The organism is Nocardioides pollutisoli (assembly GCF_040045055.1).
Taxonomy (GTDB): Bacteria; Actinomycetota; Actinomycetes; order Propionibacteriales; family Nocardioidaceae; genus Nocardioides; species Nocardioides tweenelious.
In genome coordinates, this window is sequence record NZ_JBDZDU010000001.1 from 1,013,199 (window position 1) to 1,126,977 (window position 113,779).

The 113,779-nt window shown below is 70.1% G+C and carries 102 protein-coding genes and 4 tRNA genes (2 of these 106 only partly in view); 39 read left to right on the forward strand and 67 right to left on the reverse strand.

Features of this window, described 5'->3' with window-relative positions; genetic code table 11:
* The 4 genes from ABLE68_RS04945 to ABLE68_RS04960 all read right to left on the reverse strand — a co-directional run.
* Positions 1-298, reverse strand: partial view of a hypothetical protein gene (locus tag ABLE68_RS04945; protein WP_348870166.1) — the 5' end (the start) only. The gene continues 554 nt to the left of window position 1, outside the view; only the first 298 of its 852 coding nucleotides appear in the window; it begins with the start codon at positions 296-298; the stop codon falls past the left edge of the window.
* A complete protein-coding gene (locus tag ABLE68_RS04950; protein WP_348870167.1) occupies positions 298-1,506 on the reverse strand; it encodes a class I SAM-dependent methyltransferase in 1,209 nt (402 codons plus the stop codon). The genes ABLE68_RS04945 and ABLE68_RS04950 overlap by 1 nt, the downstream gene beginning before the upstream one ends.
* Positions 1,507-1,588: 82 nt before the next feature.
* Entirely contained in the window at positions 1,589-4,261 is a 2,673-nt protein-coding gene (locus ABLE68_RS04955; protein ID WP_348870168.1) for an FAD-binding and (Fe-S)-binding domain-containing protein, read from the reverse strand.
* A gap of 1 nt (position 4,262) precedes the next feature.
* On the reverse strand, positions 4,263-5,516 hold the full coding sequence (locus ABLE68_RS04960) for a hydroxyacid-oxoacid transhydrogenase (RefSeq protein ID WP_348870169.1): 1,254 nt from the start codon (positions 5,514-5,516) through the stop codon (positions 4,263-4,265).
* A gap of 60 nt (positions 5,517-5,576) precedes the next feature.
* Between ABLE68_RS04960 and ABLE68_RS04965 the strand changes: the two genes are divergently transcribed.
* From ABLE68_RS04965 to ABLE68_RS05000, 8 genes are all read left to right on the forward strand, one after another.
* Positions 5,577-6,746 (forward strand): glycoside hydrolase family 5 protein, encoded by a 1,170-nt coding sequence (locus ABLE68_RS04965; protein WP_348870170.1) that lies wholly within the window; start codon positions 5,577-5,579, stop codon positions 6,744-6,746.
* Between the two features lie 164 nt (positions 6,747-6,910).
* Positions 6,911-7,162, forward strand: a complete 252-nt coding sequence (locus tag ABLE68_RS04970; RefSeq protein ID WP_348870171.1) for a hypothetical protein — start codon at positions 6,911-6,913, stop codon at positions 7,160-7,162.
* Positions 7,159-9,282 (forward strand): glycosyltransferase, encoded by a 2,124-nt coding sequence (locus ABLE68_RS04975; protein ID WP_348870172.1) that lies wholly within the window; start codon positions 7,159-7,161, stop codon positions 9,280-9,282. The genes ABLE68_RS04970 and ABLE68_RS04975 overlap by 4 nt, the downstream gene beginning before the upstream one ends.
* The gene (locus tag ABLE68_RS04980) at positions 9,282-11,009 is read left to right on the forward strand and encodes a hypothetical protein (RefSeq protein WP_348870173.1); all 1,728 of its coding nucleotides are present in this window, start codon (positions 9,282-9,284) and stop codon (positions 11,007-11,009) included. Before ABLE68_RS04975 ends, ABLE68_RS04980 begins: the two co-directional genes overlap by 1 nt.
* Positions 11,009-12,166: a hypothetical protein gene (locus ABLE68_RS04985; protein WP_348870174.1), complete on the forward strand. Its 1,158-nt coding sequence runs from the start codon at positions 11,009-11,011 to the stop codon at positions 12,164-12,166. Before ABLE68_RS04980 ends, ABLE68_RS04985 begins: the two co-directional genes overlap by 1 nt.
* Positions 12,163-13,329: a hypothetical protein gene (locus ABLE68_RS04990; protein WP_348870175.1), complete on the forward strand. Its 1,167-nt coding sequence runs from the start codon at positions 12,163-12,165 to the stop codon at positions 13,327-13,329. The genes ABLE68_RS04985 and ABLE68_RS04990 overlap by 4 nt, the downstream gene beginning before the upstream one ends.
* Positions 13,330-13,340: 11 nt before the next feature.
* Positions 13,341-14,804, forward strand: coding sequence for a substrate-binding domain-containing protein (locus tag ABLE68_RS04995; protein WP_348870176.1), 1,464 nt, complete (start codon positions 13,341-13,343; stop codon positions 14,802-14,804).
* Positions 14,801-15,853: a hypothetical protein gene (locus ABLE68_RS05000; protein ID WP_348870177.1), complete on the forward strand. Its 1,053-nt coding sequence runs from the start codon at positions 14,801-14,803 to the stop codon at positions 15,851-15,853. Before ABLE68_RS04995 ends, ABLE68_RS05000 begins: the two co-directional genes overlap by 4 nt.
* Here ABLE68_RS05000 and ABLE68_RS05005 read toward each other — a convergent pair.
* The 23 genes from ABLE68_RS05005 to ABLE68_RS05115 form a co-directional block, all read right to left on the reverse strand.
* Positions 15,816-16,703 (reverse strand): NUDIX domain-containing protein, encoded by an 888-nt coding sequence (locus tag ABLE68_RS05005; RefSeq protein ID WP_348870178.1) that lies wholly within the window; start codon positions 16,701-16,703, stop codon positions 15,816-15,818. The genes ABLE68_RS05000 and ABLE68_RS05005 overlap by 38 nt on opposite strands.
* A gap of 13 nt (positions 16,704-16,716) precedes the next feature.
* On the reverse strand, positions 16,717-17,958 hold the full coding sequence (locus ABLE68_RS05010) for a geranylgeranyl reductase family protein (protein ID WP_348870179.1): 1,242 nt from the start codon (positions 17,956-17,958) through the stop codon (positions 16,717-16,719).
* Positions 17,959-17,970: 12 nt separating this feature from the next.
* Positions 17,971-18,462 carry a DUF4232 domain-containing protein gene (locus tag ABLE68_RS05015; RefSeq protein ID WP_348870180.1) on the reverse strand — a complete coding sequence of 164 codons (492 nt, stop codon included), beginning with the start codon at positions 18,460-18,462 and terminating at the stop codon, positions 17,971-17,973.
* 144 nt (positions 18,463-18,606) lie between these two features.
* On the reverse strand, positions 18,607-22,497 hold the full coding sequence (locus tag ABLE68_RS05020; protein WP_348870181.1) for a DNA-directed RNA polymerase subunit beta': 3,891 nt from the start codon (positions 22,495-22,497) through the stop codon (positions 18,607-18,609).
* Between the two features lie 92 nt (positions 22,498-22,589).
* The gene (gene rpoB, locus ABLE68_RS05025; protein ID WP_348870182.1) at positions 22,590-26,054 is read right to left on the reverse strand and encodes a DNA-directed RNA polymerase subunit beta; all 3,465 of its coding nucleotides are present in this window, start codon (positions 26,052-26,054) and stop codon (positions 22,590-22,592) included.
* 217 nt (positions 26,055-26,271) lie between these two features.
* Positions 26,272-27,018, reverse strand: a complete 747-nt coding sequence (locus tag ABLE68_RS05030; RefSeq protein WP_348870183.1) for a J domain-containing protein — start codon at positions 27,016-27,018, stop codon at positions 26,272-26,274.
* Positions 27,015-27,641, reverse strand: coding sequence for a hypothetical protein (locus tag ABLE68_RS05035; RefSeq protein ID WP_348870185.1), 627 nt, complete (start codon positions 27,639-27,641; stop codon positions 27,015-27,017). The genes ABLE68_RS05030 and ABLE68_RS05035 overlap by 4 nt, the downstream gene beginning before the upstream one ends.
* Positions 27,638-28,921, reverse strand: a complete 1,284-nt coding sequence (locus ABLE68_RS05040) for an MCE family protein (RefSeq protein ID WP_348870186.1) — start codon at positions 28,919-28,921, stop codon at positions 27,638-27,640. The genes ABLE68_RS05035 and ABLE68_RS05040 overlap by 4 nt, the downstream gene beginning before the upstream one ends.
* A complete protein-coding gene (locus ABLE68_RS05045) occupies positions 28,918-30,351 on the reverse strand; it encodes an MCE family protein (RefSeq protein ID WP_348870187.1) in 1,434 nt (477 codons plus the stop codon). Before ABLE68_RS05045 ends, ABLE68_RS05040 begins: the two co-directional genes overlap by 4 nt.
* The gene (locus tag ABLE68_RS05050; protein ID WP_348870188.1) at positions 30,348-31,487 is read right to left on the reverse strand and encodes an MCE family protein; all 1,140 of its coding nucleotides are present in this window, start codon (positions 31,485-31,487) and stop codon (positions 30,348-30,350) included. Before ABLE68_RS05050 ends, ABLE68_RS05045 begins: the two co-directional genes overlap by 4 nt.
* Position 31,488: 1 nt before the next feature.
* Complete coding sequence (locus ABLE68_RS05055) at positions 31,489-32,457, reverse strand: MCE family protein (protein ID WP_348870189.1); 969 nt, start codon at positions 32,455-32,457, stop codon at positions 31,489-31,491.
* The gene (locus ABLE68_RS05060; protein WP_348870190.1) at positions 32,454-33,500 is read right to left on the reverse strand and encodes an MCE family protein; all 1,047 of its coding nucleotides are present in this window, start codon (positions 33,498-33,500) and stop codon (positions 32,454-32,456) included. Before ABLE68_RS05060 ends, ABLE68_RS05055 begins: the two co-directional genes overlap by 4 nt.
* A complete protein-coding gene (locus ABLE68_RS05065; RefSeq protein WP_348870192.1) occupies positions 33,497-34,786 on the reverse strand; it encodes an MCE family protein in 1,290 nt (429 codons plus the stop codon). Before ABLE68_RS05065 ends, ABLE68_RS05060 begins: the two co-directional genes overlap by 4 nt.
* Positions 34,787-34,789: 3 nt before the next feature.
* The gene (locus ABLE68_RS05070; protein ID WP_348870193.1) at positions 34,790-35,617 is read right to left on the reverse strand and encodes an MlaE family ABC transporter permease; all 828 of its coding nucleotides are present in this window, start codon (positions 35,615-35,617) and stop codon (positions 34,790-34,792) included.
* Between the two features lie 7 nt (positions 35,618-35,624).
* A complete protein-coding gene (locus ABLE68_RS05075; RefSeq protein ID WP_348870194.1) occupies positions 35,625-36,410 on the reverse strand; it encodes an MlaE family ABC transporter permease in 786 nt (261 codons plus the stop codon).
* Positions 36,411-36,425: 15 nt separating this feature from the next.
* Complete coding sequence (locus ABLE68_RS05080; RefSeq protein WP_348870195.1) at positions 36,426-37,379, reverse strand: ABC transporter ATP-binding protein; 954 nt, start codon at positions 37,377-37,379, stop codon at positions 36,426-36,428.
* Between the two features lie 297 nt (positions 37,380-37,676).
* The gene (gene rplL, locus ABLE68_RS05085) at positions 37,677-38,069 is read right to left on the reverse strand and encodes a 50S ribosomal protein L7/L12 (protein ID WP_348870196.1); all 393 of its coding nucleotides are present in this window, start codon (positions 38,067-38,069) and stop codon (positions 37,677-37,679) included.
* 88 nt (positions 38,070-38,157) lie between these two features.
* Entirely contained in the window at positions 38,158-38,868 is a 711-nt protein-coding gene (rplJ, locus tag ABLE68_RS05090; RefSeq protein ID WP_348870197.1) for a 50S ribosomal protein L10, read from the reverse strand.
* A gap of 263 nt (positions 38,869-39,131) precedes the next feature.
* Complete coding sequence (rplA, locus tag ABLE68_RS05095) at positions 39,132-39,854, reverse strand: 50S ribosomal protein L1 (RefSeq protein ID WP_348870198.1); 723 nt, start codon at positions 39,852-39,854, stop codon at positions 39,132-39,134.
* Positions 39,855-39,926: 72 nt separating this feature from the next.
* A complete protein-coding gene (gene rplK / locus ABLE68_RS05100) occupies positions 39,927-40,355 on the reverse strand; it encodes a 50S ribosomal protein L11 (RefSeq protein ID WP_348870199.1) in 429 nt (142 codons plus the stop codon).
* Between the two features lie 255 nt (positions 40,356-40,610).
* Complete coding sequence (gene nusG / locus ABLE68_RS05105; RefSeq protein WP_425475609.1) at positions 40,611-41,495, reverse strand: transcription termination/antitermination protein NusG; 885 nt, start codon at positions 41,493-41,495, stop codon at positions 40,611-40,613.
* A 53-nt stretch (positions 41,496-41,548) separates the two neighbouring features.
* Positions 41,549-41,794 carry a preprotein translocase subunit SecE gene (gene secE / locus ABLE68_RS05110; protein WP_425475610.1) on the reverse strand — a complete coding sequence of 82 codons (246 nt, stop codon included), beginning with the start codon at positions 41,792-41,794 and terminating at the stop codon, positions 41,549-41,551.
* A 30-nt stretch (positions 41,795-41,824) separates the two neighbouring features.
* Positions 41,825-41,897: transfer RNA gene (locus tag ABLE68_RS05115), tRNA-Trp, on the reverse strand.
* Positions 41,898-42,032: 135 nt separating this feature from the next.
* On the opposite strand from ABLE68_RS05115, the gene ABLE68_RS05120 reads away from it, so the two are divergent.
* From ABLE68_RS05120 to ABLE68_RS05130, 3 genes are read left to right on the forward strand one after another with little or no spacing between them, the layout of a single operon-like run.
* A complete protein-coding gene (locus ABLE68_RS05120; protein WP_348870202.1) occupies positions 42,033-43,313 on the forward strand; it encodes an aspartate aminotransferase type Ic in 1,281 nt (426 codons plus the stop codon).
* A 3-nt stretch (positions 43,314-43,316) separates the two neighbouring features.
* Entirely contained in the window at positions 43,317-44,324 is a 1,008-nt protein-coding gene (locus ABLE68_RS05125; RefSeq protein ID WP_348870204.1) for an adenosine deaminase, read from the forward strand.
* Positions 44,325-44,331: 7 nt separating this feature from the next.
* Complete coding sequence (locus ABLE68_RS05130) at positions 44,332-44,856, forward strand: DUF4190 domain-containing protein (RefSeq protein WP_348870205.1); 525 nt, start codon at positions 44,332-44,334, stop codon at positions 44,854-44,856.
* Here ABLE68_RS05130 and ABLE68_RS05135 read toward each other — a convergent pair.
* The 9 genes from ABLE68_RS05135 to ABLE68_RS05175 all read right to left on the reverse strand — a co-directional run bounded on the left by ABLE68_RS05135 (position 44,853) and on the right by ABLE68_RS05175 (position 50,276).
* Positions 44,853-45,875 (reverse strand): UDP-N-acetylmuramate dehydrogenase, encoded by a 1,023-nt coding sequence (locus ABLE68_RS05135; RefSeq protein WP_348870206.1) that lies wholly within the window; start codon positions 45,873-45,875, stop codon positions 44,853-44,855. The genes ABLE68_RS05130 and ABLE68_RS05135 overlap by 4 nt on opposite strands.
* A complete protein-coding gene (locus ABLE68_RS05140; protein WP_348870207.1) occupies positions 45,868-46,245 on the reverse strand; it encodes a MaoC/PaaZ C-terminal domain-containing protein in 378 nt (125 codons plus the stop codon). Before ABLE68_RS05140 ends, ABLE68_RS05135 begins: the two co-directional genes overlap by 8 nt.
* Positions 46,242-46,640, reverse strand: a complete 399-nt coding sequence (locus tag ABLE68_RS05145) for an FAS1-like dehydratase domain-containing protein (RefSeq protein WP_348870208.1) — start codon at positions 46,638-46,640, stop codon at positions 46,242-46,244. Before ABLE68_RS05145 ends, ABLE68_RS05140 begins: the two co-directional genes overlap by 4 nt.
* 79 nt (positions 46,641-46,719) lie before the next feature.
* Positions 46,720-46,890: a 50S ribosomal protein L33 gene (rpmG, locus tag ABLE68_RS05150; RefSeq protein ID WP_192680422.1), complete on the reverse strand. Its 171-nt coding sequence runs from the start codon at positions 46,888-46,890 to the stop codon at positions 46,720-46,722.
* 43 nt (positions 46,891-46,933) lie between these two features.
* Positions 46,934-47,007 (reverse strand) — tRNA-Met (locus ABLE68_RS05155).
* Positions 47,008-47,060: 53 nt separating this feature from the next.
* Positions 47,061-47,133: transfer RNA gene (locus ABLE68_RS05160), tRNA-Thr, on the reverse strand.
* Positions 47,134-47,207: 74 nt separating this feature from the next.
* The gene (locus ABLE68_RS05165; RefSeq protein ID WP_348870209.1) at positions 47,208-48,608 is read right to left on the reverse strand and encodes an amidase; all 1,401 of its coding nucleotides are present in this window, start codon (positions 48,606-48,608) and stop codon (positions 47,208-47,210) included.
* Positions 48,609-48,636: 28 nt separating this feature from the next.
* Complete coding sequence (locus tag ABLE68_RS05170; protein ID WP_348870210.1) at positions 48,637-49,020, reverse strand: DoxX family protein; 384 nt, start codon at positions 49,018-49,020, stop codon at positions 48,637-48,639.
* 17 nt (positions 49,021-49,037) lie between these two features.
* Complete coding sequence (locus ABLE68_RS05175) at positions 49,038-50,276, reverse strand: ROK family protein (protein ID WP_348870211.1); 1,239 nt, start codon at positions 50,274-50,276, stop codon at positions 49,038-49,040.
* 85 nt (positions 50,277-50,361) lie between these two features.
* On the opposite strand from ABLE68_RS05175, the gene zwf reads away from it, so the two are divergent.
* From zwf to ABLE68_RS05195, 4 genes are read left to right on the forward strand one after another with little or no spacing between them, the layout of a single operon-like run.
* Positions 50,362-51,858, forward strand: a complete 1,497-nt coding sequence (gene zwf, locus ABLE68_RS05180) for a glucose-6-phosphate dehydrogenase (protein ID WP_348870212.1) — start codon at positions 50,362-50,364, stop codon at positions 51,856-51,858.
* Positions 51,855-53,723, forward strand: coding sequence for a phosphogluconate dehydratase (edd, locus tag ABLE68_RS05185; protein ID WP_348870213.1), 1,869 nt, complete (start codon positions 51,855-51,857; stop codon positions 53,721-53,723). The genes zwf and edd overlap by 4 nt, the downstream gene beginning before the upstream one ends.
* Entirely contained in the window at positions 53,707-54,333 is a 627-nt protein-coding gene (gene eda / locus ABLE68_RS05190) for a bifunctional 4-hydroxy-2-oxoglutarate aldolase/2-dehydro-3-deoxy-phosphogluconate aldolase (RefSeq protein ID WP_348870214.1), read from the forward strand. Before edd ends, eda begins: the two co-directional genes overlap by 17 nt.
* 34 nt (positions 54,334-54,367) lie before the next feature.
* Positions 54,368-55,042, forward strand: a complete 675-nt coding sequence (locus ABLE68_RS05195) for a class I SAM-dependent methyltransferase (protein WP_348870215.1) — start codon at positions 54,368-54,370, stop codon at positions 55,040-55,042.
* Here the strand turns inward: ABLE68_RS05195 and gad are convergent.
* The 4 genes from gad to ABLE68_RS05215 form a co-directional block, all read right to left on the reverse strand.
* Positions 55,020-56,399 carry a glutamate decarboxylase gene (gene gad / locus ABLE68_RS05200; protein ID WP_348870216.1) on the reverse strand — a complete coding sequence of 460 codons (1,380 nt, stop codon included), beginning with the start codon at positions 56,397-56,399 and terminating at the stop codon, positions 55,020-55,022. The genes ABLE68_RS05195 and gad overlap by 23 nt on opposite strands.
* A gap of 82 nt (positions 56,400-56,481) precedes the next feature.
* Positions 56,482-57,057 (reverse strand): DNA-3-methyladenine glycosylase I, encoded by a 576-nt coding sequence (locus tag ABLE68_RS05205; RefSeq protein ID WP_348870217.1) that lies wholly within the window; start codon positions 57,055-57,057, stop codon positions 56,482-56,484.
* Between the two features lie 70 nt (positions 57,058-57,127).
* Positions 57,128-58,099, reverse strand: coding sequence for a pirin family protein (locus ABLE68_RS05210; RefSeq protein ID WP_348870218.1), 972 nt, complete (start codon positions 58,097-58,099; stop codon positions 57,128-57,130).
* Positions 58,096-60,462, reverse strand: coding sequence for an FdhF/YdeP family oxidoreductase (locus ABLE68_RS05215; RefSeq protein WP_348870219.1), 2,367 nt, complete (start codon positions 60,460-60,462; stop codon positions 58,096-58,098). The genes ABLE68_RS05210 and ABLE68_RS05215 overlap by 4 nt, the downstream gene beginning before the upstream one ends.
* Before the next feature lie 135 nt (positions 60,463-60,597).
* On the opposite strand from ABLE68_RS05215, the gene ABLE68_RS05220 reads away from it, so the two are divergent.
* A complete protein-coding gene (locus tag ABLE68_RS05220) occupies positions 60,598-61,398 on the forward strand; it encodes a DUF2189 domain-containing protein (protein WP_348870220.1) in 801 nt (266 codons plus the stop codon).
* Here the strand turns inward: ABLE68_RS05220 and ABLE68_RS05225 are convergent.
* A complete protein-coding gene (locus ABLE68_RS05225) occupies positions 61,373-62,593 on the reverse strand; it encodes an MFS transporter (protein ID WP_348870221.1) in 1,221 nt (406 codons plus the stop codon). The two genes, ABLE68_RS05220 and ABLE68_RS05225, sit on opposite strands and share 26 nt — an antisense overlap.
* 134 nt (positions 62,594-62,727) lie before the next feature.
* Positions 62,728-63,939, reverse strand: a complete 1,212-nt coding sequence (locus tag ABLE68_RS05230; RefSeq protein WP_348870222.1) for a homogentisate 1,2-dioxygenase — start codon at positions 63,937-63,939, stop codon at positions 62,728-62,730.
* A 69-nt stretch (positions 63,940-64,008) separates the two neighbouring features.
* Here ABLE68_RS05230 and ABLE68_RS05235 point away from each other — a divergent pair, with 69 nt between their 5' ends.
* From ABLE68_RS05235 to ABLE68_RS05245, 3 genes are read left to right on the forward strand one after another with little or no spacing between them, the layout of a single operon-like run.
* Complete coding sequence (locus ABLE68_RS05235) at positions 64,009-64,854, forward strand: hypothetical protein (RefSeq protein WP_348870223.1); 846 nt, start codon at positions 64,009-64,011, stop codon at positions 64,852-64,854.
* Positions 64,851-66,026 carry a fumarylacetoacetase gene (fahA, locus tag ABLE68_RS05240; protein WP_348870224.1) on the forward strand — a complete coding sequence of 392 codons (1,176 nt, stop codon included), beginning with the start codon at positions 64,851-64,853 and terminating at the stop codon, positions 66,024-66,026. The genes ABLE68_RS05235 and fahA overlap by 4 nt, the downstream gene beginning before the upstream one ends.
* Positions 66,027-66,035: 9 nt before the next feature.
* Positions 66,036-67,505 carry an FAD-dependent monooxygenase gene (locus tag ABLE68_RS05245; RefSeq protein ID WP_348870226.1) on the forward strand — a complete coding sequence of 490 codons (1,470 nt, stop codon included), beginning with the start codon at positions 66,036-66,038 and terminating at the stop codon, positions 67,503-67,505.
* On the opposite strand, the gene ABLE68_RS05250 is transcribed toward ABLE68_RS05245, so the two are convergent.
* Positions 67,471-69,051, reverse strand: coding sequence for a chloride channel protein (locus tag ABLE68_RS05250; RefSeq protein WP_348870227.1), 1,581 nt, complete (start codon positions 69,049-69,051; stop codon positions 67,471-67,473). The two genes, ABLE68_RS05245 and ABLE68_RS05250, sit on opposite strands and share 35 nt — an antisense overlap.
* Before the next feature lie 25 nt (positions 69,052-69,076).
* Between ABLE68_RS05250 and ABLE68_RS05255 the strand changes: the two genes are divergently transcribed.
* From ABLE68_RS05255 to ABLE68_RS05270, 4 genes are read left to right on the forward strand one after another with little or no spacing between them, the layout of a single operon-like run.
* On the forward strand, positions 69,077-69,562 hold the full coding sequence (locus tag ABLE68_RS05255) for a MarR family winged helix-turn-helix transcriptional regulator (RefSeq protein WP_348870228.1): 486 nt from the start codon (positions 69,077-69,079) through the stop codon (positions 69,560-69,562).
* Positions 69,563-69,572: 10 nt separating this feature from the next.
* Positions 69,573-70,040, forward strand: coding sequence for a nitroreductase family deazaflavin-dependent oxidoreductase (locus ABLE68_RS05260; protein ID WP_348870229.1), 468 nt, complete (start codon positions 69,573-69,575; stop codon positions 70,038-70,040).
* Between the two features lie 9 nt (positions 70,041-70,049).
* Complete coding sequence (locus tag ABLE68_RS05265; protein WP_348870230.1) at positions 70,050-70,982, forward strand: metallophosphoesterase; 933 nt, start codon at positions 70,050-70,052, stop codon at positions 70,980-70,982.
* A gap of 5 nt (positions 70,983-70,987) precedes the next feature.
* Entirely contained in the window at positions 70,988-71,713 is a 726-nt protein-coding gene (locus ABLE68_RS05270; protein ID WP_348870231.1) for a ZIP family metal transporter, read from the forward strand.
* Between the two features lie 4 nt (positions 71,714-71,717).
* Here ABLE68_RS05270 and ABLE68_RS05275 read toward each other — a convergent pair whose 3' ends face one another.
* Positions 71,718-74,162: a TIM-barrel domain-containing protein gene (locus ABLE68_RS05275; protein WP_348870232.1), complete on the reverse strand. Its 2,445-nt coding sequence runs from the start codon at positions 74,160-74,162 to the stop codon at positions 71,718-71,720.
* Between the two features lie 283 nt (positions 74,163-74,445).
* Between ABLE68_RS05275 and ABLE68_RS05280 the strand changes: the two genes are divergently transcribed.
* The 5 genes from ABLE68_RS05280 (at position 74,446) to ABLE68_RS05300 (ending at position 80,113) form a co-directional block, all read left to right on the forward strand.
* Positions 74,446-75,084, forward strand: coding sequence for a CHAP domain-containing protein (locus ABLE68_RS05280; RefSeq protein ID WP_348870233.1), 639 nt, complete (start codon positions 74,446-74,448; stop codon positions 75,082-75,084).
* Between the two features lie 23 nt (positions 75,085-75,107).
* Positions 75,108-76,268, forward strand: coding sequence for an alpha-hydroxy-acid oxidizing protein (locus tag ABLE68_RS05285; RefSeq protein ID WP_348870234.1), 1,161 nt, complete (start codon positions 75,108-75,110; stop codon positions 76,266-76,268).
* A 27-nt stretch (positions 76,269-76,295) separates the two neighbouring features.
* Positions 76,296-77,645, forward strand: a complete 1,350-nt coding sequence (locus tag ABLE68_RS05290) for an MFS transporter (protein ID WP_348870235.1) — start codon at positions 76,296-76,298, stop codon at positions 77,643-77,645.
* On the forward strand, positions 77,642-78,250 hold the full coding sequence (locus ABLE68_RS05295; RefSeq protein ID WP_348870236.1) for a hypothetical protein: 609 nt from the start codon (positions 77,642-77,644) through the stop codon (positions 78,248-78,250). Before ABLE68_RS05290 ends, ABLE68_RS05295 begins: the two co-directional genes overlap by 4 nt.
* Positions 78,251-78,313: 63 nt before the next feature.
* Positions 78,314-80,113 carry an alpha/beta fold hydrolase gene (locus tag ABLE68_RS05300; protein WP_348870238.1) on the forward strand — a complete coding sequence of 600 codons (1,800 nt, stop codon included), beginning with the start codon at positions 78,314-78,316 and terminating at the stop codon, positions 80,111-80,113.
* A 69-nt stretch (positions 80,114-80,182) separates the two neighbouring features.
* Here ABLE68_RS05300 and ABLE68_RS05305 read toward each other — a convergent pair.
* A tRNA-Tyr gene (locus tag ABLE68_RS05305) sits at positions 80,183-80,264 on the reverse strand.
* A 119-nt stretch (positions 80,265-80,383) separates the two neighbouring features.
* Here ABLE68_RS05305 and ABLE68_RS05310 point away from each other — a divergent pair.
* The 3 genes from ABLE68_RS05310 to ABLE68_RS05320 are packed head-to-tail and all read left to right on the forward strand — an operon-like array spanning position 80,384 to position 83,274.
* Positions 80,384-80,875: a YajQ family cyclic di-GMP-binding protein gene (locus tag ABLE68_RS05310; RefSeq protein WP_348870239.1), complete on the forward strand. Its 492-nt coding sequence runs from the start codon at positions 80,384-80,386 to the stop codon at positions 80,873-80,875.
* Positions 80,872-81,921: a hypothetical protein gene (locus ABLE68_RS05315; RefSeq protein WP_348870241.1), complete on the forward strand. Its 1,050-nt coding sequence runs from the start codon at positions 80,872-80,874 to the stop codon at positions 81,919-81,921. The genes ABLE68_RS05310 and ABLE68_RS05315 overlap by 4 nt, the downstream gene beginning before the upstream one ends.
* Positions 81,922-81,939: 18 nt before the next feature.
* A complete protein-coding gene (locus tag ABLE68_RS05320) occupies positions 81,940-83,274 on the forward strand; it encodes a hypothetical protein (protein ID WP_348870242.1) in 1,335 nt (444 codons plus the stop codon).
* 19 nt (positions 83,275-83,293) lie between these two features.
* Here the strand turns inward: ABLE68_RS05320 and ABLE68_RS05325 are convergent, their stop codons facing one another.
* The 4 genes from ABLE68_RS05325 to ABLE68_RS05340 are packed head-to-tail and all read right to left on the reverse strand — an operon-like array spanning position 83,294 to position 86,970.
* Positions 83,294-84,274 carry a sulfate/molybdate ABC transporter ATP-binding protein gene (locus ABLE68_RS05325; RefSeq protein ID WP_348870243.1) on the reverse strand — a complete coding sequence of 327 codons (981 nt, stop codon included), beginning with the start codon at positions 84,272-84,274 and terminating at the stop codon, positions 83,294-83,296.
* A complete protein-coding gene (locus ABLE68_RS05330) occupies positions 84,271-85,107 on the reverse strand; it encodes a sulfate ABC transporter permease (protein WP_348870245.1) in 837 nt (278 codons plus the stop codon). Before ABLE68_RS05330 ends, ABLE68_RS05325 begins: the two co-directional genes overlap by 4 nt.
* Positions 85,100-85,951 carry a sulfate ABC transporter permease subunit CysT gene (gene cysT, locus ABLE68_RS05335; RefSeq protein WP_348870246.1) on the reverse strand — a complete coding sequence of 284 codons (852 nt, stop codon included), beginning with the start codon at positions 85,949-85,951 and terminating at the stop codon, positions 85,100-85,102. The genes ABLE68_RS05330 and cysT overlap by 8 nt, the downstream gene beginning before the upstream one ends.
* The gene (locus tag ABLE68_RS05340) at positions 85,951-86,970 is read right to left on the reverse strand and encodes a sulfate ABC transporter substrate-binding protein (protein ID WP_348870247.1); all 1,020 of its coding nucleotides are present in this window, start codon (positions 86,968-86,970) and stop codon (positions 85,951-85,953) included. The genes cysT and ABLE68_RS05340 overlap by 1 nt, the downstream gene beginning before the upstream one ends.
* Positions 86,971-87,292: 322 nt before the next feature.
* Here ABLE68_RS05340 and ABLE68_RS05345 point away from each other — a divergent pair, with 322 nt between their 5' ends.
* The 3 genes from ABLE68_RS05345 (at position 87,293) to rarD (ending at position 91,365) form a co-directional block, all read left to right on the forward strand.
* Positions 87,293-89,224 (forward strand): 2-oxoacid:acceptor oxidoreductase subunit alpha, encoded by a 1,932-nt coding sequence (locus ABLE68_RS05345; protein ID WP_348870248.1) that lies wholly within the window; start codon positions 87,293-87,295, stop codon positions 89,222-89,224.
* Entirely contained in the window at positions 89,221-90,306 is a 1,086-nt protein-coding gene (locus ABLE68_RS05350) for a 2-oxoacid:ferredoxin oxidoreductase subunit beta (protein ID WP_425475611.1), read from the forward strand. Before ABLE68_RS05345 ends, ABLE68_RS05350 begins: the two co-directional genes overlap by 4 nt.
* 147 nt (positions 90,307-90,453) lie before the next feature.
* Positions 90,454-91,365: an EamA family transporter RarD gene (gene rarD / locus ABLE68_RS05355; protein ID WP_348870249.1), complete on the forward strand. Its 912-nt coding sequence runs from the start codon at positions 90,454-90,456 to the stop codon at positions 91,363-91,365.
* Here rarD and ABLE68_RS05360 read toward each other — a convergent pair.
* The 16 genes from ABLE68_RS05360 to ABLE68_RS05435 all read right to left on the reverse strand — a co-directional run bounded on the left by ABLE68_RS05360 (position 91,362) and on the right by ABLE68_RS05435 (position 108,795).
* Positions 91,362-92,366: a polyprenyl synthetase family protein gene (locus tag ABLE68_RS05360; RefSeq protein WP_348870250.1), complete on the reverse strand. Its 1,005-nt coding sequence runs from the start codon at positions 92,364-92,366 to the stop codon at positions 91,362-91,364. The two genes, rarD and ABLE68_RS05360, sit on opposite strands and share 4 nt — an antisense overlap.
* Entirely contained in the window at positions 92,363-93,958 is a 1,596-nt protein-coding gene (gene nuoN / locus ABLE68_RS05365) for an NADH-quinone oxidoreductase subunit NuoN (protein ID WP_348870251.1), read from the reverse strand. Before nuoN ends, ABLE68_RS05360 begins: the two co-directional genes overlap by 4 nt.
* Positions 93,958-95,484, reverse strand: a complete 1,527-nt coding sequence (locus tag ABLE68_RS05370) for an NADH-quinone oxidoreductase subunit M (protein WP_425475612.1) — start codon at positions 95,482-95,484, stop codon at positions 93,958-93,960. The genes nuoN and ABLE68_RS05370 overlap by 1 nt, the downstream gene beginning before the upstream one ends.
* Positions 95,481-97,412, reverse strand: coding sequence for an NADH-quinone oxidoreductase subunit L (nuoL, locus tag ABLE68_RS05375; protein ID WP_348870253.1), 1,932 nt, complete (start codon positions 97,410-97,412; stop codon positions 95,481-95,483). The genes ABLE68_RS05370 and nuoL overlap by 4 nt, the downstream gene beginning before the upstream one ends.
* 12 nt (positions 97,413-97,424) lie before the next feature.
* On the reverse strand, positions 97,425-97,718 hold the full coding sequence (gene nuoK, locus ABLE68_RS05380; RefSeq protein ID WP_348873231.1) for an NADH-quinone oxidoreductase subunit NuoK: 294 nt from the start codon (positions 97,716-97,718) through the stop codon (positions 97,425-97,427).
* Positions 97,719-97,723: 5 nt separating this feature from the next.
* The gene (locus ABLE68_RS05385) at positions 97,724-98,500 is read right to left on the reverse strand and encodes an NADH-quinone oxidoreductase subunit J (RefSeq protein ID WP_348870254.1); all 777 of its coding nucleotides are present in this window, start codon (positions 98,498-98,500) and stop codon (positions 97,724-97,726) included.
* Positions 98,497-99,075 (reverse strand): NADH-quinone oxidoreductase subunit NuoI, encoded by a 579-nt coding sequence (gene nuoI / locus ABLE68_RS05390; protein ID WP_348870255.1) that lies wholly within the window; start codon positions 99,073-99,075, stop codon positions 98,497-98,499. The genes ABLE68_RS05385 and nuoI overlap by 4 nt, the downstream gene beginning before the upstream one ends.
* Entirely contained in the window at positions 99,075-100,403 is a 1,329-nt protein-coding gene (gene nuoH / locus ABLE68_RS05395) for an NADH-quinone oxidoreductase subunit NuoH (protein WP_348873232.1), read from the reverse strand. Before nuoH ends, nuoI begins: the two co-directional genes overlap by 1 nt.
* Positions 100,404-100,408: 5 nt before the next feature.
* Positions 100,409-102,814 carry an NADH-quinone oxidoreductase subunit G gene (locus ABLE68_RS05400; protein WP_348870257.1) on the reverse strand — a complete coding sequence of 802 codons (2,406 nt, stop codon included), beginning with the start codon at positions 102,812-102,814 and terminating at the stop codon, positions 100,409-100,411.
* Positions 102,811-104,121 (reverse strand): NADH-quinone oxidoreductase subunit NuoF, encoded by a 1,311-nt coding sequence (gene nuoF / locus ABLE68_RS05405; RefSeq protein WP_425475613.1) that lies wholly within the window; start codon positions 104,119-104,121, stop codon positions 102,811-102,813. Before nuoF ends, ABLE68_RS05400 begins: the two co-directional genes overlap by 4 nt.
* A 57-nt stretch (positions 104,122-104,178) precedes the next feature.
* Positions 104,179-104,925 (reverse strand): NADH-quinone oxidoreductase subunit NuoE, encoded by a 747-nt coding sequence (gene nuoE / locus ABLE68_RS05410; RefSeq protein WP_348870260.1) that lies wholly within the window; start codon positions 104,923-104,925, stop codon positions 104,179-104,181.
* Positions 104,922-106,262: an NADH-quinone oxidoreductase subunit D gene (locus ABLE68_RS05415; protein WP_348870262.1), complete on the reverse strand. Its 1,341-nt coding sequence runs from the start codon at positions 106,260-106,262 to the stop codon at positions 104,922-104,924. Before ABLE68_RS05415 ends, nuoE begins: the two co-directional genes overlap by 4 nt.
* Positions 106,262-106,975 carry an NADH-quinone oxidoreductase subunit C gene (locus ABLE68_RS05420; protein ID WP_348870263.1) on the reverse strand — a complete coding sequence of 238 codons (714 nt, stop codon included), beginning with the start codon at positions 106,973-106,975 and terminating at the stop codon, positions 106,262-106,264. The genes ABLE68_RS05415 and ABLE68_RS05420 overlap by 1 nt, the downstream gene beginning before the upstream one ends.
* A complete protein-coding gene (locus ABLE68_RS05425; RefSeq protein ID WP_348870264.1) occupies positions 106,972-107,526 on the reverse strand; it encodes a NuoB/complex I 20 kDa subunit family protein in 555 nt (184 codons plus the stop codon). Before ABLE68_RS05425 ends, ABLE68_RS05420 begins: the two co-directional genes overlap by 4 nt.
* A 14-nt stretch (positions 107,527-107,540) precedes the next feature.
* Positions 107,541-107,900: an NADH-quinone oxidoreductase subunit A gene (locus ABLE68_RS05430; protein ID WP_348870265.1), complete on the reverse strand. Its 360-nt coding sequence runs from the start codon at positions 107,898-107,900 to the stop codon at positions 107,541-107,543.
* 205 nt (positions 107,901-108,105) lie between these two features.
* Positions 108,106-108,795, reverse strand: coding sequence for a demethylmenaquinone methyltransferase (locus ABLE68_RS05435; protein ID WP_348870266.1), 690 nt, complete (start codon positions 108,793-108,795; stop codon positions 108,106-108,108).
* A 148-nt stretch (positions 108,796-108,943) separates the two neighbouring features.
* On the opposite strand from ABLE68_RS05435, the gene ABLE68_RS05440 reads away from it, so the two are divergent.
* Positions 108,944-109,843, forward strand: a complete 900-nt coding sequence (locus ABLE68_RS05440) for a L,D-transpeptidase family protein (RefSeq protein WP_348870267.1) — start codon at positions 108,944-108,946, stop codon at positions 109,841-109,843.
* Here the strand turns inward: ABLE68_RS05440 and ABLE68_RS05445 are convergent.
* The gene (locus ABLE68_RS05445; protein ID WP_348870268.1) at positions 109,831-110,472 is read right to left on the reverse strand and encodes a hypothetical protein; all 642 of its coding nucleotides are present in this window, start codon (positions 110,470-110,472) and stop codon (positions 109,831-109,833) included. The two genes, ABLE68_RS05440 and ABLE68_RS05445, sit on opposite strands and share 13 nt — an antisense overlap.
* Before the next feature lie 64 nt (positions 110,473-110,536).
* Between ABLE68_RS05445 and ABLE68_RS05450 the strand changes: the two genes are divergently transcribed.
* Positions 110,537-111,817 carry an isochorismate synthase gene (locus ABLE68_RS05450; RefSeq protein WP_348870270.1) on the forward strand — a complete coding sequence of 427 codons (1,281 nt, stop codon included), beginning with the start codon at positions 110,537-110,539 and terminating at the stop codon, positions 111,815-111,817.
* Between the two features lie 79 nt (positions 111,818-111,896).
* Here ABLE68_RS05450 and ABLE68_RS05455 read toward each other — a convergent pair whose 3' ends face one another.
* Positions 111,897-112,535: an MBL fold metallo-hydrolase gene (locus tag ABLE68_RS05455; protein ID WP_348870272.1), complete on the reverse strand. Its 639-nt coding sequence runs from the start codon at positions 112,533-112,535 to the stop codon at positions 111,897-111,899.
* Between ABLE68_RS05455 and ABLE68_RS05460 the strand changes: the two genes are divergently transcribed.
* The 3 genes in view from ABLE68_RS05460 to ABLE68_RS05470 are tightly spaced (each overlapping or abutting the next) and all read left to right on the forward strand, a layout consistent with a single transcriptional unit that may run on beyond the window.
* Complete coding sequence (locus tag ABLE68_RS05460) at positions 112,534-113,178, forward strand: LysE family transporter (RefSeq protein WP_348870273.1); 645 nt, start codon at positions 112,534-112,536, stop codon at positions 113,176-113,178. The two genes, ABLE68_RS05455 and ABLE68_RS05460, sit on opposite strands and share 2 nt — an antisense overlap.
* The gene (locus ABLE68_RS05465; RefSeq protein ID WP_348870274.1) at positions 113,175-113,657 is read left to right on the forward strand and encodes a GNAT family N-acetyltransferase; all 483 of its coding nucleotides are present in this window, start codon (positions 113,175-113,177) and stop codon (positions 113,655-113,657) included. Before ABLE68_RS05460 ends, ABLE68_RS05465 begins: the two co-directional genes overlap by 4 nt.
* Positions 113,654-113,779, forward strand: partial view of a cytochrome P450 gene (locus ABLE68_RS05470; RefSeq protein WP_348870276.1) — the 5' portion only. 1,059 nt of this gene lie beyond the right edge of the window; the window shows 126 of its 1,185 coding nt (coding positions 1-126); it begins with the start codon at positions 113,654-113,656; its stop codon lies off the right edge, out of view. Before ABLE68_RS05465 ends, ABLE68_RS05470 begins: the two co-directional genes overlap by 4 nt.

Genomic DNA, 113,779 nt, shown 5'->3' on the forward strand with positions numbered 1-113,779 from the left:
CCACCCAGACCGCGCCCGGCCCGGCCGGGGCCAGCGCCTCGATGTCGGTGGGGTCGGCGGCCCAGGACGTCACGCCGACCGTGTCGCCCGAGCCGTCGACGACGAAGACGCGACCCGAGTCGCCGGAGTCGTTGACGGTGACGAAGAGCCCACCGGGCAGGGCGACCAGCCCGCTCGACTCGACGATCGCCGGGTCGGTGAACGTGAAGTCGACCGTCGAGGGCGGCGCCGGCGAGCCGACCACCGCACCGATCACCAGGGACGCGACCGACGCGACGCCCAGCACGCGGTCGAGCATCAGACCCCGAGCAGCTCGGCCAGCTTGGGGTTGATCGCCCAGGTGTCCACGAGCTCGTCGTACTCCTTGCGCACCGAGCCGCCCTTGACCGGGCCGCCCGTCCGCACAGCCCGGAGCATCGTGTTGCGCGGGGTGTGCTGGCTCTCGACGAACTGCACCACGTCGACGCGGTAGCCCTGCTGCCGCATCAGCGACGCACGCAGCGCATCGGTCAGCGTGTCCGCGAGGCGCTCGCGCAGGATGCCGTGCCGGGTGACCATGGCGTACGGCGAGGGGGTCGGCGACTTGCGCAGCTGGGCCGCGATGTCGTGGTGGCAGCAGGGTGCGGCGAGCACCAGCTGCGCGCCCCACGACACGGCCTGGGCGAGCGCCTCGTCGGTGGCGGTGTCGCAGGCGTGCAGCGCGAGGACCACCTCGGGCGCCGGGTCGAGGACGACCCCGCCGATGGTCCCGACGACGAACTCCGCAGCGACCCCGAGCTCGGCGGCGACCGCCGAGTTGTGCTCGCGCGACTGCTCCTTCACGTCCACGCCGGTCAGCTGGACGGGCAGCTTGCGGACGCCGACGAGGTAGCGCTGGGCGGCGAAGGTCAGGTAGGCGTTGCCGCAGCCGAGGTCGACGATCCGGAGCGGCTCCTCGGCCGTCGGCTTGCGCAGCTTGCCGCTCGCCAGCGCGTCGGTGATCGACGAGTCGAGCAGGCGCAGGAACTCCTCGACCTGCCGGTACTTCGCCTGCCGGCTCGGCTTCAGCCTGCCGTCGGCGTCGGCGATGCCGAGGGCCACGAAGACCGGGTCGTCCTCGGGCAGCAGGCGCTGCTTCGGCTTGTCGTGTCCGCGCTCGACCTCCACGTCGGTCGCCCGATCGGTCGTGTGCACGATCGCCTCGAGCTTCTTGGTCACCCGCACCTGGTGGCTCTGCGTCGTGGTGTCGACGTGCCAGTTGCCGTAGGCCTCGTCGAGCAGCGCGTCGACCGCGTCCCGCGCGTCGTCGCCGAGCGAGTGGTTGGCGGTGAACGCCTGGGTGTCGTCGTAGGAGGTGACCTGGAGGTGGCGGCCGGCCTTGAGGTCGACGTACCGCAGCTCCACGCGTCGGTAGGCAGGCGGCTCCTCGCCCTTCTGCCGGCCCGACGCGACCGCCTTGACCAGCACGTCGGGGTCGAGGATCAACCCGCGCATCCGGTTCAGCGCACGGAGCAGGGGCTCGCTCATCGGTTCATCACCGATGCGATCACCACGATTAGGAGCAGCCCCACCAGGGCGACGGGGATGACGAGTCTGCGGTGGCGGGGATTCACGCCTTCACTTTAGAGGCGAGCAGTTCGGCGAGGTGCATCGTCGGGGTCTGCGTGAGGTCGTCGAGCTGCACCCGGCAGGACATGCCGTCGGCGAGCACGACCGCGCCGGGGTTGGCGCGTACGGCGGGGAGCAGGTGCGTCTCCGCCACGGCGACGGACACCTCGTAGTGGCCCTTCTCCATGCCGAAGTTGCCGGCGAGGCCGCAGCAGCCCGCCACCTGGGTGACGGTCGCACCGGCCTTCTCGAGCAGCCGCTTGTCGGCGGCCCAGCCGAGGATCGAGGCCTGGTGGCAGTGCGGCTGCGCGACGACCTCGACCCCGTCGAGCGAGGGCAGCGGGACGTCGAGCCGCTCCAGCAGCTCGGCGAAGGTCAGCACGTCGAGGTGCTCGCCGAGCATCTCGGGAAGGTCGCTGCGCAGCGTCGCGAGGCACGACGGCTCGAGCCCGACGACCGGCACCCCGGAGTCGACGTACGGCTTCAACGTCGTGACGGTGCGCGCCATGATCGCCCGCGCCTCGTCGAGCTGACCGGTCGTGACCCAGGTGAGTCCGCAGCAGGCGTCGTCGGCGATCACCCGCGCGGTCACGCCGACCGAGGCGAGGAAGTCGATCGCGGCGAGCGCGTTGACCGGGAAGAAGTGGTCGGTGAAGGAGTCGGCCCAGATCCACACGTCCGGCACGACCTCGGGCACGCCCGTCGTACGACGCAGCGTCCTGGGCGCGAACGCCGGGATCGAGCGCCGCTGGTCGATGCCGGCCGTGGCCTTGGCGAGCCGGGCGACGGGGCCGAGCTTCATCATCCGGTTGGCGACGGGTGCCACCGGCGCCGCGAGCCGTGCCCACTTCGGCAGCCGGCCGAGCAGCAGATGGCTGCGTGGTCGGCGCTTCGCGTCGGGTCCAGAGTAGGTCGCGTGCAGGGCCTCGGCCTTGTACGTCGCCATGTCCACGCCGGTCGGGCAGTCGGACGCGCAGCCCTTGCAGGCCAGGCAGAGGTCGAGCGCCTCGTGCACCGCGGGGTCGGCGAAGCCGTGCACCAGCTCGCCGTCCAGCGCCTCCTGCAGCACCCGCGACCGGCCGCGGGTCGAGTCCTTCTCGTCGCGGGTCGCGAGGTAGGACGGGCACATCACGTTGTTGGTCTTCGGGGCCACGCACTTGCCGACGCCCGTGCACCGGTGGATCGCGTCCGCCAGCGGGATCAGCGGCCGCGGTCGCGCGGGGCGCAGGTCGGCGTCGAGAGGTGCCGGGTCGACGATGTTGCCGGGGTTGAGCAGGTTGCCGGGGTCGCAGATCGCCTTGGCTGCGGCGAAGAGCCGCAGCGACTCCGCGTCGTACATCAGCGGCAGCAGCTCGGAGCGGGCTCGGCCGTCGCCGTGCTCGCCGGACAGCGACCCGCCGTGCTCGCGCAGCTTGAGGGCGCACTGGGTGAGGAAGTCGCGGAAGCGCTTGCCCCCGTCGCCGAACTCGAAGTCGATCCGCACGTGCACGCAGCCGTCGCCGAAGTGGCCGTAGGGCACCCCGTCGAGGTCGTGCTCCTGGAGCAGCTCGTCGAAGTCACGCAGCCAGGCGCCGAGGCGCTCGGGCGGCACGGCGGCGTCCTCCCAGCCGGAGTACGCCGGGCGCGACAGCGACCGGGCCGCGAGGCCCGCGCCGTCCTCCCGGATCCGCCACAGCGCTGCGGCCTCGGGGCCGTCCGGCACCACGCGGTGACCGAGGGCACCCGACGCGGCGATGACCGCGCCGGTCTCGGCGGCCGACACCTCGGCGAACAACCAGCCCGTGCCGCGCGGCAGGTCCGGTGCGCCCGGGACGAGGTCGACGATCCGCGAGTCCAGGCCCTCGCAGGCCGTCATGCTCGGCGCCGCCGCCAGCAGGGCGGGGACCGCGTCGGCCGCCTCCGCCATCGAGGGGTAGCCGAGCACGACCAGGTGCCGGTCAGGGTCGTCCTCGACCAACCGCACGGTCGCGCCGAGCACCACGCCGAGGGTGCCCTCGGACCCCACGAGGAAGCGGTCGACGTTGCGACCGTTCTCCGGCAGCAGGTGCTCCATCGAGTAGCCGCTGACCTGCCGGCCGAACTGGCCGAAGCTGGTGCGGATGTGCGCGAGGTGCTGGTCGGCGAGCGCCGCCAGCTCGGCGGCCACGTCCCCAGCACCGGGCCCGTAGGCGACGTCCAGGCCCATCACGTTGTCGACGGTCCGGCCGTAGCCGAGCGCCCGTGAGCCGCAGGCGTTGTTGCCGATCATCCCGCCGATCGTGCAGCGGGTGTGGGTCGACGGGTCGGGCCCGAAGCGCAGTCCGTACGGCGCCGCCGCGCGCTGCAGGTCGGCGTGCACGACGCCGGGCTGGACGACCGCGGTCCGGGCCTCGGGGTCGACCGAGACGACCCGGTTGAGGTGCTTGAGGGTGTCGACCACGATCCCGGTGCCGACCGCATTGCCCGCGATCGACGTCCCGGCCCCGCGCATCGTGACCGGTGCGCCGGTCGCGTGCGACGCCTCGAGGATCGCGTGCAGCTCGTCGGGGTGCCGCGGCCGGACCACGACCTGCGGCACCACGCGGTAGAGCGAGGCGTCGGAGGAGTAGAGCGCCCGGGTCAGCGTCGAGTCGTCGACGTCGGACACGCCCCGGCGGCGCAGCTCTGCGACCAGCGCGGGGTGGGTGTCGGTCACGTCACCAGTGTTCCATCGACCCGCGGAAGACCCGCGCCAGGTCCTCGTCCGTGGGACTCCTCGGCGCCGTCGCGAGCAGCCGCTGCTGCTTGAGCGAGCCGGCCACCAGGTCGTCGACGTCATCCTCGCCGTACCCCACCTCGGCGAGGCCGTTCGGGATCCCGACGTCGCGCATCAGCGCGGTGAGCACGTCCGGCAGGGCCTCCGGACCCGAGCCTGCGGCGGGATCGAGCAGCCGGGCTGCGTGCAGGTGCCGCTCGGGCGCGGCCTCGAAGGTGAAGCGGAAGGCCTCGGGCGCGGTGAGCGACACGGCCATGCCGTGCGGGACGAGCACGCCGGGATAGCCCTCGGGCGAGTAGTCGCGCACCCGGCCGGCGATCGGGTAGGCGTTGGCGTGCGGGATGTGCACGCCGGCGTTGCCGAAGCCGAGGCCGGCGAAGGTCGCGGCCATCGCCATCTGCTCCCGGGCGACGCCGTCGGAGCCGTCGCGTACGGCGGCCCGGAAGGCGCCCGCGAGCAGCGTCATCGCCTTCTCGGACCACATGTCGGCGATCGGGTTGGCCCCGCAGTAGGGCACCCGCTGCTCGGGCTGCTTGGCGTCGAAGTCGGCGTACCACCGCGCGGTGTAGCTCTCCAGCGCGTGGCAGAGGATGTCGAGGCCGGCCGACGCGGTCACCATCGCGGGCTGGCTCATCGTGAGGTCGGGGTCGACCACCGCCAGGGTCGGCCGGAGCGCGGGGTGGCTGATGCCCGTCTTCACCTGCAGCGAGAGGACGTCGAGGACGCAGATGGTGGTGCTCTCGGCGCCGGTGCCGGTGGTGGTCGGGATCGCGACGAGCGGGAGCAGACGGTGGGCCGGCGCCTGCGCCTTGCCGACCGGGGCGTTGATGTAGTCGAGCAGCTCGCCCGGGTTGGTGGTGAGCAGGTTGACCGCCTTGGCGGTGTCGATCGCGGACCCGCCACCGACCGCGAGGATCGCGTCGAAGGGACCCGCGTCGCGGGCGAAGTCGATCGCCGCCGCCATCGACTCGTCGGTCGGCTCGACGTGGACGCCGTCGTACGTCGTGACGTCGATGCCGCGGGCGGCCACCTGCTCCGCGATCCGGGCCGGGTGCCCGGTCGCCGCGACTCCGGGATCGGTCACGAGCAGCACCCGGCGAGCTCCGTAACCCGCCAGGTCGAAGCCGACCTCGGCCGAGGCGCCGGACCCGAACTTGAGCGCAGGAGCGGCGTACGTGAAGACGGTCTCGCTCATTCGGCCAACATAGCCAATGGGCCGGGCCGTACCATTCCTGCAGTGAGGAGGGGGGCTTCCATGCGTTATGTGCGTTGGATCGCGCTGGCCGCAGTGCTGGTGCTGGTGTCCAGCGGTGCGATCTATGCCCAGATGCGCGAGCCCACCCCGACCGGCGGCGTAGTCGACACGGGCGCACCGCGCCCGGTCGTCGACGGCAACCGGATCGTCGATGCCCGCGACGGCCTCCCGTGGGTTCCGCGTGGCGTCAACTGGAGCAGCTTCGAGTACGCCTGCGCCCAGGGCTGGGGCATGTCCGCGCTGGACACGACGGGCGACCAGGACCAGTACGACCGCGAGGCCGAGGTGATCGCCGACTGGGGCGTCAACACGGTCCGCCTGCCGCTCAACCAGGACTGCTGGCTCGGGACCCGTGGCGCCCCGGTCAGCGACCAGTTCGACGAGCGGACGCCCAGCGACTACCGCGCCGACGTCGCGGACTTCGTGTCCTCGCTCAACCGGGCCGGCATCGTGGTCGTCCTCGACCTGCACAGCCGCAAGCGGATGGGCCAGCCCGAGTTCGGCAACGTCGCGATGCCCGACTCGCAGTCCCTGACCTTCTGGCGCTCGGTCGCCCGCGACTACGCCCACAACCCGTCGGTGATGTTCGACGCGTTCAACGAGCCCTACTCCCGCTACAACCCAACCGGCAGCAAGCTGGTCTTCGACCTGACCTGGAAGTGCTGGCGCGACGGCGGCTGCCAGGCTCCGGTCGAGGACGACCAGACGGCGACCCAGGGCCGGGTGACCTACACCGTCCAGGGCATGGCCTCCGTGGTCGCCGAGATCCGCGACGCCGGCGCTGCGCAGCCGATCCTGCTCGGGGGCCTCGACTACTCCAACGACCTGTCGCACTGGCTCCAATTCGCGCCCGACGACGACCAGCTGGTGGCGTCGTTCCACAGCTACGACTTCAAGGACTGCGCGAGCCAGAAGTGCTGGGACGAGGTGATCGCCCCGATCGCGGACCGGGTGCCGGTGCTGACCGGCGAGCTCGGGGCCGACGACCCGACCGGCGGCTACGTCAGCGACTACCTCGCCTGGGCCGACGCCCACGACATCGGCTCGCTCTTCTGGGTGTGGGCGGACCACCCGAGCGACCCCATGGCGCTGGTGCGCAACGAGTCCGGGTCGCCGACGGCGTACGGCGCGCTCGCCCGGCGCTACCTCCGCGAGGCCGCGAACTCCTAGGCCGTGCCCACAACGGTCGTTTCCCGCCTGAAACGTCTTGTTACCCCTTTGTGGATCCAATGTGGCCACAGCGAAGAACGGGTCGGTTTAGCCTGACATGAATCTCGGGGGAGATTTGCCGGGCTGAGCGCCCGGACCGGGACACCGGGCAACAGGGGGAAGTAATGACGATCCAGGCCAACTCGCCGCGCCCACAGCGGACGTCGGCGGCCGCAGCCATGCTGCGGGTGATCGTCACGCTCGCGATGTTCCTCATCGTCTTCATCACCTTCCTGATCGCTCCCCTCGTCGCACTCGGCCTCGCCTTCCTCGTCTACCTGGTCGCTCGCTCGCGTGGTTCGCGTTCGAGGCCCGTCGACGGCGTGGCGACCACGCCCCAGGCTTCGGCCACCGGATTCGGAGCAGGCGCCGCATGACCACCACCGTCTCCACCGCACGCGTCCGGCTCACCGACGGGGTCAGCCCCGAGCTCGGTCGGCTGCTGCCCGAGGGCATCTGCCGCACCTTCCGGGTGATGCCGTACGCCGTCGCCGACGGCGTCGTCCTCGTGGCCGTCGCCGACGTCGACGACCCGATCACCCTGCAGGTGGTCGAGGAGCGCATCGACCGCCCGGTCCAGCTGGTCCGGCACACCACCAACGAGATCACCGCCGCGATCGACGCGGTCTACCCGCCGGCCGAGGGCCAGGTCGAGTCCGCCGACGAGCGCCGGGCCCGGGTGCAGATGGCCCGGATGCTCACCAACAGCGGGCTGGTCACCAACGAGCAGCTCCAGGTCGCGATGCTCGAGTACGCCCGCACCGGCGACCCGCTCGGCGACATCCTGGTCGCCCACGAGGCGATCTCCGAGGACGTCCTCGTCGCGGCGCTGTCCGAGATGTACCAGATGCAGCGCGTCGGCCTGTCCGACTTCGTGCCCGACCTCGAGGTCGCCCGCCGGCTGCCCGAGCCGCTGGCCCTGCGGCTCCAGGCCATCCCGGTCGCGGCCACCGACGAGCTCGTGCTGCTCGCCGTCGCCCGTCCCCTGGACGCCGACGACACCGCCGACGTGGAGGAGGCGCTCGGCTCGCCGTTCCGCCAGCTCCTGGCCAACCGCACCGAGCTCGACCAGCTGATCCAGCACGTCCACAGCGCTCACTACGCCGAGATCTCGACCGTCTCCCTCATGGAGACGCAGCCCGAGGCGTCCGCCCACATCGTGTTCACGGGCGGCCAGAAGGCGCTCGCCGTCTGCGCCGCGATCGTGGTCCTGCTCTGCGGCGTCGTCTGGCCGATGGAGACCCTGATCGGCGCGGTCGCGACCTGCTCGGTGATCTACCTGCTCGTCTCGGTCTACAAGTTCCAGCTGACGTTCCGGGCGCTCGGCACGCACCTCGAGACCGACGTCACCGACGAGATGATCGCGGCCATCGACGAGCGGACGCTCCCGACGTACACGATCCTGGTCCCGCTCTACAAGGAGGCCGGCATCGTCCGCCGCCTGGTCCGCGGCATCAACGACCTCGACTACCCCCGCACGCGGCTCGACGTGAAGCTGCTGTGCGAGGAGGACGACGTCGAGACGATCGAGGCGATCCGCGCGCTGCAGCTGCCGCCGCACTTCCACCTCGTGGTCGTCCCCGACTCCCTGCCCAAGACGAAGCCGAAGGCGTGCAACTACGGCCTCCAGCTCGCGACCGGCTCGTTCTGCGTCATCTTCGACGCCGAGGACCGCCCCGACCCGGACCAGCTCAAGAAGGCCTTCCTCGCCTTCCAGCTGGTCGCCGGCAACGTGGCGTGCGTCCAGGCCAAGCTCAACCACTTCAACCAGGACCAGAACCTCCTGACCGCGTGGTTCGCCAACGAGTACTCCATGCACTTCGAGCTGGTGCTGCCGGCGATGGGTGCGGCCGGGTCCCCGATCCCGCTGGGCGGCACCTCCAACCACTTCATCACCTCGGTGCTGCGCGAGCTCGGTGCCTGGGACCCCTTCAACGTGACGGAGGACGCCGACCTTGGCATCCGTCTGCACCGCCAGGGCTACCGCACGGCGATGATCGACTCGACCACGCTCGAGGAGGCCAACTCCAACGTCCCGAACTGGATCCGCCAGCGCAGCCGCTGGATCAAGGGCTACCTGCAGACCTGGCTCGTGCACATGCGGAACCCGGGCTCGCTGCTGGCCGAGACCGGCTTCCGCGGGTTCGTCAGCTTCAACCTGACCATGGCCAGCGCGTTCGTGCTGCTCCTCAACCCGATCTTCTGGGCCCTCACGACGCTCTACGTCTTCAGCCAGTGGGGCTTCATCCAGCAGCTGTTCCCGGGCTTCGTCTTCTACGCCGCGAGCGCCCTGCTCTTCGTCGGCAACTTCGTGTTCGTCTACCTCAACGTCGCGGGCAGCCTGCAGCGCGGTGAGTTCGGACTGACCCGGACCGCTCTGCTCTCGCCGCTCTACTGGGGCCTGATGAGCTGGGCCGCCTGGAAGGGCGCGATCCAGCTCTTCACCAACCCGTTCTACTGGGAGAAGACCGAGCACGGGCTGGACGGGGGTCACTGATGACCACGTTCTCGCAGCCGGCACCCGCGGCCCCGGGCGCGGAGCCGATCGACCCCGCCCTCGACCACATCATCTCGACGCGCGAGCGCCTCGCCGGCGTCGTCCAGGCCGTCCACCAGCGCCCGCACGACATCGCGAAGCGCCGCTGGGAGAGCCTGGCCGTGTTCGTCGCCTTCACCGGCGCCTACATCTGGTTCGGCTACTGGCTCGTCGTCAAGATGCACGTCGTCGGCTTCGAGACCCTCGACCGGCTCAACCGTGCGCTGATGATCTGGCACAACGACCCGGCCAAGCTCTCGGCACTCGGCTTCGACTACCCGCCGCTGGCCACCCTGCTGATCGCACCCCTGGCGATCTCGCAGACGGTCGCGTCCTCGCTGTGGGTCATCCCGGTGACGTCCGCGGTCTTCGCCGGACTCATGTTCGTCTCGCTCAACACCATGTGCCGGCGCGCCCAGATCGCCGCGCCCCTGCGCTACGGCATCCTGATCTCGCTGGCGGCCAACCCGCTCGTCGCGCTCTACGCCGCGGGCGGCGCCCGCCAGTTCATCTGGATCTCGTTCGTCGTCCTGGGCATGGGCTGCCTGGTCGCGTGGTTCGTCACGGCCGACGTGCGGTTCGTGATGCTCGGCGGCATCGCCTACAGCGTCGCCGCCCTGGCCGGCTACAGCAGCCTGCTCTGGTTCGTGCTCTCGGCGCTGATGATCGGCGCGATCCTGGCCCGGCTCGGTGCCGGCGGCCACGAGGTCGAGGGCACCACCGTGGGCTTCGCCGCGCCGACGGCGTACGTCGTCGCGCTGTGGACCGTCTTCAACCTGATCCTGCTGTCCCGGCCCTTCGAGTGGGTGAGCAGCGCGAGCGACGCCGGCGGCGGCGACCCGGGCAGCTTCTCCGGGGTCGAGCTGCTCCAGGACACCTGGTCGCTGGTGCTCTACGGCGCTCCGATCGCGATCATCGTCCTGCCGGCGCTCATCTTCGTCGGCATCTCGCGCAACAACCCGCTCGCACTCTGGCTCGGCATCATGGTCGGCGCCGCGATCGCCGCACCCGCCATGTCGGTCGTCCTCGACCTCACCGACTCGCCGATGCAGATGCGCAACGCGCTGCCGATCCTGATCTTCTCGGTCATCGGGGTGATCTGGCTGGCCCGGTCCGGCGACAACAGCAACACGCTGATCAGCGCGGTCCTCGTCGTGCTGCTGCTCCTGAGCATCCCGTGGACCTTCCACGCCATGAAGAGCTACCGCTACCAGAACCTCGAGGCGTCGTTCGCCGCCGCGGTCTCCACGCGCGAGTCGCAGGAGGGTGCGACCACCCTGAGCGGTGCGCGGCTCGGGATCGTGGACGAGCAGGCGATGGCCGACTACATCACCGACAACATCACCGACCGCAACTCGATCCTCACCGACAACTCGGCGACGTACGCCGTGATGCTGCTGACCGGCCGCCCCGACCTGTTCTTCGACCGTGTCGACAAGAGCGACGGCCCGTGGAAGACGGCTGCCCGCAACCCGGCGAAGTACGTCGACTACATGCTGATCTCGACCGACACCTCGTCCGACCTGCTCAGCCAGCTCTACCCGGACGCCGCCAGCGACTCCGACCCCCGCCTTCCCGTCGTCTACAGCACCGACCGCTACAAGCTCATCGGCGTGCCCGCCGGTTTCAACCCTGAGACCCCCACCGACGCGGCGTCGGTCCCGTCCACCGACGGGGGTCAGCAGTGATGGAACAGCGCAACCCGATCCAGCCGCCGCCGTCGGTCGACGACCTGCTCGGCCTGGGCTCCAGCAGTCGGCTCGGTCAGGTCGACTTCGCCAACCGCCTGGTCCCGGAGGCCGCACCGGCCGAGACGCCGGCCGCCGAGGAGCGCCCGCCCGCCCCGACCACGCTCGCCTCGCGTCGCCGCCCCGTGCCGGTCCCGGTGATCGAGGACGAGCCCGAGGACGAGGACGAGGCGACCGCCGAGCCCGAGCCCGAGCCGGCCCCCGCGCCGGTCGCGACCGCACCGCGCCCGCGGCCCAAGTCCCGTCGTCAGCCCGCCCCGGTGGTCGAGGACGACCTGGACGACGAGGACGACGTGGACGACGAGGAGGAGGTCGAGGAGCCGAAGCCTGCGCCTCGCGCCCGGCCCAAGTCCGTGTCCAAGGCGCCCCGCAAGCCTGCCAAGCCGAAGCGCAAGCCCGAGCCCGAGCCCGACCACGAGCCCGAGGCGGACCACGAGCCCGAGGCGGACCACGAGCCCGAGCCTGTCCGCGCGCCGGCTCGCTCCGCTCGCGCGGCCGCGCCGGCCGAGGCCTCCGCGGTGCCGGTGATCCTGCCCGTCGCCCGCCTGGACCCGTACGCCGACGTCCTGCCGTCGGAGGTCATGCCTCCCGAGGTGCTGGCTCCCGAGGTCCTGGCTCCGACGATGCGGATCCCGGTCGAGGCCCCGCCGACGCCCGCACCCGCCCCCGCCCCGCCGACAGCGGCCGCGCAGCTCGGCTCGCGGATCGAGGCCGCCCGCTCGGGCCGGTCGCCCGAGGACCTCGGCTACCTCAGCCTCACCGTCCAGGAGGTCGCCGACTCGGCGATCGAGCGGCTGCGCGACGCCGAGAACGCCACCCTCCAGCACCTCGCCGCGCTCGAGGCCGAGGCCGCGCGCCGCGCCGAGCTGCTGACCGCCCAGGCCGAGCTCGACGCCGAGCTGATCCGGATCACCGCGCGCCGCGAGGCGCACGCGATCATCTCCGCGGCCCGGGTCCAGGCCGGCGCCGCCACCACGAGCACCCGCGACGCCCGTCAGCTCAGCGAGATCAGTGACGCCGTGTCCCGCTTCGCGGAGTCGATCGAGGCCAGCATCGAGCCGATGCGGCCGACCCACCACCCTGTGGAGCAGTCATGAACACCCGTCGTACCCGTGCCGCCGCCGTCCTGGTCGCGCTGAGCGTCCTGGCGTTGGCCGGCTGCGGCGGTGACGACAACGACAAGAGCTCCAAGTCCGACCTCGAGGTCGTGGTCAACCCGAACGACGCGGCGACCGGTGTGCCGGTCCCGGAGCGTCGGTTCTTCGCCGAGGACTCGCCGTGGAACACCCGGATCGACGACGAGGGGGTCGACCCGAAGTCGTCGCAGATGATCAACCTGGCCCGGGAGCGGGTCGGCGTCGTCCAGCACGTCGGCGGCGGCCAGTTCTACCGTGACCGCCGCATCGTCGACAAGGGCGTCTACATCAACACCGAACGGTGGACGACCGCGGTCGTGGCCGGCGGCACGCCCACCAAGCTGGTGTGTCGCCAGCTGGTCTGCGGCGACGGCGCCAAGACGACCGTCCTGAGCATCCCGTCCGACGTCGACCCCGACCCGCGCTACGACGGCTGGTTCACGGTCTTCGACGTGAGCGAGCCCGTCGCCTACGACCTGTGGCGGGCGCGGCGCGAGGACGACGGCTCGATCTCCTACAACTACATGCGCAAGTGGGACCTCAACGGCCCGGGCTACCAGGCCCCGCAGATGAACAGCGCACGCGGCTCCGGGCTGCCGCTCTTCGCCGGCCTGATCCGGCCCAACGAGCTGCGGGCCGGGCTGATCAGCCACGCGCTGGCGATCAGTGTGCCGGGCCCGGCGCAAAGCGTCTTCGTGCAGCCCGCCTCGGCGACCGACGGCAACGGCCGGGTCAACTCGCTGCCGGAGGGCGCCCGGATCCGGCTCAAGGCCAACGTCACGGTGCCGACCCCGATCGACCCGATCACCCACAAGCGGATCAAGCTGACCGCCCAGCAGAAGCGGATGTCCGACGCGATCGTCGCCGCGCTGCGCACGTACGGCGCGATCGTGGTCGACCGGGCCGCGGTCCCGACGCTCTACGCCCAGCGCGACGTCACCAACGACATGATCTCCGGCAACGAGCTGCTCGGTCTCCACCTCGAGGACTTCGAGGTCATCAAGCTCGGCCAGCGCTACCGCTTCCCTCCCGAGGACGAAGCCTCGCTCGGCCTGCTGACGACGCCGTCCTCGTCCGCCAGCCCGACCAGCTCCCCCTCGTCCAGTGCAGGAGCGGGCCAGTGACGAACGTGTCGATGACGAGGCGCGCGCGCCGCAACGGCGCGGTGGCCCTGGCTCTCGCCGGGGTGCTGCTGCTGCCGGCCTGCTCCCACGACAACAACCGGGGCGCCACCGACCTGGTCGCCGACGCCCAGGCCCGGGAGTACGACGCCGAGCTCGCGACCCAGCGTCAGGTCCAGCAGGCGAACGAGGCCCTGCCGGACCGGCCCAGCGGCCAGCTCGACATCGACGGCTCCAGCACGATCTCGCTGACGCCGGCCGAGGTCGACGCCTACCAGGACACCGGCACCAACACGACGATCAACCTGAACGAGAACGGCGAGGACAAGGCCTTCCAGGAGCTCTGCGCCGGCAAGATCGACCTGGTCAGCTCGCTGCGCCCGATCTCGCGCAGCGAGTGGGACGCCTGCCAGTCCGTGGGCCTGGACGTCGTCCAGTTCCAGATCGCGTCGGACGCCATCGTGATCGCCATCAAGTCGGAGTCCGACGTCGGCGGCGACTGCCTCACCACCGACCAGGTCCAGGACATCTGGCGCGCGGGTTCGCCGATCACGAACTGGAGCCAGGTCGGCCTCGACGACGTCCCGCTGCGCGTCGGCGGCCCGCAGCTGAGCTCCACGGACTTCCAGGTGTTCGGCAAGTCGGTGCTCGGCTCGTTGGCGCCGGCCCTCACCGACGTCCGCTCCGACTACTTCACCTACGACAACTTCGACCAGGCCCGTCGGTTCATCAACGGCGGCCCGCGCTACATCCGGCGTGCGTTGAAGTACCCCGAGCTGGCCCGCGAGCGCGGTGTCTTCAAGTCCGAGCTGACCACGGCCCGGCAGGTCCTCGCCGACGCGCGCGACGAGCTCCACGCCGCTCTGGCCGAGCGGGCCAAGGGCTTCCGCGACAAGCGCAGCCCCGCCGACAAGGCCAAGGACGAGGCCCGTGTGCAGGCGGCGTACGTCGCCCGCACCAAGGCGCGCCAGAAGGTCCACGACGCCAAGCTGGTGCTGCGCCACGCCGAGGACCGGTTGGGGGTCTCGACCACCGCGAAGCGGTTCGTCGACCGGACCCTGGGCCACGTCATCTACGCGCGCTTCAGCGACTATGAGCTCTTCGAGGACCAGCTGCGGCCCTTCGAGATCAGCCTGCCGGACGGCCAGCGCAACTGCGTGTTCCCGAGCCAGGCCACCATCACCGGCGGCGACTACCCGTTCTCCTCGCAGATGCTGATCACGACCACGACCCGGTCGCTCGACCGGAGCGAGGTCAAGGACTTCATCCGCCACTACCTGAACGCCTCGCAGGCCGCGGCCGCTGACGCCAGCCTGGTGTCGCTGCCCGACCAGACCCTGCGCGCCGAGCTCGCCTGGCTCGACGGCACCCGCCAGCCGGTGCTGGTCGTCCCGGCGTCGAACGGTGCCACGACCACGACCGACGACCCGGAGGCGAGCGACACCGCCACGCCGGACACCGCACAGCCAGCACGATGACCTCTCGCACCACCCGGTTCCTCGCCCTGGTCGCCGCGCTGCCGCTCGTCCTGTCGACGGCGGGCGTCGTCACAGCGACGGGTGACGCGGCTCCCGGCAGCGCCCGCAAGGGCGTGACCCAGTCCAAGCGGATCGTCGTCAAGTGGAACGCCGCCAAGCACAAGAGGCACCCCGTCTACCAGAAGACCGCCGACGTCCCCGGCATCGGCCAGGTCGACCTGATCTGCCAGCCCGACACGACGATGATCAAGCTCCACGCCAACGACCGTCGCGCCGAGACCCAGATGTGGTTGGCGAAGTTCGAGACCAAGGACGGCACCGACCGGGTCGCGGTCAAGAACGTGCGGATCTACACCTACGCCACCGCGTCCGACGACGGCAAGGGCGGCACCGGTCCGCAGGCACACGAGGGCCTGAACCAGGGCGCCCACGGCATCGAGGACTTCCAGAAGGGCTCGGCGTACGGCGTGATCAGCCAGCGCCCCGGCCGCGACCGCGACGCCGGCGGCTCGCTCGCGGTGCCCGCCACCGCGTTCAAGCTCACCTGGTACTGGGAGCGGTTCGCCTACCCCGGCAGCCAGTACTGCAAGATGACGCTCGCGCTGAAGACCGACACCGACCAGCAGTTCGGGCTCAACTGGCACGGCACGCCCGAGGCCACGAGCCACACCACGAGCAGCACGACGATCCCCGGCTTCGGCAAGGCGGAGCTGACGTGCGAGCCGGACACCGGTGACACCGAGGGACGGCAGTCGGTCGCGCTCCGGCTCGACAGTCCCGATCCCGACGCCTACATGGACTACACCTACCTCCAGAGCGAGGGCAGCACCAACGACCCGAAGCACTACGAGGTCCACACCGACCTGCAGTACGACCCGGTCACGGGCCTGCTCGGGCCGGTCGACCTCCCCCGCAACGGGATGATGCGGATCAAGTGGCACGTCAACGGCGTCAGCAGGACCTGGGTGCTGTCGTCCTACATGGTGACGAACAACGACGAACGACCGTGGCTCAACGTGTGCGAGGTCGCGGCAGCACCGCTTCCCTGACGACATCGAGGACGGGCACGGCCCCGGACTCGATGTCGGCGAGCTTCACCCACCCGACGGCGTCGGTGGTGCCACCGTCCTCCGCGAGCCAGGGCTCGACGTCGTCGGCGACCGTCACCTCGAAGACCATGGCGACCGCGTGGAAGTCCTCGTAGCGTCCCGAAGGTGCGGTCCCGCTGAAGTGGTCGTCGTGCACCGCGACCAGCTCGCCGATCCGGCCCTCGATGCCGCATTCCTCGCGCAGCTCGCGGGCCACGGCGGAACGCGGCGGTTCGCCGTGGTCGACGCCGCCGCCGGGCAGCGTCCAGGAGCCGGTGTGGAAGCCGCTCGCCGAGATCCGGGTCAGCAGCACGCTGTCGCCGCGCCGCACGAGCGCGTAGGCGCCGAGACGCTGGTGCCGGTAGGGGCGGTGGTCGGCCAGCGCCTCGAGCACCAGCGGGACCACGGGCACGGTTCCGTCGAGGACGTCGGCGACGGGCTTCCAGGCGGCCTCCATCGTCGAGCCGTCAACCTCCATGACGGACGGAGCAGGCGCGTCGAGCGGCACCCAGCCGTCGTAGACGATGCGCAGCGCGTGGGCATCGACCCGCCTACCCTCGCGCCAGACAGCCGGCAGGTGGGCGGAGTAGACCCGGGCGGTCTCGCCGACCTCGGCGTCCAGTCCGGTCTCCTCGAAGACCTCCCGGACCACGGCATCACGCGGGTCCTCCCCGTGGTCGAGGCCACCGCCCGGCAGTGTCCACAGCTCCTCCGTCGTCACCTGGGCCGAGAGCCGGCTGAGCAGGATCCCGCCGTCACGCAGGATCACGGCGTACGCCGCGACCCGCTGCCGCTTCGGCAGTGCGTTCATCGCGGCCGGCCCATCAGGCGAACGGCGGACGGTGGTCGAGGGAGATCGAGCGTCGACCGGCCCAGCGCCACACCCGCGCGGCCCGGTCGCGGTCCTCGTCGTCGACGAGGTTGCCCATCCAGCGCAGGGCGAGGGTCATCAGCCAGTCGGAACGCATCCCGACCGGACCGAGCGACGCCACGACCTTGGGGCGGGTGGCGATCCCCGCGAGGCGGCGGGCGATCGAGAAGGCCTCGCCGTAGTGCTCGACGAGGGTGGAGCGCCAGGCCTCGCCGAGCTGTCCGCCGGAGGCGATCTGCTCGGCGACCAGGCGCCCGGTCTCGAGGCCGTAGTCGATGCCCTCGCCGTTGAGCGGGTTGACGCAGGCCGCGGCGTCGCCGATCAGCGCCCAGTTGGCGCCGGCGACGTGCGAGACCGCGCCGCCCATGGGCAGCAGCGCTGACGTGGGCTGCCGCAGCGGCCCGGACAGACCGAACTCCGCGCCGATCGTGTCGGCGTAGGTCTGCATGAGGGGCTTGATCGCGATGTCCGCGGGCCGCTTGTCGGTGGCCAGGGTCCCGGCCCCCAGGTTGATCGAGCCGTTGCCGAGCGGGAAGACCCACCCGTAGCCGCTGACCAGCTCGCCCTGCTCGTCGCGCAGCTCGAGGTGAGAGCTGATCCAGGGGTCGTCGGACCGGGTCGAGTCCACGTAGGAACGCCCGGCCACCGCGTAGACGGTGTCCCGGTGCCAGACGCGGCCGAGCACCTTGCCGAGGGGGCTCCGCACCCCGTCGGCGACGACGAGACGACGGCAGCCGATCTCGACGGGCCCGGACTCGGTCCGGAAGACCACGGCCGTGACCCGGTCGCCGTCGCGGCGTACGTCGACCGCCCGGAGCCCGTCGACGGCGACCGCACCCGCCTTGATCGCGGTGGTGCGCAGGTGGTCGTCGAGCTCGGTGCGGGCGACGGCGCTCCCCCAGTCAGGGAGCGATCCTCCCGGGACGCCCCACGGCAGGTGCAGGGTCTGCCCGAATCCGTGGGCCCGGAGCCCCTTGCTGACCGTGTGAGCGCGCAGCCAGTCCTCGAGGCCGAGGCGCTGGAGCTCGCCGATCGCGCGCGGGGTGAGCCCGTCACCACAGGTCTTGTCGCGGGGGAAGACCGCCGCATCGGCGAGCACCACGTCGACACCGGCGCGGGCCAGCCACGCCGCGGCGGCCGACCCCGCGGGGCCGGCGCCGACGACCAGGACGTCGGTCTGCGCGGGTGTGCTCACCCGCCCATCTTCTCAGGCCTGGTAGGCCCGGTGTGCAAGCAGGTGGACATGGCGGTTTCGGCAGCCCACGGTCGGGTGCTTCACGAACTGCGAGCGGGTCTCGTCAGGCAGGTAGACCCGGAACCCGTCCACGTGCGCGCGGTGGCAGCGACCGGCGTACGGGCCCCACGAGGTCTCGACCACGCGGCTGCGCACCCGCTCCCCCGGGTCGACCACGATCGACCGCACCGGACCCTTGGTCCGCCGGGCGGCGGAACCGATCTGCGTGCCGTCACCGCCACCGACGTAGGACAGTCCGCCGTAGCCCCGGATCGAGCACGCGTGGTCCGAGACGTTCTTCAGCACGATCCGGCCGTAGACGTGGCTCATCGCGGCTCCGCCACCGTGGTAGGACGCCACCAGCTCGGCGTTGGTGCACTCCTCCACGCCCTGCGCCTGCGTCGCCGGGGACACCAGACCGGTGAGCCCGAGCGACAGCAGCGCGATCATCAGCATTCTTCTCATGCCGGTGAGACTCCTCCTCGTGGACAAGAGTTGTCTCGGGACGCGACTGGATCTCGATACGCCGAACGCCCCACCGCGCTTGCGCGCGATGGGGCGTTCGTCTACTCGATCTGGCTCGTCTCACCAGACCTGACGGCGAAGCCGTCAGTTCTGATAAGACCCAAAGTCGAAGTCGTCGAGAGCGACGGCCTGACCGGTTCCGTTGCCGAACTCGTAGTCGTAGGAGTCGTAACCGGTGACGGAGTACGCCGCGGCGCGGGCCTCCTCGGTCGGCTCCACCCGGATGTTGCGGTAGCGCTCGAGGCCGGTACCAGCCGGGATCAGCTTGCCGATGATCACGTTCTCCTTCAGGCCACGCAGCGAGTCGCTGCGCCCGTGGATCGCCGCGTCGGTGAGCACGCGGGTGGTCTCCTGGAAGGAGGCCGCCGAGAGCCACGACTCGGTCGCCAGCGAGGCCTTCGTGATGCCCATGAGCACCGGACGACCCGAGGCGGGCTTGGAGCCCTCGGAGACCACGCGACGGTTCTCCTCCTCGAACCGGGCCCGGTCGACCAGGTCGGACGGGAGCAGGTTGGTGTCACCGGACTCGATCACCGTGACCCGGCGCAGCATCTGCCGCACGATGATCTCGATGTGCTTGTCGTGGATCGACACACCCTGCGACCGGTAGACGGCCTGGACCTCGTCGACGAGGTGCTCCTGCGCCCGACGGACACCCAGGATCCGCAGGACGTCCTGCGGGTCGGGGGTACCGACGGTCAGCATCTGACCGACCTCGATGTGCTCGCCGTCGGCGACCAGCAGACGCGACCGCTTCGAGACGGGGTACTCCTGGACCTCGGAGCCGTCGTCCGGCGTGATCAGGATCTTGCGAGCCTTGTCGGTCTCGTCGATCTCCACCCGGCCAGCGGCCTCGGCGATCGGCGAGCGACCCTTGGGCGAGCGGGCCTCGAAGAGCTCGACCACACGGGGCAGACCCTGCGTGATGTCGTCAGCGGAGGCCACACCACCGGTGTGGAAGGTACGCATCGTCAGCTGCGTGCCGGGCTCACCGATCGACTGGGCCGCGATGATGCCGACGGCCTCGCCGATGTCGACGAGCTTGCCGGTCGCCAGCGAGCGGCCGTAGCACTTCGCGCACGTGCCGGTCTTGGCGTCACAGGTCAGCACGGAGCGGACCTTGACCTCCTCGATGCCAGCAGCGATGAGCTCGCCGATCTTGACGTCGCCGAGGTCCTCGCCCGCACCGGCGAGCACGTCGCCGGTCTTCGGGTGGACGACCTCGGTGGCCGCCGAACGGGCGTAGGCCGCGGTCTCGGCGTTCTCCGCCTTGATGACCGTGCCGTCCTCGAGCCGCTCGCCGATCCGCTTGGGCAGACCGCGCTCGGTGCCACAGTCGTCCTCACGGATGATGACGTCCTGCGAGACGTCCACCAGACGACGGGTCAGGTAACCCGAGTCGGCGGTACGCAGCGCGGTGTCGGCGAGACCCTTGCGGGCACCGTGGGTGGCGATGAAGTACTCGAGAACCGTGAGGCCCTCACGGAAGTTGGACTTGATCGGGCGCGGGATGATCTCGCCCTTCGGGTTGGCCACGAGACCACGCATGGCCGCGACCTGCCGGATCTGGTTCATGTTTCCGGAGGCGCCCGACTCGACCATCATGTAGATCGGGTTCGCGCGGTCGAACGTCAGCTCCATCGCCTTGCCGACCTCGTTGGCCGCCTGCGTCCAGATCTCGATGAGCTCCTGACGACGCTCCTCGTCGGTGACCAGACCACGCTCGAACTGGGTCTGCACCTTCGCGGCCTGAGCCTCGAAGCCCGACAGGATCTGGGCCTTCTCCGGCGGCGTCGTGACGTCGTCGATGGAGACCGTGACACCCGAGAAGGTCGCCCAGCGGAAGCCGGTGTCCTTCAGGGCGTCGAGCGACGCCGCGACCTCGACCTTGGTGTAGCGCTCGGCCAGGTCGTTGACGATCGCGCCCAGGGCCTTCTTGCCCACCTCGTAGTTCACGAAGGGGTAGTCGGCCGGCAGGGTCTCGTTGAACAGCGCGCGACCGAGGGTGGTCTCCAGGGTGATCGCCTGGCCGGCCTCCCAGTCGGCACCGAGCTCGAGCGGCGGCACGATGTCGGTGAAGCGGATCTTGACCACGCTCTGCAGCGAGATCTCGCCCTGGTCGAACGCCATGATCGCCTCGCCGACGGACGTGAACGCCCGACCCTCGCCGGGCTGCTCGGCCCGGTCGGTGGTGAGGAAGAACAGGCCGATGATCATGTCCTGGGTGGGCATGGTCACGGGGCGACCGTCGGACGGCTTCAAGATGTTGTTGGTCGACAGCATCAGGATCCGCGCCTCGGCCTGGGCCTCGGCGGACAGCGGCAGGTGCACGGCCATCTGGTCACCGTCGAAGTCGGCGTTGAACGCCGAGCAGACGAGCGGGTGGATCTGGATGGCCTTGCCCTCGATCAGCTGGGGCTCGAAGGCCTGGATGCCGAGGCGGTGCAGCGTGGGCGCACGGTTGAGCAGCACGGGGTGCTCGGCGATGACCTCTTCGAGGACGTCCCACACCATGGCGTAGCGGTTCTGACCCGACGTGGCGCGCTCGACCATCCGCTTGGCGGACTTGATGTTCTGCGCGTGAGACAGGTCGACCAGGCGCTTCATCACGAACGGCTTGAAGAGCTCGAGCGCCATCTGCTTGGGCAGACCGCACTGGTGCAGCTTCAGCTGCGGACCCGACACGATGACCGAACGGCCCGAGTAGTCCACGCGCTTGCCGAGCAGGTTCTGACGGAAACGACCCTGCTTGCCCTTGAGCATGTCGGACAGCGACTTCAGCGGCCGGTTGCCCGGGCCGGTGACGGGACGACCACGGCGACCGTTGTCGAACAGCGAGTCGACGGCCTCCTGCAGCATCCGCTTCTCGTTGTTGACGATGATCTCGGGCGCGCCCAGGTCGAGCAGCCGCTTGAGGCGGTTGTTCCGGTTGATGACGCGGCGGTAGAGGTCGTTCAGGTCGGAGGTCGCGAAGCGACCACCGTCGAGCTGCACCATCGGGCGCAGGTCCGGCGGGATGACCGGGACGGCGTCCAGCACCATGCCCTGGGGCTTGTTGCCGGTCTTGCGGAACGCGTCGACGACCTTGAGCCGCTTGAGCGCGCGCACCTTCCGCTGGCCCTTGCCGTTGAGGATCGTGTCGCGCAGCGACTCGACCTCGGCCTCGACGTCGAACGACTCCAGGCGCTTCTGGATCGCCGTGGCGCCCATGTAGCCCTCGAAGTACTTGCCGAACCAGTTCTTCATCTCGCGGTAGAGCATCTCGTCGCCCATCAGGTCCTGGACCTTGAGGGACTTGAAGGTGTTCCACACCTCGTCGAGGCGGTCGATCTCGCGCTGGGCGCGGTCGCGGATCTGCTTCATCTCGCGCTCGGCGCCGTCCTTCACCTTGCGGCGCTGGTCGGCCTTGGCACCCTCGGCCTCGAGGGCCGCGAGGTCCTCCTCGAACTTCTTGGCACGGTCGTCGATGGCACCGTCACGGCGCTTCTCGAGACGCTCGCGCTCCAGGCCGACCTTGCCCTCGAGGGAGGACAGGTCGCGGTGGCGCGCGTCCTCGTCGACGGCGGTGATCATGTACGCCGCGAAGTAGATGACCTTCTCGAGGTCCTTCGGGGCGAGGTCGAGCAGGTAGCCGAGGCGGCTGGGGACACCCTTGAAGTACCAGATGTGGGTGACCGGCGCGGCCAGCTCGATGTGGCCCATGCGCTCACGGCGCACCTTGGACCGGGTCACCTCGACGCCGCAGCGCTCGCAGATGATGCCCTTGAAGCGGACTCGCTTGTACTTGCCGCAGTAGCACTCCCAGTCCCGGGTGGGACCGAAGATCTTCTCGCAGAAGAGGCCGTCACGCTCGGGCTTGAGCGTGCGGTAGTTGATGGTCTCCGGCTTCTTGACCTCACCGTGGCTCCACGTGCGGATGTCGTCCGCAGTGGCCAGGCCGATCTTGAGCTGGTCGAAGAAGTTCACATCAAGCACGGTGGCTGTTGTCCTTCGTTAGTACTTGTGGATCAAGGCTGTGGACTGAGGGCCGGCCGGCGCGCACCTGGGGCGCGCGCCGACCGGACGGCTCAGACTTCTTCGACGCTGCTGGGCTCGCGACGAGACAGGTCGATACCGAGCTCCTCGGCGGCACGGAAGACGTCCTCTTCCGCGTCGCGGAGCTCGATCTGCGAACCGTCCTGGCTGAGCACCTCGACGTTCAGGCAGAGCGACTGCATCTCCTTGACGAGAACCTTGAACGACTCCGGGATGCCCGAGTCGGGGATGTTCTCGCCCTTCACGATCGCCTCGTAGACCTTGACGCGACCAGGCACGTCGTCGGACTTGATCGTGAGCAGCTCCTGCAGGGCGTAGGCGGCGCCGTACGCCTCCATCGCCCAGACCTCCATCTCGCCGAACCGCTGGCCACCGAACTGGGCCTTACCGCCCAGGGGCTGCTGCGTGATCATCGAGTAGGGGCCAGTGCTGCGCGCGTGGATCTTGTCGTCCACGAGGTGGTGCAGCTTGAGGATGTACATGTAGCCGACGGAGACGGGCTCGGGGAACGGCTCGCCGGAGCGACCGTCGAAGAGGCTCGCCTTGCCGGTTGCGTCGATCATCCGCACGCCGTCCCGGTTGGGGTTCGTCGCACCGAGCAGGCCGGTGATCTCGTCCTCGCGGGCGCCGTCGAAGACGGGCGTCGCGACGCGCGTGTTCGGCTCGGCCTTGTCCGCGTGGATCTTGATCAGGCGCTGCTTCCAGTCGGCGTCGTCCTTGTCCTCGTGCAGCTTGAGGTCCCAGCCCTGGTTGGCGAGCCAACCGAGGTGGAGCTCGAGGATCTGGCCGATGTTCATCCGTCGCGGCACGCCGAGCGGGTTGAGCACGACGTCGACCGGGGTGCCGTCCTCCATGAACGGCATGTCCTCGATCGGCAGGATCTTCGCGATGACGCCCTTGTTGCCGTGGCGACCGGCGAGCTTGTCGCCGACGGAGATCTTGCGCTTCTGGGCGACGTAGACGCGGACCAGCTGGTTGACGCCCGGGGGCAGCTCGTCGCCGTCCTCGCGGTCGAAGACGCGGACGCCGATGACCGTGCCGGACTCACCGTGCGGCACCTTCATCGAGGTGTCGCGCACCTCGCGCGCCTTCTCACCGAAGATCGCGCGGAGCAGCCGCTCCTCCGGCGTCAGCTCGGTCTCACCCTTGGGCGTGACCTTGCCGACCAGCACGTCACCGGTCTGAACCTCGGCGCCGATCCGGATGATGCCGCGCTCGTCGAGGTCGGCGAGCATCTCCTCGGAGACGTTCGGGATGTCCCGCGTGATCTCCTCCGGGCCGAGCTTGGTGTCGCGGGCGTCGACCTCGTGCTCCTCGATGTGGATCGAGGTGAGGATGTCCTCCTGGACCAGGCGCTGGCTCAGGATGATGGCGTCCTCGTAGTTGTGGCCCTGCCACGGCATGAAGGCCACGAGGAGGTTGGTGCCCAGCGCCATCTCGGCGTCGTCGGTGCACGGACCGTCGGCGATCGGCGAACCGATCTCGACCCGGGCGCCCTCACTGACCAGCGGACGCTGGTTGATGCAGGTGCCCTGGTTGGACCGCTTGAACTTCGCCAGCTTGTACGTGGTGTACGTGCCGTCGTCGTTCATCGTCTCGATGAGGTCGGCGGACACGGACTTGACCACACCGGCGTCCGTCGCGACGACCACGTCGCCGGCGTCGACCGCGGCGCGGTACTCGATGCCGGTGCCGACCAGGGGCGAGTCGCTGCGGATGAGCGGCACGGCCTGGCGCTGCATGTTGGCACCCATGAGCGCGCGGTTGGCGTCGTCGTGCTCGAGGAACGGGATGAGGGCGGTCGCGACCGACACCATCTGGCGCGGCGAGACGTCCATGTAGTCGACCTCGTCGGCGAGGATCTCGGAGACCTCACCGTCGCGCTGGCGGACCAGGACGCGCTCCTCGGTGAACCGACCCTTGTCGTCGATGACCGCGTTGGCCTGCGCGATGACGAACTTGTCCTCGTCGTCGGCGGTCAGGTAGTCGATCTTGTCGGTGACCCGACCCTTCTCGACCTTGCGGTACGGCGTCTCGACGAACCCGAACGGGTTGATCCGACCGTAGGACGCGAGCGAGCCGATCAGACCGATGTTCGGGCCTTCCGGGGTCTCGATCGGGCACATGCGGCCGTAGTGCGACGGGTGGACGTCACGGACCTCCATGCCGGCGCGGTCACGGGACAGACCGCCCGGACCGAGCGCGGACAGACGACGCTTGTGCGTCAGGCCCGCGATCGGGTTGGTCTGGTCCATGAACTGCGACAGCTGCGAGGTGCCGAAGAACTCCTTCAGCGCCGCCACCACGGGGCGGATGTTGATCAGCGACTGCGGCGTGATCGCCTCGACGTCCTGGGTCGTCATCCGCTCGCGGACCACGCGCTCCATGCGGGCCAGGCCCGTGCGGAGCTGGTTCTGGATCAGCTCGCCGACCGTGCGCATCCGGCGGTTGCCGAAGTGGTCGATGTCGTCCGGGGTGATGTCGAGCGTGCCCTGGGGCGACTCGAGCTGCTCCTGGCCGTCGTGCAGCGCCACGATGTAGCGGATGGCGGCGACGACGTCGTCGGTGGTCAGCGTCTGCTGGTCGAACGCCTCGGTGAGACCCAGCTTCTTGTTGACCTTGTAGCGGCCGACCTTCGCGAGGTCGTAGCGCTTCGGGTTGAAGTAGTAGTTGTTCAGCAGCGTCTGCGCAGCCTCACGCGTGGGCGGCTCGCCCGGACGCAGCTTGCGGTAGATGTCGAGAAGAGCGTCGTCCTGGGTCTCGGTGTGGTCCTTCTCCAGGGTGAGCATCATCGACTCGTACTGGCCGAACTCCTCGCGGATCTGCTCGTTGGTCCACCCGAGGGCCTTGAGCAGCACGGTGACGTTCTGCTTGCGCTTGCGGTCGAGGCGGACGCCGACCATGTCGCGCTTGTCGATCTCGAACTCGAGCCACGCACCGCGCGACGGGATGAGCTTCGCGGTGTAGATGTCCTTGTCGGACGTCTTGTCGGCGCTGCGCTCGAAGTAGACGCCCGGCGAGCGGACGAGCTGCGAGACGACGACGCGCTCGGTGCCGTTGATGACGAAGGTGCCCTTGGGCGTCATGAGCGGGAAATCGCCCATGAAGACCGTCTGGCCCTTGATCTCACCGGTGTCGTTGTTGGTGAACTCCGCAGAGACGTAGAGCGGAGCGGAGTAGGTGAAGTCCTTCTCCTTGCACTCGTCCACGGTGTACTTCGGGTCGTAGAAGACCGGGTTCTCGAAGGAGAGCGACATCGTCTCCGAGAAGTCCTCGATCGGCGAGATCTCCTCGAAGATCTCGGTCAGACCGGACTTCCGAGAGACGTCCTCGCCTGCCTCGATGCGACGCTCCACGACGGCCTGCCAGGCGTCGTTGCCGACCAGCCAGTCGAAGCTGTCGGTCTGCAGGGAGAGGAGCTTCGGGATTTCGAGAGGTTCGGAGATCTTTGCGAAAGAGATGCGGCGGGGGTTACCAGAGGTGGTGCGCGCGGCCAAGAGGTGTCCTTCGACGAAACGCTGAGAGATCGGCGCTAGCCCACCACAAAATCAGCCACCGGGCAGGCTGAGAAGCATTTGAGGGCAGACGCAAAGGAACAGGCTACCCCACGAGGGCGCACGTCACAAACCCGCCTGACGAGCTCCGGGGCGGTGTTGGCGACGATCATGAACGCCGGACCCCGTCAGGTCAAGGACGCTCGCCGTACGAGGACGCTCAGGTCTCCATCCCGGAGACCAGCCAGTCGCCGTCGACCTTCTCCATCGTGACCGTCACCCAGTTCTTGTAGACCTCGGGGGTGGAGACCTTCTTGTTGGTCCGGGACTGGTTGACCAGCATGAACACCTGGACCCGGTCGTCCCCGGAACGCACGACGCTGGAGCGCACCAGGTCGGCCTTCACCACGGTCCCGGTCGCGGGAGCGTTCTGGGCGATGATCCCGTCGAAGAGCTTGTCGTACTCCTTGCGGTAGTCGCCGGTGAGGTAGGGCTCAGCCGCCGCCTTCGACTCGTCGAGGTGGGCGGCGTCGTAGGACAGGATCGGGACGACGGCCCGCTCGGCGGCCGCGCGAGCCGCGTCGGTGCCGTCCTCGACCGAGCGGTCGGAGGGCATCGTCGCGCCGACGGCGACCGCGGCCCCGGCGACGAGCAGGGCGAGCACACCCAGGCCGACCAGCAGCCAGCCGGGCACCAGCCGGCGGCCGGCGGGCGCTGCCGCGACGGTGGTGACGACCTGCGGCTCGGGGGTGGTCGCGACGGTGGTCGCAGGGGCGAGCTCGGCGTCGTACGCCGCCCGCGCGGCCGGGTCGAGCAGCACCTCGGCCGCCTGGTTCAGGACCGCGAAGCGGCGGTCGGTCGGGTCGAGGTCGGCGATGGCGGTGCGCCACGCGGTCCGGATCTCGGCGTCGGAGGCGGTGGGGGCAACGTCCAGGACGTCGTACCAGCTCGGCGTGGGCGCGCTCACTGGCCGTCCTCTCCGGTGACCGGGGTGTAGTCGTCGACCAACCACTTCCCGTCGACCTTGACCAGGGAGACCGACCAGCGGAGCACGGCGGGGTCCAGCGGGATCCGCTTGCTCGGGTCGTCCGGGTGCTTGGGATCGGGCGAGCTGCCGCTGAGGCCGGCGGCCACGATCGCCGTGGCGGAGTCGCCGTCGATCGAGTCGACGCCCACGCCGTAGATCTTGGCGGTCCGGCCGAGGCCGGCCTTGTCGACGGTCTGCTCCGCGATCGGGAGGCCGGACTTCTCGAAGTCGGTGGCGAACTTCGGCGTGATGACGGCGGTGACCTGCTTCTCGTACTCCGGCATGTGTCCCTGGTCGTCGAGCTGGTCGGGACCGTAGGTGTTGAGTCGGAGCACGAACTGCTCGACCTGCGACATCACGGCCTCGCGGTCGGACTGCACGCCGTCGGCCTCGCCGCGTCGGTCGGCGAGCAGCCAGACGAGCACGCCGCCCGAGACGAGCAGCGCGAGCACGAGCAGGACGAGCAGCACGACCCGGAACCGCCCGTTCGGCGCACCCGAGGACGGTCCTGCCGGCGTCGTGGGCGGCGGCGGGACGGACTCGGTCTCGGCGCTGTTGGTCACGGGTGGATCTTGGTCAACGGCTGGAGAAATAGCCACTTCCAGGAGTCCTCTCCGAAGGTCGTGGGGGCCAGGGTGCCGGGCTGCGCCTCGCTCGCGGGGACCCGGGGACCCCAGTGGAGGCGCCCGGTGCCGGGGTCGTAGGAGGCGACCGGCGCGCGGTAGGCCGCACCGGTGCGGGGCAGGTTCTGCGGGCCGCGCGGGTTGCTCATCGTGGGGGGCTCGGTGCAGCCGGCCTTGGTGTTCATCGGACGGTTGCTGCCGTCCTGCGGCGGGCGGGTGTCGGTGCTCTCGTAGCCGTGGTGGCAGACCGGCGTGGTGGTCAGGATCAGCCCGAAGTGGGCGTCGTACAGACCGGTGTCGGGTGACTTCGAGACGACCGAGAAGCCGCCCTCCACGACGTACGGGTAGATCACCAGGATCTGACGCACGCCGGGCAGGTGGTCGACGATCACCTGGCCGGTGGTCACCAGGTTGTTGATCAGCTCACCGAGGTCGACGCGGTTGTCCTCGAGGAAGGTGCGGAGCTGGGTGGCGGTCGCGGACCCGTCGTCGATCACCTGGCGCAGGGCGTCGTCGGAGCCGGCGAGCGAGTCGCTGAAGAGGCTGAGCTGGCTCGCGAAGGTGCGGATCGAGCTCTCCGAGGCGACCTGGGTCTTCAGGACCGTGTTGCTGTCGCGGATCAGCGCCGTCGTGGTGTCGAAGTTGGCGTCGGCCTCGTTGATAAACGAGTTGCCGGTGTCGATGATCCGCTGCAGGTCCTCGCCCGTGCCGGCGAACGCCGCGCCCAGCTCGCCGACGGTCGTGCTCAGGGCCTGCTTGTCGACGGAGTTGACCGTGGTGGAGATGTCGGAGAGGAACTTCTCCGTGGCGATCGGCGTGCGCGTGTCGGCCATCGCGATCTGGGAGTCCTCGCCGAGGTACGGCGCCTTGTCGGTCTGCGGCTCGAGCTCGACGTACTGCTCACCGACCGCGGAGCGGTTGCCGACCACGGCCAGCGAGTCGGAGGGGATGTCGTCGTGGGAGTTGTCGATGTCGAGGTAGACGTCGACCCCGTCGTCGGTGAGCACGAGCTTGCCGACCCGGCCGACCTCGACACCGCGGTAGTTGACCTCGCCACCGGCGAAGATGCCGCCGGACGTCGAGAAGTGCGCGACCACCGTGTAGTGGTCGTCGAAGAAGACCCGGTCGAGCCGGGCGTAGCGAGCTCCGACGTAGCTCACGCCGAGCAACGTGATCAGCACGAAGACGAGCAGCTGGAGCCGGGTGCGGCGGGTGATCATCGGGTCACCATCCCGGGGACGAGGAGCTTGACGAGGGCGGGGTCGAAGAGCCGGGTGAGCTGCCGCAAGGTCGGTCCCCTGGTCGTCGAGTAGGTCGCCCCCGCACCCGGCCGGTTGAGACCGGGCAGGCCGGGCAGGCCCGGGATCGAGGGCAGACCGCTGCTGTCGCCACCAGGCACGCCGGGCACGCCGGGGATCTGGGCCAGCGCCCGGCAGAGCGCGGTGTCGCGGTTCTTCGGCTTGAGGCAGGCCTCGCGGAGCTTGGCCAGGCCCTGGACGGTGCCGAGGAGCTTGCGGCACGGCTTGCTGGTCAGGTCACCGCTGCGCAGGCACCGGGTGAGCCGGTCGAGGATCACCGTGGGGTCGATGTCCGACGGGAGCACGGTCGGCAGGCCGGTCGGGCCGGTGATGCCGCCGGAGGCGTCGAGGTCGAGCTCGATGGAGAGGTTGGTGTAGTCACCCATGTGCAGGTTGCGAGCGACCTGCGGGTCGCGACCGACGACCTCGTCGACGAAGGGGTAGGTGAGGAAGACGTTGAACGACTTCACCAGCGCGTCGCCGGAGTTGGCCAGCTCGGTCAGCACCGGGTTGAGCTGACGCAGCGACTCGATGGTCGCGTCCTTCGACGCCTTGATCACGCGTACGCCGACCCCGCTGAGCCGGTCGAGCGACTGCAGCATCTTCACGAGGTCGCCGCGCTGCTTGTCGAGCGAGGTGAGCGCGCTCGGCAGCTCCTCGAGGGCGGAGTCGATCGAGCCCTGCTGGGCGCGGACCGACTTCGCCAGCCGGTTGACCGACTCGATGGCGTCGACGATGTCGGCCTTGTTGTCGTCGAGCTGGGTCATGAAGATCTTGATCTGCTCGAGCGCGGAGCGGGTCGCGTCCTCGCGTCCACCGAGGGCCTTGTTGACCTCGGTGGCGATGGTCTTGAGCTGGGCGACCCCACCGCCGTTGAGGAGCAGGCTCAGCGCACCGAGCACCTCCTCGACCTCGGGGTTGCGGCCCGTCTGGTCGAGCGTGATCACGGCACCGTCGGCGAGCTGACCCGTGGGGGCGACGTCCGACGGCGGCGAGAGCGCCACGAACTTCTCGCCGAGCAGGCTGGTCTGGCGGATCTCGGCGATCGCGTTGGCCGGCAGCTCCGTGTCGTGGGGCAGCTGCATCGTCACGACGGCGTGGTCGCCGTCGAGGCTGACGTCGGTCACCTGGCCGACGCTGACGTCGTTGACCTTGACCGACGACTTCGGCACCAGGTCCAGCACGTCGCGGAACTCCGCCTTGACGGTGATCGGGTCACTGCCCACGTCGGTGCCGCCGGGCAGGGGCAGCTTGTAGACGTCGAAGTCGCAGCCGGTCAGCAGGACCATGCCGACGACGACGGCCACCAGGGCCCGCAGGGCCGTGAGGCGGGTGGTGTCGAGGCGCTTCATCGGTCCCCCTCCACGAAGCCGGCGAGGGTCGGGTCGAAGGGGTCGGCCGAGGTGGTGCTGAGACCGCCCTTGCCGAGCGTCGCCGGACGTGGCAGCGCCTGCTTCACCAGGTCGCAGAGCTTCCCGGACGTGTCGGCCTGGCTGAGGAAGGTGCAGATCAGCAGAGACGGGTCGGACTGGATCTGGTCGATCACGTTGCCGAGGTTGGCGTTGGTGTCGAGCGTGCCGGCCTCGGGGTTGTAGGTGAGCGCGAGGTTGTTGAGAGCCAGCGGCGCGGTGTCGAGGATCTGGTCGAGCTCACCGCGGCGCTTGACGAGAACCTTGGACACCCGGTTGAGGCCGGAGATGTTGCGACCCAGGGCGTCGCGGTTCTCCTTCACGAACGACGACACCTGGCCGAGCGCGGTCGCGAGGTTGCGCAAGGAGGCCGACAGCTCCTGGCGCTCGCCGGACAGCATCGACGACACGTCACCGAGCGAGGTGTTGAAGCGACGTACGGTCGAGTCGTTCTTGGCGAGCGTGTTGATGAAGCCCTCCAGCTTGCGGGCGGAGCCGAAGAGCTCCTCCTTGTTGTCGTCGAGGGTCTGGCTCAGCTTGCTGAAGTCCTGGATCGTCTGGTGGAACTTGGCTCCCTGGCCACCGAAGTTGGCGGCCGTCGACTCGAGCAGGTCGGAGAGCGCACCGTCCTTGTTGGCGCCGGTCGGCCCCAGCGCGACGGTCAGGTCGTCGATGCTGGAGTAGATCTGGTCCAGCTCGAGCGGCACCGCGGTGCGGTCCTCGTCGAGGTTGACGCCGTCGGCCATCACCGCGCCGCCGTCGTAGACGGGCGTGAGCTGGATGAACCGGTCGCCCACGATGGACGGAGCCACGATCACGGCCTTGGCGTCGGCAGGGATCTTCACGTCGGCGTCGTAGGACATCGTCACGACGACGTCGGTGCCCGACGGGGTCACCGTGTCGACGGTGCCCACCGGGACGCCGAGGACGCGGACGTCGCTGCCCTCGTAGATCGAGATGGTCCGCGGGAAGTGTGCGGTCAGGGTCTTGGTGTCCGGGCCGCGGAACATCGCGAAGGCGCCGACGACGAGCGCCAGCACGATCACCGCGGGGATGACGAACCGCTTCACTGCGCCCATGTCAGCCACCCACCTGAGGAGCCGGGGGGAAGTTCTGGATGTAGGTGTCGAACCAGGGGCCGTTGCCGAGCGTGCTCGCGAAGACCCGGTAGAACGGCGCCATCAGCCGCAGGCTGTTGTCGAGGTTGTCCTCGTTCTTGTTGAGGACGGTCACGACGTTCTCCAGGTGGTCGAGCGCGGGCTTCAGGTCGTCGCGACTCTGCTGGATCAGGCTCGTCAGCTCGCTCGACAGCCGGCTCGTGGAGACCAGCAGGTTGTGGACGGCGTCGCGACGGGCGACCAGTGCGCGGAAGAGGACGTCGGAGTCCTTCATCAGCCCGACGATGTCCTGGTCACGGTCGTCGAGGACGGTCGAGACCCGGTCGAGGTTCTTGAGCAGCGAGTTGATCTGGTCGTCGCGGGCCGCGATGTTCGAGGAGAGCGCCGAGACGCCGGTGAGGGCGTTGCGGAACTCCTCGGGAGTGTTGCGGGTCAGGTCGGCCAGCGTGGTCAGCGACTTGGCGAGCTGGTCGGTGTCGATCCGTTCCGAGGTGTCCGCCAGGCCGGAGAACGCGTCGACGACGTCGTACGGCGAGGAGGTGTGGTCGACCGGGATCTCGGCGCCCTTCGCGAGCTGGCCGTCGCCGGCCGGCTCGAGCGAGAGGTACATGGCGCCGAGCAGCGTCTTCACCTTGATCGCGGCGCGGGTGTCGGTGCCGAACGAGGAGTCGGTGCTGACCTTGAAGGTGACCTTGACGTGGTCACCGTCGAGGGCGACGCTCTCGACCTTGCCGACGCGCACACCGGCGATCCGGACCTCGTCGTTGGCCTTGAGCCCGCCCGACTCGGAGAACGCGGCGTAGTAGGTGTCGCCGCCCCCGATCAGCGGCAGGTCCTGCGCACGGAACGCGGTCAGGATCAGCAGGGCGATGACGGCGAGGCTCACCGCCCCGATCACCACGGGGTTGCGCTCGCGGAAGGGTTTGCTCATCCGAGATCACACCTGTCGCCGACCGTCGTACCGGCCGGGGGGTAGTCCACGTGCACGGACTTGCCGCCCGGGACGCGGATGCGTCCCTGGAAGTGGCAGAGGTAGAAGTTGAACCAGGAGCCGTAGGCCGCGGTGCGACCCACCTTGTTCAGCTTGATGGGGAGCACCTGCAGCGCACGGTCGATCTCGGCCTTCCCGTCGTCCAGGTTGCCGGCGAGCCGGCGCAGCTGGTGGATGTCGCTGACGAACGGCTCGTGGATGCCGGAGACGAGGTCGGCGGTCTGCACGGAGAGCTCCGAGATGTTGTCGAGGGAGCCGAGGATCGCCTCGCGGTCGTCCTTCAGGCCGCCCACGAAGGTCCGGAACGTCGTGATCAGCTGGCTGAGCTGGTCGTCGCGGTCACCGATGTGGTCGAGCACCTCGTTGAGGTTGTCGATCAGCGCGCCGATCACCTCGTCGCGGCTCGCGAGGGTCTGGGTCACCGAGGCGGTGTGGGCGAGCAGGCCCTCGAGCGTGCCGCCCTCTCCCTGGAACACCTGGATGACCTCGTAGGACAGCTTGTTGATGTCGGCGGGCGACAGGGCCTGGAAGAGCGGCTTGAAGCCGTTGAACAGGACCGTCAGGTCGAGGGCCGGCGAGGTCTGGCTGACCGGGATCGTGTCACCTGCCTCGAGCTCGGAGGAGTCACCGATCTCGTTGGTCAGGGAAATGTAGCGCTGCCCGACCAGGTTGCGGTAGCGGATCGACGCGTGCGTCGCCTTGCTGAGCGTGGTGCTGTCCTCGACGCTGAAGGTCACCAGGGCGCGGGTCCGGTCGACGACCTGGATGTCCTTGACGCTGCCGACCTTGACGCCCGCGATCCGGACGTCGTCGCCCTTCACGACACCGGTCGCGTCGACGAACTCGGCCTTGTAGACGGTCTTGGGCGAGAACGAGATGTTGCCGATCGTGATCACGAGGACCGACGTCGCGAGCGTGGTGACCACGATGAAGATGACCAGCTTGACCAGGTCGACGGAGGTGCGCTTGTCGAGGAGCTTCATCGCAGCGACACCTCCGCTCCGCGGGCCATCGGGCCCATCAGGAGGAGGCCGAGGTCGGGGACGTCGGCATCGCTGACACCCAGCAGCGGACCGAGCACCGACCGCAGCAGCTTGGTCTCGGCGGGGCTCCCGGCCAGCCCGGCGCGGAAGTACTGGTTGGGGGCGACCCGCGAGGTGCCCTTGCCCGTCGGCTCGTCGACCCCGTCGTCGAAGTTCGGCTGGTGGCGAACCGGGTTGTCGGAGTTCCACGGCGGGTTGGGCAGGTGGAGGCAGGCAGGTCCGCGGTCCTCGCCGAAGTGGGGCGAGTCGTTGGGCGTGTAGGCGCGGGGCTGGTTCGGCAGCGTCTCCAGCACGATGTGGAGCTCGAAGCCGCGGAACGCCTCGGCCTGGAGCTTGCCGGCGTTGACGATGCCGCGGGTCAGGCAGGAGAACTCCGGGGCGTACTTCGCGAAGACGGCCAGCTGCTGCTGGCTCACGTCGCCCAGTCGGATCAGGTTGTCGCCGTTCTCGTCGAGGAAGGACTTGGCCGTGTCGGAGAAGGACGCGACGTCCTGGAACAGCGCGTGCAGCTTGGCCTCGCGGTCCTCGAGCGTGCCGGTGGTCGTCACCGTGTTGTCGATGATGTCGGCGATCTGGGGCATCACGTCGGCGTAGTTGTCGGAGACCTTCGCGGTGAGCCTCAGGTCGTCGATCAGCTGCGGGATCTGGGGGTTGATCCGCTTGAGGTAGCTGTCGACGGTCTCGATGTTCTCGCCGATCTGGTCGCCGCGACCCTCGAGCGCGGTCGACAGCGCGTTGAGGGTCTGGTTGATCTCCGCGGGCTGGACGGTCCGCAGCAGCGGGTAGAGGTCGGACAGCACCTTCTCGACCTCGATCGAGACCTCGGTCCTGGGGATCGTCGCACCCGCCTCGATGTGGTCTCCCCCGGAGACGTCGGCGTCGTCAGGCACGACGAGGGCGACATACTTCTCGCCGAAGAGGGTCTTGGGGACGATCGAGCCGGTGACGTCGGCAGGGATCGTGTCGATCTGGCTCGGGTAGATGCCGAGAGTGACCTCGGCGCCGTCGGACGTCGCCTTGAAGTCCAGCACCTCGCCGACGATCACGCCTCGGATCTTCACGTCGGCGCGGGTCGGCAGCTGCAGCCCGATCGTCGAGGTCTCGAGCTTGACCTCGTCGTAGTCGACGAACTTCTTCGAGAAGATCGCGTACGTGAGGTAGACGCCCGCGAGGACGAGGCAGAGGAACACCACCCCGAGGACCTTGTGCCACGCCAACACCCGCATGGCCTAACCCGCCAGCCGGACGGTCGTGCTCGTGCCCCAGATCGCCATCGACAGGAACAGGTCGATGACGTTGATGGCGACGATGCTCGTGCGGATCGCGCGGCCGACCGCGACACCGACCCCGGCGGGACCGCCGGAGGCGTTGTAGCCGTGGTAGCAGTGGATCAGGATCACGACGACGGCGAAGACCAGCACCTTGCCGAAGGACCACAGCACGTCACCGGGCGGCAGGAACTGGTTGAAGTAGTGGTCGTAGGTGCCGGTGCTCTGGCCGAAGAACTGGGTCACGGTGAGCCGGGTCGCGAAGTAGGACGAGAGCAGCCCCACGACGTACAGCGGGATGATCGCGATGAGTCCGCCGATGATCCGGGTGGTCACCAGGAACGGGAGCGACGGGATCGCCATCACCTCGAGCGCGTCGATCTCCTCGGAGATCCGCATCGCGCCCAGCTGGGCGGTGAACCCGCAGCCGACCGTCGCCGCCAGCGCGATCGCCGCGACCAGCGGGGCGATCTCGCGGGTGTTGAAGTAGGCCGAGACGAAGCCGGAGAACGCGGCGGTGCCGAGCTGGTTGAGCGCGGCGTAGCCCTGCAGGCCGACCTCGGTGCCGGTGAAGAAGCACATCGCCGTGATGACGCCGACGGTGCCACCGATGACGGCGAGCGCTCCGGAGCCGAGGGTGACCTCGGCGAGGATCCGGAGGATCTCCTTCTTGTAGCGACGGATCGTGCGCGGGGTCCAGGCGAGCGCCCGGATGAAGAACGCGAGCTCGGCGCCGAGGTCGTCGATGAACCGGGCGGGCCGGTCGTAGACAGCGCGGATGTTGGCCATGGCGTCGCTAACCCGTCTTCGGTGGCACGAGCTGGATGTAGATCGCGCTCATCACGAAGTTGACGACGAACAGGAGCATGAAGGTGATGACGACGGACTCGTTGACGGCGTCGCCCACGCCCTTGGGCCCACCGGCGGCGTTCATGCCCTTGTAGCAGGCGACGACTGCGGCGATGAGGCCGAAGACCAGCGCCTTGGCCATGCCTTGCCAGAGGTCCGGTAGCTGAGCGAGCGCGGTGAAGCTTGCTATGTAGGCACCTGGGGTGCCGTCTTGGAGCACCACGTTGAAGATGTAGCCCCCGGCGACGCCGACGACGCTCACCAGGCCGTTGAGGAAGACCGCGACGAGCATGCAGGCCAGCACGCGGGGGACCACGAGGCGCTGGATCGGGTCGATCCCGAGCACCATCATCGCGTCGAGCTCCTCGCGGATCTTGCGAGCGCCGAGGTCGGCGGCGATCGCTGATCCGCCGGCGCCGGCGATCAGCAGCGAGGTGGCGATCGGTCCCGCCTCGCGGACCACGGCGAGCACCGCGGCCGAGCCGGTGAAGGACTGGGCGCCGAACTGCTTGACCAGCCCACCGACCTGGAGCGCGATGACCGCGCCGAAGGGGATCGCGACGAGTGCGGTCGGAATGATGGTCACGGACGCGATGAACCAGGCCTGCTGGATGAACTCCCGCATCTGGAACGGCCGCCGGAACAGTCCACGACCGACGTCGAGACCGAAGGCGAAGAGCTTGCCTGCGGTGCCGACGGGCGCGAGGACACGGCTCGCGGTCAGGGATGACATGTGGTCAGAGTCCGATCAGCTGCCGGTGACCATGGACATGTTCGCCTCGAAGGAACCGGGAGGCGGGGTGACGCTGTTGTCGCGGCACCACGCGCCCGGCTCGCGCTGGCTGCGACGCGGGATGCCGTTGGAGGGCTCGAGCTGCAGCGGGATCGGCGGCAGCGGCGGCATGTCGATGCCCTTCTCCGCCTCGAGCTCGTCGGCGTCCTTCTCCTCGGACATGCCGATCGGGCCGACCGTCTGGGCGTTGAGGAACTGCCGGACGACCGGCTCCTCGGAGCTGAGCAGCATCTCGCGCGGCCCGAACATCGCCAGGTGCTTGTGGTAGAGCAGGCCGATGTTGTCGGGCACGGTGCGAGCCGTGTTGATGTCGTGGGTGACGATCAGGAAGGTCGCGTCGATCTGGGCGTTGAGATCGATGAAGAGCTGGTTGATGAACGACGTGCGGACGGGGTCGAGGCCCGAGTCGGGCTCGTCGATGAGCAGGATCTCGGGGTCGAGGACCAGGGCCCGAGCCAGGCCGGCGCGCTTGCGCATACCGCCGGAGATCTCACCGGGGAGCTTGTCCTCCGCGCCGAGGAGACCGACCAGGTCCATCTTCTCCATCACGACGTCGCGGATGTCGGACTCGGACTTCTTGGTGTGCTCGCGCAGCGGGAAGGCCACGTTGTCGTAGAGCGTCATCGAGCCGAACATGGCGCCGTCCTGGAAGAGGACGCCGAAGAGCTTGCGGATCTCGTAGAGGTCCTTCTCGGAGCAGCTCGCGATGTCGGTGCCCTCGATGAGGATCGAGCCCTCGTCAGGCTTGAGGAGGCCGATCAGCGCCTTGAGGAAGACCGACTTGCCAGTGCCGGAGGGGCCGAGCATGACCGACACCTCGCCCGCGGGGATCGACAGCGAGACGCCGCCCCAGATGAGCTGCTTGCCGAACGACTTGCTGAGGTTGTCGACCTTGATCTCCACACCCATGAGCGCTCCCGTCCCTCCTCGTCGTTGCACGCACCCGTTGCCGGTCGGGCGCGCCCGAACACACTCCCCCGTCTCCCACTGCCGGTACCAACGCTGGGCGGCGGCCGAAGTTACGCGCGGGTTTCCTTCCCCGTCACTGCGGCGCTACACCTCCGGACGGACACGTCTGGACCGATGAGCCGAACTGTGACCTGAGCCCGGGCCCGGAACACTCCGGACACGGATCGGAAATGCCACGAGGGGCGACCACCCGTCCGGGTGGTCGCCCCTCGTGAGGAACTGCGTGGTGTCAGAACGTCACTTGACGGTGACGGTGGCGCCGGCGCCCTCCAGGGCCTCCTTGGCCTTGTCGGCAGCGTCCTTGGCAACCTTCTCGAGGATCGCCTTGGGGGCGGACTCGACCAGGTCCTTGGCCTCCTTCAGGCCGAGGGACGTGAGCGCGCGCACCTCCTTGATGACGTTGATCTTCTTGTCGCCGGCCGACTCCAGGATGACGTCGAACTCGTCCTGGTCGGCAGCGTCGTCGCCAGCAGCGGCGCCGCCGCCAGCGGCGGGGGCGGCAGCAACGGCGACGGGGGCCGCGGCGGTGACGCCGAAGGTCTCCTCGAACTGCTTCACGAACTCGCTCAGCTCAATGAGGGTCATCTCCTTGAACGCGTCGAGCAGCTCGTCGGTGGTGAGCTTCGCCATGATGGCGGTTCCTTCCGTTCGGTGGCCCCGACGCAGTCGCGTCCGGGCCGGGTTTCAGGTGGTTGGGTACGTCGGTCCGAGCGTGAGCTCAGGCCTCGGTGGCTTCGCCCTCATCGGAGGTCTCGGCCTCGGCAGCGGGGGTCTCCTCAGCGGAGGCCTCCTCGGCCGCGGGAGCCTCGTCAGCGGGGGCCTCGGTCTCGGCGGCTGCCTCCGGGGCAGCCTCCTCGGCCGGAGCCTCCTCGGCGGCGACCGGCGTACCGGCACCACCTGCGAGGATCGAGGGGTCCTGCTCGGCCTTCGCCTGGAGCGCACCCGCGAGACGGGCGGCCTGGGCGAGGGGGGCGTTGAGCAGGTAGACGGCCTGGCTGAGCGACGCGAGCATCGCGCCGGCCAGCTTGCCCATGAGCACCTCGCGCGACTCGAGGTCGGCCAGCTTGGCGACCTCCTTCGCGTCGAGGATCTTGCCGTCCAGGACGCCACCCTTGATCACAAGGGTGGGGTTCGCCTTGGCAAAATCACGCAGACCCTTGGCCGCCTCGACCACGTCGCCATTGATGAAGGCGATAGCGGTCGGACCGGTCAGCAGGTCGTCGAAGCCGGAGATGCCCACCTCATTGGCGGCGATCTTGGCCAGCGTGTTCTTGACCACGGCGTAGTCCGCGTTCTCGCCGAGGGAGCGCCGCAAGTCCTGCAGCTGCTTCACGGTGAGCCCGCGGTACTCGGTCAGCACGGCGCCAGCGGAGTCGTTGAACGACTCAACGATCTCCGCGACGGCTGCCTGCTTGTCTGCCCGCGCCATGGGTCTCCTTCCGGTGGTGACCACCGCGGAGTCCCGGGGAAAGACGAACGCCCCGAGCACAGGCTCAGGGCGTTGAATGCTTGCTCTGACACCTGCGCAGGTCGTCCGCATTGCTACGGGCCTTCGATCCTCCTGCGTGCGCAGGACGACAACCGGCGGTCTTTGGTTTCAGGAGGAACAGTACGCGGCGTTGCACACCCGGTCCAAATTGACGACGACCCGCCCGAAAGCTTCGGGCGGGTCGACGTGCAGAGCGGGGTGGATCAGGCCTGAGCGGCCTCGTCCTCAGCCGCGACGTTCTTGGTGCGGTTGGGGTCGACCTGGACACCGGGGCCCATGGTCGTCGAGACGGTGACCTTCTTGATGTAGCGGCCCTTGGAGCTGGCGGGCTTGAGCCGCAGCACCTCCTCGAGCGCCGAGGCGTAGTTCTCCGCGAGCTGCGTCTCGGAGAACGACGCCTTGCCGATGATGAAGTGCAGGTTGGCGTGACGGTCCACGCGGAACTCGATCTTGCCGCCCTTGATGTCGGTCACGGCCTTGGCCGGGTCCGGGGTGACGGTGCCGGTCTTCGGGTTCGGCATCAGGCCACGGGGACCGAGCACGCGGCCGAGACGACCGACCTTGCCCATCAGGTCCGGCGTCGCGACGACGGCGTCGAAGTCGAGGTAGCCACCGGCCACCTTGTCGACGAGCTCGTCGCCACCGACCTCGTCGGCACCGGCGTCCAGGGCGGCCTGCGCCTTGTCACCGACGGCGAACACGAGGACGCGGGCGGTCTTGCCCGTGCCGTGGGGCAGGTTGACGGTGCCGCGCACCATCTGGTCCGCCTTGCGGGGGTCGACGCCGAGACGCATGACGACGTCCACGGTCTCGTCGAACTTCTTCTTGCTGGCGGTCTTCGCGATCTTGATCGCGGCCAGCGGGGCGTAGAGCTCGTCCTTGTCGAACGTGTCTGCCGCCGCGCGGTAGGTCTTGCTGCGCTGCATGGTGTTCTCGTTTCTACGAAAGATGTGGTCTTCAGTGGGCCAGCGCGGCCCTGCCACGGGGTGTTGGCTGGATCAGTCGGTGGTGACGCCCATGGAACGGGCGGTGCCCTCGACGATCTTCATCGCGGCGTCGATGTCGTTCGCGTTGAGGTCGGGGAGCTTCGTCGTGGCGATCTCGCGGACCTGGTCCTTGGTCAGCTTGCCGACCTTGACCGAGTGCGGGGTGCCCGAGCCGGACTTCAGTCCGGCGGCCTTCTTGATGAGCTCAGCGGCCGGCGGCGTCTTGGTGATGAACGAGAACGAGCGGTCCTCGTAGATCGTGATCTCGACCGGGATGACGTTGCCGCGCATGGACTCGGTCTGGGCGTTGTACGCCTTGCAGAACTCCATGATGTTCACGCCGTGCGGACCGAGAGCGGTACCGACCGGCGGAGCCGGCGTCGCGGCACCAGCCTGGAGCTGCACCTTGACCAGTGCGGCGATCTTCTTCTTGGGAGGCATGTGCTTGGTTCTCTTTCTGTCTCGTGGTCATGACGAGGAGTACGTCGTACTCCTCTGCCACCTATGCGTGTTGCCCTCGGGCAACCGAACTATTGTGCTGCGGATTCGCCGAGAGGGCGAATCGCGGTCACACCGCTGCTTCTCGGCTCACCGGGTTTCGAGACACGTCACGCAGTCCCTCGCTTCGCTCGGGTCTGCGTCGACGCCCTCAACCTTTGAGCCGGATCCTGCCCAGAGCAAGCTCTGGGCAGGGGCTCAAACCTTCTGAATCTGGCTGAAGCTGAGCTCGACCGGGGTCTCGCGGCCGAAGATCTCGACGAGCGCCTTGACCCGCTGGGACTCGGCGTTGATCTCGGTGATCGTGGCGTGGAGCGTGGCGAACGGGCCGTCGACGACCATGACGGAGTCGGAGACGTCGAAGTCGGCCACCTCGACCGGCTTCTTCGCGGCGGCGCTCGACGCGGCGGCCGGGGAGCCGGAGGCGATGGCCTCGGCCTCGGCGCGGGCCACGACGGCGGGAGCGAGCATGCTCTCGACCTCGGACATCGACAGCGGCACCGGCTGGTGGCTGTGACCGACGAAGCCGGTGACGGACGGGGTGTGGCGCACGGCCGACCAGGACTCGTCGGTGAGGTCCATCCGGACCAGCACGTAGCCGGGCAGGACGGTCCGGCGGACCATCTTGCGCTGGCCGTTCTTGATCTCCGCGACCTCCTCGGTGGGGACCACGATCTCGTGGATGTAGTCCTCCATGTTGAGGGAGATGATGCGGTTCTCCAGGTTGGACTTCACCCGGTTCTCCATGCCGGAGTAGGTGTGCACGACGAACCAGTCGCCGGGCTTCGCCCACAGCTCACGGCGGAAGACCTCGAGCGGGTCGTTCTCGTCGAGCTCGTCCGCGTCGCCGGAGGGACCCTCGTCGCCCTCGGCCTCGGACAGGTCGGCGCTGGTCGCGCCGTCGGCTGCCACGTGGTCGTCGAGACCCAGGTCCTCGTCGCTGGCCTCGTCGGTGCCCTCGGCGTCGAGGCGCGGGTCGTCCTCGACCTCGGGACCGTCGTTGGGCTCGCCGTACTGGTCCTCGAGGGTCGCGTCGACCTCGGTCACCGAGTCCTGCTCCTGCTCAGACACGTACTGCTCCATCACATTCGGGTGCTGCTCTGGTCATCCGACCGGAGGGCCGGATCACGGGTGGACTAACCGGCGAAGATCGCGAAGACGAGCTTGCCGAAGCCCAGGTCGAGGAGCGAGACCAGCGTCATCATGAAGACCACGAAGACCATCACCACGATGAAGTAGGTGACGAGCTGCTCCTGGGTCGGGTAGACCACCTTGCGGAGCTCAGCCACGACCTGGCGGTAGAACGTGGGGATGCTGGTCCGCTTGTGAGCAGACCCTCCGCGCGATCCCTGGACTGCCTTGCTGTCCGGCACGTCCTTCACCTTTCCTTCGTTCGACCTGGTTCGTCCTTGCAGGGCACGAGGGACTTGAACCCCCAACCTTCGGTTTTGGAGACCGATGCTCTGCCAGTTGAGCTAGTGCCCTTCGCAGACTTCTGCGAGGCGGGACTCACACCGACCCGACCGCCTCGAGGGCATGGCTGAGCCTGTGGGAATCCACCAAACGGGAGTCTACGGTGCCACTGCGCGCAGCACCAATCAGGTCTGACACGATGGAGCCGTGAGCCAGCACCTGCCTCTGTCCGACCTGTCCCGCGCCGACCTGGAGACCTTCCGGGCCGCCCAGCAGACGGCGTACGACGCCCTTGTGGCCTCCGGTCTCAAGCTCGACCTGACCCGTGGCAAGCCGTCGGCCGAGCAGCTCGACCTCGCCGACGGGCTGCTGAAGCTCCCCACGACGACCACCACGCCCGACGGCGTCGACACCCGCAACTACGGCGGTCTGGCCGGCGTCACGGCCCTGCGGGAGATGTTCGCGGAGCTGCTCGGCGTCGAGGTCGGCCAGCTGTCGGCCCAGGGCACCTCGAGCCTGACCCTGATGAAGGACGTGCTGTCCTACCTGTGGCTCAAGGGCGGTGTCGACTCCGAGCGCCCGTGGGGCCAGGAGGAGAAGGTCCGCTTCGTCTGCCCGGTGCCCGGCTACGACCGGCACTTCGCGCTCTTGGAGTGGTTCGGCATCGAGATGGTGCCCGTGCCGATGACCGACGACGGCCCGGACGTCGACGCGGTCATCGCGCTCGTCGCCGACGACCCGTCCTTCAAGGGGATGTGGTTGGTCCCGACCTACGCCAACCCGACCGGCCAGGTCACCACCCAGGAGGTGGCCGAGCGCCTGGCGTCGATGCCGACCGCGGCCCCCGACTTCAAGATCTTCTGGGACAACGCCTACGCGCTGCACCACCTGACTCGGGAGGAGACCAAGACCGCCGACATCCTGTCGCTGGCCGCGGTCTCCGGTCACCCGCACCGGCCGGTCATCTTCGCGTCGACCTCCAAGATCACGTACGCCGGAGCTGGCGTCGCGTTCGTGGGCGGCTCGAAGGAGACGGTGGCCTGGTTCCACGACAACCTCGGGCTCGGCTCGATCGGTCCCGACAAGGTCAACCACCTGCGCCACCTCGAGTTCTTCGGGACCCCGCAGGGTGTGCGCGACCACATGGCCAAGCACCGCGAGCTGCTCGCCCCGAAGTTCGACGAGGTGGAGCGCATCCTCACCGAGCGGCTCGGCGGCCTCGGGATCGCGACCTGGACCCACCCGCGCGGTGGCTACTTCGTCAGCCTCGACGTGCTGCCCGGGACCGCCAGCCGGGTCATCGAGCTGGCCAAGGCGGCCGGCGTCGCGCTGACGCCCGGAGGCTCGGCGTACCCCTACCGCAACGACCCGGACGACAAGAACATCCGGCTCGCGCCGTCCTTCCCCGTGCTCGGCGAGGTGACCGGTGCCATGGAGGCAGTGGCCACGTGCGTCCAGCTCGCGGCCGCGGAGAAGCTGCTCGCGTGACCCATGCGTGAGCTCCTCGAGCTGCCGAAGGCCCACCTGCACCTCCACTTCACGGGGTCGATGCGGCACGCCACGCTGCTCGAGCTCGCGCAGCGGGACGGGATCGTGCTGCCCGACCAGCTCGTGGAGGAGTGGCCGCCGACGCTGTCGGCGGCCGACGAGAAGGGCTGGTTCCGGTTCCAGCGGCTCTACGACGTCGCGCGGTCGGTGCTGCGCACCGAGGACGACGTACGCCGCCTGGTGCGGGAGGCCGCGGAGGACGACGTCCGCGACGGCGGTCGGTGGCTGGAGATCCAGGTCGACCCGAGCGGCTACGGCGCGCGCTTCGGCGGGATCACCGCCTTCACCGACCTGGTCCTCGACGCCGTCCGGGACGCGTCGGAGACGACCGGGCTCGGGATGGCCGTGGTCATCGCCGCCAACCGCACCCGGCACCCCCTCGACGCCCGCACCCTGGCCCGGCTGGCCGGGCAGTACGCCGGTCGCGGCGTCGTCGGCTTCGGGCTGTCCAACGACGAGCGACGCGGTCGCACGGACGACTTCGCCGGCGCCTTCCAGATCGCCGAGCGGGCCGGCCTCACGCTGGTGCCGCACGGCGGCGAGCTCCGCGGCCCCGAGCACATCCAGGTCTGCCTCGACTCGCTGCACGCCGACCGGCTCGGCCACGGCGTCCGCGCGGCGGAGGACCCCGTGCTGCTGGACCGGATCATCGAGGCCGGCGTCGCCCTCGAGGTCTGCCCCGTCTCCAACGTCGCCCTCGGCGTCTACTCCGACCTCACGTCGGTGCCGCTGCCGACGCTGATGGCCGCCGGCGCCACGATCGCCCTGGGAGCCGACGACCCGCTGCTCTTCGGGTCGCAGCTGGCCGGGCAGTACGCCACGATGCGCGCGGCGCACGACCTGACCGACGCCCAGCTCGCCGAGCTGGCACGGATGTCGGTGCGCGCCTCGCGGGCGCCGGACTCGACCAAGACCGAGATCCTCGGTGACATCGACCGCTGGCTGACATGATCGCTCCATGAGCTCGAACGATCCCGCCGCCCCCGGACCCGAGCAGCAGAACCCGTACGGCGCGCCGCCGCAGCAACCGGCGCAGCCGCCGTACCAGCAGAACCCCTACGGCCAGCCCCAGCAGCCGCCGTACGGCCAGCCCTACCAGCAGCCCTACCAGCAGCCGTACGCCGCGCAGGGCTATCCGCAGCAGCAGTACCAGCAGCCCTACGGCTTCCACCCGGTGGCGCCGAAGCATCCGTCGGCGACGACCGCGCTGGTGCTCGGGATCATCGGCCTGGCGGGCATCGCCACGTGTGGCGGCATCACGCTGATCCTGTCGCCGTTCGCGTGGGGCATCGGCGGACGCGCGGTGAAGGAGATCGACCAGGCGCCGCCCGGCACCTACAGCGGGCGCGACCTCGCGAACGCCGGCCGGATCACCGGCATCATCGGCACCGTCTTCCTGATCCTGGGCATCCTCGCGGTGGTGGCGATCATCGTGATCGCGATCGCCAGCGACCCGACGTTCACGAGCGAGACGAACTCCTAGAGGGAGCAGCCCATCAGCACCGGCTCGTTGACGAGCCGGATGCCGTAGGCGAGCTCGACGCCGTCGCGCACCTCGAGGGCGAGCCGGAGCAGGTCGGCGGTCGTCGCGCCGCCCCGGTTGGTCAGCGCAAGGGTGTGCTTGCCGGAGAGTGCCACGCGCTCGTTGCCGTGGCCCTTGGCGAAGCCCGCGTGCTCGATGAGCCACGCGGCGCTGGTCTTGACCCGGCCGTCGGGCTGCGGCCAGGACGGCGCGCCCTCGGGAGCGGCGTCCACGATCGGGTTGGTGAAGAAGGACCCGGCGCTCCACGTGTCGTGGTCGTCGGGGTCGAGGACCATGCCCTTGCCGCGGCGCAGGTCGAGCACGGCACGGCGTACGTCGACCAGGGGGGCGCGCTGGCCGGGCTCGACGCCCAGGGTGCGTGCCAGCTCGGCGTACTCCACCGGGGCGCCGAGGTCGCCCTGGCGGAACTGGAAGGTCACCGACAGCACCACGTGGCGCAGCGGGTCGGCCTTGAAGCGCGACGTGCGGTAGCCGAAGCCGCAGTCGGCGTTGGCGAAGGTGCGGACACCGCGCAGCCGCCGGTCCCAGACCCGCACGCTGGCGATGGTCTGGCTGACCTCCTGGCCGTAGGCGCCGACGTTCTGGATCGGGGTGGCACCCACCGAGCCGGGGATGCCGGAGAGCGCCTCGACACCCACCCAGCCGCGCTCGACCGCGGTGGCGACGAGGTCGTCCCAGCTCTCGCCGGCGGCGACCGTGACCATCGCGCCGCCGCAGGTCGGGTCGTCGTCCTCGACGTCGCTGACGACACCGGTGGTCGCGACCTCGACCACGGTGCCGGGGAAGCCGGCGTCGGCGACCACCAGGTTGCTGCCGCCGCCGAGCACGAGGAGGGGCTCGCCGGCGGCGTCCGTCGCGGTCACGGCATCGATCAGCTCGGCCTCGGTGGTCGCGCGCACCCAGCGGTCGGCGGGACCGCCGAGCCGGAGCGTCGTGTGGTCGGCCAGCACCTCAGGCACGGAGCACGGCCTTGGGCATGCCGAGCACCTTCTGGCCGTCGCACGTGACGGTCAGCGCGACCGTCGTGAGGCCGTCGACGGTGTCCCTGACCTCGCCGGCGACCTCGACGTCGACGCCGCCCTCGGCGGGGACGACGACCGGGTTGGTGAACTTGCAGCCGAAGCTGACCACCTCGGCCCCCGGGAACCAGCCCTCGACCGCGCGCGCCGCCAGGGCCATCGTGAGCATGCCGTGGGCGATCACGCCCGGCAGCCCGACGCCCAGCGCGACCGCCTCGTCCTGGTGGATCGGGTTCGGGTCACCCGCGGCCTCGGCGTACGCGACCAGGTCGGCGCGGGTGATCGTGAAGGTGCGGCTCTCGAGCGTCATGCCTCGCCCCGGTGGACGAGGGTGGCGCTGGTCGAGCAGACCAGCGCGCCGGACGCGTCGGTGATCTCGCTGGTGGTGCCGATGATGTCGTTGCCGGCGATCTGGCGCAGGCTCGCGACGGTGAGGGTGGCGGTGAGGACGTCGCCCGGCACCACCGGCCGCTCGTAGGCGAACTTCTGGTCGCCGTGGATGATCCGGAACAGGTCGATCGACTCGGCCGCCAGGAACGCGTTCATCGCCTCGAAGGCGAGCACGATCGGGAAGGTCGCGGGAGCCGGCCCCCCGGCGTACTCCCCTCCCGTGGCGGAGACGAAGGCACGCACCTTGTCGACCGACACCTCGTAGGGCTCGGTCGGCGGGAACGCGCGCCCGATCAGGGTCGAGTCGACTGGCATGGAGCCAAAATAGACGTTGACCCGCCCGAAAGTTTCGGGCGGGTCAACGAGAAGACGGTGTGGCAGCCGTGCTCAGCGCTCAGCGCGTCTCGCGGTGCACGGTGTGCTTGCGGTCGCGCGGGCAGAACTTCTTCATCTCGAGCCGGTCGGGGTCGTTGCGCCGGTTCTTCTTGGTGATGTAGTTGCGCTCCTTGCACTCAGTGCACGCGAGCGTGATCTTGGGGCGAACGTCGGAGCTCTTGCTTGCCACGGGAAGTCCTTTAGTCGGTACGGGTGTCGCTGGTCGTTGTGAGTAGCGGGGGCGGGACTCGAACCCGCGACACCACGATTATGAGCCGTGTGCTCTAACCACCTGAGCTACCCCGCCACGGGCCACGACTGTGCGATTCCAGGGTATCGGGATCACGCAATTCGGCCCAGAGCCCCTTTACGGAATCGAACCGTAGACCTTCTCCTTACCATGGAGACGCTCTGCCGACTGAGCTAAAGGGGCAACGACGGAGAACTGTACACAGAGGTTCCGGGGAACGAGAAATCGGCCCCGCGCCCCTCTGCCGGGGCCCGTTTTCAGGCCCCGATCCGACCCCACGGACGAGCCTCCTCGAGCTCGAACGCGAGCTCCAGCAGGGTGCTCTCCCGACCCGCTCCGGCAGCGAACTGCATGCCCAGCGGCATGCCCTCCGCGGTGGTCGCGAGCGGCAGCGAGATGGCCGGGTCGCCGGTCGCGTTCTGCCAGGGCGTGAAGACCACCCAGTCGAGGATCCGGTCCATCACAGTCTCGAAGTCGTTGGTCGGGTCGAGGTGTCCGACCAGGGGCGTCGCGTGGGCCAGCGTGGGCGACAGTGCGACGTCGTACGTCGCGTGGAACTCGGCCGAGGTGTGGGCCGTGCGCTGCAGCCGGCGGATCGCGCCGGGCAGCCGGTGGAGCCGACGGCGGCAGTGCCGGTCGAGGCCGAGGGTGAGGTTGTCGAGCCTGCTGCGGTCCCAGCTCGAGCCGGCCTGCAGGCGACCGGTGCGCACGATCATCATCGCGAGCATCGACCAGTAGAGGAGGAAGTCGTCCGCCGTCGAGTCCGGCGCGGGGTGCGCGACCTCCTCGACCTGGTGCCCGAGCTCCTCGAGGAGCTGCGCGGTCTTGAGGGTCAGCTCGACGACCTCGGGGCTGCAGCCGCGGCCGATGCCGCGGGTGTGCACGGCGACGCGGAGCCGCTTGCGCCCGGACCGGGAGACGTCACCGATCGGCGGGAGCGGCAGCGCGCGGTAGACCTGCTCGGCCTCGCGCAGGAACGCCGCGGTGTCGCGGACCGACCGGGTCAGGACGCCGTCGGAGACGATCCGGACCGGCATCTGCCGGTTGATCTTGTCCTGGGCGAGACGGTCGCGGGTCGGCTTGAGGCCGACCAGCCCGTTGACCGAGGCCGGGATCCGGATGGAGCCGCCGCCGTCGTTGCCGTGGGCGAGAGGTACGGCGCCCGCGGCGACCAGCGCCGCCGTACCGGCCGACGACGCACCCGCGGTGCGCGTCGTGTCCCAGGGCGAGCGGACCGGTCCGAGGCGCGGGTGCTCGGCCGACGGGCTGAAGCCGAACTCGGAGAGCTGGGTCTTGCCGAGCGGGACCAGACCGGTGGCGACGTACATCCGGGCGAAGTCGCCGTGCTCCTCCGGCGGCTTGGCGCGGTAGGCGTCGCAGCCCTGCTGGGTCGGCATGCCGGCGACGTCCACGTTGTCCTTGAGGAAGGACGGGACGCCGGCGAAGAAGCCGCCGCGCGGGTCACGGGCCTCGGCACGGGCCCGGTCGAAGGCGACGTACGAGACGGCGTTGAGGTCGGGCTGGAGACGCTCGGTGCGGGCGATCGCGGCGTCCACCACGTCGGGGATCGCCACCTCGCCGTCCTGGATGGCCTGGACCAGACCGACCGCGTCCAGGTCGCCGAGGGCGTCGTCTCCGAAGGCGTGTACTCGGGTCACGAGGACACGCTAGACCCGCGGAGGCGGGTCAGAAGGCCTGTGGGCCGAACCGGTAGACCGCGACCACGACGCTCAGCACGATCAGGGCGAGGGTGCGGAGGGCGTCGGGGAGGATCTCGCCGCGGCGTACGTGGACCGCGGTCGCGGCCACCATCAGCACCGCGAGGCAGCTGGCGGCGACCGGCGCGAGGATCGGGGCGACGCCGAGCAGCGGGGGCACCACCAGGCCGACGGCACCGAGCACCTCGGCGAGACCGACGACCCGGATCGTCTGCTGGCTGAAGTCGTCGGCCCAGCCGAGGCCGGCCTCGATCAGCCGCTCGCGCGGGGTCGTCAGCTTGAGCAGTCCGGTGCCGAGGAAGATCGCCGCCAGGAAGCTCGCGCCGATCCAGAGCCAGGTGTTCGCATCCACGCGAACAACCTAGAGCGTCAGGACGCCGTCGCCAGCCTCGCGTCGACGGCACTGGGGCTGAGGACGTGGTCGAGGGCGAGCGCCGCGCAGCCGACGAGGCCGGCGCGGTCGCCGTGGGTGGCTGCCACGAACTGGAGGTCGCGGGTCGCCAGCGGAGCAGCCCGGGCGTAGACGCTCTCGCGCACGCCCGCGACGTGGAAGTCGAAGGCCGCGGCCATGTCGCCCCCGATCACGACCGTGCCGGGGTTGAGCAGGTTGATCGCGATGGCCAGCACCTCGCCGAGGTCGCGGCCGCTGTCGCGCAGCAGCCCGCGGGCGACGGCGTCGCCCTGCAGGGCCAGGGCGACCAGGTCGCGCACGTGACCGACCTCGTGACCGGCCTCGCGGGCGCGGGCCACCAGGGCCCAGCCGCCGGCGAGGGTCTCGAGACACCCGGTCGCGCCGCAGCGGCAGGGCATCCCCTCCGCCGCGTCGACCTTCGTGTGCCCGATCTCGCCGGCGGCACCGAGGTGGCCGCTGAGGACCCGACCGTCGGCGATGATCCCGAGACCCAGACCGGTCGACGCCTTCACGACGAGGACGTCGTCGGTCTCGCCGGTGCCGGCGAGCAGCTCGGCCCGGGCGAGCACGTCGGCGTCGTTGCCGACGAACAGCGGGGCGTGGCCGACGCTCTCGAGGTACGGCGCGAGCTCGACGCCGTCCCAGCCCGACATCACCGGTGAGCCGATGCTGAGGCCGCGGACGGGGTCGAGCGTGCCGGGCAGGCTCAGCCCGATGCCGAGCACCGGCGGCGAGCCGACCTCGGGCAGCGCAGCGTCGAGCAGGGCGCGCAACCGGTCGGCGACCTGGGGCATCAGCTCGTCGGGACCGACACCGACCTCGTGGTCGCGCGAGTCGGAGGCCAGCTCCTGGCCGTCGAGGTCGAGCACGGCGAGCTGGCTGCGGGAGCGCCCGATGGCCACGGCGAGGACGACGCCGGCGTGCTGGTTGAAGACCAGGGCGCCGGGCGGGCGGCCACCGGTCGAGGCAAGCTCCTCGCCGAGCAGCAGCAGCCCGGCCGACGTGAGCGAGCTGACCCGCGTCGTGATCGCGGTCCGGGACAGGCCGGTGAGGGCACGCAGCTGCGAGCGGGTGCTGGCCCGGCCGGTCCGGACCAGGTCGAGCAGCTCACCGGCGGTCGCCGGCGCTGCGCTCTCGCGGACCTCGAGGCGCGGCACGGCCACGCGAGCGGAGGGCCGGGTGGAGGTCTCGGTCACGTGGCGAGCATAAACCCACCTACTTTGATCCTGAAAAAACCTATCTGTGCTTGCTATCCGACCTAACTCTTCCTACCGTGGAGATATGGATGTCGCCCCCAACCCCACCGTGATGCCCGATTCGTGCGACTTCACGGTCTTCGGAGGCACCGGCGACCTGGCGCTCCGCAAGCTGCTGCCGTCGCTCTACCACCGCGACCTCGAGGGCCAGCTGCCCGCCGACTACCGGATCCTCGGCGTCTCCCGCTCCGACCTGGACGACGCCGGCTGGCGCGACGAGGTGCGGACGGCGCTCGAGACGTTCGTCGACGCCGCCGACCTGTACGACGGCGCGCTGGACCGCTTCCTCGCCCGGCTGCACCACCTGATGCTCGACGCCGAGAACCCCGAGGACTGGGACCGGTTCCACTCCCTGCTCAAGGACCGGCCGCACCCCGAGCACGCCGTCCGCGTCTTCTACCTGGCCGTCGCCCCCCAGCTCTTCGGCGCGATCTGCCAGCGGCTCGACGAGATCGGCGTCGTCGACGAGCGCGCCCGGGTCGTCATCGAGAAGCCGATCGGCCACGACCTCGCCTCGGCCCGCGAGGTCAACGACGCGGTCGGCCAGGTCTTCGACGAGTCGCAGATCTTCCGGATCGACCACTACCTCGGCAAGGAGAGCGTCCAGAACCTCCTCGTCACCCGCTTCGCCAATGCCTTCCTCGAGCCGCTGTGGAACTCGCACTGGGTCGACCACGTGCAGATCACCGTCGCCGAGACCGTCGGCGTCGGCGGCCGCGGCGGCTACTACGACAACGCCGGCGCGCTGCGGGATATGGTCCAGAACCACCTGCTGCAGCTGCTCTGCCTCGTCGCCATGGAGCCGCCGACGTACGTCGGCCGCGAGACCGTCCGCGACGAGAAGCTCAAGGTCCTCCAGGCGCTCAAGCCGATGACCGCGGACGACGTCGACCGCGACATCATCCGCGGGCGCTACGTCGAGGGCCTGGTCGACGGCGCGCCCGTGCCGTCGTACGCCACCGACCTGGGCCACGGCGGCTCCTTCACGGAGACCTTCGTGGCGCTGAAGGCCGAGGTGCAGAACTGGCGCTGGGCCGGCGTGCCCTTCTACCTGCGCACCGGCAAGCGGATGGACCGTCGGGCCTCGGAGATCGTGGTCGTCTTCAAGAAGCCGCCGCACCCGATGTTCCCGGGAGCCGAGGGCGTCACCACGCCCAACCGGCTGCACATCCAGGTCCAGCCCGACGAGGGCATGCGCCTGCACCTCACCGCCAAGGAGCCGGGACCGGGTGGGATCCGCCTGCGCCCGGTCTCCTTGGACCTCAGCTACGCGACCACCTTCGAGCAGCGTCTCCCCGACGCCTACGAGCGGTTGCTGATGGACGTCATCAAGGGGAACCCGACCCTGTTCATGCGCCGCGACGAGGTCGAGGCCGCATGGACGTGGGCCGAGCCGATCCTCCAGCGGTGGGCGGCGACGCCCGAGCGCCCGAAGCGCTACCCCGCAGGCACCACCGGTCCGACCGCCGCCGTGACGCTCCTCGAGCGCGACGGCCGATCCTGGCAGGAGCCCGACCAGTGACCCACTCCCTCCACCCCACCGTCGCCGCCGTCACCGAGCGGATCGTCGAGCGCAGCACCGACAGCCGCGCCGAGTACCTCCGCCGGATCCGCCTGGCCGGCCAGTCCGGGCCCGCTCGCGGTCGCCTCGCCTGCGCCAACCTCGCCCACGGCTTCGCGGCCTCCGAGCCCGCCGACAAGGCCGCGCTGCGCGGCACCGTCAAGCCCAACATCGCCCTGGTGTCGAGCTACAACGACATGCTCTCGGCGCACCAGCCCTACCGCGACTACCCCGAGGCGCTGAAGAAGGCCGTGATCCGGGCCGGCGGCATCGCGCAGTTCGCCGGTGGCGTGCCCGCGATGTGCGACGGCATCACCCAGGGCCGCGACGGCATGCAGCTCTCGCTCTACAGCCGCGACGTCATCGCGATGTCGACCGCGATCGCCCTGTCGCACGACATGTTCGACGGCGCCCTGATGCTCGGCGTCTGCGACAAGATCACGCCCGGCCTGCTGATCGGCGCCCTCTCCTTCGGTCACCTCCCGACGGTCTTCGTGCCCGCGGGGCCGATGGCGTCGGGCCTGCCGAACTCCGAGAAGGCGCGCGTCCGGCAGCTGTACGCCGAGGGCAAGGTCGGTCGCGAGGAGCTGCTCGACGCCGAGGCCGCGTCGTACCACTCCGTCGGCACCTGCACGTTCTACGGCACCGCCAACTCCAACCAGCTGCTGATGGAGGTGCTCGGGCTGCACCTGCCCGGGTCGTCCTTCGTCAACCCCGGTACGCCGCTGCGGGACGCGCTCACGCGTGCCGCCGGCCACCGGGTCACCGAGCTGACGCTCGAGGAGGACGGTGCCCCGATCGGCGAGATCGTCGACGAGAAGGCGATCGTCAACGCCTGCGTCGCGCTGCTGGCCAGCGGCGGCTCCACCAACCACACGCTGCACCTCCCCGCGATCGCGCGAGCGGCCGGCATCGAGCTGACGTGGGACGACCTGTCCGACCTGTCGGCCGTCGTACCGCTGATCAGCAGGATGTACCCGAACGGCGAGGCGGACGTGAACCACTTCCACGCCGCCGGCGGGATCGCGTTCCTGGTGCACACCCTGCTCGAGGCGGGCCTGCTCCACGAGGACGTGCGGACCGTGGCCGGCGACGGCCTGCGGCGCTACACGCAGGAGCCCGTGCTGCGCGGTGACGAGCTGACCTGGGAGGAGGGCCCGAGGGCCTCCCTCGACCACGCGGTGCTGCGCCCGGCGAGCGAGCCGTTCTCCTCCGACGGCGGGCTGCGGATGCTGACCGGCCCCCTGGGCCGCGCGGTCATCAAGACCTCCGCCGTGAAGCCCGAGCACCGGCTGGTGTCGGCGCCCGCGGTCGTCTTCGACGACCAGCACGACTTCCTCGCCGCCTTCGCCGAGGGCGCGCTCGACGGGCGCGACTTCGTGGCCGTGATCCGCTACCAGGGTCCGGCCGCCAACGGGATGCCCGAGCTGCACAAGCTCACCCCGGCGCTCGGCGTGCTGCAGGACCGTGGGCAGAAGGTCGCGATCGTGACCGACGGCCGGATGTCCGGTGCCTCCGGCAAGGTGCCCGCCGCCATCCACGTGACACCCGAGGCCGCCCTGGGTGGCCCGCTGTCGCGGATCCAGGACGGCGACCTGGTCACCGTCGACGCCGACGGGGGTCGGCTCGACCTGCACGTCGAGCACGACGCCTTCGCCCGCCGCCCGATCACCGGGCGCGCACCCCAGGGCCCCGAGTGGGCCGGCACCGGTCGCGAGCTGTTCGCGGCCTTCCGCGCCACCGTCGGATCCGCCGACACCGGCGCCAGCGTCTTCCCGGGCGTCGTCGCGCCGGGTCAGGAGGTCCGCGTTGTCCAGACTGTCTGAGTCGATCCTCGACGTCGTCCCGGTGATGCCGGTCGTCGCCGTCGACACCGTGGAGACCGGCGTCCAGGTCGCCCGCGCCCTGGTTGCCGGCGGGCTGCCCGCGATCGAGCTGACGCTGCGCACCCCGGTGGCGCTCGACGCGATCCGCGCGATCGCCGACGAGGTCCCCGAGATCCTGGTCGGCGCCGGCACCATCGTGACGCCGTCCCAGGCGAAGCAGGCGATGGACGCGGGCGCGCAGTTCCTGGTCTCCCCCGGCACCACCCGGCAGCTGCTGCACGCGATGCAGGACACCGGTCTGCCGTTCCTCCCGGGTACGGCGACGGTCTCCGAGGTGCTGGCCGCGCTCGAGGCCGGCTGCACCGAGATGAAGTTCTTCCCGGCCGAGGCGGCCGGCGGTGCGCCGTACCTCAAGTCGGTCGCAGCGCCCGTCCCCGCGGCCCGCTTCTGCCCGACCGGCGGGATCACGCTCGCCTCGGCGCCGACGTACCTCGCGCTCCCGAACGTCGGCTGCGTCGGCGGCTCGTGGCTGACCCCGGCCGAGGCGCTCGCGACCGGCGACTGGGACCGGGTCGCCCGGCTCGCCGCGGAGGCCGCGGCGCTGCGCTGACTACCTGTCGGCGGGCGCTACTAAGGTCTCGGCCGTGGACCCACGGACCCAGGAGCTGCGCGACTCGCACGACGTCCTCGCGGAGTTCTACGCCGAACGCCTCGCCGGGATCCTCGACCGGATGCCGGTCGAGCGGGCGGTGCTGGGCCTCTTCTCCGAGCTCGTGCACGCAGCCGGGACCGGCACCGAGGTCGGCGACATCGGCTGCGGCACCGGCCGCCTGGCGCCGTACCTCGTCGCCCAGGGCTTCACGCCCCACGGCGTGGACCTCTCCCCCGAGATGATCCGGGTCGCGCGGCGCGACCAGCCCGGCCACGACTTCGAGGTGGCCGACCTGCGCGACCTGCCGTTCGCCGACGCCTCCCTCGACGGCGCGCTCGGGTGGTACTCCCTCATGTACCTCACGCCCGAGGACCGCACGATCGCGTTCGGCGAGCTCGCGCGGGTGGTCAAGCCGGGCGGCCACGTGGCGGCGGCGTACAAGGTCGGCGACGACACCGTCCGCCGTGGCGCCCAGACCCTCGACCTCGGCATCGGCTTCGACATCTGGTGGATGTCACCCGCTGAGGTCGCGCGGCGCTTCGAGGAGGCCGGCTTCGAGGTCGTCGTCTCCGTGACGAAGCCCGCCGACCCCGACGAGCAGCAGCCCCAGGGCTACCTCGTCGCGCGCCGAGGGACGCTCGGGCTCAGTAGCCCGAGCCCTGCTTGACCTGCTCGCGCTCGACCGGGTGCGTCGCCCCCTTCTTGTCGAGCGTCGTGCACGCGTCCTCGATGTCCTGGGTCAGGCGGTCGACCTGTGCCCGGCTCATCGTCTCCTTGACGAGGGCCCGCAGGATCTTCACGTCCTGCGCATCGGGCGGCAGCGTGTACGCCGGCACCATCCAGCCCCGCTCGGCGGACAGCTGCCAGGCGACGTCGGACTCGTCGTACGACGCGTGGTCGCCCTTGAGCCGGAAGGCCACCAGCGGCAGCTGCTCCTGGTCGTCGCCGATCACCTCGAAGCGCCCGCTGGCGCGCAGGTTGTCGGCGAGCGCGGTGGCGTTCTCCTGCATCTGGCGCATCACGTAGGTGTAGCCCTCGCGGCCGAGGCGGACGAACATGTAGTACTGCGCGAGCACCATCGAGGCACCGGTCGAGAAGTTGAGCGTGAAGGTGGCGTCGGTCTTGCCGAGGTAGTTCTCGTAGAAGACGAGGCCCTCCGCGAGGTCGCTCTTCTCCCGGAAGACGAGCCAGCCGATGCCGGGGTAGACCAGCCCGTACTTGTGGCCGGAGACGTTGATCGAGCGGACCTGCTCGAGCCGGAAGTCCCAGGCGGAGTCCGGGTAGAGGAACGGCCACACGAATCCGCCACTGGCGCCGTCGATGTGCATCGGGATGTCGAGACCACCGTCATTCTTGAGACCGACCAGGAGGTCGTTGATGCCCCGGATGTCGTCCATGTGACCGGTGAAGGTGGTGCCGAGCACCCCCACGACGCCGATGGTGTTCTCGTCGAGGTGGGGTCGGACGTCGTCCGGGCCGATCGTGTACTTGTCCTCGGACAGCGGCACGATCCGCGGTTCGACGTCGAAGTAACGGCAGAACTTCTCCCACACGACGTGCACGTCGCCGCCGAACACCAGGTTGGGCTTGACGGTGGACAGGCCGGCCGCCTCCCGGCGCTCCTTCCACTTCCACTTGAGCGACAGGGCGCCGAGCATGATCGCCTCGGACGACCCCTGGGTGCGACAGCCCGTCGTCTCGCCGGGCGCGTGGAAGAGGTCGGCGAGCATCCGTACGCAGCGCTGCTCGATCTCGGCGGAGATGGGGTACTCCGCGTGGTCGATGAAGTTGCGGTGCAGGTTCTCCGCGATGATCCGCTGCGCCTCCGGCTCCATCCAGGTCGTCACGAAGGTGGCGAGGTTGCGTTGCGGGTCGCCCTCCATCGCCAGGTCCTCACCCAGCAGGCGCATCGCCTCGACGGGCACCATGCCGCTCGCGGGGAAGTGGTCCGACGGAGCGGCCTCGGTGAGGAAGCGGTTGCCGAACAGTGCGGTCTCGCGGTCGTCGGAGGCGCTGGAGGTCATGATCGGAGTCAAGCCCTCTCGGGCCGGCGCGTCCTCACCCCATACGGGCGGTTTGCGGATGAGGCGGGCCGCCGTCTCCCGATCAGCTGGCGCCGCGGCGGTGGCAGCCCACGAGGTGCGGGTCGAAGACGCCGATCGCCTCCATCAGGGCGTACATCGTCGTCGGACCGACGAAGGCGAAGCCGCGCTTCTTGAGCCCCTTGGACAGTGCGATCGACTCGGGTGAGGTGGTGGCCATCTCGGTCGTGTCGGCCCAGGCCGGCGGGTCGTCGGGCGCGAACGACAGCACGTAGGCCTCCAGGCCCTCCTGCTCGCGCAGGGCGACGGTGGCGCGGGCGTTGGTGATCGCCGCCTCGATCTTCATCCGGTTGCGGACGATCCGCGCCTCCTGCATGAGGCGGTCGGCGTCGGCGGGCGTGAAGGCAGCGATCGCCTCGGCGTCGAAGTCGTGGAAGACCTCGCGGAACGCCGGGCGCTTGTTGAGGATCGTCGACCAGGACAGCCCGGACTGGAACGCCTCCAGCGTCAGCCGCTCGAGGTAGGCCGCCTCGCCGTGGACGCGGTTGCCCCACTCCGTGTCGTGGTAGTCGCGCATCACCCCCGGGCCGCCCGCCCACGGGCAGCGCTGGACGCCGTCCTCACCGGTCAGTGGTCCCATGCGCTCATCCTTGCGCAGCCTGCCGACAGTGGTTCGAGGCTCGCTCCGCTCGCACCTCGACCACCGTGGGTCAGCGGCGTTCCTTGAGGCGGGCGTTGGGGAGGGGCGGGGCCGGGATGGGCGCGCGCTCGTCACCGACGGGGACGCCGTACCAGCCGTCGACCAGGGTGCTGTCGACGACCTGGTCCTGCCACGCGGTGCGCCACTCGACGACCTCCTCGTGGGAGCGGGCGACCAGGTTCCACCACATGACAATGGCTTCGCCGAACGGCGGTCCGCCGAGGAGCAGCAGGCGGACCGGCTCGTCGTGGGCGGTGAGCCCGAGGGTCGCGGACCCCGGAGGCACGAAGGCCAGGTCGGACGGCTTCGCCTCGGTGCCGGAGACCGACACCACGCCGGCGTCGACGAGCACGCCGAGCTCGAAGGTCGGGTCGACGTCGAGGACGAGCGAGGTCCCGGGCTCGAGGAGCAGCTCGGCGCCGAGCAGGGGTGTGTACGTCGCGACCGGCGACGTCGACCCGAGCAACGAGCCGAGGAAGACCCGCGCCTCGTAGCCCTCGCCCGTGACGGGCGACGGAGCGTGGTGCGCGAAGTCGGGGTCGGTGTGCCGCGCCGAGTCGGGCAGCGCCACCCACAGCTGGGCGCCGTGCAAGGTGGTCGTCGACGGCGGGGAGAACTCGGAGTGGCTGATGCCGCGGCCGGCCGTCATCAGGTTGACCTCGCCCGGTCGCACCATCGCGTGGTGGCCGGCGCTGTCGCGGTGCTCGACCTCCCCGGTGAAGAGCCAGCTCACCGTCTGGAGCCCGGTGTGCGGGTGTGGCGGCACGACCATCCCGCCGGTGTCCGCGACCTCGTCGGGCCCGTAGTGGTCGACGAAGCACCACGCACCGATCAGCGAGCGCTCGCGCTGCGGCAACGTACGGCGCACCCGCATCGCCCGCGGCCCACCGAGCGGGACGTCGCGCGGCGTCATGATCTCGACGCCGGTGGCCGGCGTGGCGACGCAGTCGACCTCGGCCGGCTTCTCCTCGAGGTTGCTCACGAGAGGTGCTCCGGCTCGGTGGTGCGCTTCCGGTCACCCGCCGTCACGGTGCCGGCGTCGCTCGCCTCGGTGACGCCCGCGGCGCCACCCGGCGGCTCGAGCCGCACGATGACCGACTTCGACGTCGGGCAGTTGCTGCCGATCGCCGTCGATCCCAGCGGGATCAGGGGGTTCGTCTCCGGGTAGTACGCCGCAGCGCAGCCCCGCGGCTGGTCGTAGGGAACCACCCGGAACTCCGGCGCGCGGCGCTCCGAGCCGTCGGACCACTCGCTCACCAGGTCGACCATCGAGCCGTCCTCGAGGCCCATCGCGGCGATGTCGTCCGGGTGGACGAAGACCACGCGACGCCCGCCCTTGATGCCGCGGTAGCGGTCGTCGAGGCCGTAGATCGTGGTGTTGAACTGGTCGTGCGAGCGCAGCGTCTGCAGCAGCAGCCGGCCCTCCGGGACGTGCAGCACGTCGGTCGGGCTGGTCGTGAACATCGCCTTGCCGGCCTCGGTCGTGAACGTGCGGGAGTCGCGCGGCGGGTGGGGCAGCACGAACCCGCCCGGCTGGCTGACCTTCTCGTCGTACGCCGCACAGCCGGGCACCACGCGCGCGATCCGGTGCCGGATCTCGGTGTAGTCGGCGCGGAAGTCCGACCACGGGATGCCGTGCCGGTCGCCGAGCGTCGCGATGGCCAGGGAGCAGACGATGTCGACCTCCGACCTGAGGTACGGCGAGGCCGGCTTGAGCGGGCCGTGCGAGGCGTGCACCGCCGACATCGAGTCCTCGACGGTGACCCGCTGGAGCCGACCGCCGGTCAGGTCGCGCTCGCTGCGGCCCATGGCCGGGAGGATCAGCGCCTCGCTGCCGGTCACGACGTGGGAGCGGTTGAGCTTGGTGGAGACGTGGACGGTGAGGTCCGCGTTGCGGAAGGCCTTCTCGGTCACCTCGGTGTCGGGGGCAGCCGAGACGAAGTTGCCGCCCATGCCGACGAAGACCTTGGCGTCGCCGTCACGCAGCGCCTCGATCGCCTTCACCGTGTCGTAGCCGTGCTCCCGCGGAGGATCGAAGCCGAACTCGTCGCGCAGCGCGTCGAGGAAGTGGTCGGGCACCCGCTCCCAGATGCCCATGGTGCGGTCGCCCTGGACGTTGGAGTGGCCGCGGACCGGGCACAGGCCGGCGCCCGGCTTGCCGATGTTGCCCTGCGCCAGGGCGACGTTGACGATCTCCTTGACCGTCGCGACGGCGTTGCGGTGCTGGGTGATCCCCATCGCCCAGCAGACGACGGTCGCGTCGGACTCCTGGAACATCCGCGCGGCCGCCTCGATCTCGCTGCGGTCGAGGCCGGTCGCACGGCGTACGGCGTCCCAGTCGAGCTCGCGCAGGTGAGCCACCCACTCGTCGAAGCCCTGGGTGTACTGGGCGACGAAGTCGTGGTCGACCGCGTCCCACTCGACCAGCAGCGCACCGATCGCCTGGAAGAGCGCGAGGTCGCCGTTGATCCGGACCGGCAGGTGCAGGTCGGAGAGGGCCGTCCCGTTGCCGGCGATCCCCCGCACCTTCTGGGGGTTCTTGAAGCGGACCATCCCGGCCTCGCGCAGCGGGTTGATCGAGATGATCTTCGCCCCGCGCTCCTTGGCGATCTCGAGAGCGCTCAGCATGCGCGGGTGGTTGGTGCCCGGGTTCTGCCCGGCGACCACGATCAGCCGTGCCTCGTGGATGTCGTCGAGGCTGACCGATCCCTTGCCGATGCCGATCGCCTCGGCGAGCGCCACCGAGGTCGACTCGTGGCACATGTTGGAGCAGTCGGGCAGGTTGTTGGTGCCGTAGGCACGGGCGAAGAGCTGGTAGGCGAAGGCAGCCTCGTTCGAGACCTTGCCGGAGGTGTAGAACACCGCCTCGTCGGGCGAGGACAGGCCGTTCAGGTGGCGCGCCATCAGGGCGTAGGCGTCGTCCCACGTGATCGGCGTGTAGTGCGTGGCGCCGGCCCGCTTGACCATCGGCTCGACGATGCGGCCCTGCTGGCCCAGCCAGTAGTCGGTCTTCCCCTCGAGCTCCGCGAGCGAGTGCTCGACGAAGAAGTCGCGCGTCACCCGGCGCTTGGTGGCCTCCTCGGTGACGGCCTTGGCGCCGTTCTCGCAGAACTCGGCCGTGTGCCGGTGGTCGGGATCCGGGTCCGGCCACGCGCAGCCCTGGCAGTCGAAGCCGTCGGCCTGGTTGAGCCGGAGCAGCGTCTGCGCCGTACGCCGGACACCCATCTGCTCGACCGCGCGCTTCATGGTCACGGCGACCGCTGTGGGACCGGCCGCGTGGTGCTTGGGCCCGTCGACCTCGAGGTCCTGCTCGTCGATGTCGCTCTGTGGCGGCCGCCTGCTCATGCCTCCATCCTGTCCCGTCGGGCAAGGACCCGTCACCCGCCCGTGTGAATAGCCCGTTTCGCCCCTGTCCAGGGCCGGTCGAGTGCCACTAGGTTTCGAACTGCCTTCCCGCGGACCGAGCCCCAGGAGCACCTGATGTCGACGAACGAGCCTCCCGTCACCCCGCCTCCTCCGAGCGAGCCGCCGACCGGCGGCTACGGCCAGGCGCCGCCCCCGCCGCCGCCCGCTCCTCCGGTCGGCGGCAACGGCTACAACCTCGGCGACGCCCTGTCCTACGGCTGGAAGAAGTTCCAGGCGAATGCCGGCCAGATCATCATCGCGGCTCTGGTGCTGGTCGTCGTCTACATCATCGCGGGCGCGATCGCCTTCGGCTTCCAGGCGCTGCTGACCACCAACGCGGAGTGCCACGTCAACTCGGCCGACACCCTCGTGTGCCAGGACGGGTCCGGTTTCGTGTGGCGGATGATCGTCGGCGCGATCGCGGCCGGCTTCCTCTTCATCGTCGCCCAGATCGTCGGCGCCGGGATCATCCGGGGAGCACTCGGCATCACCGAGGGCCGCGACTTCCAGACCTCCGAGATCTTCAAGACCGAGCGGCTCGGTCCGGTCGTGATCGCGAGCCTGCTCGTCGGTCTCGCGACGACCGTCGGCTACGCCCTCTGCTACGTGCCCGGGATCGTGGTCGCCTTCCTGACGTCGTACACGCTCTTCTTCGTCATCGACAAGGGCATGGCGCCGATCGACGCGATCAAGGCGAGCTTCGACTTCACCACCAAGAACCTCGGCAACACGATCGTCTGGTACATCGTCGGCGGCCTCGTCGCGGTCGCCGGGATCATCGTCTGCTTCGTCGGCCTGATCGTCACGATCCCGCTGGTGATCATCGGCACGGCGTACACCTACAAGGTGCTCAACAACGAGCCGGTCGCCCCGTAGACCGCCTCGACCGGACCGCCCGGGCCAGGGCGGTGCCGGCTGCCACGGCCGACAGGAGGGCCGCGACGACGAACGGCGCTGCCGCGCCGACCACGAGCAGGAGACCGGCGAGCGCGGTCCCCGCGGCGTTGCCCCCGTTGAGCGCCGTGCTCACCCAGGTCGACGCCTCCGTGCGCTGCTCGGGGTCGACCAGGCTGTCAGCGCCGGTGAAGGCGACGACGTAGACCGGGGCGGCCGCTGCACCCACGGCGACGAGAAGGACGCTGACGAGCACGAGGTGAGGCGCGGCCACCGCCGCGCCGGCCTGGGCGAGGCACGAGACCGTCAGGAGGAGGCCCAGCGCGGCCGGCCAGGCGAGGTCTCGTCGGAGCCGGGCCCAGGCGAGCCCCGCCAGGATCGCGCCGACCGCCATCCCTGCCTCGACCGCCCCGACGGCGCCCGGTACGCCCGCGTCGTCCGCGATCGCCGCGACGCCGATGAGGCAGGTCGCGCCGGACGCTCCGGCCGCCACCATCACCAGGAGCAGGACGCCCAGCCCGGGCTGGCGCAGCACCCCGAGGCCGCGGGTCCGCGGCACGGAGGCCGGGGCTGCGGGCGCGGGGACGTACGGCGAGGTCACGAGTCCCGCGGTCCCGACGAGGATGAGTCCCGCCGCCAGGAACAGCCCGACCCGCGCCGGGCCGGTCGCGAGCACGACCCCGGCGGCCAGCGGACCCACGAGGTAGAGCGACTCCTCGGCGACCGAGTCGATCGAGTAGGCGATCCGTCGAGGTGGACCCTCGGGGGCGATCTCGCGCCACTGGGCCCGCATCGCCGGCCCGAGCGCTGGGGCGCACAGGCCGAGGAACAGGCCCGTCGCGACCCAGACGGCGTCCGGTGGCGTGGTCCCCGCGAGGAGCGCGGCGGCACCCAGGAGCGCGGCGTAGAGGAGGGCGTACCAGGGCAGGACCCGTCGTTGACCCCAACGGTCGACCAGCCGGGCCTGGACGGGCATGGCGAGGGTCGCGATGCCGACGGCCGCCGATGATGCGGCGGCCACCGCGAAGGAGCCGGACGAGTCGCGGACGGTGAAGAGCAGGCAGAGCGGGAGCAGCCCGTAGGACAGCCGACCGACCAGGGCGAGCGCGAAGGTCCGCGCTACGTCGGGGCCGGCGATGACCTCGCGGATGCTCCCGGCGTGGGCAACGCCGGGCATGAGGATGTCTCCGAATCAGGATCGCCCGACCGAGTCGGCGGGCGAGGAAATGGGTCGCGAGGAGGCGCGGCGCCTCAGGCGCCGCGTCGCGACCTAGTGATTCCGACGAGTCATGCGGCCAGCGTAGTGATGCGTCAGCTGTTCGAGAAGACCGCCGCGCCGTCCCCGTCGTCCCCGCCCCGGCCCGCCCAGGTCCAGGCGTACGCCGGGTCCTCGACGGCGAGCCCGCCCTCGCCGAGGTCGAGCGGGGCGAAGGTGTCGACCATGACCGCCGACTCGTCGAAGTACTCGGCGCCCAGCGACGCCTCGATCGCCGACGGCTGCGGGCCGTGGGCGTAGCCACCCGGGTGCAGCGAGATCGAGCCGAGGCCGATGCCCGAGCCCTTGCGTGCCTCGTAGTCGCCGCCGACGTAGAACATGACCTCGTCGCTGTCGACGTTGGAGTGGTAGTAGGGCACCGGGATCGCCAGCGGGTGGTAGTCGACCTTGCGCGGCAGGAAGTTGCAGACCACGAAGTTGTGGCCCTCGAAGACCTGGTGCACCGGCGGCGGCTGGTGGATCTTGCCGGTGATCGGCATGTAGTCGTCGATGTTGAACGTGTAGGGGTAGAGGCAGCCGTCCCAGCCGACGACGTCGAACGGGTGCGTCGCGTAGGTCATCCGGGTCCCGACGATGCCGGCGCTGGTGCGGTGCTTGACCAGCACCTCGACGTCCGTGCCCTCCTGGGTGAACGGCTGCTCCGGTCCGTAGAGGTCGCGCTCGCAGTACGGCGCATGCTCGAGCAGCTGGCCGTAGCGGGAGAGGTAGCGCTTCGGCGGCGCGATGTGGCTGTTGGCCTCGATCGCGTAGAGACGGCTCGGCTCGGCCGGGACCCAGCGGTGGGTGGTCGCCCGCGGGATCACGACGTAGTCGCCGGCGCGGTAGCCGATCACCCCGAAGACCGACTCGACCACGCCGGTCCCGGACTCGACGTAGACGCACTCGTCGCCGATCGCGTTGCGGTAGTACGGCGAGGGGCCGGTCGACGTCACGACGTACGAGATCCGGACGTCGTTGTTGCCGAGCACCAGCCGCCGGTCATTGACCGCGTCGCCGCCGGTCTCGAGGTCGTGCAGCTTGAGGTGCCGCGGCTTGAGCGGGTGGTTGGGGGTGCGGCTCTGGTCGGGCAGCTCCCACACCTCGGAGGCGACGATCGCCGACGGCACGCCCCGGTGGTAGAGCAGCGAGGAGTCGGAGGAGAAGCCCTCCTCGCCCATCAGCTCCTCGTAGTAGAGCCGACCCTCCGGGTCGCGGTGCTGGGTGTGCCGCTTCGGCGGCACGGTGCCGATCCGTCGGTAGTGAGCCATGGTCGTCTCCGCATGTCCGTTAATCGAACGCATTCGTTCGCTATCTGCGTCCTGGTTAGGATAGCCAGCGTGTCAACGCACCCGCTCCCTGCTGCCTGGCGCGGCCTGGTCGACGACGCGGCGATCTTCCCGCCCGGCGACGCCCCGCTGGACGCCGCGGCCGCCGACCACCAGGCCCGACGCTCGCAGCCGCACGCCGACCTGGTCGGCACCTTCGTCGTCCGCGACTCCGACCTCCCGGCGCTCAAGGCGACCCCGCTCGCGCTGTCCGTGGTGGTGACCGGGGGCGCCGGGCAGATCGCGGGCCCTGCGTCGCTGGCCCGCAAGCTGCACGTCGCGCTCGAGGGGCTCGAGGTCGCCCTGCGCGACCCGGACGACCTGGTCGGCAACGCCCGGCGCGTCGTCGCGGCCGTCGACGCCGCGATCGCCGAGGGCCAGCTCGACGACCACGTGCCGGTCTACGTCGAGCTCCCGCACGTCGCTTCGACCGCGAGCTGGTTCGCCGCCGCCGACGTGGTGGCCGAGGCCGAGCTGCGCCTGAAGTTCCGCACCGGCGGCCTGGACGCGTCCGCCTTCCCCGCCAGCCACGCGCTCGCGCGGTGGATCGACGCGGCGCTCGACCGCGAGACACCGTTCAAGTGCACGGCGGGCCTGCACCACGCGGTCCGGCACACGGGTGACGACGGCTTCGAGCACCACGGCTTCCTCAACGTCCTGGTCGCGACCCGCCAGGCCTTCGACGGGTCCTCCATCGACGAGGTCGTCGAGATCCTCGACCGACGCAACGGATCCGCGCTCGCGGGCGAGGCGGCCGAACTCGACCTGGGCGGCGCGCGACGCTGGTTCACGTCGTTCGGGTCCTGCGACGTCGAGCAGCCGCTCGCCGACCTGCTCGAGCTCGGACTGGTCTCATGACCACCCCGACCACCTGGGTCCCCGGGGCCGCCGGCTCCCTCTTCGACACCGACAACCTGCCGTACGGCGTCTTCTCCCACGGCGGCGAGGACCCACGGGTCGGGGTGCGCATCGGCGAGCACGTCCTCGACCTGTCGCCGGTCGCGGCTGCCGAGATGCTCGACGTGCACCACGTCTTCCAGGAGTCGTCGCTCAACGCGCTGATGGCCGAGGGTCGCCAGGTCCGCGAGTCCGTACGCCGCTGGGTCACCGGACTGCTCACCGACGAGACCGAGCGCGACCTGGTCGAGCCCCACCTGGTGCCGGTCGACGAGGTGACGCTGCACCTGCCGGTCGAGGTCGCCGACTACGTCGACTTCTACGCCTCGCTCGACCACGCCTCCAACGTCGGCAGGATCTTCCGGCCCGACCAGGAGCCGCTGCTGCCCAACTGGCGTCACCTCCCGGTCGGCTACCACGGTCGCGCCGGGACGGTCGTGCCGTCGGGCACCCCCGTCATCCGACCGATCGGGCAACAGCGGGACGCGGCGTTCGGCCCGAGCGCCCGCCTCGACATCGAGGCCGAGCTCGGCTTCGTCGTCGGCACTCCGTCGGAGCAGGGCAGCCGGGTCTCGTACGACGCGTTCGCCGACCACGTCTTCGGGGTGGTCGGCCTCAACGACTGGTCCGCGCGCGACATCCAGGCCTGGGAGTACGTCCCGCTCGGCCCGTTCCTCGGCAAGTCCTTCGCGACCTCGATCTCGCAGTGGGTGACGCCCCTCGAGGCCCTCGACGCAGCCTGGGTCGACCTGCCCGGCCAGGAGCCGGAACCCCTGCCCTACCTGGGTCCTGGCGCGACGAGGGGTCTCGACATCGAGGTCGAGGTGCTGCTCAACGGCGAGGTCGTCAGCCGTCCGGCGTACCGCACGATGTACTGGTCCCCCGCCCAGATGCTCGCCCACCTGACCGTCAACGGCGCATCGCTGCGCACGGGTGACCTCTACGGGTCGGGCACGATCAGCGGCCCCGACCCCGGCCAACGCGGCTCCTTCCTGGAGATCGGCTGGGGCGAGCAGTCGGCCTTCCTCGACGACGGTGACGAGGTCGTGCTCCGCTACACCGCACCCGGCACCGGCGGCGGCCGGATCGCCCTCGGCGAGGTCACCGGAGTCATCGAGCCCGCGCGGGTCTAGCCTCCGACCATGGACACGCGTCCGGTGGTCGTGATCGGCAACGGCCCGGTCGGCCAGACGACCGCGTTGCTGCTCGCCCGCTGGGGCGTGCCGGTGCTCCTGCTCGACGCGCTCACCCGACGCGAGCTCGTCGGCTCGCGCTCGATCTGCCAGCAGCGCGAGGCCCTCGACGTCTGGGCGAGCGTCGGCGGGGGCCACCGGATCGCCGACGAGGGCGTGACCTGGCGGGTCGCGCGCACCTACTTCCGCGAGCACGAGCTCTTCGCGCTGACCTTCGCCGACCCGGGGCGATCGCCGTTCCCGCCGTGGGTCAACATCGGGCAGGCGCGGGTCGAGGCGCTCCTCGACGAGCGGATCGCCGAGGCGCCCGAGATCGAGGTGCGGTGGGGGCATCGCGTCACCGGGCTGACCCAGGGCGAGGACGGCGTCGAGCTCGCCGTCGAGACGCCTGACGGACCGGCGCGGATCGCGACGCCGTACGTCGTGGCCTGCGCGGGCGCCCATGCTGACGGCATCCGGGGCGCCCTGGGGCTGGACTTCGCCGGCACGTCCTTCGACGACCGGTTCCTCATCTGCGACATCCGCACCGACCTGCCTGACCGTGAGCTGGAGCGGCGCTTCCACTTCGATCCGGAGTGGAACCCCGGCCGCCAGGTGCTCATCCACCCGTGTCCCGACTCGGTCTACCGGATCGACTGGCAGGTGCCGGCCGACTTCGACCTGGCGGCCGAGGAGACCAGCGGCGCACTCGACGAGCGGATCCGCGCGGTGGTCGGCGACCGGCCCTACGAGGTGGTGTGGCGCACCGTCTACCGCTTCCACGCGCGCCGCGCGAGCCGGATGCGGGCCGGCCGCGTGCTCCTCGCCGGCGACTGCGCGCACCTGATGGCGCCGTTCGGCGCGCGCGGCCTCAACTCCGGTGTCGCCGACGCCGACAACGCCGCGTGGCGGATCGCCTTCGCACTGCACGGGTGGGGTGAGGGCGAGCGGCTCCTCGAGGGCTACGACACCGAACGCCGCGCGGCCGCTGCCGAGAACCTCGCCGTCACGACCCGGACCATGGACTTCCTGGTGCCGCAGACCGCCGAGGGCCGCGCCCACCGGCTCGACGTCCTCGAACGCGCGGTCACCGACCCGGAGGCTCGCGCGGAGATCGACTCGGGACGGCTCTACGCGCCCGTCCGGTACGGCGCCGACGCCCACCCGGCCGTCGGCGCGATCCTCCCGGACCACCCCGTCGGCGACAGCCGGCTCCGCGAGCTCGCCCGGCGCGGGCTGCTGCTCCTCGCGACCGACCCGGTCGAGCCGCCCGAGACGGACCTGCCCCTGACGACCCTGGTCCTCCCACCGGATCTCGCCGACGAGCTGGGCGTGCGACCGGGCGAGGTCTGGGTGGTGCGACCGGACGCGTACGTCGCAGCCGTGATGTCCCGCGACGGTGTCGTCAGGGCGATCGAGCAGCTGTTGCGAGGTCGTTGATCTCGGGTCGCAGCAGCCGAAAGGCCTGGCGGTGTCCGAACCAGCCGACGACCTCGGTCCGGCCTTCGGCGAGCACCGGGAGTCGCTGGACGTCCTCCCGGTCGAGGACCATGAGCGCCTCGGAGACCGTCTGGTCCACGGACAACGCAGGTCCGTCGACGACCTCGGGGTGAGTCGTCGGCGTCATCACGTCACCGACGGTCGTCGTGCTCAGCGCGGCCTCGTGGGCGGGCTGGCTCAGGTCGATGCCGCGCCGCCGGAGCTTGAGGGTGTAGATGCTGTCCGGCGACACGAGGTGGCTGAGACCGGTGGCGAGGACGATCGCGGCCATCAGCGGCAGGATGATCGAGTACTCGCCCGTGAGCTCGAACATGATCACGACAGCCGTGATCGGAGCACGGGCCGCTCCGGCGAAGACGGCGCCCATACCGATCAGACCGTAGGCACCCGCCGCGCCCACCAGACCAGGCACCACCGCGTGCGCCGCCTGACCGAAGGCCGATCCGAGCATCGCGCCGATGAACAGGCTGGGCGCGAAGACGCCACCGGAGCCGCCGATCCCGATGGTGAGGCTGGTGGCGATCATCTTGCCGACCAGGAGGACCAGGAGGAAGCCCACGCCGTACGCCCCGGCCACACCGTTGCCGAGCACCGGATAGCCCACGCCGTACATCTCGGGGAGCACCAGCAGGACCAGGCCGAGCAGCAGTCCACCGACGGCGGGACGCAGCCACTCCGGCCAGCGCCACGCCCAGTCGCACGCGTCCTCCACGGCGTACAGCACCCGGGTGAAGGCGACCCCGACCACGCCGGCGATCGCGCCGAGCAGGGCGAAGAGGAGGTACTCCTCGGGGTGTTCCACCCGGAACGCCGGCAGCGTGAGGAAGGGATCGTCACCCAGCGCCGCTCGTCCGATCACGCTCGCCGTCACGGAGGCCAGAACGACCATGCCGAAGCTGCGAGCGGCGAAGTCGGTGAGGATCAGCTCCATGGCGAAGAAGACGCCTGCGAGCGGGGCGTTGAACGTGGCGGCGATACCGCCGGCAGCGCCGCACGCGACCATCAGACGCATCCGCTCCTCGTCGGCGCGGACGACCCGACCGAGCGTCGAACCGAGTGCCGAACCGATCTGGACGATCGGTCCCTCGCGGCCGACGGAGCCGCCCCCGCCGATGCAGAGCGCGGAGGCGAGCGCCTTGACCAGTGCCACCTGCGGGCGGATCCGTCCACCACGGCGGGCCACGGCGTACATCACCTCGGGTACGCCGTGGCCGCGCGCCTCCCGCGCGAAGCCGTGGACCAGCGGCCCGTAGATCAGGCCGGCGACCACCGGCGTGAGGAGGACGAACCACGGCCCCAGGGCCGGGAGCCAGCCGTGCGCGGAGTGCCCGACGTCGCTGTAGTCGTCGTAGCCGGTGAAGACCCGGGTGAAGGAGATGACCAGCCAGCGGAAGGCGATCGCACCCAACCCGGACCCGGCGCCCACGACCAGCGCCAGCGTCAGGAGTCCGAGGTCGGACGACCGCAGTGAACGGAGGGACAGCATTCGTGCAGTATGCAATAGTTGCACTATGCACGACAAAGCGAGCTCCGAGGACCTGGTCACCTCTCTCCTGGGCGCGTCCCGGGTCCTGGTCGGAGTCGCAGCTCGTTCGCTCGTCGAGGTCGAGGACCGGGTGACCGTCACCCAGTTCCGGACGCTCGTCGTGCTCTCGGGTCGCGGTCCGCTGAAGCAGGGCGCTCTCGCCGAGCACGTCGGGGTCAATGCATCGACCACGCAGCGGATGGTCGATCGACTGGAAGGAGCGGGCCTGGTGGCCCGTCACCCCAACCCCGAGAGCCGGCGAGAGGTCCTGCTGACGCTCACGCCTGACGGTGAGCAGGTGGTGGACGAGGTGACCCGTCGTCGGCGCCGCGAGATCGGCACCATCGTCCGGCGGATGCCCGTCGAGCAGCGCGCGGCCGCGGTCGACGCGCTCCGCGCGTTCGCGGACGCGGCCGGCGAGCAGGACGTCACCCTCGGCAACCTGTGGGGCTGGTCGCTCGTCGACAGCTAGGGTTCCGGCCATGGGCCTCTTGACACCAGTGGCGATCCGGATCGGTGCCATCTCCTGGATGCCGAAGCTGCTCCCCCAGGTCGTGTGGACCGACCGCAACCTGCAGCGGCTGACCGGCGGCCGGGTCACGATCCTCGACATCGCGGGACTGCCGAACCTCGTGCTGACGGTCGTGGGCCGCAAGAGCGGCATCCCCCGCAGCACGCCCCTGCTGTGCGTGCCCGACGGCAACACCTGGCTGATCGCCGGCTCCTACTTCGGTGGTCCGAACATGCCGGTGTGGGTCGGCAACATCCGCGCCGCGGGCGAGGCCGAGGTCACCGTCAACCGCACGACCACACCGGTCACGTCCGAGGAGCTCGCCGACGACGCTCGCGCAGACGCCTGGCAGGTCATGCTGCGCACCTGGCCCAACTTCGCGAAGTACGAGGAGCGCACCGACCGGCTGATCCCGGTCTTCCGGCTGACGCCCCGGTAGCGTGCGACCGTGCCCTTCGGTCAGTACCCCGCGCCGAGACACGTGGTCGCACACCTCAGCGACCCGCACCTGCTGGCCGGCAACGCCCAGCAGTACGGCGTGATCGACACCGAGGCCGGCCTCGAGCTGGCGCTGGCCCGGCTGCGTCGGCTCGACCCGCTCCCCCAGGTGCTGGTCTTCACCGGCGACCTCGCCGACAAGGCACAGCCGGAGGCCTACGCCCGGCTCCGCGAGATCGTCGAGCCGGCGGCCGAGGCGATGGGCGCCCAGGTCGTGTGGGTGATGGGCAACCACGATGAGCGGCCGGCGTACTCCGCAGCACTCTTCGGTGAGGCCAGCGACGCGACCCAGGACCGGGTGCACGACGTGGCCGGGCTGCGCGTCGTCGCGCTCGACACCACCGTGCCGGGCTACCACCACGGTGAGCTCCGCGACGAGCAGCTCGCCTGGCTGGCCGACGTGCTGGCGACCCCCGCGCCGTACGGCACCCTGCTCGCGCTCCACCACCCGCCGATCCCGGTCCCGATGATGCCTGCCGCGGAGGTGATCGAGCTCGACGACCAGCACCGGCTGGCCGAGGTCATCCTCGGCACCGACGTGCGCGGGATCATCGGCGGGCACTTCCACTTCTCGACCTACGGGACCTTCGCGGGCGTGCCGGTCTCGGTGGCCTCCGCGACCTGCTACACCGGCGACCCGGCGCCGCTGGACCGCTTCGTCTCGGGCGTCGACGGTCACCAGGCGATCACGATGATGCATCTCTACGACGACCGGGTCGTGCACACGATCGTGCCCGTCGTCGAGGCACCCGAGGTGAGCGGCTACCACTCCGACGTACGCGCCCAGGTCGAGGCGCTGACGGCGGACGAGCGGCGCGACCTGCTCTCGCGCAAGGACTCCCCGCTCTACACCGGCGAGCTCCAGATCCCCGGCCAGGTCTGAGCTCCGTGGGCGCAGCACTCTTCTGGGGCCTGGCGTCGTCGGCCGCGCTCTTCCTGGGCCAGTGGCTCGCCAAGCCGCTGGGGACGTCGGAGCGCGCGATCGGCCTGATGATGGGCTTCGGCGGCGGGACGCTCCTCGCGGCGGTCGCCTACGAGCTGATCCCCGAGAGCCACATCTCGGACGGCTGGCAGATCATCGCGTTCGCGCTGATCGGCGCTCTCACCTACTACGCAGGCGACCGGATCATCGACAGCCGCGGCGGTGCGGCGCGAGCCGCCGTCGCCGCCGGCAAGGGCGAGGGCGGCTCCGGGATGGCGATGTTCCTGGGCGCCCTCCTCGACGGCATCCCCGAGGCGTTCATCCTCGGCCTGGGTCTCGCGCTCGGCGGCTCGATCAGCGTCGCCTTCGTCGCGGCGATCTTCGTGTCCAACATCCCGCAGGGCCTGGCCGGCACCACCAGCCTGCAGGAGGCCGGGACGCCCGACCGCCGGATCGCGATCATGTGGGGCCTGCTGACCGTCGCTTGCGGTGCGGCGTCGCTGGCGGGCTACCTGATGGCCGACCACCTCAGCCACCTCGGCACCTACGCGAGCGCCTTCGCGGGAGGGGCGGTGCTGATGATGCTGGCGGACTCGATGATCCCCGAGTCCTACCGCCACGGCGGCCGGCTGGTCGGCCTGCTCACCGTCGTCGGCTTCCTGGTCGCCGGGGTGCTGACGGTCCTGCAGTAGCGCCTCAGTCGCACGCCGTCACGACCACCTGGCCGTCGGCGGCGAGGTCGGCGGTGAACCGCAGGACGTCGCGGTCGGCGTCGTACTGGAACGGGACGGACTCCCCACCGGTCTCGACGGTGCAGGGCGTCCACCCGGCGTCGAGCCCGGCGAGGGTCGCGCGCACGTCGTACGAGCGCGCCCGGCTGGCCGAGACCTGCAGGGTCCACGTCGGGCCGACGACCGAGGAGCTCAGCGTCTCGCCGGTCCCGAGGGTGCCGTCGGACGTGCCCGTCTGCGGCACCGCCAGGAGGGTACGGCGACCCGACGCGTCGGCGAGGTCGGCGCCGTAGTCGCTGAGCGTGTCGACCGTCCTCGGCAGCATCGGGAGCACGGACCCGGCGCGCACGAAGAGCGGGATGGTGGCGAGCGGCGCCGTCGCGGTGACCGTCCGGCCGCCCTGCAGGACGTGGGTACGACGGAGGCTGAAGCTGCCGGTGTCCTGGAACTTCCACGAGCGCGCGAGCTCGATCCACCGCCCCTTCGGGAGGTAGACCTGCCGCGAGGTCGCACCCTTGCTGACAACCGGGGCGACGAGCAGGTCGTCGCCGAACATGTACTCGTCGTTGGTGCGCAGGGCGGTGCTGTCACCCGGATACATCAGCGCGAGGTGGCGCATCAGCGGCAACCCGCTCGCCAGGTAGGCGTCCTGGCTGCCCGCGACGTACGGGTAGAGCATGGTGCGGAGCCGGGTGTAGCGCGTCCACACGGGGAGCACGTCCGGGTCCGTGACCGACGGCCGCTCGCTGGAGACGCCGACGATGATGGCCCCGGACTGGAGGCGCATCACGCCGGTGAAGGCGCCGTACTCGATCCAGCGGTTGAGCAGCTCCGGGGTCTGCAGGGGGTCGGTGAACATCGTCATGTAGCCGCCGATGTCCGGGCCCCAGACGGACACCCCGGACGTGCCCATGGTCAGGCCCTCGCGGACCGAGGACGCGAGGCCGTCGAAGGCCCAGCTCGTCGTCGGGTCGCCGCCCCAGACGATCGGCGAGTCCTTGATCGCGCCGGTCCAGCCGGACCGGCTGTAGCGGATCAGTGGACGCGGCGCCTGGACCTCGTACTCGCGCGCTGCGGCGTGGTACTCCTCGACGTAGCGGTTGTGCATCTGCGTCCCGGGCGTGCCGTCGGCGGAGAGCGCGTCGTCGGGCATGTACTCGCCGAAGTCCTCCATCCAGCCGTCGTAGCCGTCGTCGACGGCCTCACCCAGGAGGCCCTTGAACAGGTCGCGGCCCGCGGTCTTCGTGAAGTCGATCTGCGACACCAGGAAGTGGCTCGCGGTGTTGTAGGGGAAGACGAGGGTCGAGCCGTCGGCGTTCTTCGTCAGCCCGTCGGCCGCGAGGAACTGGTCGTACACGGGTTGGTAGTTGGTGCAGACCATCGGGTTGAAGTAGGCCGTCACCGCGACGCCCTTCCCGTGGAGGGCGGCCGTCATCGCCCGCTCGCGGTCGCTGTCCTGCGCACCGCACGGCAGGTAGTGCATGTAGGTCTGTGCCACCGAGATCGCGATGTCGCTGCTCCGCTGGTCGGCGACACCCGCGATCGCGTCGCCGCGCGGCTGGAACCACGCGCCGTAGACGGCGGGGGTCGACGGGGCGGGCTGGCGACCGATCGCCGCCGTCATCCGGGACAGCGCCTCGGCCGGCGTCGGTCCGCCGAAGACCCGCAGGGCGAGGTGGTCGGCCTCGACGACGAGGCGGTTCACGCCCGGGTGCTCGGCGGTGGCGAGCTCGAACGAGCTGTCCTCGTGGTTGTCGACCAGGACGCCGTAGCCGGACGTGGACAGGATCCACGGGATCGGGAAGTACGTCGCGTCGCGACGGTCGCTGTAGCCCGGGGCAGGGATGAAGTTCTTGATGAGCCGGGCCTGCGTCGCGGTGTAGGGACCGTCGACGACGCGGTTGACGACCTCGTGCCCACGGTGGTCGACCGCGTCGGAGCGCTCTCCGAGGCCGAGGTAGTGCTCGTCGGCCCCGGCGCGGAAGTCGGTCGACACCGCGGTGATCCCCGGACCGTGGCCGGTCACCGTGACGGCGTACACGCCGTCGCCCGCGGCGGCGACCTGCACGCTCGCGGTCACCGCTCCCCTGCTCGTGCCGAGCTCGACGACGTCACCGTCCACCGAGAGCACCCGGTCAGCGGGCAGTCGGCCCGCCGTCGTCGTGAGGGCGATCGCGTCGTGCTTGACCGAGGTGAGGACGGTGCCCGAGGCGTCGACGAACCGCACCGACCAGTCGCCGCCCACGGGCGAGCTGACGACCGCGCTGAGCGCGCCGGCATCGCTGCGGAGCGACGCCGCCGGGACCGCGGAGGCGGTCGTCGTGGGGGCGGCGGTCGCGAGGAGGCCGGCGGCGAGGGTCACGGCGCCGAGGGTCGCCATCAGCGGACGCGGGAGCGAGCGGGAGGACATGGCCGGGATGCTCGCACGCGAGAACACGTTCTCGCACCGATTTCCGACTGTCGGCGCCCCTCCTCACCCGACGTGGCGGACGCCACGCCGACTCGCCCGCGTATATGGGTCAGGTCACGTCCGAATCGGGATAACGGGGAGCTCCCACGTCGTTGGACCCACTAGCGCCTGTGGTGGCTCATGACCTGCCGCGCGCCCTCCCTCCGCCAGGACCGCACGATCAGGTGTGCCGTCGGGCCGCCACCTCTGGCCGCCGCTGGCTCGTGATCGAAGGAGCCAACCCATGTCATCGTCCCCGTCCGTGCTCGACCGCGCCGCGAGCGCGCCCCGGTGGCTCGTCGTCGCCCTCTCGCTCGTCGCGATCGCCGTCCTGGTGACCGTCGCCGGTCACCGCCACCTCGCGCCGGTGACCACCGCTGCCGAGGACGCCGACGCGGTCATCGAGCCCGCTGCCGCCGCCACCGTCGAGCGGGCGCCGATCGTCTCGCGCTCCGCCCCGCTGACCCGCAAGCCGACCCTGCGGGGCCCGATCGCCAACAGCGACGCGGCCCAGACCGTGGCGGCCGCGAAGGCGTCGGCGTACAACGTGCCCGGGCAGTGCCTCGGCTGGTCGCGCGAGCAGGCGGACATCCCGTCGCGCTACCAGTCGGCGGCCGACTCGTGGGAGCACGCCACCGGCCGCCACCGCGGCGACATGACCCCACCGAAGGGGGCGGCCGTCTACTGGCTCGGTGGCAGCTACGGCTACGGGCACGTCGCCATCTCGGTCGGTCACGGGATGGTGCGCTCCTCCGACGCCGGAGGCGCCGGGGTCGTCGCGACGATCTCGGTGCGCAGGCTGACCCGCGAGTGGCACCTGACGTACGCCGGCTGGGCGCCCTCGATCAACGGCTACCGGATCCCGGGCGTGGCCAGCACCTGAGCCTCGCTGCTTGGATGAGCGGCATGGCGAACTACTCCGACTTCCAGCTCGGTCTCTACTTCGCAGGCCTCGGCGGCGACCTCCCGCCGTACCCGCTCACCTTCGCGGGCCTCGAGACCGCGGCCCAGCGGAAGATGGAGCACCGGCTCTGGGACTACGTCTCCGGCGGCGCCGGTGACGAGCACACCCAGCGGGCCAACGTCGCGGCGTTCGAGCGGTGGGGCATCCTGCCGCGGATGCTGTCCGGTGCTGCCGAGCGCGACCTGTCCGTCGAGCTGTTCGGCCACACGTACGCCGCACCGATCTTCCTGGCGCCGATCGGCGTGCTCGGCGTGATGACCGACGACGAGCACGGCGACGTCGCGACCGCGGCTGCGGCGGCCGCGTCCGGCATCCCGATGGTCGCGTCGACGCTGATGCAGGACCCGATGGAGGACGTTGCCGCGGCGCTCGGCGACACCCCCGGCTTCTTCCAGCTCTACACCCCCAACGACCGCGAGCTGGCCGAGAGCTTCGTCCGTCGCGCCGAGGTCGCCGGCTTCCAGGGGATCGTGGTCACCCTCGACACCTGGACGCTGGGCTACCGCCCCCGCGACCTGCAGCACGCGACCTTCCCGCAGCTGCGTGGCTACTGCCTCGCCAACTACTTCTCCGACCCGGTCTTCCGGTCCAAGCTCGCCGTGTCCCCGGAGGAGGACCCGGGGGCGGCCGCGATCCAGTGGGCGTTCACGTTCGGCAACCCCAGCCTCACGTGGGACGACCTCGCGTGGCTGCGCGAGCTGACCGACCTGCCGCTGCTGCTCAAGGGCATCTGCCACCCCGACGACGTACGCCGCGCCAAGGACTCGGGCGTCGACGGCATCTACTGCTCCAACCACGGCGGCCGCCAGGCGGCGTCCGCTCCGGCGCTCGAGCTGCTGCCGGCCGTCGTCGACGCGGCCGAGGGGATGCCGGTGCTCTTCGACTCGGGCGTGCGCTCCGGCGCCGACGTGGTGAAGGCGCTCGCGCTCGGCGCGACCGCCGTCGGCATCGGCCGCCCGTACGGCTACGGCGCGGTGCTCGGCGGCACCGCCGGCATCGAGTTCGTCCTCTCCTGCCTGCTCGCCGAGGCCGACCTGACGATGGGACTCAACGGCTACGCGTCGATCGCCGAGCTCACCCGCGACGTGCTCATCCGTCTGTAGGCACCCTGACCCTGCAAGGATGACGGCGTGCGTCGTGCCGCGGCTCTGCTCCTGACGGTCACCGTGGCGATGGTGCTCGCGGACTCCGCCGTGGTGACGCTCGCGCTCCCCGACATCCTGGTCCACCTCGACACGACGGTCGCGCAGGTCGCCTGGGTGCTGATCTCCTTCAACCTCGTGCTCGGTCTCGTCTCCGTCCCGACCGCCGTGGGCTTCGCCCGCACCGACCCCCGCATCGTCAGCGCGGTGGGCATCGCCGTGTTCGCCGGGTCCTCCGCCTGGTGTGCGGTGGCCCAGTCGATCGAGGTGCTGATCGGGGCCCGCTGCCTCCAGGCCGTGGGCGGAGCACTGACGCTCGTCGGTTGCCTCGAGCTCCTGGTCGCGGTGTACGGCGAGCGTCGCGGGATCACCACCTGGATCGCGGCCGGCGTGGTCGGCACGGCGACCGGACCGGTCGCGGGCGGCCTGCTGACCGAGGCGTTCTCGTGGCAGGCGATCTTCGTCGTCCAGGTGCCGATCGCCGTGCTGGCGGTGCCCGCGGCGCTCCTCGTGCGTGCCGGTCCGCCACCGGCTCCGACGGCAGCCAGGCACCGTCCGGCACTGCGGCCCAACCTGACCCTCGCCCTGCTGTCGGCCGCGCTGACCGCCGCACTGTTCCTGCTGGTCCTGCTCCTGGTCGACGGCTGGCGGCAGTCCCCGGCGACCGCGGCGATCACGGTGTCCGTCGTACCTCTGGCAGCTCTCGCCGCGCGACCGTTCGCCCGTCTCTTCACGCCGTCCGACGAGGTGGAGGTGGCCGTCGGCTGCTTCCTCATCGCGGGCGGGCTGGCTGCTCTCGGGCTCCTCCCGTCGGCCGACCTGGTCTGGACGATCGCGCCCCAGGCGCTGATCGGTCTCGGGCTCGGCCTCACGGTCGACCGGCTCACCGCCCAGGCGATGCACCTGCGCATCCCGCGCGTCGAGCACGCGAGCTGGACGATCAGCGCACGCCACCTGGGCGTGGTGGTCGGGCTCGCGATCCTGACGCCGATCTTCACGGCCGACCTCCAGGACGCCCAGGTGCCGGCGCAGGAGGCGATCACCGCGCTGGTGCTCGACGCCCCGCTGACCGCGCAGGACAAGGTCGCCCTGGCCCAGTCGCTCGGCGGCGAGCTGACGGCGCAACAGGGCCAGGTGCCGGACCTGCACCACGCCTTCGCCTCGACCGACTTCGCACCCGAGGCCGAGCCCGCTGCGGCCCAGCTCGAGAAGGACCTCGACGACCAGCTGGAGCGGGCGGCCACGTTCGCCTTCCGCGACTCGTTCCTCGTCGGCGCCGGCCTCGCGCTCCTCGCGCTCCTCACCGTGGTCGTGCCGCGCCGCCGGGAGACCACGTGAGCCGCCTGCGCGCCGCCAGCCTGCCGGCGGCCGCGCTGGTCCTCGTCGGCGCGGTGCTCGGCGTCCAGGTCGCGTACGGCGGTGGCTCGTTCGAGCCGCTCCAGCCGGCCGATCCGTGTGCCGCCCGCACCGTCACGTCGCAGTCCGACGGCATCGACGGCCTCACCGAGCGCCTGGTCCTGCTCGGTCTCGACAACGCAGGCTGCACCCTGGGCGTCAGCCGCGAGGCGCTCACCCTCGAGCTCGCCCAGACGGGCACCCCGACCGACGCCCAGATCGACGCGCTGCACCAGGGACTGCTCCAGGCGGTGGACGAGATGGCCGCCGACGGGACCCTCCCGCCTGCCTCGGCCCTCGTCGACGAGGCCCTCGACTCCGCGGACCTCCCTGACTTCGTGAAGACCGTCATCCGCGCACTCCCCGACTCCGTGATCGACGCCGCCCTCAAGACCGACGACGTCCTCACCCGCTCGATCGACGGCCTCGACATCCGGGCGCTCCTCACCGACATCGACGACCAGGACGAGCTGAACGACCAGGTCGACGCCGCCGTTACCCAGGCCGTCAAGGACTCCCTGGTGGCCCGGGTGCGCGACCTGGTCTGAGAGGTACGCTCTCGCGGCGGGATCTGTCATCCCGACTGTCACTAGCCAGAAGCGAGATCCCGCATGACCTACGCCCGTCGCGTCCTCGGCGCGCTCGTTGCCGTGACCCTCGTCGGCACCCTGGCCGCCCTCGCGCCGTCAGCCGATGCCGGCGCCCCTGCGACCGCGGCGTACACGAAGAAGACCCTGCACCTGAAGGTGCACGTCGGACCTCGGCCGTCGCAGGTGTGCGACGTCGTGTTCGACCTCTACCGCCCCCACGGTGTGGACAAGAAGCACCGCGCCCCGGCCGTGCTGACCACCAACGGGTTCGGCGGCTCGAAGGACGACCAGGCGTCGACCGCCCAGCACCTCGTCGAGCAGGGCTACGTGGTGCTCTCCTACTCCGGTCTCGGCTTCGGCGGGTCCAGCTGTCGGATCGAGCTCGACTCCTTCGCGTGGGACGGCCGGGCAGCCAAGCAGCTGGTCACCTTCCTCGGCGGCGGCTCCGCGGCCACGGATGGCACCACGGTCGACTACGTCCGGCGCAACGCCCACGCCCAGAACGGCAAGACCTACGACCACGACCCGGTGGTCGGCATGATCGGCGGCTCGTACGGCGGGGGCGCGCAGCTCGCCGGCGCAGCGGTCGACCCGCGGATCGACGCGATCATCCCCATCATCACGTGGAACAACCTGGCCTACAGCCTGGCGCCCAACAACGCCACGCTGTCCGGCACCTCGCTGCAGTACACGACTCCCGGCATCACCAAGGCGAACGAGCACCCGTCGAGCACGTTCGGCTCCCTGGCCGGTTGGCTGAACCTGCTGTGGTTCGCCGGCACGACCTCGACCCGCACCGAGCCGTTGCCGCCGAGCACCTGCCCCAACTACGACCAGCTCATGTGCTCGTTGCACGACCAGCTCGTCACCGACGGCTATCCCGACGCCGCGACCCTGGCCCAGTTCCGCACCAACTCGATCTCGTCGCGGATGCCGCATCTCCGGGCCCCCGTGCTCCTCGAGCAGGGCGAGAACGACTCCCTCTTCAACCTCCAGGAAGCGGTCGCGACCTACTCCGCGCTGCGCGCGCAGCAGACCCCGGTCCGGATGGTGTGGCAGTCGTGGGGCCACTCGGGCTCCGGCGACTCGGCGGCCGAGGGCCCTGCCCTCACCGAGATCAACGACAACTGGTTCCGCTACTACCTCAAGGGCGAGGGGCCGGCGCCGGCGCTCAACTTCAGCTTCTACCGTCCGTGGATGGCCGCGACCGACCAGCCGTTCGCGAGCACCGACTCCTACCCGCTCACCGGCGAGCAGACCTTCGACCTGTCCGGCACCCGGTCGTTCACCACCCCGGCCGCCGGGGCCCCCACCTCGGTGACGCAGCTCGTCAGCATCCGGGCCGGCACGCAGGGCATGAACAGCGTCGACGTCTCCGACCCCGACGGCACCTACGCGTCGTACGAGACCCCACCGCTGAGCGACGACCTGGACGTCGTGGGCGTCCCGTCGGTCACGGTCCACGTCGCGGCTCCGTCCAAGGAGCTGACGGCCGGACCGGACGGAACGCTGGGCCTCTTCTTCCGCATCGAGGACATCGCCCCGGACGGCACCGTCACCCTGCCCGACCGTCTGGTCTCGGCGGCCCGCTTCCCGACCTCGGACGCGGGGCAGGACGTCACGGTCAAGCTGCCCGGCATCGCCTACCGGTTCCCGGCCGGGCACACCATCCGGCTCGTGATCGCGGGCAGCGACAGTGCCTACTCGCTGCCCAACCCCGACGTCTCCGTCACCATCGGCGCCCCCGGCGACCACCCGGGCGTGCTGAGCCTGCCGGTCGCCTCGACGGGCAGCTTCACCGACCTGAAGGTCACCGAGTAGCGACCGACCACCGCGACCGCAACGCAGAAGGCCCCGCACAGCACGCTGTGCGGGGCCTTCTGTCCCGTGTGGCAGATGAAGGATTCGAACCTTCGAAGGCTACGCCGACGGATTTACAGTCCGCTCCCATTGGCCGCTCGGGCAATCTGCCGGGATGTGTCGCCCCGTGCCGTTTGGCCCGGAGACAACAAGGCGAAAGAATAGCGCAGCCCTCGCGGCACACGAAAACCACCGCACCCCTTCCGGGGTGCCGCAGACGGAGGAGTGAAGATGGCCGACTCGTCGTTCGACATCGTCAGCAAGATCGACCGGCAGGAGGTCGACAACGCCCTCGGTCAGACCGCTCGCGAGATCGCCACGCGGTTCGACTTCAAGGGCACCGGAGCCACGATCACCTGGCAGGGCGACGACGCGATCGAGATCTCCGCGTCCGCCGACGACCGCGCGACGGCCGTCCTCGACGTCTTCAAGGACAAGCTGATCAAGCGCCAGCAGAGCCTCAAGATCCTCGACGCCTCGGAGCCGCGTCAGTCGGGCCAGGTGTCGAAGATCGGGATCGCGCTCAAGGAGGGCATCACCTCCGAGGACGCCAAGAAGATCTCCAAGCTCATCCGTGACGAGGGCCCCAAGGGCGTCAAGGCACAGATCCAGGGCGACGAGCTGCGCATCTCCTCGAAGAAGCGCGACGACCTCCAGGCCGTGCAGGCCCTCGTGAAGCAGCAGGACTACGAGTTCGCGGTGCAGTTCACCAACTACCGGTGACCCGCGTCGCCGCCCTGTTCCTCGTGGTCGCACTCGCGGCCGCGGGGTGCTCGAGCGGCCGCAGCAGCACGGACCCCACCTCGGACCCGACCCCGACGACGGGCATCCCCACTCCGCCTCCAGCGCCGTTCCGGGCTGCGTCGACCGAGGTCCCGGGCGGCTACACGTTCACGCGGTGCTCCGACCTGCGGCGTACGCCGAGGAACACCGGCCTGGCCGTGCGAGTGAGCGTCCCTCCCGGCTACTTCTCGACCTCGCGCGGCGGGTCGGGCTGCGGGTTCAGCGGCCCCGGGTTCGGGCGTGACCTGAGCGTCTCGGTCGGGCCGATGTCGTCCCTGCTCAAGGTCAAGGAGCGGCAGGTCGACCCGTTCGAGGACGAGGGCGGCGACGACTCCGTCAGCGACATCTCGTACACCGACGACGTGCCGGTCTTCGGGCGTCACCGCGGCGAGCGGTTGACCTACTACTGCTACTGCGACGGCCAGGACCTCGACGTGTGGGACGTCCAGGCCCGCGGCGTACGCCTCAGCTGGACGACGCCGCACCAGAAGGGTCCGGACGCCGCCACCCGGCGCGCCGTGCAGCGGAGCATCGGGCTGGTGCGCAGCGACGAGAGCACCTGCACCTCGCGGGGCCGGACCGTGACCTTCCGGCCGCCGGTCCCGCAGACCGAGTCGATCGACTTCTACGCCGACCGGTGCCACCTCTACCTGCGCCCGGGCCGGGCCTCGTTGCACAGGTACGCCGAGATCGAACGCCGACCGGCCGGCGCGCTCGCCCAGCGGGCGGAGCGGCTGCGTCACTCCGAGCACGTCAGCCGGGTGCAGTACGAGCCCGGTCGGCTGACGTGGGTGCTGACCCGCGAGAAGGCAGGCGAGTACGGCGCACCGGCCGGCACCTGGCGGGCGGTCACCGTGGCCACCCACGGAATGTGGGTCACCTGGACGGCGCACCCGCGCCAGTGGCGGACCGAGGCCGACGACGCGCGTCGGTTCTTCGCGTCGGTCCGGCCCCTGATCCGGGGATCGGCCGCGAACGTTCGCTAGAACGTGTTCCATTACCCCATGACGTACGCCGGACGACGGACCGTGCTCGGTCTCGCAGCTGCCGCCACCGTGGGCGGTCGAGCCCTCGTCGCACCCGCCGCAGCGGCGACCAGCGACGACAACCCACTCTTCACAGTGCCGCAGCGCCGGCTCGACGCCCGGGCCCTGCGCCTGTGGCAGAGCGCCGACCTCGCCGACGCGATGGCCACCGCACGTGCGTCCTACGTGGCCGGACACGGTCCCGTCGTCTCGGACGAGGCGCTCGCCCGCCTCGACAACGCGATCGCCGAGCTCGCCGTCGGGATGCTGCTCACCGCCCTCAATGACGACCCGTTCCGCCCAGCGACCTACTGGCTCGGCGCCGCCGAGCACTCGTGGGGTGGCCTCGACCTGCCCGGGAGCCGCTGGGCCTACGACAACCCCGACACGTTCTATCGCACGATCCCGATCGACCCGGACTCGACGTACGAGGTCGTCGGTCAGCTGCGCGGCCAGGGCACCGCCGACCTGGCGTTCTCGTTGGTCAACGACCTGATCACCCAGACGACGGTCGGCTACGTCGACGGTCAGACGCTGCGATCCAGGCGTCGCCCGTCGTACCGCCTCACCATCGGCCCCCGCACCGCCAAGGGCCGCTCCCACCACCTGCAGACGACGTCCGATGCCAAGCAGCTCTTCGTCCGCAGCATCACGGCGAACTGGGCCGGTCAGCGCCCGGACCACCTGTGGGTACGCCGCACCGCCGGACCGGTTGCGCCGCCGGCGCGCAGCGACGAGGAGATCGTGGAGCAGACGCGGGCCCTGCTGGTGCGGGGCGGAGCGGTCTTCGGCGGCGCCCTGCTCGGCTACAAGACGATGAGCAACCCCGCCAACACGATGAGCACCCCGGGCATCACCCCGGGCGCTCTGGTCAGTCAGGCGAACTCGTTCGGCCACGTCGAGCTGAGCGACGACCAGGCCTTGGTCGTCCGCCTCGATCCCGCCGGGGCCGACTACGTGACGCTACCCGTCACCGACCCCTGGATGGTGGGCGTCGACCCCGGGCGTCACCAGTCCAGCCTCAACGGCCGACAGGCCAGCCCGGACCGCGACGGCACCTACACGTTCGTCGTGTCACCGACTGATCCCGGCGTCGCCAACTGGGTGTCGACGGCCGGCGCTCACGAAGCCACGATCATGGCGCGGTGGCAGCGCCTCGGCTCCGGGAAGCCGGCCATCAGCACGGAGCTGGTCCAACGTGCCGACCTTCCGGCCGCGCTGCCCGGTGGCACCCGGCTCGTGACGCCGGGCGAGCGTGTCGCCACGCTCGCCCGGCGTCTGCGGTTGTACGGACGCCGCTTCGAGACGTCCTGACCCCTCCGCGCGTGGTCGATCAGATCGCTGCGGCCCTCGACGACGGCATGGTCAGGGCGCCGGACGCCGCCGTGATCCACACGCGGGAGTCGGTCTCGAGGCCGAGCTGGCGAGCGTGCGTCCGGGTGAGGACCACGGTCACCTCCTCGCCGTCGTCGGTCAGCACCGTGGCGCGGACCTCGAAGCCGACCCGGAGCAGCCGGTGGACGGTGCCCTCGGCCGCGCCCGCGAGCTGGGGCGTGAGCGAGATGTGCACGTCGTGCGGGCGCACCATCGCGCCGTTCAACGTGGTGATCTCCCCGAGGAAGCCCATGACGAAGTCGTTGGCCGGCTCGTCGTAGAGCTGGTCGGGCGTGCCGACCTGCTCGACGCGACCCTCGTTGATCACCACGATCTCGTCGGCGACCTCGAGGGCCTCCTCCTGGTCGTGGGTCACGAAGACGGTCGTCACGTGCACCTCGTCGTGCAGCCGACGCAGCCAGTCACGCAGCTCCTTGCGGACCTTCGCGTCCAGGGCACCGAACGGCTCGTCGAGCAGCAGCACCGTCGGCTCGACGGCGAGCGCACGCGCGAGCGCCATCCGCTGACGCTGACCACCCGAGAGCTGCGAGGGCAGCCGGTGGGCGAACTGCGACAGGTGGACCAGCTTGAGCAGCTCGTCGACCTTCTCGGCGATCTCCGCCTTCGGACGCTTGCGGATCTCCAGGCCGAAGGCGACGTTCTTCGCGACCGTCATGTGCTTGAAGACGGCGTAGTGCTGGAAGACGAAGCCGACGTTGCGCTTCTGCGGGGGCAGCGCCGTGGCGTTGGTCCCCTCGATGGTGATCGTGCCGGAGTCGGCGCTGTCCAGCCCGGCGATGATCCGCAGGAGCGTGGACTTGCCGCCACCCGACGGCCCGAGGAGGGCGGTCAGCTGGCCGGTGGGCAGCGACACGTTGACGTCGTCGAGCGCGACGAAGTCTCCGAACTTCTTGTTGACACCCTTGATCTCGATACTCACGACTTGTGCTCCTTGGGACGCAGCAGGGCGACGACGATGAGGCACAGCACGGCCGCGAAGACCAGCATGAATGCCACGGAGTACGCCGTGTCCTGCTCGAAGTTCTGGTACTTCTGCTGGACGAGGACGGTGGCCACCTGGGTCTCGCCGCCGACGTTGCCGGCGACGACCTTGACGGCTCCGAACTCACCCAGGGCACGGGCGAGGCTCAGCACTACGCCGTAGACGACCGCCCACTTGATGCCGGGCAGGGTGATCCGCCAGAAGGTCTGGCGGCCGTTGGCGCCCAGGCTGCGCGCAGCCTGTTCCTGGTCGTCGCCGAGCTCCTCGAGCACCGGCACGATCTCGCGGATGACCAGCGGCAGGATCACGAAGCAGGTCGCCATGATCATGCCGGGCTTGGCGAAGATGACCTGCAGCCCGTTGTCCTCGAGCCAAGGCCCGAACCACCCGAAGCGGCCGTTGTAGACCAGCACCAGCGCGAGACCGACGACGACCGGCGAAACAGACAGCGGGAGGTCGATCAGCACCGAGAGCGCCCGTCGGCCGATGAAGGTGTGGCGCACCAGCAGGAGCGACATGCCGACACCGAAGACGGTGTTGATGATGACGGAGATGACCGCGATCTCGGCGGTCAGCTTGAGCGCGTGGATGACGTCGGGGTCGGAGAGAGCCTCGTGGATCCCGGTGAAGCCGTCCGCGAACGTGTGCTTGACGACGTACGCCGTCGGCCAGATCACCAGCATGAGGAGGTAGCCGACCACGACGATCCGCAGCACCCACTTCACGACCTGGGACTGGTTGCCCACGGCACTGCTCTGCGAGCTAGCCACGACGCGCCACCCTTCGCTGGATGATGTCGAGCGTCACGATCGCGATGAGCGCCACCAGGAGCATGATCGTGGCGACCGCGGCGGCCGACTGGGTGTTGCCGCCCTCGAGGAACGAGAACAGCCGCACCGAGACGACCTCGGTCTTGCGGGGCAGGTTGCCGCTGATCAGGACGAGCGCGCCGTACTCGCTGATGCCGCGAGCGAACGACAGCGCCGCGCCGGCGAAGATCGCCGGAACCAGCGACGGGAGCACCACGCGGCGGAACGTCGTGAAGCGGTTGGCGCCGAGGGACGCTGCCGCGTCCTCGACGTCGGTGTCCAGCTCCTCGAGCACCGGCTGCACCGTGCGCACGACGAACGGCAGCGTGACGAACGCGATCGCGAGCAGCACGGACCACCGGGTGCCGTTGATCTCGACGCCGATCGGGCTCTCGGGACCGTAGAGCGACAGCAGGGTCAGGCCGGCGACGATCGTGGGCATCGCGAACGGGATGTCGATGACCAGGTCGAGGACCGCCTTGCCGGGGAACCGGTCACGGACCAGCACCCAGGCGATCACGGTGCCCATCACCATGTTGATCGCGGTGATGATCAGCGAGGACACCACGGTGAGCTGCAGCGCAGCCCGGGTGTTCTCGTTCGTGAGGACGGACTCGAACGTGGACCAGCCGCCACCGGTGGCCTTGACCACGATGGCGGACAGGGGGATCAGGACCAGCAGGCTGAACCAGATCATGGCGACGCCGAGCCCGAGGCCCGACGCAGCAGTCAGAGTAGAACCAGACGTTGCCGGCCGACGCTTGCGCGTCGACCGGCCCGCCACCGTTGCGGTAGCTGTCGCCATTACTGGCCTGCGTCGGCCTGGAGCTGAGTGAGGATGCCCATCGGTGCGCCGTCCTCGCCGTCACCGAAGTACTTGTCGTTGGCCTCGCCCCAACCACCGAAGTCGTCGTCGATGGTCTGCAGGGTGGCCGGCTCCGGGAACGGGTCGCTCTCGTCGTTGGCGCCCTTGACCTCGACGTCGCCGACGTCCATGAGCGGGCGGTAGCCGGTCTCGGCGTACAGCTTCTGGCCGGCCTCGGACTTCTGGAAGTCCATGAACGCCTGGGCGTCCTTCGACGCGTCGGTCGTCAGGGCGCAGGGGTTCTGGATGAGGAGGCTCGTGTCGGGGATGACGTAGTCGAAGTCCGTGCCGCTCTGACGGGCCAGGATCGCCTCGTTCTCGTAGGAGAGCAGGACGTCGCCGGTGCCGCCGGTGAAGGCGGTGGTGGCGTCGCGGCCGCTGTCGGGCAGCGCGACGACGTTGGCGAAGAACTTCTTCATGTAGGCGGCGGCGTCGTCAGGGGAGCCGCCGCCGGCGAGGACCGAGCCGTACGCCGCGAGGAGGTTCCACTTCGCCGAGCCGGAGGACGCGGGGTTGGGGGTGACGATGCCGACGCCCGGCTTGGCCAGGTCGGCCCAGGTCTGGATGTTGTCGGGGTTGCCGCTCTTCACGACGATCACCACGATCGACTGCGTGCAGATGCCCTCGGTGTCGTTGTCCTTCCAGTCCTTTGAGACCAGGCCTTCGTCCACCAGCCGGGTGACGTCGGGCTCGAGGGACAGGTGGACCTCGTCTGCGTCCTGGCCGGCGGCAACCGCGCGACTCTGGTCGCCGGACGCGCCGTACGAACCCTTGATGTCGACGCCCTTGCCGGCGTCGGTGTCGTTGAAGGCGTCGATGACGCCCTCGTTGGCCTGCTGAAGAACGGAGTAACCGACAACGTTGACTGCCTTGCTGTCGGACGAATCGCTGGAGCACCCCGTCAAGGCCAGCACCCCGGCGACCGCGAGGGCCCCCGCAACCTTGATCGTCTTGTTCATCGCCATCTCTTTCGTCAGTCCCCGCACCCGGGGCCGTTTCTAGTGAATGACGAGCAGAGTAGTGGACTTACTCAGAGATACTGGCATTGAGGTCATTGAAAACGAGAAATATATGATGTGCGATGGATCACGATCCATCAGGGGAGATGCGTACGGCGCGGCGCGGGGCCCGACTATCGTGGACAGCCGTGCCGGTCGCTCGGGCGACGAACTGGAACGTGTTCCAGTTTTGGTGATACTCCCGGTACGATCGGCGCGTGCCGGCTCCCGGGTCGGTGCGTGCACCGCAGAGCAGCAGAGCAACGAGGGAAGTGGGCCCCAGGTGTCCAAGCAGGTCAAGCAGCTCGATCGGGTGATCATCCGGTTCGCGGGCGACTCCGGTGACGGCATGCAGCTGACCGGGGACCGGTTCACGCAGGAGTCGGCCGTGTTCGGCAACGACCTGGTGACGCTGCCCAACTTCCCCGCCGAGATCCGGGCCCCTCAGGGCACGCTGCCGGGCGTCTCGTCGTTCCAGGTCCACTTCGCCGACCACGACATCCTCACCGCGGGCGACGCCCCGGACGTGCTGGTCGCGATGAACCCTGCTGCGCTCAAGGCCAACCTGGGCGACTTGCCCAAGGGCGCGACGATCATCGTCGACACCCACGACTTCACCGGTCGCAACCTCACCAAGGCCGGCTACGAGACCAACCCGCTCGACACCCTGGGTGAGGTCAACGACCCGCTCGGCGAGTTCTCGGTGCAGCCGGTCGACCTGACCGGGATGACCGTCGAGGCGGTCAAGGAGTTCGGCCTGTCCCGCAAGGACGCCGCCCGCGCGAAGAACATGTTCGCGCTGGGCCTGCTGTCCTGGATGTACGGCCGCCCCATCGAGTCGACCATCGCGTTCCTCGAGAAGCGCTTCGCCAAGGTCGCCGACATCCGCGACGCCAACATCACGGCGTTCAAGGCCGGCTGGAACTTCGGCGAGACGACCGAGACCTTCGTGGTCCAGTACGAGATCAAGCCGGCCCCGATGTCCGCGGGCACCTACCGCAACATCACCGGCAACCTGGCTCTCTCCTACGGCCTGGTCGCCGCCGGCGTGCAGTCCGGGCTCCCGGTGTTCCTGGGGTCCTACCCGATCACGCCGGCGTCCGACATCCTCCACGAGCTCAGCAAGCACAAGGCGTTCGGCATCACGACCCTGCAGGCCGAGGACGAGATCGCGGGCGTCGGTGCCGCGATCGGCGCGTCGTTCGCCGGCTCGCTCGGGGTCACCACGACCTCCGGCCCGGGCATCGCGCTCAAGTCCGAGGCGATCGGCCTGGCCGTGATGACCGAGCTGCCGCTGATCGTCGTCGACGTCCAGCGCGGCGGTCCCTCGACCGGTCTGCCGACCAAGACCGAGCAGGCCGACCTGCTCCAGGCCATGTTCGGGCGCAACGGCGAGGCGCCGGTCCCGATCGTCGCCCCGCAGTCGCCCGGCGACTGCTTCGACGCCGCGATCGAGGCCGCCCGGATCGCGGTCACCTACCGCACCCCCGTGATGCTGCTCTCCGACGGCTACCTCGCCAACGGCTCCGAGCCGTGGCGGATCCCCGAGCTCGCCGACCTCCCGGTCATCGACCCGAACTTCGCCACCGAGCGCAACAAGACGGTCGTGGCCAAGGACGGCACCGAGTCCGAGGAGTACTGGCCCTACCTGCGCGACGAGGAGACCCTCGCGCGCCCGTGGGCCGTGCCCGGCACGCCCGGCCTCGAGCACCGCATCGGCGGGCTCGAGAAGGGCGAGGGCCACGGCAACATCTCCTACGACCCGGCCAACCACGACTTCATGGTCCGCACCCGCCAGGCCAAGGTGGACCGCATCGCCGAGTCCCTGCCGCCGCTCGTGGTCGACGACCCGTCAGGCGAGGCGAAGGTGCTCGTGATCGGCTGGGGCTCGACGTACGGCCCGATCGGCGCCGGCTGCCGCCGGGTCCGCAAGGCCGGCTACCACGTCGCCCAGGTGCACCTGCGCCACCTCAACCCCTTCCCGAAGGATCTCGGCGACATCCTCAAGCGCTACGACAAGGTGCTCTGCCCCGAGATGAACCTCGGCCAGCTCAGCCTGCTGCTGCGCGGCAAGTACCTCGTCGACGCGATCGGCTACAACCAGGTCAACGGGATGCCCATCAAGGCAGCGGCCCTGGCCGAGGCCATCGGCGGCCTCGTCGCCGAGGCCGAGGGCATCACCGTCGACCTCACCCCGCAGGAGGTAACCAAGTGACTGCGACCGAGAACCTCCCCTTCCCCGGCCTGCGCTCCGGTGTCGAGCTGGTCCCGACCAACGACGAGCCGCAGACCGGCAAGGAGTACACCTCCGACCAGGAGGTCCGCTGGTGCCCCGGCTGCGGCGACTACGCCGTGCTGAAGGCCGTCCAGGGCTTCCTGCCCGAGCTGGGCCTGCGCCGCGAGAACATCGTCTTCGTCTCCGGCATCGGCTGCTCGTCGCGGTTCCCCTACTACCTCGACACCTACGGCATGCACTCGATCCACGGCCGCGCGCCGTCGATCGCGACCGGCATCGCCACCGCCCGCGAGGACCTCTCGGTCTGGGTGGTCACCGGCGACGGCGACGCGCTCTCGATCGGTGGCAACCACCTGATCCACGCGCTGCGCCGCAACGTGAACATGACGATCCTGCTCTTCAACAACCGGATCTACGGACTGACCAAGGGGCAGTACTCCCCCACGTCCGAGGCCGGCAAGATCACCAAGTCGACCCCGATGGGCTCGCTGGACCACCCGTTCAACCCGGTCTCGCTCGCGCTCGGCGCCGAGGGATCCTTCGTGGCCCGCACCATCGACTCCGACCGCAAGCACCTCACCTCGGTGCTGTCCGCGGCCGCCGCCCACCGCGGCACGTCGTTCGTCGAGATCTACCAGAACTGCCCGATCTTCAACGACGGCGCGTTCGACGCGATCAAGAACGCCGACACCAAGGCCGACGCGATCATCCCGCTCGTCCACGGCGAGCCGATCCTGTTCGGCAACGGCTCCAAGGGCCTGGTCCGCGACACCGAGACCGGCGGCGTCAAGGTCGCGCTGGTGGCCGACGTCGGTGCGGACGCGATCATGGTCCACGACGCCTACAACGCCGACCCGACCACGGCGTTCGCGATCTCGCGGCTGACCGACTCCGGCTACCTCAACCAGTCGCCGATCGGCATCTTCCGCCAGGTCGAGCGCCCGACGTACGACGACGGTGCGCGCGGCCAGATCGCCTCGGCGCAGCAGGCCGCCCCCGGCGACCCGAGCGATCGGCTGGCCAAGCTCATCGGCGGTGGCGACACCTGGACAGTGGTGTGACCTGAGGACTGGAAGTGTCCCCGCCCGAGCGCGGGGACCAATTCCGGCCATTCTCAGTCCGACTGCGTTCTACCCGCGGCGCGCTCATGCCTAACCTGCGGTCTAGAGGTTTTCGTACGCCCTCTTATGCTGGGCCGGTGACTGTCCGTGCTTGATCAGCGCCGCGGCCTGCTCTTCGGGGTCGCCGCCTACGTCATGTGGGGCGCCTTCCCGCTCTACTGGCCGTTGCTGGAGCCGGCCGGCGCCCTCGAGATCCTCGCCCACCGGGTGCTGTGGTCCTGCCTGACCATGGGCGTCGTCATCCTCGCCCTGCGGCGCACCCCGCAGCTGCGCGACATCGTCCGCACCCCGCGGGTCCGGCTGCTGCTGACCGTCGCCGCTGCGGTCATCAGCGTCAACTGGGCCGTCTACATCTGGGGCGTCAACAACGGCCGCGTCGTCGAGACGTCGCTCGGCTACTTCATCAACCCGCTGGTGACCGTGCTGATGGGCGTGGTGATCCTCCACGAGCGGCTCCGGGCCATGCAGTGGGTCGCGATGGGCATCGCGACCACCGCGGTGGTCGTGCTGACCCTCGACTACGGGCGGCTGCCGTACGTTGCCCTCGTGCTGGCCTTCAGCTTCGGCAGCTACGGGCTCTGCAAGAAGACCGCGAACGTCGGCGCGACCGAGAGCCTCGCCTACGAGACGGCCGTCATCGCGCCGTTCGCCGTCGGCTACCTCGCCTGGCTGGGCGCCACGGGCGGATCGAGCTTCGCCCACCACGGGACCGGCCACACGCTGCTCTTCATGACCACCGGCATCATCACCGCCGTGCCGCTGATCTGCTTCGGGGCGGCGGCCACCCGGGTGTCGATGGTGTCGCTGGGGCTCCTCCAGTACCTCGCGCCCATCCTGCAGTTCGCTCTCGGCGTCCTCTACTTCCACGAGGACATGCCCGCCGGCCGCTGGGCCGGGTTCGTCCTGGTCTGGATCGCGCTGGCGATCTTCACCGTCGAGGCGATCAGCCACCGCCGCTCGCAGCTGCGCCTCACCGTCGAGGCGACGACCGCGGCCTAGGCAGACCGGGTGGCGACGATGTCGGCGAACGCCTCGAGGGCGTCGCGGACCGGGCCCTCGGGGACGGCGGCGAGGTGCCGCTTCGCCTCCTGCGCCTGACCGATGACGTAGGCGCGGGCCTCGTCAAGGGACGGGTGCTTGCGGAGCAGGTCGAGCGCTTCGGCGTGCAGCTCGTCGTCGTCCAGGTCGCCGTCGAGGAGCTCGTGGAGCCGCGCGTCGGCGGGGTCGGTCGAGGCGCGGGCCATGAGCACCGGGAGCGTCGGGACGCCCTCGCGCAGGTCGGTGCCCGGGGTCTTGCCGGACTCGACCGAGTCGGAGGCGATGTCGAGGATGTCGTCGGAGAGCTGGAAGGCCGAGCCGACGATCTCGCCGTACGCCGTGAGCGCCTCCTCGACCTCGGGGCTGGCGCCGCCGAAGCGGGCGCCGTAGCGCGCGGACGTGGCGATCAGCGACCCGGTCTTGCCGGCGACGACATCGAGGTAGTGCTCGAGGGGGTCCTCGCCCTCCTGCGGGGCGACGGTCTCGAGGATCTGGCCCTCGACGAGACGAGTGAACGTCTTCGCCTGGATCCGGACCGCGTCGGGGCCGAGCTCGGCGGTCAGCTCGGAGGACTTCGAGAAGAGGAAGTCGCCGGTGAGGATCGCGACGTGGTTGCCCCAGATGGAGTGGGCGCTGACGGCGCCGCGGCGCAGGTCGGCCTCGTCCATCACGTCGTCGTGGTAGAGCGACGCGAGGTGGGTGAGCTCGACGACGCAGGCGGCGGTGACGACCTCGTCGGAGCCCGCGCGGTCGCCGGTCTCGGCGGCGAGGAGGACCAGCAGCGGCCGGAACCTCTTGCCGCCGGCCTCCATCAGGTGGCTCGCGGTCTGGGTCACGAAGCCGGCGCGGCTGCGCACGTGACGGGCCAACGCCTCCTCGACGACGGCCAGCCGCTCATTGAGGCGGGACGCGAGCGCGTCGTCCGTCACCGGGAGGGCAAGACCTGCCGAACCTGTCGTCACCTGACGAATTGTCCAGCATGGGCCGCCAAGGTGAGAACCGGGCCAGGAACGACGCCCAGGACGAGGGTCGCAGCGACCCCGACCAGGATCGTCGCCGACGTCAGGACCGACGGCCGCGTCACGCTGGCGACCTCGCCATCGAGGTCACCCTCGACGAAGAACATCAGCACGATCACGCGCACGTAGAAGAAGACGGCGACGATGCTGCAGAGGATCGCCGAGATCACCACGGGCCAGGCGCCGGCGGACAGCGCGACGCTGAAGACCGCCCACTTGCCGATGAACCCGGCGGTCAGCGGGATGCCGGCCATCGAGAGCAGGAAGAACGCGAAGAGACCGGCGACCAGGGGCGAACGACGCCCCAGCCCGGCCCAGCGGGAGAACGACGACGCCTCACCGCTGGAGTCGCGGACCAGCGTGACGACGGCGAAGGCGCCGATCATCGCGAAGCCGTACGTCGTCAGGTAGAAGAGGACCGCCTGCATCGAGGTGACCTGACCGTCGGAGAGGTCCGAGGCCTGCTGCACACCGAGCACGCCGGTGAGCAGGAAGCCCGTGTGGGCGATCGACGAGTAGGCGAGCATCCGCTTCATGTCGGTCTGCACGACCGCGAGGACCGCACCGACGACCATGGTCAGGATCGCGATCACCCAGAGCATCGGCTGCCAGGTCCAGCGCTCGGAGCCGAACGCGACGTAGTAGAGCCGCAGGATCGCTCCGAACGCCGCGATCTTGGTGCAGGCCGCCATGAAGGCGGTCACCGGCGTGGGCGCACCCTGGTAGACGTCGGGGGTCCACGCGTGGAACGGCGCGGCGCCGACCTTGAAGAGCAGGCCGACGGAGACCATGCCGATGCCGATCAGCAGCAGCGTCTGGTTGCCGAGGTCGTCGCGGACCGCCTCGTTGATCCCGGCGTACGACATCGTCCCGGCGAAGCCGTAGACGAGCGCGGCGCCGTAGATGAAGAACGCCGAGGAGAAGGCGCCGAGGAGGAAGTACTTCATCGCGGCTTCCTGGCTCAGCAGGCGGCGACGACGGGCCAGGCCGCAGAGCAGGTAGAGCGGCAGCGACAGGACCTCGAGGGCGACGAACAGGGTCAGCAGGTCGTTGGCCGCCGGGAAGAGCATCATGCCCGCGACCGCGAACATCATCAGCGGGTAGACCTCGGTGTGCTCGAGCCCGCGGGTCGAGGCCTGGCGCTCGGCCTCGGTGCCGGGCAGCGCGGCTGCCTGGCCGGCGAACGCCGAGACGCCACCCTCGAGGCGGCGCTCCGCGAAGAGGAGGACCCCGCCCAGGGAGAAGAGCAGGATGATGCCCCAGAGGAAGACCGTGGGGCCGTCGATGACGATGGTGCCCTCGACGTCGACCGTTCCGCGGGCGACTCCCCCGCCGAGCTTGTCGAGGCCGGTCGCGACGTAGATCGTGCCGCCGAGCGCGACCAGCAGGCCGAGCGCGGCGAGGACGGTCTGCGCGACGAAGCGCCGCTCACGCGGGAGGAACGCCTCGAGCACGACGCCGAGGCAGGCGACGCCGAAGATCACGAGCATCGGCCACAGGACGGCGTACTCGATGGTGGGCTTGGTGAAGTCCATCAGTTGTCGCCTTCCTCAGCGGCAGGGACGACGGGCGGATCATCCGTCACGCCGACGTGGTGGAGCAGCGAGTCGACGGTCGGGTTGACCGCGTCGAGCAGCGGCATCGGGTAGAAGCCGAACAGCACGAGCGCCGCCATCAGCGGCACGACCGCGATCAGCTCACGTCGGTTGAGATCCGGGATCGCCGCGTCACCGGGAGCGGGCGGACCGGTCATCGTGCGCTGGTAGAGCCACAGCACGTAGATCGCGGCCAGCACGATGCCGGTCACGGCGACCACGCCGACCCACCAGTGGTAGTCGAAGGCCGCGATCATCACCAGGATCTCGGAGACGAACTGGCTCAGGCCGGGCAGGCCGAGCGTCGCCAGGCCCGCGATCAGGAACAGCCCGGCGAGGACCGGCGCGGTGCTCTCGACGCCGGTGATCTCGCTGATCTTCGAGGTGCCCTTGCGACGGATCAGGAAGCCGGCCAGCAGGAACAGCGCAGCCGTGCCGACCCCGTGGTTGACCATGTAGAGGATCGAGCCCGAGCCGCCCTGGCTGGTCAGCGCGAAGATGCCGAGCGTGATGAAGCCGAAGTGGCTCAGCGACGTCAGACCGATCAGGCGCAGGATGTCGTCCTGGCCGATCGCGAGGAACGCGCCGTACACGATCGAGATCAGCGCGAGCGTGATCACCACCGGCGTCGCCCACTGCGAGGCGCCCGGGAAGAGACCGAGGCAGAAGCGCAGCATCCCGAAGGTGCCGATCTTGTCGAGCACGCAGACCAGCAGCACGCTGGTGCCGGGGGTCGCCTTCTCGGTCGTGTCGGCGAGCCAGGTGTGCAGCGGGAAGAGCGGCGCCTTCACCGCGAAGGCGATCATGAAGCCGACGAAGATCCAGCGCTCGGCCGTGGTGCTCATGTCGACCTGCTGGAGGTCCGAGAGCAGGTACGACGCGTGGCCGGCGTCCGCGGACACGACGTACAGCCCGATCACGGCCGCGAGGAGCACCAGGCCGCCGCCGAGCTGGTACATGAGGAACTTCAGGGCGGCGTACGCGCGGCCCTCGCGACCGAAGCCGCCGATGAGGAAGTACGCCGGGATCAGCGTGGCCTCGAAGACGACGTAGAAGAGGAACACGTCGGTCGCGGCGAAGACGATCAGCGCGAACGCCTCGAGCGCGAGCGCCCAGGCGAAGAACGCCGCCGGGTTGCGGTCGTCGGCCTCGTGCCAGGACGCCACGAAGACGATCGGGACGAGCGCCACGGTCAGCAGGATCATCAGCAGGCCGAGGCCGTCGACGCCGAGCGCGTAGTGGACGCCGAACGCCTTGATCCAGGTGTGGGTCTCGGTGAGCTGCATGCCGTCGCCGGCGTCGTACTGCGTGGCGATCACGATGCCGACGACCAGCGTCAGCAGCGAGAAGCCGAGGGCGACCTGCTTGGCCAGCACGGAGCCGGACGACTTGGGCAGGAAGGGGACCAGGAGCGCGCCCACCAACGGGACGACCCACAGGATGGTCAGGAGGGGCATGTCACTCATACGACGTTCACCGCCAGGAGGACGAGGACGACCACGAGGGCGCCGCCGAGGAGGGACAGGGCATAGGAGCGGACGAAGCCGTTCTGCGCACGTCGCGCGACCGTGGCGACCGCACCGATGGCGACCGGGCCGCCGGTGAGCGTGCCGTCGACGGCGTAGTGGTCGACGGCCAGCGAGGCAGCCACGACGTGGCGTCCGGGGTTGACGACGAGGGTGTCGTTGATGCGGTTGCCGTAGACCTCCTCACGTCCCGCGCGGGTGACGAACGAGACGTCCTGCGGAGCCTCGCGAGGCACCTCGCGGCGACCGAAGATCATCCAGGCGATCGCGACGCCGGCGGCGACCACGAGCACGGCGATCAGGCTGATCGCGATGGCGGGGATCGGCGGATCCTCGTGCGGCGCGGTCCCGGTGACCGGCGAGAGGAAGTCGACGATCCAGTCGTTGATCAGCACCACTCCACCGAAGATCGACAGCGCGGCGAGCACGACCAGCGGTCCGGTCATCACCGACGGCGACTCGTGCGGGTGCACGTCCTTCTCCCACCGCTTCTCGGTGAAGAAGGTCATCAGCATCATCCGGGTCATGTAGAAGCCGGTGACACCGGCGCCGGCGAGGGCACAGAGACCGACGACCCAGTTGTCGGCGAGCGCGGTCTCGATGATCTTGTCCTTCGACCAGAAGCCGGAGAAGCCCGGGAACCCGATGATCGCGAGGTAGCCCATCGCGAAGGTCAGGAACGTCACCGGCATCATCTTGCGCAGCGCGCCGTAGTGGCGCATGTCGACGTCGTCGTCCATGCCGTGCATGACCGAGCCGGCGCCGAGGAACATGTTGGCCTTGAAGAAGCCGTGCATCAGCAGGTGCATGATCGCGAACGCGTAGCCCGCGACGCCCAGCCCGGCGGCGAGCATCATGTAGCCGATCTGGCTCATCGTGGAACCGGCCAGACCCTTCTTGATGTCGTCCTTCGCACAGCCGATCCAGGCACCCCAGAAGATCGAGATCACCGCGACGATGACGACGACGGTCTGCGCGTGGGGCGCGAGCTCGAAGATGAAGTTGGACCGGACGATCAGGTAGACGCCCGCGGTCACCATCGTCGCCGCGTGGATGAGCGCCGACACCGGGGTCGGGCCCTCCATCGCGTCGAGCAGCCAGGCCTGCAGCGGGAACTGCGCGGACTTGCCGCACGCGCCGAGCAGGAGCAGCAGGCCGAGGATCGTCAGCGTCGTGTCGGTCGCCTCGCCGGCGTGCGCGCTGATCACCGTGAAGCTGGTGGAGCCGAAGGTGATGAAGAAGAGCATGATCGCGAGCGACAGGCCCATGTCACCGACGCGGTTGATCACGAAGGCCTTCTTGGCCGCCGCGGCCGCGGTCGGCTTGTGCTGCCAGAAGCCGATCAGCAGGTACGACGCGAGGCCGACGCCCTCCCAGCCGAGGAACAGGCCGAGGTAGTTCTCCGACAGGACCAGCACCAGCATCGCCGCGACGAAGAGGTTGAGGTAGCCGAAGAAGCGGCGCCGGCGCGGGTCGTGCGCCATGTAGCCGATCGAGTAGACGTGGATCAGCGAGCCGACGCCGGTGATCAGCAGCAGGAACAGCGCCGACAGCGGGTCGTAGAGCAGGTCCATGCCGACGTCGAGGTGGCCGACCTGGATCCAGTCGTAGAGGTGCTGGCTGATCTGGCGGTCCGTGTCGTCGCGACCGGTCACGCTGATGAACATCAGCAGCGAGATCACGAACGAGCCGATCGGCAGCAGGGTGCCGAGCAGGTGACCCCACTTGTCGGTGTACTTCCCACCGATGAGCAGGACCGCGGCGCCGGCGAGCGGCAGCGCGATCACCAGCCACAGCAGGGAGAAGACCCCGTCAGCGGAGGTCGGGTCGACCACCGGGATGGCGCCACCCTCGTGGAGTGCAAACATCAGGGTGCTCTCCTAGTACTTCAGCAGGCTGGCGTCGTCGACCGAGGCCGAGCGACGGGTGCGGAAGATGGTCATGATGATCGCGAGCCCGACGACGACCTCGGCCGCGGCCACCACCATCACGAAGAAGGCGGCGATCTGACCGTCGAGGTTGCCGTGCTGGTGGGCGAAGGCGACCAGCGCGAGGTTCGAGGCGTTCAGCATCAGCTCGATGCACATGAACACCACGATCGCGTTGCGGCGCGTGAGCACCCCGACACAGCCGATCGTGAAGAGGATCGACGACAAGATGATGTACGGCGTCACGTCGTTCACGGCGTCGCCTCCTCGTCACGCACACCGTCGATCGAGCGCTGGACCTCGTCGATCGGCTCTGCCATCGCCGGAGCCGACCGGATCGTGCCACGCGCGATGAGCACCCGCGAGACCGAGGACTTCGCGGCGGTGCCGTCGGGCAGCAGGGCCGGGGTGTCGACCGCGTTGTGGCGGGCGTAGACACCCGGTGGAGGCAGCGGACCGAGGTGCTTGCCGGACTCGGCGTAGTCCTTGACCCGCTGCGCGGCCTGCATCGGCTGGGTCGACTTCGGCGTGAGCCGCTCGCGGTGGGCGAGCACCATCGCGCCGACGGCTGCGGTGATGAGCAGGGCACTCGTGGTCTCGAAGGCGAAGACGTAGCGCGAGAACATCAGGTTGGCGAGCGCCTGGATGTTGCCGCCCTCGTTGGCCTTGTCGAGGCCGACGGCCGTGCCGAGCGAGATCTGGCCGAGACCGGCCACCAGGACCAGGCCGAGCAGCAGCCCGCCGATCATCGCCATCAGGCGCTGACCGCGGATGGTCTCGACGACGGAGTCGGACGCGTCGACACCCACGAGCATCAGGACGAAGAGGAACAGCATCAGGATCGCGCCGGTGTAGACGATGATCTGCACCGCGAAGAGGAAGGGCGCGTCGAGCGACGCGTAGAGGATGGCGAGGCTGATCATCACGACGGCCAGCAGCAGCGCGGCGTGGACGGCCTTGCGGACGAACAGGATGCCGAGGGCGGCGATCGTCATGATCGGCGCCAGGATCCAGAACGTGACGGTCATGCCTTGTCTCCCGTCCTCTCGGCCGGAGCGGGCGCGGAGAACTCACCGCGGTAGTAGGCGCCCTCGTCGTCGCCGAGCAGCATCGCGTGGGGAGGCTGCTCCATGCCGGGCAGCAGCGGCGCGAGCAGGTCGGACTTCTCGTAGATCAGGTCGGCGCGGTTGTTGTCGGCCAGCTCGTACTCGTTGGTCATCGTGAGGGCGCGCGTCGGGCAGGCCTCGATGCACAGGCCGCAGAGGATGCAGCGCAGGTAGTTGATCTGGTAGACGCGGCCGTAGCGCTCGCCGGGGCTGAAGCGGCCCTCGCCGTTGGCGCTGTCGTCGTTCGACGCACCCTCGACGTAGATCGCGTCGGCCGGGCAGGCCCAGGCGCAGAGCTCGCACCCGATGCACTTCTCGAGCCCGTCGGGCCAGCGGTTGAGCTGGTGACGGCCGTGGAAGCGCGGGGCGGTCGGCTCCTTCACGAAGGGGTACTGCTCGGTGACGACCTTCTTGAACATGGTCCGGAAGGTGACGCCGAACCCCGCGATCGGGTCCCAGAACTGCTCGCGCAGGCCCTTGGAGGTGGAGTCGGACATCAGATCTCCTCGGCTGCGCTGCGGGTGGCAGCGCTCGGTTCGGTGATCGGCGATCGGGAGTCGAAGGTCAGCGTGCGGGCCGCACCGCGGACCGCACCGCCCACGGGCATCGGCGGGACCGGGAAGCCACCCGGGTGCGTCGCCGCCTCGGCCGGCTGCTCGTCGTCCTGGTCCTGCTCACCGACGAAGAAGAGCACCAGGAAGAGCACCGCGAGGACGCCGACACCGATCAGGACGTAGCGGCGGTCGAGGCCACCCTCCAGCGAGACCGAGCGGATCGTCGCGACCGCCACGATCCACACGAGCGCGATGGGGATGAGCCGCTTCCAGCCGAACGCCATGAACTGGTCGTAGCGCAGCCGGGGCAGCGACCCACGCAGCCAGATGAAGATGAAGATGAAGAAGAGGACCTTGCCGAAGAACCACAGCACCGGCCAGTAGCCCTGGTTGGCACCGGCCCACACGTGGTCGATCCAGAACGGCGCGTGCCAGCCGCCGAGGAAGAGGGTCGTCGCCAACGCGGACACCGTCGCCATGTTGATGTACTCGGCGAGGAAGAAGAGCGCGAACTTCAGGGAGCTGTACTCCGTGTGGAAGCCACCGACCAGCTCACCCTCGGCCTCGGGCAGGTCGAACGGCGCCCGGTTGGTCTCACCGACCATCGCGATGCAGTAGATCGCGAATGACGGCAGCAGGATCAGGCCGAACCACAGGTCGCCCTGCGCGGCCACGATCTCGGACGTCGACATCGAGCCGGCGTACAGGAACACCGCGACCAGCGCGAGACCCATCGCGACCTCGTACGAGATCATCTGGGCGCTCGATCGCAGGCCGCCGAGCAGGGAGTACGTCGACCCGCTGGACCAGCCGCCGAGCACGATGCCGTAGATGCCGATCGAGGCGACCGCCATCACGAACAGCACGGCCACCGGCATGTCGGTGAGCTGGAGCGGGGTCTCGGTGCCGAAGAAGTTCACCACGGGCCCGAACGGGATCACGCTGAACGTGACGAAGGCGGGCACGGTCGCGATGACCGGTGCGAGCAGGAAGACCCACTTGTCCGCGGCCTTCGGGATGATGTCTTCCTTCAGCGCGAGCTTGACGCCGTCGGCGAGCGACTGCAGCAGACCGAACGGACCGTTCACGTTGGGACCGATGCGGTGCTGCATCCGGGCCACGACGCGGCGCTCCCACCAGATGTTGAAGAGCGTCAGGAGCACCAGGATCACGAAGATCAGCAGCGTCTTGATCAGGATGATCCACCACGGGTCGTGGCCGAAGGCCGACAGGTCGTCGGCCTCCATCGGCACCAGGCTCGCGATCGCCATCGGGTTCACGAGGACGCTCCCTTCACGGTGACCCGGCTGCCGGGTGAGGCCAGGTCGGCCAGCACGCCGTTGCCGAACGAGTTGGCCGGGACCCACACCACGCCGTCGTCGAGGTCGGCGGGCTCGGCCGGCAGGGTCACCGATCCGCGGTCACCGGTGAGGGTGACCGTCGCGCCGAGGGCGTCGTACGTCGCCCGGCTGAGCCGGACCACCGGCGCTCGTCCGGTGGCGCGGTAGGCCTTGTCGCCGTCCTGCATGGAGCCGTTGTCGACCAGCAGCTTCCAGGTCGCCAGCGCGAACGTCCCGTCCCCTGGTTTCGCGACAGGCGCCGGAGCGCCTTCCTCGACCAACGGGGAGCGCGCGCCGTCCCAGGGGCCCATCTCCTCCATCTGCGCCCGCGCCTCGGCGACGGTGCGGAAGCCGAGGGACGACCCCAGCTCCTCGGCGATGCCGGCGAGGATGCGGAGGTCGGGCAGGGAGGTCGGGCTGCTGAAGACCGCGTCGAAGCTCCGCGGACGGCCCTCCCACGTGACGAACATGCCGGCCTTGTCGATGACCGGGGCGACCGGGAAGACCACGTCGGCGACCTGCGTCACCTCGGTCTCGCGGATCTCGAGGGCGACCACGAACGACGCGGCCTCGATCGCGGCGCGGGTCGCGGCCGGGTCTGCGGTGTCGTCGGGGTCGACGCCGCCGATGACCAGGCCGCCGACCTCGCCGGATACGAGCGCGGCGACGATCGCGTCGGCGTCGCGACCGGGAGCGTCCGGCAGTCCGGCGACGCCCCAGGCAGTGGCGGCGTCGACGCGGGCGGCCGGGTCGGCGACCGGACGGCCACCGGGCAGCAGGTTGGGCAGGCAGCCGGTCTCGACGGCACCACGGTCACCGGCACGGCGCGGCACCCAGGCCAGCCGGGCACCGGTCTTCGCGGCCAGGCCGGCCGCAGCGCTCAGCGCGCCCGGGACCGTCGCGAGCCGCTCGCCGACGAGGATCACGGCGTTCTTGTCCACGCCGTACTCACCCTGCTCGACGAGCGCGTCGATCGCCGCAGCCTCGTCGCCGGGCGCCGTCTGGATCAGGTGGCCGGACAGCTTGGCGAGGCCTCGGGTGGCGTACGGCGCGATCGCCACGACGCGCGTGCCGTGCTGCATCGAGGCCTTGCGGAGCCGCAGGAAGATCGTGGCCGCCTCCTCCTCGGGCTCGAGGCCCGCGAGGACGACGGTGCTGGCCGACTCGAGGTCGGCGTACGTCACGGGGGTGCGGAGCACGACCTCGGACGCGAGGAACGAGGCCTCCTCGGCGGACAGCGGGCGCGAGCGGAAGTCGATGTCGTTGGTGCCGAGGGCGACCCGCGCGAACTTGCTGTAGGCGTAGGCGTCCTCGGCGGTCACCCGGCCGCCGGTCAGGACCGCGGACGCGCCGGCCGCCTGCAGGCCGCGCGCCGCGACGGCGAAGGCCTCGGGCCAGGACGCGGGCCTCAGCTCGCCGTCCTCGCGGACCCGCGGGTAGGTCAGCCGGTCGGCCTCGGTCGCGTAGTGGAACGCGAACCGGTCCTTGTCGGTGATCCACTCCTCGTTGACCTCGGGGTCGTTGCCGGAGAGACGGCGCATCACCTTGCCGCGCCGGTGGTCGACGCGGATCGCGGAACCGCAGGCGTCGTGCTCGGCGATGCTCGGCGTCGAGACCAGGTCGAAGGGCCGGGAGCGGAAGCGGTAGTCGGCGCTCGTCAGCGCGCCGACCGGGCAGATCTGGATCGTGTTGCCGGAGAAGTAGGACTCGAACGGCTGGTGCTCGTAGATGCCGACCTGCTGGAGAGCGCCGCGCTCGATCAGCGCGATGAACGGGTCACCGGCGATCTGCTCGGAGAAGCGGGTGCAGCGCGCGCACAGGACGCAGCGCTCACGGTCGAGGAGGACCTGCGCGGAGATGTTGATCGGCTTGGGGTAGGTGCGCTTCACGCCGCCGCTGGCCGCGAAGCGGGACTCGCCGCGACCATTGGACATCGCCTGGTTCTGCAGCGGGCACTCGCCGCCCTTGTCGCAGACCGGGCAGTCGAGCGGGTGGTTGATCAGCAGGAACTCCATGATCCCCTGCTGGGCCTTGTCCGCGACGGCGCTCGTGGCCTGGGTGTTGACGACCATGCCCTCGGCGACCGGCAGCGTGCAGGAGGCCTGCGGCTTCGGGAAGCCGCGGCCGTTGCCTGCGTCGGGGATGTCGACCAGGCACTGCCGGCAGGCACCGACCGGCGCGAGCAGCGGGTGGTCGCAGAAGCGCGGGATCTGGACGCCGACCTGCTCGGCGGCCCGGATCACCAGGGTGTCCTTGGGGACGTCGACCTGGATGCCGTCGATGGTCACCGAGACCGTCTCGACGGCGGCTTCCTGGGAGGTCTTCTCCGGGGTGGTCGTCATGCGTTGACCTCCTGTCCGGCCCAGGCGGTCGACCGGGCCGGGTCGAACGGACAGCCGCCCTGGGTGAGGTGGGCGACGTACTCGTCACGGAAGTACTTGATCGAGCTCATGATCGGGCTGACCGCACCGTCGGCGAGGGCGCAGAACGACCGGCCGAGGATGTTGTCGCACTGGTCGAGGAGCAGGTCGAGGTCGGCCTCGCTGCCCTGGCCCTTCTCCAGCGCGGACAGGGTCTGCACCAGCCACCAGGTGCCTTCACGGCAGGGCGTGCACTTGCCGCAGGACTCGTGCTTGTAGAACTCGGTCCACCGCAGCGTCGCGCGGACCACGCAGGTGGTCTCGTCGAAGATCTGCAGCGCACGCGTGCCGAGCATCGAGCCGGCCGAACCGACGCCCTCGAAGTCGAGGGGTACGTCGAGGTGCTCGGCGGTCAGGAGCGGGGTGCTGGAGCCACCGGGCGTCCAGAACTTCAGCTCATGACCCTCGCGGACACCGCCCGCGAGGTCGATGAGGGTGCGCAGCGTGATGCCGAGCGGGGCCTCGTACTGGCCCGGGTTGGCGACGTGGCCGGACAGCGAGAAGATCCCGTAGCCCTTGGACTTCTCGGTGCCCATCGAGGCGAACCACTGGTGGCCGTTGGCGATGATGCTCGGCACCGACGCGATCGACTCGACGTTGTTGATGACCGTCGGGCTGGCGTAGAGGCCGGCGACCGCGGGGAACGGCGGGCGGAGCCGCGGTTGGCCGCGGCGGCCCTCGAGTCCCTCGAGCAGGGCGGTCTCCTCGCCACAGATGTAGGCGCCGGCGCCGGCGTGGACGACCACGTCGAGGTCGAAGCCCGAGCCGTGGATGTTCGTGCCGAGGTGGCCGGCCAGGTAGGCCTCCTGGACGGCGCGCTGCACGCGTCGTACGACGTGGAGGACCTCGCCGCGGATGTAGATGAACGCCTTGTTGGCGCGGATGGCGTAGCTGCTGATGATGACGCCTTCGACCAGCGTGTGGGGGCTGGCCATCATCAGGGGGATGTCCTTGCAGGTGCCCGGCTCCGACTCGTCGGCGTTGACGACGAGGTACTTCGGCTTCGGGTTGTCCTGCGGGATGAAGCCCCACTTCATGCCGGTGGGGAAGCCGGCGCCGCCGCGACCGCGCAGACCGGAGTCCTTGACCGACTCGATGACCGCGTCGGGCGCCATGCCGAACGCCGTGTCGAGCGCGGCGTAGCCACCACGCGCGGTGTAGGCGTCGAGGGTCCAGGCCCGGTCGTCGCCCCAGTTGTCGGTGAGGACCGGGGTCAATGTGTCAGCCACGAAGTGCCCCATCTCGGTTGTCGAGTAGCGAGCGCCAGCGAGCGTATCGAGACACGGTCACTTGCCCTCCTCCTGCTTCGTCTCGGACTCCGCGCGGCTGGTGTCGGCCTGCTCGACCGCCTCTTCCTTGGTGTCGGCCGTGCGGCCGCTCCCCGAGCCGGCGTCGGACGACGGTGCCGTCCAGCCGCGCTCGCGGGCGATGCCGAGGCCGACCAGGCTGGCGGGTCCGGCGGCCGGGCCCTCGTCGGCGAGGTCGTCGGGGAAGCCGGCGAGCACGCGCTCGGCCTCGCGCCAGGTGACGACGCGCGGGCCGCGGGTCGAGTGGACCTCACGACCGTCGCGGAGCGCCTCGACCAGGCCGACGGCCGCCTCCGGGTTCATGTTGTCCATGAACTCCCAGTTGACCATCATCACCGGCGCGTAGTCGCAGGCCGCGTTGCACTCGATGTGCTCGAGGGTGATCTTGCCGTCGTCGGTCGTCTCGTCGTTGCCGACGTCGAGGTGGCCCTTGAGCCGCTCGAAGATCAGGTCGCCGCCCATGACCGCGCACAGCGTGTTGGTGCAGACGCCGACGTGGTAGTCGCCGACGGGGCGGCGCTTGTACATCGTGTAGAACGTCGCGACGCCGCTGACGTCGGCGGCGGAGATGTCGAGGATCTCGGCGCAGGCCTCGATCCCCTCGGGCGTGATCCGGCCCTCCGCCGACTGCACGAGGTGGAGCATCGGCAGCAGTCCGGAGCGGGCCTCGGGGTAGCGCGCGGCGATCTCCTGGAGCTCGCCGTACGTCTCCTGCGACAGCGTCATCTGTCGACGCCTCCCATCACGGGGTCGATGGATGCGATCGCGACGATGACGTCGGCGACCATGCCGCCCTCGCTCATCACGCTCGTGGCCTGGAGGTTCGTGAACGACGGGTCGCGGAAGTGCGCCCGGAAGGGACGCGTGCCGCCGTCGGAGACGACGTGGGCGCCGAGCTCGCCGCGGGGCGACTCGATCGGCACGTAGGCCTGGCCGGCCGGGACCCGGAAGCCCTCGGTCACCAGCTTGAAGTGGTGGATCAGGGCCTCCATCGACTCACCCATGATGTGGCGGATGTGGTCGAGGCTGTTGCCCATGCCGTCGCTGCCGATCGCGAGCTGGCTGGGCCAGGCGATCTTCTTGTCGGCGACCATGACCGGCGCCCCGTCGAGCTTGGCGAGCCGTTCGGCGGCCTGCTCGACGATCTTGAGCGACTCCCACATCTCGGCGAGGCGGACGCGGAACCGGCCGTACGAGTCGGCGGTGTCCCAGGTCTGCACGTCGAAGTCGTAGGTCTCGTAGCCGCAGTAGGGCTGGGTCTTGCGGAGGTCCCACGGGTAGCCGGTGCTGCGCAGCACCGGGCCGGTGAGGCCGAGCGCCAGGCAGCCGGCGAGGTCGAGGTGACCGACGTTCTCCAGGCGGGCCTTGAAGATCGGGTTGGCGTTGCAGAGGTCGGCGTACTCCGGCAGGCGCTTGCGCATCAGGGCGACGAAGCTGCGGATCTCGTCGAGGGCGCCCGGGGGGAGGTCCTGGGCGACACCGCCGGGACGGATGAACGCGTGGTTCATCCGCAGGCCGGTGATCAGCTCGAAGAGGTCGAGCACCAGCTCACGCTCACGGAAGCCGATCGTCATCACGGTCAGCGCACCGATCTCCATGCCGCCGGTGGCGATGCAGACCAGGTGGGAGGAGATCCGGTTGAGCTCCATGAGCAGGACCCGCATCACCGAGGCCTTCTCGGGGATCTGGTCCTCGATCTCCAGGAGCCGCTCGACACCGAGGACGTAGGTCATCTCGTTGAAGAACGGCGAGAGGTAGTCCATGCGGGTGCAGAACGTGACGCCCTGGACCCAGGAGCGGTACTCCATGTTCTTCTCGATGCCGGTGTGCAGGTAGCCGATGCCGCAGCGGGCCTCGGTGACCGTCTCGCCCTCGAGCTCGAGGATCAGCCGGAGCACGCCGTGGGTCGACGGGTGCTGGGGGCCCATGTTGACGACGACGCGCTCGTCGGCCTCCTCGGCCAGGCCCTCGGCGATCGAGTCCCAGTCCTGGCCGGTGACCGTGAAGACCCGGCCCTCCGACGTCTCGCTGGTGCCTGCGTAGAGATCTTCCTGGGTGCTCATTAGTTGTACGACCTCCGCTCGTCGGGCGGCGGAACCGTCGCGCCCTTGTACTCCACGGGAATGCCACCCAGCGGGTAGTCCTTGCGCTGGGGGTGGCCCGGCCAGTCGTCGGGCATGAGGATGCGCGTGAGGTCGGGGTGGCCGTCGAAGACGACCCCGAACATGTCGAAGGTCTCGCGCTCGTGCCAGTCGGCGGTGGGGTAGGTCGCCACGACCGACGGCACGTGCGGGTCGGCGTCGGGTGCGGTGACCTCGACGCGGATCCGGCGGTTGTGGGTCATCGAGAGCAGGTGGTAGACGACGTGCAGCTCGCGGCCCGCGTCGGCCGGGTAGTGGACGCCGCTCACGCCGGACAGCAGCTCGAAGCGCAGCCGGGCGTCGTCGCGGAGCACCTGGACCACGGCGGGGAGGTCCTCGCGGCGGACGTGGAAGGTGATCTCGTGGCGGTCGATGACGACCCGGGGCGCAGCCACCTCGGCGCCGGCCGCGCGGGTGGCCTCCTCGAGAGCGTCGGCCACCTCGTCGTACCAGCCACCGAACGGCCGCTGCGCGTCACCGGGGTAGGTGATGGCCTGCGTCAGGCCGCCGTACCCGCTGGTGTCGCCACTGCCGCGGACACCGAACATGCCGTGCCGCTCGCCGACCTGGCGGACCTCGCCCGCGGGTGCCGGGACGTTCTCCGGGGTGACGTCGGTGTGGTCGTTCTCCGTCATCGCAGCTGCCCCTTCATCTCCGAGGTGGGCAGCGCGCGGAGGGCGGCGGTCTCGAGCTCGACGATCTCGCGCTCGCGGTTGGCGCCGAGCTTGGTGTGCTGGACCTGGTCGTGGAGCTTGAGGATCGCGTCGATCAGCATCTCCGGACGCGGCGGGCAGCCGGGGAGGTACATGTCGACGGGGACGACGTGGTCGACGCCCTGCACCACGGCGTAGTTGTTGAACATGCCGCCGCTGCTCGCGCAGACACCCATCGCGAGCACCCACTTGGGCTCGGGCATCTGGTCGTAGATCTGGCGCAGGACCGGGGCCATCTTCTGGCTCACCCGGCCGGCCACGATCATCAGGTCGGCCTGGCGCGGGCTGGCGCGGAAGACCTCCATGCCAAAGCGGGCCAGGTCGTACTTCGGGCCGCCCGACGTCATCATCTCGATGGCGCAGCAGGCCAGCCCGAAGGTCGCGGGCCAGAACGACGCCTTGCGCATGTAGCCGGCGACGCCCTCGACAGTGGTGAGGAGTACGCCGCTGGGGAGCTTCTCTTCGATACCCATCTACCGGTCCTCCCTCAGTCCCACTCGAGCCCGCCCCTACGCCACACGTAGGCGTAGGCGACGAACACGGTGGCGATGAAAATGACCATCTCGACCAGCCCGAAGACCTTCAGGGCGTCGAACTGGACCGCCCAGGGGTAGAGGAAGATGATCTCGATGTCGAAGACGATGAAGAGCATCGCGGTGATGTAGTACTTCACCGGGAACCGCCCGCCGCCGACCGGCTGAGGGGTGGGTTCGATGCCGCACTCGTAGGAGTCCAGCTTCGCTCGGTTGTAGCGCTTGGGGCCCACCTGGCTGCTCATCACCACGGAGCCGGCCGCGAACAACGTCGCGAGGAGGGCCAGCGCCAGCACCGGCGTGTAGAGCTCCATGCGTCGCCTCTCTTCCTCTGCCGCTGCGCCTGGATTGTGACTTTGTGAAAACAATCACTAAGTGGCGCGGAACACAGTTAACCACTCCGGAAACGGGTCCGCATCCAGGGGTCGCAAAAGGGGCCGAAGGTCCTGAAATGCACGCTGACCTGCGCATTTAGGCAACGAGAACGTGTCCTAATTGGCGGCCGTCACACGGCGCGGGCTACTTCGTCGCGCGGTGCAGGGCGACGATGCCGCCCGAGAGGTTGCGCCACACCGGCGCGTCCCAGCCGGCCTCGGCGACCATCGCGGCGAGCCCTTCCTGGTCGGGCCAGGCGCGGATCGACTCGGCGAGGTAGACGTAGGCGTCCGGGGCCGACGACACCGCACGGGCGATCGGCGGGAGCGCCTTCATGAGGTACTCGAGGTAGACCGTGCGGAACGGCGCCCAGGTGGGGTGGCTGAACTCGCAGACGACGAGACGGCCGCCGGGGCGGGTGACCCGGCGCAGCTCGCGCAGTCCCTGGAGCGGGTCGACGATGTTGCGCAGCCCGAAGGAGATGGTGACCGCGTCGAAGGTGTCGTCGGCGAAGGGCAGCCTGGTGCCGTCGCCCGCGGTGAACGGCAGGTGCGGCTTGGCCCTCTTGCCCACCTGGAGCATGCCGAGCGAGAAGTCGCAGGGCACGACGGTCGCGCCGCGGTCGGCGAACGGCTGGCTCGACGTACCGGTGCCGGCCGCGAGGTCGAGGACCCGCTCCCCCGGCCGGGGGTCGACCGCGGCGATCACCTCGTGCCGCCAGCGGCGGTCCTGGCCGAGCGACAGCACGTCGTTGGTGACGTCGTAGCGACGGGCGACGGCGTCGAACATCCGGCGGACGTCGGTCGGCTGCTTGTCGAGCTCTGCGCGGGGCACGCGCCGAGGATACGGGGCGCTTTCGGGCCATCTCGCACCGGATAACAGGTTGGTATCGGCGCCGGGAACTCGCCGACGGGATGCAACCAACGAGACGAACGGGGCGTCATCCTCGTGTCCGGCTCACTTACCTTCCCCGGGAGAGCTCATGTTGCTCGTACGCCGCTTGCTGCTGGCCACCGCGATCGCCGCGCTGCTGTGCTCGACCGCCTTCGTCGCGGGCTACGCCCTCAAGGACGGGCCGTCCCCGACGCCCACCGCGTCGGGCACCGGCGGCGTCGCCACCGACGAGTCGTCACCCACGGTGAGCGCCACGCCGACGGTGACGCCCTCGGCGACCCCGGTCACCGAGGACCCGACCCCGAGCGAGACCCCGACGACGCCCACCCGCACGCCGAAGCCGACCCTCGAGCCCGGTCCGGCACTGCTCTCCCCCGGCGACGAGGGCGACCAGGTCCGCGACCTGCAGGCCCGGTTGAAGCAGATCTCCTGGTTCAACACCGACGTGAGCGGCACCTACGGCGACGTCACCGAGGCCGCCGTACGCGGGTTCCAGGCGAAGCGGGAGATCCCGGTGACCGGAGAGGTCGACCAGCGCACGCTGGACCGGCTGAATGCGATGACCACGAAGCCGACCGAGGCCGAGCTGCACAACCGCGGCAACACCCCGGGCGCGCTGGACCCGCGCTGCAAGGTCGGGCGGGTGCTGTGCATCGACAAGACGAGCTCGACGCTGCGCTTCGTCGTGGACGGCGAGGTCGTGCAGACCCTGGACGCGCGGTTCGGCGCCTCCACCACGCCGACCCGCGAGGGCGTGTTCCACGTCTACCTCAAGGACGCCGACCACGTGTCGCACCTCTACGGCTCGTCGATGCCGTACTCGATGTTCTTCGACCGCGGGCAGGCGGTGCACTACTCGTCGGACTTCGCGACGGTGGGGTACGCCGGGGCGTCACACGGCTGCGTGAACATCCGTGACTACGACGGCGTCGCGCACCTGTACGACCAGGTGCGCGACGGCGACACGGTCATCGTCTACTGGTCCTGATCCTCGGTGAGGTCGGTCAGCAGGTCGTCGGCGACGGACACCAGGTCCTCGGCGGTGACCTTCGAGGAACCGATCTGCACGGTGAGCTCGCCGCTGGTGACCTGGCACTGGCTGAACGCGATGGGAGGCGCCTGACCCTGGGCGGTGGCCTGGCCGTAGCTGAGGATGCAGGCGCCGTCACCGACCGCCTTCATCTCGGTGGCCGCCTGGCCGCCGGTGTTGGCCGGGTCCGGGATGCTGTTGGGCGCGAACGCCCCGCCGGTCGACTGGAACACCTGGACGAAGACCGCGTCGGTGCCGTTGGCGACGTACGTCCGCGTCGAGGCCGAGGTGCCGAGCACGTCGGGGAGCACGTTGTTGCCGTAGGTGTGGTTGGCGCTCTCCTGCTTGGCGATGTCGTCGGCCTGGGCCGCGAGCTGGCCGCCGGCGAAGGCCTTCGCGTCGTCCGACGCGGTGTAGCCGCCTGGCAGCGTGTCCGGGAGGGACAGGTCGATGACCGCGTCCGTCGAGTCCTCGTCGCCGTTCGCCTCGGGCAGGGCGATCGAGAAGGCTGCCAGCAGACCGAGGATGACGATGCCGAGGGCGATGCCGACCCAGGTCGACGTCCGGCTGGAAGTGGGGGTGCTCACGACCCGCGACGCTACCCGCCCGCCCGAGAGCGCTCGGGAGAGGGTCCCTGGGTACTCTCGGGGCGTGACGAGCAGCGTGACCCCGGACGAACCCGCGTCGGCGACCCTCGGCGCCCTCGTCGTCCGCACCGTCCGGCTCGACCTCGACGCCGCGACCGCACTCCTCGACCTGCTGCCCGCTGACCGGCCGGTCACCTGGCTCCGCCGCGGCGACGGCCTGGTCGGCTGGGGCGTGGCCGCCGAGGTGCGGACGAACGGCGCCACCCGCTTCTCCGACGCCGGCAAGTGGTGGAGCGAGGTGACCGCACGGGCGATCGTCCGCGACGAGGTCAACGAGCCCGGCACCGGCCTGGTGTCCTTCGGCTCCTTCGCGTTCGCCGACCGGCCCGGTGACTCCGTCCTCGTCGTGCCCGAGATCGTCGTCGGCCGTCGCGGCGACACCGCGTGGCTCACCACGGTCGGCGCCGGCGCCATCGCGATCGCTCCCGAGCTCCGCCCGACCGACGAGCCTGCGGCCCCGGCCGGCGTCAGCTTCGCCGACGGCGGCCTCAACGGCGACGAGTGGATGTCGGTCGTCGCCGACGCGGTCGCCCGGATCAGCCGCGGCGACCTGGAGAAGGTCGTCCTCGCGCGCGACCTGCTCGCCACCTCGGACGAGCCGATCGACGTCCGCTGGCCGTTGCGACGGCTCACCGAGACCTACCCGATGTGCTGGACCTTCCACGTCGACGGGATGTTCGGCGCGACCCCCGAGATGCTCGTGCGCCGCGACCACGGCCTGGTCACCTCCCGCGTGCTCGCCGGCACGATCCGGCGTACCGGCGACGACGAGCGCGACATCGCCCTCGCCGCCACGCTGGCCCGCTCGTCGAAGGACCTCGAGGAGCACGAGTACGCCGTGCGCTCGGTCGCCGACGCGCTCGAGCCGCACTGCTCGTCGATGAACGTGCCCGAGGCGCCGTTCGTCCTGCACCTGCCCAACGTCATGCACCTCGCGACCGACGTCGCCGGGGTCGTGCACGACGCGGCCACGGTCTCGTCGCTCCAGCTCGCCGAGGCGCTGCACCCGTCGGCCGCGGTCGGCGGCACGCCCACCACGGTGGCCGTCGACCTGATCGCCGAGATCGAGGGCATGGACCGCGGCCGCTACGCCGGTCCGGTCGGCTGGATGGACGCCAGCGGCGACGGCGAGTGGGGCATCGCCCTGCGCTCCGCACACATCGAGGGCAGCAGCGTGCGGCTCTACGCCGGCTGCGGCATCGTCGCCGACTCCGACCCGGAGGCCGAGCTGGCCGAGGCGCAGGCGAAGTTCGTGCCGGTGCGGGACGCGCTCACCACGGACTGAGCCGTGTGGGAATCCCCGGTGAACCGGGGATTCATGCGCTTGTCGGCCTTTGCAACAGCCGAGAAGCGCATGAAGTCCCCTACAAGTCCTGACCGTCGGCGCGGCGGATGTACTCCTGGCCGGCGTCGGGCAGGAAGAGGTTCATCTGCATCTCGAGGAAGCCGTGGCCGGCGTCGCTGTAGATGCGGTCGTGGATCGCGAGGTTGCGCGGCGCCTTGACGGCGCGGGCGAAGTCGATCGCCTCGGACGCCTTCAGCCACGGTGCCGACGACGGCACCAGAAGTACGTCGACCTCCTCCTCGGGCTCGATCAGCGAGTCACCCGGGTGGTAGATCTTCGCGTCGCCGGCGGTCACGACGTACCCGCTGTTGAAGAGCCTCGGGAACTCGGGGTGGATGATCGCGTGCATCTCTCCGACCGCGCGGACGGGCAGACCGCCGACGTCGAAGGACTCCCCCGGCGCGACCACGGTGAGGCGCTCGGCCAAGCTGGGCGCGTCCTCGCGGATCTTCGCGGCGACCGCGTCGATCGTGAACACCGGCGCATCGGCGGCGAGCAGGTTGTCGGGCAGGTAGTGGTCGGCGTGCTCGTGGGTGATCAGCACGGCGTCGGCGCCGTCGACGGCCTCGGCATCGGTGAAGACACCGGGGTCGACGACGATCGTGGTTCCGTCGTGCTCGATCCGGACGCAGGCATGGCCGAACTTCGTAATCCGCATGCGTTCCAAGGTAGCCCGCTGCGAACATCGCCCCGTGCTCGAGGTGGTGCTGTCCGGTCTCGTCACCGGCTGGGCGATCGCGATCCCGATCGGCGCGGTCGGGGCGTTCCTCGTCACGGTCTCGTCGCGTACGTCGTTCCGGGTCGGCGCCGCCGGAGCCCTGGGGATCGCGACGGTCGACGGTGCCTACGCGATGCTCGCGGTCGTCGCCGGAGCAGCGATCGCCGCGGCCCTCGACCCCGTCGCGCACGCGCTCACGATCGCGTCGGGGATCGTGCTGCTGGTCATCGCGGTGCTGACCGCCGCCCACGCGATCGGCACCGCCGGCAAGGTCCGCGAGGTCCGTCCGATGCGCCCGGCCGCGGCGTACGCGCTCTTCGTGGGCATCACCGCCGTCAACCCGACCACGGTCGTCTACTTCGCCGCGGTGGTGCTCGGCAACCAGCACCTGGTCGACGGTGCGACCGAGGGGGTCGTCTTCGTGGCCGCGGCGTTCCTCGCGAGCGCGTCCTGGCAGCTGGTGCTGGCCGGCGGCGGGGCCGCCCTCGGGATGGTCGCGACCGGCCACCGGGCACACCTGGTCACCGGCCTGGTGTCGGCCGCCGTCATCGCAGCACTCGCCCTCCATACGATGCTCCGGTGACCGTCCTCCTCCGTCCGGCCGTCCCGGCCGACGCCGCCGCCTGCGCCGTGATGCACGCCGAGTGCTGGCGCGAGGCCTACGGGCCGTACGCCGTCCCCGCACTGCTCGCCGAGCGCCTCGCCGACACCGAGGGCTGGCTGGCGGCGTGGACCCGGCACCTGACCGAGGGCCCGCCGCGGGTGCTGGCCGAGGAGGACGGCGAGCTGGTCGGCTTCTCCGTCGTCGGTCCCAACCGCGACCCGGACGCCCCCTGCCCGACCGAGCTCTACGCGATCTACACCCGCGCGGCGTACTGGGGCACCGGTCTGGGCCAACAGCTGTGGGACGCGGTACGCCCAGATCTTCCGTGCTCGTTGTGGGTGCTCGAGGACAACGAGCGGGCGCTGGGGTTCTACCGCCGCAACGGGTTCGTCGCCGACGGCGCCCGCGAGCTCTACGACGGCCTCGGCACCTGGGAGATCAGGATGATCAGACCATGACCTACTTCGACCTGTCGGACCCGGCGTTCGACGTCACCTCGGCGCAGGTGCACGCAGCCCGCGACGAGAGCTGGTACGTCGAGACCAACTGGGGCTGGGCGGTGCTGCGGTATGCCGAGGTC

Excerpts from the sequence above, each read along its gene's own strand:
- rplK (WP_348870199.1), bottom strand. The coding sequence starts at position 40,355 with ATGCCTCCCAAGAAGAAGATCGCCGCACTGGTCAAGGTGCAGCTCCAG.
- ABLE68_RS05215 (WP_348870219.1), bottom strand. The coding sequence starts at position 60,462 with ATGAGCAGGCGGCCGCCACAGAGCGACATCGACGAGCAGGACCTCGAG.
- nuoI (WP_348870255.1), bottom strand. The coding sequence starts at position 99,075 with ATGTCCGACTCCACCTCCAAGGGCCTGCGCGAGCAGTTCTGGGACCCG.
- ABLE68_RS04995 (WP_348870176.1), top strand. The coding sequence starts at position 13,341 with ATGACGAGGCGCGCGCGCCGCAACGGCGCGGTGGCCCTGGCTCTCGCC.
- ABLE68_RS05275 (WP_348870232.1), bottom strand. The coding sequence starts at position 74,162 with ATGTCCTCCCGCTCGCTCCCGCGTCCGCTGATGGCGACCCTCGGCGCC.
- ABLE68_RS04965 (WP_348870170.1), top strand. The coding sequence starts at position 5,577 with ATGCGTTATGTGCGTTGGATCGCGCTGGCCGCAGTGCTGGTGCTGGTG.
- ABLE68_RS05220 (WP_348870220.1), top strand. The coding sequence starts at position 60,598 with ATGTCGACGAACGAGCCTCCCGTCACCCCGCCTCCTCCGAGCGAGCCG.
- ABLE68_RS05205 (WP_348870217.1), bottom strand. The coding sequence starts at position 57,057 with ATGGGACCACTGACCGGTGAGGACGGCGTCCAGCGCTGCCCGTGGGCG.
- ABLE68_RS05285 (WP_348870234.1), top strand. The coding sequence starts at position 75,108 with ATGGCGAACTACTCCGACTTCCAGCTCGGTCTCTACTTCGCAGGCCTC.
- ABLE68_RS05145 (WP_348870208.1), bottom strand. The coding sequence starts at position 46,640 with ATGCCAGTCGACTCGACCCTGATCGGGCGCGCGTTCCCGCCGACCGAG.
- ABLE68_RS05015 (WP_348870180.1), bottom strand. The coding sequence starts at position 18,462 with ATGAGAAGAATGCTGATGATCGCGCTGCTGTCGCTCGGGCTCACCGGT.
- ABLE68_RS05400 (WP_348870257.1), bottom strand. The coding sequence starts at position 102,814 with ATGACGACCACCCCGGAGAAGACCTCCCAGGAAGCCGCCGTCGAGACG.
- ABLE68_RS05080 (WP_348870195.1), bottom strand. The coding sequence starts at position 37,379 with ATGGGTGTGGAGATCAAGGTCGACAACCTCAGCAAGTCGTTCGGCAAG.
- ABLE68_RS05000 (WP_348870177.1), top strand. The coding sequence starts at position 14,801 with ATGACCTCTCGCACCACCCGGTTCCTCGCCCTGGTCGCCGCGCTGCCG.
- zwf (WP_348870212.1), top strand. The coding sequence starts at position 50,362 with ATGGATGTCGCCCCCAACCCCACCGTGATGCCCGATTCGTGCGACTTC.
- nuoN (WP_348870251.1), bottom strand. The coding sequence starts at position 93,958 with ATGGACTTCACCAAGCCCACCATCGAGTACGCCGTCCTGTGGCCGATG.
- ABLE68_RS05420 (WP_348870263.1), bottom strand. The coding sequence starts at position 106,975 with ATGACGGAGAACGACCACACCGACGTCACCCCGGAGAACGTCCCGGCA.
- ABLE68_RS05065 (WP_348870192.1), bottom strand. The coding sequence starts at position 34,786 with ATGCGGGTGTTGGCGTGGCACAAGGTCCTCGGGGTGGTGTTCCTCTGC.
- ABLE68_RS05060 (WP_348870190.1), bottom strand. The coding sequence starts at position 33,500 with ATGAAGCTCCTCGACAAGCGCACCTCCGTCGACCTGGTCAAGCTGGTC.
- ABLE68_RS05430 (WP_348870265.1), bottom strand. The coding sequence starts at position 107,900 with ATGGAGCTCTACACGCCGGTGCTGGCGCTGGCCCTCCTCGCGACGTTG.
- ABLE68_RS05415 (WP_348870262.1), bottom strand. The coding sequence starts at position 106,262 with ATGAGCACCCAGGAAGATCTCTACGCAGGCACCAGCGAGACGTCGGAG.
- ABLE68_RS04950 (WP_348870167.1), bottom strand. The coding sequence starts at position 1,506 with ATGAGCGAGCCCCTGCTCCGTGCGCTGAACCGGATGCGCGGGTTGATC.
- ABLE68_RS05250 (WP_348870227.1), bottom strand. The coding sequence starts at position 69,051 with ATGCTGTCCCTCCGTTCACTGCGGTCGTCCGACCTCGGACTCCTGACG.
- ABLE68_RS05050 (WP_348870188.1), bottom strand. The coding sequence starts at position 31,487 with ATGGGCGCAGTGAAGCGGTTCGTCATCCCCGCGGTGATCGTGCTGGCG.
- ABLE68_RS05320 (WP_348870242.1), top strand. The coding sequence starts at position 81,940 with ATGACGTACGCCGGACGACGGACCGTGCTCGGTCTCGCAGCTGCCGCC.
- cysT (WP_348870246.1), bottom strand. The coding sequence starts at position 85,951 with ATGGCGACAGCTACCGCAACGGTGGCGGGCCGGTCGACGCGCAAGCGT.
- ABLE68_RS04980 (WP_348870173.1), top strand. The coding sequence starts at position 9,282 with ATGACCACGTTCTCGCAGCCGGCACCCGCGGCCCCGGGCGCGGAGCCG.
- ABLE68_RS05230 (WP_348870222.1), bottom strand. The coding sequence starts at position 63,939 with ATGGCTCACTACCGACGGATCGGCACCGTGCCGCCGAAGCGGCACACC.
- ABLE68_RS05460 (WP_348870273.1), top strand. The coding sequence starts at position 112,534 with ATGCGTTCCAAGGTAGCCCGCTGCGAACATCGCCCCGTGCTCGAGGTG.
- ABLE68_RS05425 (WP_348870264.1), bottom strand. The coding sequence starts at position 107,526 with ATGGGTATCGAAGAGAAGCTCCCCAGCGGCGTACTCCTCACCACTGTC.
- ABLE68_RS05455 (WP_348870272.1), bottom strand. The coding sequence starts at position 112,535 with ATGCGGATTACGAAGTTCGGCCATGCCTGCGTCCGGATCGAGCACGAC.
- ABLE68_RS05440 (WP_348870267.1), top strand. The coding sequence starts at position 108,944 with ATGTTGCTCGTACGCCGCTTGCTGCTGGCCACCGCGATCGCCGCGCTG.
- ABLE68_RS05045 (WP_348870187.1), bottom strand. The coding sequence starts at position 30,351 with ATGAAGCGCCTCGACACCACCCGCCTCACGGCCCTGCGGGCCCTGGTG.
- ABLE68_RS04975 (WP_348870172.1), top strand. The coding sequence starts at position 7,159 with ATGACCACCACCGTCTCCACCGCACGCGTCCGGCTCACCGACGGGGTC.
- gad (WP_348870216.1), bottom strand. The coding sequence starts at position 56,399 with ATGACCTCCAGCGCCTCCGACGACCGCGAGACCGCACTGTTCGGCAAC.
- ABLE68_RS05130 (WP_348870205.1), top strand. The coding sequence starts at position 44,332 with ATGAGCTCGAACGATCCCGCCGCCCCCGGACCCGAGCAGCAGAACCCG.
- rplA (WP_348870198.1), bottom strand. The coding sequence starts at position 39,854 with ATGCAGCGCAGCAAGACCTACCGCGCGGCGGCAGACACGTTCGACAAG.
- rplJ (WP_348870197.1), bottom strand. The coding sequence starts at position 38,868 with ATGGCGCGGGCAGACAAGCAGGCAGCCGTCGCGGAGATCGTTGAGTCG.
- nuoE (WP_348870260.1), bottom strand. The coding sequence starts at position 104,925 with ATGACGCTGTCGCAGGAGACGTACGGCGAGCTCCAGGAGATCGCCGCG.
- ABLE68_RS05300 (WP_348870238.1), top strand. The coding sequence starts at position 78,314 with ATGACCTACGCCCGTCGCGTCCTCGGCGCGCTCGTTGCCGTGACCCTC.
- ABLE68_RS04970 (WP_348870171.1), top strand. The coding sequence starts at position 6,911 with ATGACGATCCAGGCCAACTCGCCGCGCCCACAGCGGACGTCGGCGGCC.
- nuoL (WP_348870253.1), bottom strand. The coding sequence starts at position 97,412 with ATGTTTGCACTCCACGAGGGTGGCGCCATCCCGGTGGTCGACCCGACC.
- ABLE68_RS05370 (WP_425475612.1), bottom strand. The coding sequence starts at position 95,484 with ATGAGTGACATGCCCCTCCTGACCATCCTGTGGGTCGTCCCGTTGGTG.
- ABLE68_RS05070 (WP_348870193.1), bottom strand. The coding sequence starts at position 35,617 with ATGGCCAACATCCGCGCTGTCTACGACCGGCCCGCCCGGTTCATCGAC.
- ABLE68_RS05075 (WP_348870194.1), bottom strand. The coding sequence starts at position 36,410 with ATGTCATCCCTGACCGCGAGCCGTGTCCTCGCGCCCGTCGGCACCGCA.
- ABLE68_RS05310 (WP_348870239.1), top strand. The coding sequence starts at position 80,384 with ATGGCCGACTCGTCGTTCGACATCGTCAGCAAGATCGACCGGCAGGAG.
- ABLE68_RS05245 (WP_348870226.1), top strand. The coding sequence starts at position 66,036 with ATGGACACGCGTCCGGTGGTCGTGATCGGCAACGGCCCGGTCGGCCAG.
- ABLE68_RS05140 (WP_348870207.1), bottom strand. The coding sequence starts at position 46,245 with ATGACGCTCGAGAGCCGCACCTTCACGATCACCCGCGCCGACCTGGTC.
- ABLE68_RS04985 (WP_348870174.1), top strand. The coding sequence starts at position 11,009 with ATGGAACAGCGCAACCCGATCCAGCCGCCGCCGTCGGTCGACGACCTG.
- ABLE68_RS05280 (WP_348870233.1), top strand. The coding sequence starts at position 74,446 with ATGTCATCGTCCCCGTCCGTGCTCGACCGCGCCGCGAGCGCGCCCCGG.
- ABLE68_RS04990 (WP_348870175.1), top strand. The coding sequence starts at position 12,163 with ATGAACACCCGTCGTACCCGTGCCGCCGCCGTCCTGGTCGCGCTGAGC.
- ABLE68_RS04960 (WP_348870169.1), bottom strand. The coding sequence starts at position 5,516 with ATGAGCGAGACCGTCTTCACGTACGCCGCTCCTGCGCTCAAGTTCGGG.
- ABLE68_RS05255 (WP_348870228.1), top strand. The coding sequence starts at position 69,077 with ATGCACGACAAAGCGAGCTCCGAGGACCTGGTCACCTCTCTCCTGGGC.
- ABLE68_RS05340 (WP_348870247.1), bottom strand. The coding sequence starts at position 86,970 with ATGAACAAGACGATCAAGGTTGCGGGGGCCCTCGCGGTCGCCGGGGTG.
- ABLE68_RS05260 (WP_348870229.1), top strand. The coding sequence starts at position 69,573 with ATGGGCCTCTTGACACCAGTGGCGATCCGGATCGGTGCCATCTCCTGG.
- ABLE68_RS05225 (WP_348870221.1), bottom strand. The coding sequence starts at position 62,593 with ATGCCCGGCGTTGCCCACGCCGGGAGCATCCGCGAGGTCATCGCCGGC.
- nuoH (WP_348873232.1), bottom strand. The coding sequence starts at position 100,403 with ATGGCGATCGCGAGCCTGGTGCCGATGGAGGCCGACGACCTGTCGGCC.
- ABLE68_RS05125 (WP_348870204.1), top strand. The coding sequence starts at position 43,317 with ATGCGTGAGCTCCTCGAGCTGCCGAAGGCCCACCTGCACCTCCACTTC.
- rplL (WP_348870196.1), bottom strand. The coding sequence starts at position 38,069 with ATGGCGAAGCTCACCACCGACGAGCTGCTCGACGCGTTCAAGGAGATG.
- fahA (WP_348870224.1), top strand. The coding sequence starts at position 64,851 with ATGACCACCCCGACCACCTGGGTCCCCGGGGCCGCCGGCTCCCTCTTC.
- ABLE68_RS05040 (WP_348870186.1), bottom strand. The coding sequence starts at position 28,921 with ATGATCACCCGCCGCACCCGGCTCCAGCTGCTCGTCTTCGTGCTGATC.
- ABLE68_RS05055 (WP_348870189.1), bottom strand. The coding sequence starts at position 32,457 with ATGAGCAAACCCTTCCGCGAGCGCAACCCCGTGGTGATCGGGGCGGTG.
- nusG (WP_425475609.1), bottom strand. The coding sequence starts at position 41,495 with ATGGAGCAGTACGTGTCTGAGCAGGAGCAGGACTCGGTGACCGAGGTC.
- ABLE68_RS05005 (WP_348870178.1), bottom strand. The coding sequence starts at position 16,703 with ATGAACGCACTGCCGAAGCGGCAGCGGGTCGCGGCGTACGCCGTGATC.
- ABLE68_RS05385 (WP_348870254.1), bottom strand. The coding sequence starts at position 98,500 with ATGACCGTCACGTTCTGGATCCTGGCGCCGATCATGACGATCGCCGCC.